98 protein-coding genes and 2 tRNA genes (2 of these 100 only partly in view) are annotated in these 113514 nt (G+C 72.2%); 52 read left to right on the top strand and 48 right to left on the bottom strand.

Annotated features, from left to right (window positions below):
• Both ACIA5G_RS12795 and ACIA5G_RS12790 read left to right on the top strand, forming a co-directional pair.
• Positions 1–355: the end of a GMC oxidoreductase gene (locus ACIA5G_RS12795; RefSeq protein WP_395922875.1), read on the top strand. 1208 nt of this gene lie to the left of the window's left edge; only the last 355 of its 1563 coding nucleotides appear in the window; the start codon falls outside the window, past its left edge; its stop codon occupies positions 353–355.
• Between the two features lie 26 nt (positions 356–381).
• Complete coding sequence (locus ACIA5G_RS12790) at positions 382–1560, top strand: lipase family protein (RefSeq protein ID WP_395922873.1); 1179 nt, start codon at positions 382–384, stop codon at positions 1558–1560.
• Here the strand turns inward: ACIA5G_RS12790 and ACIA5G_RS12785 are convergent.
• Complete coding sequence (locus ACIA5G_RS12785) at positions 1512–2447, bottom strand: hypothetical protein (protein ID WP_395922871.1); 936 nt, start codon at positions 2445–2447, stop codon at positions 1512–1514. The genes ACIA5G_RS12790 and ACIA5G_RS12785 overlap by 49 nt on opposite strands.
• Positions 2448–2460: 13 nt before the next feature.
• Positions 2461–3534, bottom strand: a complete 1074-nt coding sequence (locus ACIA5G_RS12780) for an alcohol dehydrogenase catalytic domain-containing protein (protein WP_395922869.1) — start codon at positions 3532–3534, stop codon at positions 2461–2463.
• A 79-nt stretch (positions 3535–3613) separates the two neighbouring features.
• Here ACIA5G_RS12780 and ACIA5G_RS12775 point away from each other — a divergent pair, with 79 nt between their 5' ends.
• On the top strand, positions 3614–4393 hold the full coding sequence (locus tag ACIA5G_RS12775; protein ID WP_395922868.1) for a helix-turn-helix transcriptional regulator: 780 nt from the start codon (positions 3614–3616) through the stop codon (positions 4391–4393).
• On the opposite strand, the gene ACIA5G_RS12770 is transcribed toward ACIA5G_RS12775, so the two are convergent.
• Positions 4369–4947, bottom strand: coding sequence for a TetR/AcrR family transcriptional regulator (locus ACIA5G_RS12770; RefSeq protein WP_395922865.1), 579 nt, complete (start codon positions 4945–4947; stop codon positions 4369–4371). The genes ACIA5G_RS12775 and ACIA5G_RS12770 overlap by 25 nt on opposite strands.
• Positions 4948–5007: 60 nt before the next feature.
• Between ACIA5G_RS12770 and ACIA5G_RS12765 the strand changes: the two genes are divergently transcribed.
• The 9 genes from ACIA5G_RS12765 (at position 5008) to ACIA5G_RS12725 (ending at position 14215) form a co-directional block, all read left to right on the top strand.
• Positions 5008–6009 (top strand): hypothetical protein, encoded by a 1002-nt coding sequence (locus ACIA5G_RS12765; protein ID WP_395922864.1) that lies wholly within the window; start codon positions 5008–5010, stop codon positions 6007–6009.
• A gap of 165 nt (positions 6010–6174) precedes the next feature.
• Positions 6175–6960, top strand: coding sequence for a hypothetical protein (locus ACIA5G_RS12760; RefSeq protein ID WP_395922862.1), 786 nt, complete (start codon positions 6175–6177; stop codon positions 6958–6960).
• 72 nt (positions 6961–7032) lie between these two features.
• A complete protein-coding gene (locus ACIA5G_RS12755) occupies positions 7033–7392 on the top strand; it encodes a YciI family protein (protein WP_395922860.1) in 360 nt (119 codons plus the stop codon).
• 40 nt (positions 7393–7432) lie between these two features.
• Positions 7433–8719 carry an alpha/beta hydrolase gene (locus tag ACIA5G_RS12750; RefSeq protein ID WP_395922859.1) on the top strand — a complete coding sequence of 429 codons (1287 nt, stop codon included), beginning with the start codon at positions 7433–7435 and terminating at the stop codon, positions 8717–8719.
• Positions 8720–8874: 155 nt separating this feature from the next.
• The gene (locus tag ACIA5G_RS12745) at positions 8875–10011 is read left to right on the top strand and encodes an adenosylhomocysteinase (RefSeq protein WP_395922858.1); all 1137 of its coding nucleotides are present in this window, start codon (positions 8875–8877) and stop codon (positions 10009–10011) included.
• A 74-nt stretch (positions 10012–10085) separates the two neighbouring features.
• Positions 10086–10961 (top strand): LLM class F420-dependent oxidoreductase, encoded by an 876-nt coding sequence (locus ACIA5G_RS12740; protein ID WP_395922857.1) that lies wholly within the window; start codon positions 10086–10088, stop codon positions 10959–10961.
• Positions 10962–11141: 180 nt separating this feature from the next.
• Positions 11142–12557 carry a hypothetical protein gene (locus ACIA5G_RS12735; protein WP_395922855.1) on the top strand — a complete coding sequence of 472 codons (1416 nt, stop codon included), beginning with the start codon at positions 11142–11144 and terminating at the stop codon, positions 12555–12557.
• Positions 12558–12586: 29 nt separating this feature from the next.
• A complete protein-coding gene (locus ACIA5G_RS12730) occupies positions 12587–13468 on the top strand; it encodes an amidohydrolase family protein (protein WP_395922854.1) in 882 nt (293 codons plus the stop codon).
• A gap of 93 nt (positions 13469–13561) precedes the next feature.
• On the top strand, positions 13562–14215 hold the full coding sequence (locus ACIA5G_RS12725) for a GTP pyrophosphokinase family protein (RefSeq protein WP_395922853.1): 654 nt from the start codon (positions 13562–13564) through the stop codon (positions 14213–14215).
• 7 nt (positions 14216–14222) lie between these two features.
• Here ACIA5G_RS12725 and ACIA5G_RS12720 read toward each other — a convergent pair whose 3' ends face one another.
• Together ACIA5G_RS12720 and ACIA5G_RS12715 are read right to left on the bottom strand one after the other, a co-directional pair.
• Positions 14223–14894, bottom strand: coding sequence for a TetR/AcrR family transcriptional regulator C-terminal domain-containing protein (locus ACIA5G_RS12720; RefSeq protein WP_395922852.1), 672 nt, complete (start codon positions 14892–14894; stop codon positions 14223–14225).
• A complete protein-coding gene (locus tag ACIA5G_RS12715) occupies positions 14891–16171 on the bottom strand; it encodes a cytochrome P450 (RefSeq protein WP_395923513.1) in 1281 nt (426 codons plus the stop codon). Before ACIA5G_RS12715 ends, ACIA5G_RS12720 begins: the two co-directional genes overlap by 4 nt.
• A gap of 119 nt (positions 16172–16290) precedes the next feature.
• On the opposite strand from ACIA5G_RS12715, the gene ACIA5G_RS12710 reads away from it, so the two are divergent.
• On the top strand, positions 16291–16854 hold the full coding sequence (locus ACIA5G_RS12710) for an ester cyclase (protein ID WP_395922850.1): 564 nt from the start codon (positions 16291–16293) through the stop codon (positions 16852–16854).
• 4 nt (positions 16855–16858) lie between these two features.
• On the opposite strand, the gene ACIA5G_RS12705 is transcribed toward ACIA5G_RS12710, so the two are convergent.
• The 3 genes from ACIA5G_RS12705 to ACIA5G_RS12695 all read right to left on the bottom strand — a co-directional run bounded on the left by ACIA5G_RS12705 (position 16859) and on the right by ACIA5G_RS12695 (position 19082).
• A complete protein-coding gene (locus ACIA5G_RS12705; RefSeq protein ID WP_395922849.1) occupies positions 16859–17311 on the bottom strand; it encodes a hypothetical protein in 453 nt (150 codons plus the stop codon).
• Between the two features lie 17 nt (positions 17312–17328).
• Complete coding sequence (locus tag ACIA5G_RS12700; RefSeq protein WP_395922848.1) at positions 17329–18333, bottom strand: hypothetical protein; 1005 nt, start codon at positions 18331–18333, stop codon at positions 17329–17331.
• A gap of 89 nt (positions 18334–18422) precedes the next feature.
• A complete protein-coding gene (locus tag ACIA5G_RS12695) occupies positions 18423–19082 on the bottom strand; it encodes a DUF998 domain-containing protein (protein ID WP_395922846.1) in 660 nt (219 codons plus the stop codon).
• A gap of 199 nt (positions 19083–19281) precedes the next feature.
• Between ACIA5G_RS12695 and ACIA5G_RS12690 the strand changes: the two genes are divergently transcribed.
• Positions 19282–21741, top strand: a complete 2460-nt coding sequence (locus tag ACIA5G_RS12690; RefSeq protein WP_395922845.1) for a M14 family zinc carboxypeptidase — start codon at positions 19282–19284, stop codon at positions 21739–21741.
• A 53-nt stretch (positions 21742–21794) separates the two neighbouring features.
• On the opposite strand, the gene ACIA5G_RS12685 is transcribed toward ACIA5G_RS12690, so the two are convergent.
• The 9 genes from ACIA5G_RS12685 to ACIA5G_RS12645 form a co-directional block, all read right to left on the bottom strand.
• Positions 21795–22400, bottom strand: a complete 606-nt coding sequence (locus ACIA5G_RS12685; protein ID WP_395922844.1) for a LysE family translocator — start codon at positions 22398–22400, stop codon at positions 21795–21797.
• A gap of 241 nt (positions 22401–22641) precedes the next feature.
• Positions 22642–23733 (bottom strand): DnaJ domain-containing protein, encoded by a 1092-nt coding sequence (locus tag ACIA5G_RS12680; RefSeq protein ID WP_395922842.1) that lies wholly within the window; start codon positions 23731–23733, stop codon positions 22642–22644.
• Positions 23734–24170: 437 nt separating this feature from the next.
• The gene (locus tag ACIA5G_RS12675; protein ID WP_395922841.1) at positions 24171–25754 is read right to left on the bottom strand and encodes an AMP-binding protein; all 1584 of its coding nucleotides are present in this window, start codon (positions 25752–25754) and stop codon (positions 24171–24173) included.
• A 176-nt stretch (positions 25755–25930) separates the two neighbouring features.
• Complete coding sequence (locus ACIA5G_RS12670; protein ID WP_395922839.1) at positions 25931–26326, bottom strand: peptidase inhibitor family I36 protein; 396 nt, start codon at positions 26324–26326, stop codon at positions 25931–25933.
• Positions 26327–26778: 452 nt separating this feature from the next.
• Positions 26779–30447 carry a helix-turn-helix domain-containing protein gene (locus ACIA5G_RS12665; protein WP_395922838.1) on the bottom strand — a complete coding sequence of 1223 codons (3669 nt, stop codon included), beginning with the start codon at positions 30445–30447 and terminating at the stop codon, positions 26779–26781.
• A gap of 125 nt (positions 30448–30572) precedes the next feature.
• On the bottom strand, positions 30573–31295 hold the full coding sequence (locus ACIA5G_RS12660; protein WP_395922836.1) for a transporter substrate-binding domain-containing protein: 723 nt from the start codon (positions 31293–31295) through the stop codon (positions 30573–30575).
• Between the two features lie 49 nt (positions 31296–31344).
• Positions 31345–33660, bottom strand: a complete 2316-nt coding sequence (locus tag ACIA5G_RS12655) for a P-loop NTPase fold protein (protein WP_395922835.1) — start codon at positions 33658–33660, stop codon at positions 31345–31347.
• A gap of 102 nt (positions 33661–33762) precedes the next feature.
• A complete protein-coding gene (locus ACIA5G_RS12650) occupies positions 33763–34788 on the bottom strand; it encodes an aldose epimerase family protein (protein WP_395922834.1) in 1026 nt (341 codons plus the stop codon).
• A 70-nt stretch (positions 34789–34858) separates the two neighbouring features.
• The gene (locus tag ACIA5G_RS12645) at positions 34859–36088 is read right to left on the bottom strand and encodes a helix-turn-helix domain-containing protein (protein ID WP_395922833.1); all 1230 of its coding nucleotides are present in this window, start codon (positions 36086–36088) and stop codon (positions 34859–34861) included.
• A 256-nt stretch (positions 36089–36344) separates the two neighbouring features.
• Here ACIA5G_RS12645 and ACIA5G_RS12640 point away from each other — a divergent pair, with 256 nt between their 5' ends.
• The 7 genes from ACIA5G_RS12640 (at position 36345) to ACIA5G_RS12610 (ending at position 51592) form a co-directional block, all read left to right on the top strand.
• Positions 36345–38309, top strand: a complete 1965-nt coding sequence (locus tag ACIA5G_RS12640) for an MMPL family transporter (protein ID WP_395922832.1) — start codon at positions 36345–36347, stop codon at positions 38307–38309.
• The gene (locus tag ACIA5G_RS12635; protein ID WP_395922830.1) at positions 38306–39703 is read left to right on the top strand and encodes an MFS transporter; all 1398 of its coding nucleotides are present in this window, start codon (positions 38306–38308) and stop codon (positions 39701–39703) included. Before ACIA5G_RS12640 ends, ACIA5G_RS12635 begins: the two co-directional genes overlap by 4 nt.
• 92 nt (positions 39704–39795) lie before the next feature.
• Positions 39796–41520 (top strand): fatty acyl-AMP ligase, encoded by a 1725-nt coding sequence (locus ACIA5G_RS12630; RefSeq protein ID WP_395922829.1) that lies wholly within the window; start codon positions 39796–39798, stop codon positions 41518–41520.
• A complete protein-coding gene (locus ACIA5G_RS12625) occupies positions 41517–47792 on the top strand; it encodes an SDR family NAD(P)-dependent oxidoreductase (RefSeq protein WP_395922826.1) in 6276 nt (2091 codons plus the stop codon). The genes ACIA5G_RS12630 and ACIA5G_RS12625 overlap by 4 nt, the downstream gene beginning before the upstream one ends.
• Complete coding sequence (locus ACIA5G_RS12620; RefSeq protein ID WP_395922824.1) at positions 47792–49369, top strand: acyl-CoA carboxylase subunit beta; 1578 nt, start codon at positions 47792–47794, stop codon at positions 49367–49369. The genes ACIA5G_RS12625 and ACIA5G_RS12620 overlap by 1 nt, the downstream gene beginning before the upstream one ends.
• A 29-nt stretch (positions 49370–49398) precedes the next feature.
• A complete protein-coding gene (locus ACIA5G_RS12615) occupies positions 49399–50349 on the top strand; it encodes an alpha/beta hydrolase (protein ID WP_395923512.1) in 951 nt (316 codons plus the stop codon).
• 28 nt (positions 50350–50377) lie between these two features.
• Complete coding sequence (locus tag ACIA5G_RS12610; protein WP_395922823.1) at positions 50378–51592, top strand: lipase family protein; 1215 nt, start codon at positions 50378–50380, stop codon at positions 51590–51592.
• A 65-nt stretch (positions 51593–51657) separates the two neighbouring features.
• Here ACIA5G_RS12610 and ACIA5G_RS12605 read toward each other — a convergent pair whose 3' ends face one another.
• Together ACIA5G_RS12605 and ACIA5G_RS12600 are read right to left on the bottom strand one after the other, a co-directional pair.
• Positions 51658–52302, bottom strand: coding sequence for a cutinase family protein (locus tag ACIA5G_RS12605; protein ID WP_395922822.1), 645 nt, complete (start codon positions 52300–52302; stop codon positions 51658–51660).
• A gap of 159 nt (positions 52303–52461) precedes the next feature.
• Positions 52462–53127: a TetR/AcrR family transcriptional regulator gene (locus tag ACIA5G_RS12600; protein ID WP_395922821.1), complete on the bottom strand. Its 666-nt coding sequence runs from the start codon at positions 53125–53127 to the stop codon at positions 52462–52464.
• 81 nt (positions 53128–53208) lie between these two features.
• Here ACIA5G_RS12600 and ACIA5G_RS12595 point away from each other — a divergent pair, with 81 nt between their 5' ends.
• The 8 genes from ACIA5G_RS12595 (at position 53209) to fgd (ending at position 60479) form a co-directional block, all read left to right on the top strand.
• Positions 53209–54372 (top strand): helix-turn-helix domain-containing protein, encoded by a 1164-nt coding sequence (locus ACIA5G_RS12595; RefSeq protein ID WP_395922820.1) that lies wholly within the window; start codon positions 53209–53211, stop codon positions 54370–54372.
• Between the two features lie 78 nt (positions 54373–54450).
• The gene (locus tag ACIA5G_RS12590; protein ID WP_395922818.1) at positions 54451–55224 is read left to right on the top strand and encodes an SDR family oxidoreductase; all 774 of its coding nucleotides are present in this window, start codon (positions 54451–54453) and stop codon (positions 55222–55224) included.
• A complete protein-coding gene (locus ACIA5G_RS12585) occupies positions 55221–56099 on the top strand; it encodes an SDR family oxidoreductase (protein WP_395922817.1) in 879 nt (292 codons plus the stop codon). The genes ACIA5G_RS12590 and ACIA5G_RS12585 overlap by 4 nt, the downstream gene beginning before the upstream one ends.
• On the top strand, positions 56099–56839 hold the full coding sequence (locus tag ACIA5G_RS12580) for an enoyl-CoA hydratase family protein (RefSeq protein ID WP_395922816.1): 741 nt from the start codon (positions 56099–56101) through the stop codon (positions 56837–56839). The genes ACIA5G_RS12585 and ACIA5G_RS12580 overlap by 1 nt, the downstream gene beginning before the upstream one ends.
• Positions 56829–57692: a CoA transferase subunit A gene (locus ACIA5G_RS12575; protein ID WP_395922815.1), complete on the top strand. Its 864-nt coding sequence runs from the start codon at positions 56829–56831 to the stop codon at positions 57690–57692. Before ACIA5G_RS12580 ends, ACIA5G_RS12575 begins: the two co-directional genes overlap by 11 nt.
• Positions 57689–58420 carry a CoA-transferase subunit beta gene (locus tag ACIA5G_RS12570; RefSeq protein ID WP_395922814.1) on the top strand — a complete coding sequence of 244 codons (732 nt, stop codon included), beginning with the start codon at positions 57689–57691 and terminating at the stop codon, positions 58418–58420. The genes ACIA5G_RS12575 and ACIA5G_RS12570 overlap by 4 nt, the downstream gene beginning before the upstream one ends.
• The gene (locus tag ACIA5G_RS12565) at positions 58417–59472 is read left to right on the top strand and encodes an NAD(P)H-dependent flavin oxidoreductase (protein WP_395922813.1); all 1056 of its coding nucleotides are present in this window, start codon (positions 58417–58419) and stop codon (positions 59470–59472) included. The genes ACIA5G_RS12570 and ACIA5G_RS12565 overlap by 4 nt, the downstream gene beginning before the upstream one ends.
• A gap of 2 nt (positions 59473–59474) precedes the next feature.
• Positions 59475–60479, top strand: a complete 1005-nt coding sequence (gene fgd / locus ACIA5G_RS12560) for a glucose-6-phosphate dehydrogenase (coenzyme-F420) (RefSeq protein ID WP_395922812.1) — start codon at positions 59475–59477, stop codon at positions 60477–60479.
• Here fgd and ACIA5G_RS12555 read toward each other — a convergent pair whose 3' ends face one another.
• The 3 genes from ACIA5G_RS12555 to ACIA5G_RS12545 are packed head-to-tail and all read right to left on the bottom strand — an operon-like array spanning position 60480 to position 63552.
• Positions 60480–61631 carry an acetyl-CoA C-acetyltransferase gene (locus ACIA5G_RS12555; protein WP_395922811.1) on the bottom strand — a complete coding sequence of 384 codons (1152 nt, stop codon included), beginning with the start codon at positions 61629–61631 and terminating at the stop codon, positions 60480–60482. It lies immediately after the preceding gene.
• 8 nt (positions 61632–61639) lie between these two features.
• Entirely contained in the window at positions 61640–62410 is a 771-nt protein-coding gene (locus ACIA5G_RS12550) for an SDR family oxidoreductase (RefSeq protein ID WP_395922810.1), read from the bottom strand.
• Complete coding sequence (locus tag ACIA5G_RS12545; protein WP_395922809.1) at positions 62407–63552, bottom strand: acyl-CoA dehydrogenase family protein; 1146 nt, start codon at positions 63550–63552, stop codon at positions 62407–62409. Before ACIA5G_RS12545 ends, ACIA5G_RS12550 begins: the two co-directional genes overlap by 4 nt.
• Before the next feature lie 82 nt (positions 63553–63634).
• Here ACIA5G_RS12545 and ACIA5G_RS12540 point away from each other — a divergent pair, with 82 nt between their 5' ends.
• From ACIA5G_RS12540 to ACIA5G_RS12520, 5 genes are read left to right on the top strand one after another with little or no spacing between them, the layout of a single operon-like run.
• A complete protein-coding gene (locus tag ACIA5G_RS12540) occupies positions 63635–65167 on the top strand; it encodes a FadD3 family acyl-CoA ligase (RefSeq protein WP_395922808.1) in 1533 nt (510 codons plus the stop codon).
• On the top strand, positions 65164–66015 hold the full coding sequence (locus tag ACIA5G_RS12535; protein ID WP_395922807.1) for an enoyl-CoA hydratase: 852 nt from the start codon (positions 65164–65166) through the stop codon (positions 66013–66015). Before ACIA5G_RS12540 ends, ACIA5G_RS12535 begins: the two co-directional genes overlap by 4 nt.
• A complete protein-coding gene (locus ACIA5G_RS12530) occupies positions 66015–67145 on the top strand; it encodes an acyl-CoA dehydrogenase family protein (protein WP_395922806.1) in 1131 nt (376 codons plus the stop codon). Before ACIA5G_RS12535 ends, ACIA5G_RS12530 begins: the two co-directional genes overlap by 1 nt.
• A complete protein-coding gene (locus tag ACIA5G_RS12525) occupies positions 67142–68077 on the top strand; it encodes an acyl-CoA dehydrogenase family protein (protein WP_395922805.1) in 936 nt (311 codons plus the stop codon). Before ACIA5G_RS12530 ends, ACIA5G_RS12525 begins: the two co-directional genes overlap by 4 nt.
• Entirely contained in the window at positions 68074–69114 is a 1041-nt protein-coding gene (locus ACIA5G_RS12520; protein WP_395922804.1) for an acyl-CoA dehydrogenase family protein, read from the top strand. Before ACIA5G_RS12525 ends, ACIA5G_RS12520 begins: the two co-directional genes overlap by 4 nt.
• Here the strand turns inward: ACIA5G_RS12520 and ACIA5G_RS12515 are convergent.
• The 3 genes from ACIA5G_RS12515 to ACIA5G_RS12505 all read right to left on the bottom strand — a co-directional run bounded on the left by ACIA5G_RS12515 (position 69111) and on the right by ACIA5G_RS12505 (position 73409).
• A complete protein-coding gene (locus tag ACIA5G_RS12515) occupies positions 69111–70925 on the bottom strand; it encodes a flavin-containing monooxygenase (RefSeq protein ID WP_395922802.1) in 1815 nt (604 codons plus the stop codon). The genes ACIA5G_RS12520 and ACIA5G_RS12515 overlap by 4 nt on opposite strands.
• A gap of 90 nt (positions 70926–71015) precedes the next feature.
• The gene (locus ACIA5G_RS12510) at positions 71016–72191 is read right to left on the bottom strand and encodes a GAF domain-containing protein (RefSeq protein WP_395922801.1); all 1176 of its coding nucleotides are present in this window, start codon (positions 72189–72191) and stop codon (positions 71016–71018) included.
• 471 nt (positions 72192–72662) lie between these two features.
• Positions 72663–73409 (bottom strand): sigma-70 family RNA polymerase sigma factor, encoded by a 747-nt coding sequence (locus ACIA5G_RS12505; protein WP_395922800.1) that lies wholly within the window; start codon positions 73407–73409, stop codon positions 72663–72665.
• Positions 73410–73492: 83 nt separating this feature from the next.
• On the opposite strand from ACIA5G_RS12505, the gene ACIA5G_RS12500 reads away from it, so the two are divergent.
• Positions 73493–74194: a TetR/AcrR family transcriptional regulator gene (locus ACIA5G_RS12500; protein WP_395922798.1), complete on the top strand. Its 702-nt coding sequence runs from the start codon at positions 73493–73495 to the stop codon at positions 74192–74194.
• Between the two features lie 58 nt (positions 74195–74252).
• A complete protein-coding gene (locus tag ACIA5G_RS12495; RefSeq protein ID WP_395922797.1) occupies positions 74253–75251 on the top strand; it encodes a TerC family protein in 999 nt (332 codons plus the stop codon).
• On the opposite strand, the gene ACIA5G_RS12490 is transcribed toward ACIA5G_RS12495, so the two are convergent.
• The gene (locus tag ACIA5G_RS12490) at positions 75231–75647 is read right to left on the bottom strand and encodes a VOC family protein (protein ID WP_395922796.1); all 417 of its coding nucleotides are present in this window, start codon (positions 75645–75647) and stop codon (positions 75231–75233) included. The two genes, ACIA5G_RS12495 and ACIA5G_RS12490, sit on opposite strands and share 21 nt — an antisense overlap.
• 48 nt (positions 75648–75695) lie before the next feature.
• On the opposite strand from ACIA5G_RS12490, the gene ACIA5G_RS12485 reads away from it, so the two are divergent.
• On the top strand, positions 75696–76352 hold the full coding sequence (locus ACIA5G_RS12485) for a GntR family transcriptional regulator (protein WP_395922795.1): 657 nt from the start codon (positions 75696–75698) through the stop codon (positions 76350–76352).
• Between the two features lie 40 nt (positions 76353–76392).
• Complete coding sequence (locus ACIA5G_RS12480) at positions 76393–76827, top strand: VOC family protein (protein ID WP_395922794.1); 435 nt, start codon at positions 76393–76395, stop codon at positions 76825–76827.
• Position 76828: 1 nt separating this feature from the next.
• Here ACIA5G_RS12480 and ACIA5G_RS12475 read toward each other — a convergent pair whose 3' ends face one another.
• A complete protein-coding gene (locus ACIA5G_RS12475) occupies positions 76829–77437 on the bottom strand; it encodes a TetR/AcrR family transcriptional regulator (RefSeq protein ID WP_395922793.1) in 609 nt (202 codons plus the stop codon).
• Between the two features lie 62 nt (positions 77438–77499).
• On the opposite strand from ACIA5G_RS12475, the gene ACIA5G_RS12470 reads away from it, so the two are divergent.
• Both ACIA5G_RS12470 and ACIA5G_RS12465 read left to right on the top strand, forming a co-directional pair.
• Entirely contained in the window at positions 77500–77958 is a 459-nt protein-coding gene (locus ACIA5G_RS12470; RefSeq protein ID WP_395922791.1) for an ester cyclase, read from the top strand.
• Positions 77955–78431, top strand: coding sequence for a DUF3237 domain-containing protein (locus ACIA5G_RS12465; RefSeq protein ID WP_395922790.1), 477 nt, complete (start codon positions 77955–77957; stop codon positions 78429–78431). The genes ACIA5G_RS12470 and ACIA5G_RS12465 overlap by 4 nt, the downstream gene beginning before the upstream one ends.
• A 4-nt stretch (positions 78432–78435) precedes the next feature.
• On the opposite strand, the gene ACIA5G_RS12460 is transcribed toward ACIA5G_RS12465, so the two are convergent.
• Positions 78436–80391, bottom strand: a complete 1956-nt coding sequence (locus tag ACIA5G_RS12460; protein WP_395922788.1) for a DNA/RNA non-specific endonuclease — start codon at positions 80389–80391, stop codon at positions 78436–78438.
• Positions 80392–80609: 218 nt separating this feature from the next.
• On the opposite strand from ACIA5G_RS12460, the gene ACIA5G_RS12455 reads away from it, so the two are divergent.
• Positions 80610–81605, top strand: a complete 996-nt coding sequence (locus ACIA5G_RS12455) for a zinc-binding dehydrogenase (protein WP_395923511.1) — start codon at positions 80610–80612, stop codon at positions 81603–81605.
• On the opposite strand, the gene ACIA5G_RS12450 is transcribed toward ACIA5G_RS12455, so the two are convergent.
• The gene (locus ACIA5G_RS12450; protein ID WP_395922787.1) at positions 81602–83152 is read right to left on the bottom strand and encodes an adenylate/guanylate cyclase domain-containing protein; all 1551 of its coding nucleotides are present in this window, start codon (positions 83150–83152) and stop codon (positions 81602–81604) included. The genes ACIA5G_RS12455 and ACIA5G_RS12450 overlap by 4 nt on opposite strands.
• Positions 83153–83334: 182 nt before the next feature.
• Here ACIA5G_RS12450 and ACIA5G_RS12445 point away from each other — a divergent pair, with 182 nt between their 5' ends.
• Both ACIA5G_RS12445 and ACIA5G_RS12440 read left to right on the top strand, forming a co-directional pair.
• Complete coding sequence (locus tag ACIA5G_RS12445; RefSeq protein ID WP_395922785.1) at positions 83335–84243, top strand: diiron oxygenase; 909 nt, start codon at positions 83335–83337, stop codon at positions 84241–84243.
• Positions 84244–84247: 4 nt separating this feature from the next.
• Positions 84248–85753 (top strand): FAD-dependent oxidoreductase, encoded by a 1506-nt coding sequence (locus ACIA5G_RS12440; protein ID WP_395922783.1) that lies wholly within the window; start codon positions 84248–84250, stop codon positions 85751–85753.
• A 39-nt stretch (positions 85754–85792) separates the two neighbouring features.
• Here the strand turns inward: ACIA5G_RS12440 and ACIA5G_RS12435 are convergent, their stop codons facing one another.
• The 11 genes from ACIA5G_RS12435 to ACIA5G_RS12385 all read right to left on the bottom strand — a co-directional run bounded on the left by ACIA5G_RS12435 (position 85793) and on the right by ACIA5G_RS12385 (position 96145).
• On the bottom strand, positions 85793–88069 hold the full coding sequence (locus ACIA5G_RS12435; protein WP_395922781.1) for a hypothetical protein: 2277 nt from the start codon (positions 88067–88069) through the stop codon (positions 85793–85795).
• 22 nt (positions 88070–88091) lie between these two features.
• Positions 88092–88163 (bottom strand) — tRNA-OTHER (locus ACIA5G_RS12430).
• A 9-nt stretch (positions 88164–88172) separates the two neighbouring features.
• Positions 88173–88247: transfer RNA gene (locus ACIA5G_RS12425), tRNA-Met, on the bottom strand.
• Positions 88248–88301: 54 nt separating this feature from the next.
• Positions 88302–89447 (bottom strand): M20 family metallopeptidase, encoded by a 1146-nt coding sequence (locus tag ACIA5G_RS12420; protein WP_395922780.1) that lies wholly within the window; start codon positions 89445–89447, stop codon positions 88302–88304.
• On the bottom strand, positions 89444–90430 hold the full coding sequence (locus tag ACIA5G_RS12415; protein ID WP_395922778.1) for a ketopantoate reductase family protein: 987 nt from the start codon (positions 90428–90430) through the stop codon (positions 89444–89446). The genes ACIA5G_RS12420 and ACIA5G_RS12415 overlap by 4 nt, the downstream gene beginning before the upstream one ends.
• Positions 90423–91205, bottom strand: coding sequence for an SDR family NAD(P)-dependent oxidoreductase (locus ACIA5G_RS12410; RefSeq protein ID WP_395922777.1), 783 nt, complete (start codon positions 91203–91205; stop codon positions 90423–90425). Before ACIA5G_RS12410 ends, ACIA5G_RS12415 begins: the two co-directional genes overlap by 8 nt.
• Complete coding sequence (locus ACIA5G_RS12405) at positions 91205–92491, bottom strand: MFS transporter (protein WP_395922776.1); 1287 nt, start codon at positions 92489–92491, stop codon at positions 91205–91207. Before ACIA5G_RS12405 ends, ACIA5G_RS12410 begins: the two co-directional genes overlap by 1 nt.
• Complete coding sequence (locus ACIA5G_RS12400) at positions 92488–93375, bottom strand: polysaccharide deacetylase (protein WP_395922774.1); 888 nt, start codon at positions 93373–93375, stop codon at positions 92488–92490. The genes ACIA5G_RS12405 and ACIA5G_RS12400 overlap by 4 nt, the downstream gene beginning before the upstream one ends.
• Complete coding sequence (locus ACIA5G_RS12395) at positions 93372–94388, bottom strand: Lrp/AsnC family transcriptional regulator (RefSeq protein WP_395922772.1); 1017 nt, start codon at positions 94386–94388, stop codon at positions 93372–93374. The genes ACIA5G_RS12400 and ACIA5G_RS12395 overlap by 4 nt, the downstream gene beginning before the upstream one ends.
• A 144-nt stretch (positions 94389–94532) precedes the next feature.
• Positions 94533–95474, bottom strand: coding sequence for a carbohydrate kinase family protein (locus ACIA5G_RS12390; protein ID WP_395922770.1), 942 nt, complete (start codon positions 95472–95474; stop codon positions 94533–94535).
• On the bottom strand, positions 95471–96145 hold the full coding sequence (locus tag ACIA5G_RS12385; protein ID WP_395922769.1) for a class II aldolase/adducin family protein: 675 nt from the start codon (positions 96143–96145) through the stop codon (positions 95471–95473). Before ACIA5G_RS12385 ends, ACIA5G_RS12390 begins: the two co-directional genes overlap by 4 nt.
• Positions 96146–96199: 54 nt before the next feature.
• Here ACIA5G_RS12385 and ACIA5G_RS12380 point away from each other — a divergent pair, with 54 nt between their 5' ends.
• A complete protein-coding gene (locus ACIA5G_RS12380) occupies positions 96200–96799 on the top strand; it encodes a TetR family transcriptional regulator (protein ID WP_395922767.1) in 600 nt (199 codons plus the stop codon).
• Between the two features lies 1 nt (position 96800).
• On the opposite strand, the gene ACIA5G_RS12375 is transcribed toward ACIA5G_RS12380, so the two are convergent.
• The 3 genes from ACIA5G_RS12375 to ACIA5G_RS12365 are packed head-to-tail and all read right to left on the bottom strand — an operon-like array spanning position 96801 to position 98146.
• Positions 96801–97643, bottom strand: coding sequence for a class I SAM-dependent methyltransferase (locus tag ACIA5G_RS12375; protein ID WP_395922766.1), 843 nt, complete (start codon positions 97641–97643; stop codon positions 96801–96803).
• A 1-nt stretch (position 97644) separates the two neighbouring features.
• Positions 97645–97983 carry a VOC family protein gene (locus ACIA5G_RS12370; protein ID WP_395922765.1) on the bottom strand — a complete coding sequence of 113 codons (339 nt, stop codon included), beginning with the start codon at positions 97981–97983 and terminating at the stop codon, positions 97645–97647.
• A gap of 1 nt (position 97984) precedes the next feature.
• A complete protein-coding gene (locus ACIA5G_RS12365) occupies positions 97985–98146 on the bottom strand; it encodes a CopG family transcriptional regulator (protein WP_395922764.1) in 162 nt (53 codons plus the stop codon).
• 141 nt (positions 98147–98287) lie between these two features.
• On the opposite strand from ACIA5G_RS12365, the gene ACIA5G_RS12360 reads away from it, so the two are divergent.
• Entirely contained in the window at positions 98288–100168 is a 1881-nt protein-coding gene (locus ACIA5G_RS12360; RefSeq protein ID WP_395922763.1) for an RICIN domain-containing protein, read from the top strand.
• A gap of 1 nt (position 100169) precedes the next feature.
• Here ACIA5G_RS12360 and ACIA5G_RS12355 read toward each other — a convergent pair whose 3' ends face one another.
• Entirely contained in the window at positions 100170–101201 is a 1032-nt protein-coding gene (locus tag ACIA5G_RS12355) for a LacI family DNA-binding transcriptional regulator (protein ID WP_395922762.1), read from the bottom strand.
• A 171-nt stretch (positions 101202–101372) separates the two neighbouring features.
• Between ACIA5G_RS12355 and ACIA5G_RS12350 the strand changes: the two genes are divergently transcribed.
• The 5 genes from ACIA5G_RS12350 to ACIA5G_RS12330 are packed head-to-tail and all read left to right on the top strand — an operon-like array spanning position 101373 to position 108021.
• The gene (locus ACIA5G_RS12350; RefSeq protein ID WP_395922760.1) at positions 101373–102671 is read left to right on the top strand and encodes an ABC transporter substrate-binding protein; all 1299 of its coding nucleotides are present in this window, start codon (positions 101373–101375) and stop codon (positions 102669–102671) included.
• 5 nt (positions 102672–102676) lie between these two features.
• On the top strand, positions 102677–103600 hold the full coding sequence (locus ACIA5G_RS12345; RefSeq protein WP_395922759.1) for a carbohydrate ABC transporter permease: 924 nt from the start codon (positions 102677–102679) through the stop codon (positions 103598–103600).
• Positions 103597–104406 carry a carbohydrate ABC transporter permease gene (locus ACIA5G_RS12340; RefSeq protein WP_395922758.1) on the top strand — a complete coding sequence of 270 codons (810 nt, stop codon included), beginning with the start codon at positions 103597–103599 and terminating at the stop codon, positions 104404–104406. The genes ACIA5G_RS12345 and ACIA5G_RS12340 overlap by 4 nt, the downstream gene beginning before the upstream one ends.
• A 14-nt stretch (positions 104407–104420) precedes the next feature.
• Positions 104421–106310: a glycoside hydrolase family 127 protein gene (locus ACIA5G_RS12335; protein WP_395922756.1), complete on the top strand. Its 1890-nt coding sequence runs from the start codon at positions 104421–104423 to the stop codon at positions 106308–106310.
• Between the two features lie 25 nt (positions 106311–106335).
• Positions 106336–108021, top strand: coding sequence for a hypothetical protein (locus ACIA5G_RS12330; protein ID WP_395922754.1), 1686 nt, complete (start codon positions 106336–106338; stop codon positions 108019–108021).
• Between the two features lie 4 nt (positions 108022–108025).
• On the opposite strand, the gene ACIA5G_RS12325 is transcribed toward ACIA5G_RS12330, so the two are convergent.
• From ACIA5G_RS12325 to ACIA5G_RS12315, 3 genes are all read right to left on the bottom strand, one after another.
• A complete protein-coding gene (locus ACIA5G_RS12325; protein ID WP_395922753.1) occupies positions 108026–109102 on the bottom strand; it encodes an alpha/beta hydrolase in 1077 nt (358 codons plus the stop codon).
• A gap of 61 nt (positions 109103–109163) precedes the next feature.
• A complete protein-coding gene (locus ACIA5G_RS12320) occupies positions 109164–110228 on the bottom strand; it encodes a P1 family peptidase (protein WP_395922752.1) in 1065 nt (354 codons plus the stop codon).
• Complete coding sequence (locus ACIA5G_RS12315; protein WP_395922751.1) at positions 110225–110833, bottom strand: TetR/AcrR family transcriptional regulator; 609 nt, start codon at positions 110831–110833, stop codon at positions 110225–110227. The genes ACIA5G_RS12320 and ACIA5G_RS12315 overlap by 4 nt, the downstream gene beginning before the upstream one ends.
• Before the next feature lie 148 nt (positions 110834–110981).
• Here ACIA5G_RS12315 and ACIA5G_RS12310 point away from each other — a divergent pair, with 148 nt between their 5' ends.
• Both ACIA5G_RS12310 and ACIA5G_RS12305 read left to right on the top strand, forming a co-directional pair.
• Complete coding sequence (locus ACIA5G_RS12310) at positions 110982–112376, top strand: APC family permease (RefSeq protein WP_395922749.1); 1395 nt, start codon at positions 110982–110984, stop codon at positions 112374–112376.
• Positions 112377–112470: 94 nt separating this feature from the next.
• A complete protein-coding gene (locus ACIA5G_RS12305) occupies positions 112471–112944 on the top strand; it encodes a hypothetical protein (protein WP_395922747.1) in 474 nt (157 codons plus the stop codon).
• Between the two features lie 18 nt (positions 112945–112962).
• Here the strand turns inward: ACIA5G_RS12305 and mftR are convergent, their stop codons facing one another.
• Positions 112963–113514, bottom strand: the 3' portion of a protein-coding gene (gene mftR / locus ACIA5G_RS12300) for a mycofactocin system transcriptional regulator (protein WP_395922746.1). Its footprint extends 96 nt past the window's final position; the window shows 552 of its 648 coding nt (coding positions 97–648); its start codon lies off the right edge, out of view; its stop codon occupies positions 112963–112965.

Genomic DNA, 113514 nt, shown 5'->3' with positions numbered 1-113514 from the left:
CCGGTTCGTCTACGACGCTTCGAAGGACGACGCGGTCCTGCACTGGCCCTCGAACGCCGACGCGACGCTCAGCGCGCGCATCCACGAACGCATCTCCCGCATCGCCGGCCCGCTCGGTGTGCTGCTCGACACGACCGCCCTCGTGCCGAGCACCTGGCACCCGCTCGGCGGCGCCGTCATGGGCAAGGTCTGCGACCTCGAAGGCCGCGTACTCGGCCACCGTGGTCTTTACGTGCTCGATGGCGCTTTGATGCCGGGGACGACCGCCGCGTGCAACCCGTCGATGACCATCGCCGCGGTCGCCGAGCGCGCCCTGGACCACCTGGTCACCGAAGACGTCGACCGCGTTTTCTGAAGATCCGGACTCAACGAGGAGTTCCCGTGCGCAAAAGTCCTGTTTGGACGGTCTTGCTGGCCGTCGTCGCCACCCTGCTGTCGACGGTGTCCGCGAGCGCCGCGGCCGCGGATCCACCGCGGGGCCCGGCCGGCGACGCCTTCTACACCCCGCCGAGCCCGCTGCCCGCCGGCGCCGACGGCGACGTCGTCTGGTGGCGGCCGCTGCCGGACCAGTCCGGTGCCAAGGGATATCTGGTGCTGTACCGGTCGCGGTCGGCGACGGACACCCCGATCGCGGTGTCGGGCCGCGTCCTCGTCCCGACCACACCGTGGACCGGCTCCGGCCCGCGCCCGATCGTTTCGGTGGCGAGCGGCACCCGCGGCATCGGCGACCGCTGCGCGCCGTCGAAGTTCCAGCCGGACTACGAAAAGCCGCTGTTCATCGACGCGATGCTGCGGCGCGGCTGGGCCGTGGCGATCACCGACTACGAGGGGCTCGGCACACCCGGCCTGCACACCTACGTCGTCGGCCGGTCCGAAGGCCACACCGTGATCGACGCGGTCCGCGCGGCCACCCGGCTGCCGGCGGCGGGCCTGGCGGCGGGCGGCCCGGTCGCGTTCTCCGGGTACTCCCAAGGCGGCGGGGGAGCGGCGTGGGCCGGTGAGCTCGCGCCGTCGTACGCACCCGAGCTGGACGTCGCGGGCATCACGGCCGGCGGCACCCCCGCGGACCTGGACGTGGTGGCCAAGAGCCTCGACGGCGGCATCGGGTTCGGCTTCCTGCTGCTTTCGGCCCTCGGCCTTGACGCGGCGTACCCGGAGCTGGACCTGCCCGCCTACCTGAACGACAAGGGCCGCACGCTGTACACGACCCAGCAGGACGCGTGTGTCGACGCGGTGTTCGGGTACGCCTTCGGGCACATCGCCGACTACACGACGTCGAATCCCCTGGCCACCCCGCAGTGGCGAGCGCGGCTGGCGGAGAACGAGCTCGGCGCCCGCCCGCCGCAGGCGCCGGTCTTCCTGTTCCACGGCACGCTCGACGAGATCATCCCGCTGTCGCAAGCTCAGACCCTGCGCCGCGAGTACTGCGCGGCCGGCGTGGACGTCACCTGGGGCACTTACCTCGGCGAACACGTGACGACGCTGGCGTTCTCGGCGGGCGACGTCGTCAACTACCTGGGCGACCGGTTCGCGGGCAAGCCGGCACGCTCCAACTGCTGAGCGATTTCCGCGGCGGGGTAAGGAGTCCGCCGGTCCCGGGTGTGGAGCGCGTAGTAGAAGTCGTTGACGACCGCGGCCAGTGGGGCGTAACGGCCGCACTGGCCACCGTCGTCGATGTCGTGCCGGACGATCCAGTTCAGCAGGCGGGCCAGCACGTAGGCCTGGTCGTGCGCGGAGTGCTCGGCGAGGAACTCCGCTTCGGCCGACGAAAGCGCGAAGTCCGGCATCGCGGCGAGCCCGAAGTCGCTGAGGTAAAGCCGTTCCCCGTCGGTGAGGATGTTCTCGAAGTGCGCGTCGAAGTGCTGAACACCCTGGCCGGCCAGGAACTCGGTGATGCCGCGGAGGTCACGGTGGGCCAGGGCCACGCCGCCGGGGTTGCCGCCGAGCCACTGCGCGAGGTTCTGCGGCAGGTGTTCGAGGAACAGGACGAGGTCCGTGGTGGCGCCGTCGAGAGCCGCCAGGCGGCGCCGGACACCCGGGTCGCCGTGCCAGAACGCGACGTCCCGCTCGAGGTCGGCGCGGGGCCGCGGCAGCCCGGGCAGGACGCGCCAGTGGTGCAGGAGCGGGAAGTTCTCGCACTGCCCGGTGCGCACCCAGCCGGTCGCCGCGAGGTGCGCGTGCAGTTCACGCCAGGCGCTGATGCCCGTGGAGCCCACCCCGTAGTGGTACCAAGCCGGCAGCCCGTAGAGGTCGGCAGTCGACCCTTCGTGCCGCACCTCGATGTCGGTCAGCGCAACTCGCTTCACGAAGACCGGCTCGCCGGCCACGTCCAGCAGCCAGGTCGACCCGCCGATCCCCGTGCCGAGCGGGCGCGCGGAATCCAGCAGGTCGTCGGGTGCGTCCTCGAGGGCCGCGGCGATCTTCTCGTGTCGGGCGAGTCGGGTCACGCTTCGACGCTACTCAAGGACGGACCACGGTGAGGGCGAACCGCGTCGTGAGGCCGGCCGCGTGGTCGAGGGCGCCGGTGATGTCGTCGAGCCCGAACTCCGTGACGGCGAACCGGTCCAGATCCAGGAGCCCGGCGCGGGCGAGGGCGATCAGGCTCGCGTTGGCCGTCCGCGGGGCCAGCCACTGGCCGCGCAGGGTGATGTTGTTGCGCATGAGCCACGGGTAGGGCAGGGCGAGGTCGTCCCCGCCGAGCATGCCGACCCCGCCCATCAGCACCACCCGGCCGTATTCGCGGACCGTCATCGCCGCCGTGCGCACGGGCGCGGTGCCGGCCGACGGCGGCAGCAGGTCGAGGACGACGTCGATCGGACCGGGTGCCGCGCGGCGCAGGCGGGCGGTGTCGTCGTCGCCGGTCAGCCGGACCGTCCGGACGCGGGCGCCGAACCGGCGTTCGAGGTCGGCCAGCGCCGCCTCGTTCCGGCCCGGGGCCAGCACGCACGCCGCGCCCATGGCGAGCGCGACGGCGACCGCGGCGCTCCCGAAGTTCCCGGTGGCGCCGCTGACCAGCACGGTCTCACCCGGCCGCAGCTCCGCCGCGAGCAGGCCACCGTAGGGCACGAGACACAGGATGAGCGCGGTCCACCGCCCGGCTTCGGCCGGGTCGACCGGCCCGAGCGGGATCGCGTTCTCGGTCGGGACGAGGACCTGCCCGGCGTACGAGCCGTGGCCGAAGTGCCGCTGCAGGAACAGTCCGCCCTCGCCGCGGGCGCTCAGGCCCTGCAGGGTGATGTCCGGGGTCAGCGCGTCGTCGCGGGAACGGATCGCCGGGTCGCACAGCACCCAGTCGCTGGGCGCCAGCCGCGTCGCGTCCGGGCCGGTCGCGCGCACCCGGCCGACCGCGCCGGCGCCGGGTACGACCGGCAGCGTCAGCGCGTAGTTCCGCTCGCCGCGGAACACCTCCGCCGCGTAGGGCAGCACCGGCGCGGCGACGACGTCGACGAGCACTTCGCCCGTGCCGAGCTTCGGCGCGGGCATCTCGCGCACGACCAGGGGTTTGCCGAATTCTTCGAGGACAGCGGCTTTCATGTCTTGATCGTCGGAGAACCCGGGACCGATAGCCAGACCTGGTATCATCCTAGGACTCTCGAATGCCATGGAGGTCGTCATGCCGGACGCGGCCCGAGCCGGGCTGGGGGAGTTCCTGCGGTCCCGGCGCGAGCGGTTGAGCCCGGCGGCGCTCGGCCTGCCGGACCGGCGCCGCCGCCGGACGCCGGGGCTGCGCCGCGAAGAGGTCGCCGAGGTGGCCGGCATCAGCGTCGACTGGTACGTCCGGCTCGAACAGGGCCGGACGGTCAGCCCGTCGGCCGCTACGGTCGAAGCTCTCGCGGGGGCCCTGCGGCTGGACGACGCCGAGCGCGCCCACCTGCGCGCCCTGGCCCGCAATCCCGCCCGGACCGCGTTCACCCGCGAGCAGGTGCCCGGTGCCACCCGGCGGCTCGTCGAAGGCCTGACCGAGCCCGCCTACGTCACCGGTCGCCGCTGGGACGTCCTGGCCTGGAACCCCGCGGCGGCCGAGCTGTTCACCGACTTCGGCGCGCTGCCGGAGGCCGACCGCAACGTCCTGGTCTTCCTGCTGCTCGACGAGCGCGGCCGGCGGCTGTTCGGCGCCGGCTGGGCCGCGCAGGCCGAGCACACCGTGGCGCAGTTCCGCGCCGCGCACGACCTGTGGGCCGGCGACCCGGCGTTCGCCGGGCTGGCGGCGCGGCTGCGGTCGGGCTGCCGCGAGTTCGCGACGTGGTGGGACCGCCACGACGTCGGCCGGAGCGGCCCCGGCCGGAAGACGCTGTACCGCCCGGAGCCGGCGGTGTTCGACTACGCGACCTTCCAGGTCGCCGAGGACCCGGCGCTGCGCTTGACGATCTACGCGCCCACCAGCGGCAGGTAGACCTCGTCGACGATCTCGACGAGCACGTCGTCGTCCACTGTGGTCAGTCCGCGAGTGAGGAACTCGTTGCGCAGCAACACGAGGGCCACGGTCGCGACACGCGGATTGCTTGCGCCGGGTCGTGCTTCGCCGCGCGCGACGGCCCGCTCGACGATCTCGGCCCACATCTTCGCGCCGCCCTCGGCCGCCTGCTCGTGCAGCTGCTCCCGTAGCTCCGGCTCGTCACCGACGCCGGTGAGGAGGCCGCGCAGGATCCGCGCGGCGGGGGAGGACTGCCCGCAGTTGATCGCTCGCAGCAGGGTCAGCGCGTCTTCGCGGAGGCTGCCGGTGTCGGGCGGGGTGAGCCGGTCCGCGGCGACGTGCCGGTAAGCGGCGACACCGAGCGCGGCGCGGTTCGGCCAGCGGCGGTAGATCGCGTTCTTGTTGGTGCCGGCCCGCTGCGCGACCCGTTCCATGGTCAGCCCGGGGTAGCCGGCCTCGGCGAGCTCGTCCGCGGCGGCACGCAGGATCGCCGCTTCCAGTTCGGCGCCGCGGCGGCGGGTCTTCTCGGCCATGTGCCGGAGTGTATCGCTTTAGGGTACGGTACGGACCGTACCCTAATTTTTGGAGGAACTGTGCGAGCCAAGGGCATCGGCTACGACACCGGCTTCGAGCGGGACGGGCAGTTCAACCGCCCGTTCGACCCGGACCTCGTCCGCCGCGAGCTGGCGATCATCCACGACGAGCTGCACTGCACGGCGGTGCGGCTGATCGGCACCGACCTGGACCGGATCGAGTTCGCCGCCCGCGAGGCGGCAGCGCTGGGGCTGGAGGTGTGGTTCTCGCCGTTCCCGTGGGACCGCCGGCCGGAGGAGATCCTCGACCAGCTCGCCGACGGCGCTTCGCGGGCGGAGCGGCTTCGCGCGGAGGGCGCCGAGGTCGTGTTCGTCACCGGGGCCGAGCTGAGCCTGTTCAACCAGGGGTTCCTGCCTGGTGACGGCATCGCGGACCGGGTGGCGAACCTGATGGCGTCACGGGAGCTCCTGGCCGAACTGCCGGACCGGATCAACACCTTCCTCGGGCGCGCGGTCTCGGCGGTCCGCGCGCGGTTCGGCGGCCGGGTCACCTACGCGGCGGTGCCGCTGGAGCGGGTCGACTGGACGCCGTTCGACATCGTGTCGGTGGACGCGCACCGCTCGAAGGAGGTCGCGCACATCTACCGGGAAGGCGTCCGCACCCTGGTGGCGGCGGGCAAGCCGGTGGCGATCACGGAGTTCGGCGTGACGCCCTACCGCGGCGCGGCCGACCTCGGCGCCCGCAGCGGCGAAATCCTCGAGTACGACGGGGTTGTCCCGGTCCGGCTGAAGGGCGACTACGTCCGCGACGAGGAGGAGCAGGCGCGGTACTTGCGCGAGCTGGTGGAGGTGTTCGCGGCGGAAGGTGTCGACGCGGCGTTCGCGTGCACCTTCGTCTGTTACGGGCTGGTGCACCGGGCCGATCCGCGGACGGACCTCGACATGGCCAGCTGGGGTGTGGTCAAGGTGCTGGAGGACGGCGAGGGGGAGGCGTACCCGGGGGTGCGCTGGGAGCCGAAGGCCGCGTTCGGGGCGCTGGCGGAGTGCTACGCAGCCGTCTGACGAATTCTGGCCTGTTATCTCGATTTCCGGTCAGATCTTGACAGTCTCGGTGGTTCCCTCTAACTTCGAAGGGCAAGACATCGGATGTCCAGCCCGGTTTGCCGGGTCCGTCCGCCGACCGATGTGCACCCCTGCCGAACTGTCGTCAGGAAGGACACACCGACGATGCCGGAATTCCCCCGCCGGACGGCTCTTGCCGTCGCGGCTCTCGCCATCCCGATCGCCCTCGGCGCGGCCCACCCCGCCCAGGCGGCCCCGCTGTGGCACCCGAACCCCGCCACCGACGGGCTGCGCGCCTTCGAGGGCATCGAAGCCGACCGCGGAAACCACCACCCCGACCGGAAGTACGTGGTCGTCGAGGGCGACCACTACCGCTTTAACATCTGGCGCGACGACCGCGACACGACCGGCGGCGGCGACCGCCAGCGCACCGAATCCAAAGGCATGGTGCAGAGCGGGTCCACGCTCAAGATGCACAACGGCGAGACGTGGACGCTCTCGTACGAGATGTACATCCCCGGCTCGCTGCACGGCACCAGCAAGTTCACGCACATCTTCCAGACCAAGACGCCGTCGACCAACGGCGGCCCCTGGGTGACCCTGGACCTCACCCGCAGCGGCAGCAAGGAGATGCTGCGGGCGCGGGCCTACGCCAACTCGGGCTCGCCCGACATCGCGGCCGCGGACCTCGCGCCGTTGCGCGACAAGTGGATCACGATCGAATGGACGTTCACGCCCGGCTCGAAGGGCAAGGCGTCGTGCGTCATCCGCAACGGCACCGGCTCGGGAGCGCCGGTGGCCGCCCAGGGCAGCATGACGAACGTCAACAACCCCGACCAGGGCGACTACGTCCGCCCGAAGTGGGGGATCTACCGCTCGGTCGAAAGCGCCTCGTCCGACATCCTCGACACCTACCTGCTGTTCCGGAACTACACGGCCGCCCGCACGTAGTGTCGATCTGCCGCGAGCCCGTTCGTACGAGCGGCGAGCGGCGGGACCGGCCCGCGCGTGAGGAGGAGCGTCATGGCGCACTACCTGCTGTCCGTGCACAGCGTCGAAGGGGAGGTCCGCGAACCGCCGTCCGAAGCGGCGATGCGGGAGTCCCAGCAGCGGCTCGGCGACGTCGAGAAGGACCTGAAAGCGACCGGGACCTGGGTCTTCAGTGCCCGCCTGGACGAGCCCGCCGCCGCGCGGGTGGTCCGGGAGGCGGGGGACCGGGTGCTGACCACGGACGGTCCGTTCGCCGAGGGAAAGGAGCATATCGGCGGCTTCTACCTGATCGAAGCCGCCGACCTCGACGCCGCGCTCGGATGGGCGGCCCGGGTCACCGCGGCCATCCACGCCCCGATCGAAGTGCGCCCGCTCGCGGGATTCGCGGCCTGATTCGTGGCGGGGACCTCGGCTCAGGGGTGACACTGGCGCCATGAAGGTCGTCGACGGACAGCGGGGCACGGCCCGCCCGTCGACGACCTTCCCACCCCCGTTGCGGCGGGGTCCGGTGCTGGTCACGGCCACTTTTGCGGCGCTCGGTGGCGCCCTGATCCCGGCTGCTTCCCTGGCGGCGCTGTGGCGGGTCTGGCAGCTGTACGCGATGTTGTTCGGCCTGTTCGCCGCCGTCGAGCTCCTCTCGGTGGTCGTGGTGCTGGGGTGGCCCACCCGCAAGACGGCGCACAAGGCCGCCCTCGTCGCGGCCGCGGCCCTCGTGTTGTGGGTGGTCAGCCGGCCACTCGGGCTGCTGACGCGCTTCGACCCCTGGCAGCCGGCCGACACCGTGGTCGGCTTCACCGACTACGTCGCGGCCGCGCTGCAGGTCATCGCGGTGCTCGGCTTCCTGGTCGTGGCCCGGCGGCGAGCGCATCCGCGGCCGTCGGCGCTGCGGCGGGTGTCGGCGTGGATCGTGCTGTTCCCGGTGCTCCTGGTGGTGCTCGCGACCGGCGCGGCGGGCACGGTCGCCGCCGGGGCGGGCCTCGGCGAACCCACCGCGTCGACGCTGCTCGACGGGAACACCGTCGAGTACTGCCGAGCGGACGGTGTGCCGCTGGCGATGGACGTCACCCGGCCGCGGGCGGGCGGGCCGCCCACACCGGTGGCGCTCCTCCTGCACGGCGGCGGCCTGGTTCTCGGCAACCGCAAGGCCGACGGGCCGGGCGCACTGCTCGCCGGGGCCCGGACCGGCCCGCTGCGGGACGAGCTGACCGCCCGCGGGTTCACCGTCGCCTCGATCGACTACCGCCTCGCACCCGCCGCACCGTGGCCGGCGGCCCTCACCGACGCCCGGTGCGCCGTCCGGTTCCTCAAGGCGAACGCGGCCGCGCTGAACATCGACCCGGCGCGCGTCACGGCGGTGGGCACCGGCGCCGGCGGCACACTGGCGTCCCTGCTCGGCGTCGCACCGGGGCCGGGTCCGGGCCAGTACGCCGGCCAGGACAGCAAGGTCCGGGCGGTCGCCGCGGTGGCCGCCCCGGCCGAGTTCGAGCTCGCCGGCCAGGACCCGCTCACCCGCGCGTGGGTGCTCGTGGCCCTGGGCCGATCCCCGGCCACGCTCCGCGAGGCGAGCCCCCTGGCCTACCCGGCCGCGGGCGCACCCCCGTTCCTGATCACCGGCGGCGGCCGCAAGTCCGCGGAGTTCGCCGATCACCTGCGCACGGCGGGCGTCCCGGTGACCACGACGTCCGACGTCGCCGGCTTCCTGGCCGGGGCTGCCGGCTGACGGCAGGCGCCCTGAATTCGCCCTGGTAGCTTGACGCCATGAGCGGACGAGGGCTGGTGGCGCCGATCTTCGGCGACCACTCGTACCGCTGCGACTTCTACGGTTGACCGGCCCCGCTTCCGGGTCCTGTTTCTCTTTCAACCGTAAGGAAAGTCATGCCTTCTTTTGTGCACGCCGGAACACAGTGGGCGCTCAAGCACATGCCCCTGACCACCGCCGCCGTCGAGGAGACCGCGCCGTTGCTCGCCGGGCGGCGGCTCGCCATGTGCCTGCACGTCGAGCCCAAGACCGCGGCCCTGGTCACCCTGCTGGCCCGCGCCGGCGTCGAGGTCACGCTGACCGGCTCACCCGGCACCACCCATGACGACGTCGCCGACGCGCTCCGGGCGCTCGGCGTGCGGGTGCACACGCGCCGCGCCGACGACGACGCCGCCCACGCCCGCAACGTCGTGCAGGTCCTCGAGTGCGAGCCGGACCTCACCCTCGACAACGGCGCCGACCTCACGTTGTCGCTGCTCGGGTCCGGCGCTCCCGCCGGCTACCTCGGCGGCACCGAGGAGACGACCACCGGTGGGGTGCGGCTGCGGGAGAAGAGCGTCGGGCACCCGGTCGTCGTGATCAACGACTCGCGGCTGAAACTGCTGGTGGAGAACGAGTTCGGCGTCGGGCAGAGCGTGGTGCAGGGATTCCTCAACGCCACCAACCTGATGGTGCCGGGGATGCGTGCCGCCGTGCTCGGCTACGGGCCGTGCGGCAAGGGCGTCGCGGACACCCTGGCGCGGCTCGGCGCGCGGGTCTCGGTGTGCGACACCGACCCGATGCGGGCGCTCCAGGCCATTTTGGACGGTCACCGGGTCGGCCCGGCGCCGGAGGTGCTGGCCGGCGCGCAGGCCGTGTTCACCGCGACCGGCGCCCCCGGTGTGCTCGGTGAGGCGGAGCTGGCGGCGCTGTCCGACGGCGCGGTTGTCGCCGGTGTCGGGCACTTCGCGTGGGAGATCGACGCGGACGCGCTGCGGGCGGCGACGGTCCGCACGGTCGAGTACGGCGAGCCCGGCCGCCGGACCGGGCACGTGCTGGCCGGCGGCCGCGAGGTCGTGATCCTCGACCGCGGCCGGATGCTGAACCTGACCGCCGCCAACGGCAATTCGATCCAGGCCATGGATCTCGGCCTGACACTGCAGGTCCGCAGCCTGGCGGCGGTGGCCGCGGGCGGGCTGGCCACCGGTGTGCAGCCGGTGCCCGGGCCGGTCGAACAGCGGATCGCGGCCGACCTGGTGGCGCGGCTGCGGTAGCCGGGGCTTGCCCTGGAGCGCGCTCCAGGTCCTACCGTGACGGGCACGCCGACCGCACGTCAGGAGAACGTTTCATGGAACTGGGTTTCCACCTCCCCATCTTCGACATCGACGGCGGGACCACCGCCATCGCCGGTGAGCTCGCGCGGGTGGGCGCCGCGGCGGAGGAGGCCGGGGCGAAGTGGCTGTCCTTCATGGACCACTACTTCCAGATCGAGCCCACCGGCCTCCCCGCCGAGTCGAACATGCTGGAGGGGTACACCACGCTCGGCTACCTCGCCGCGCACACGTCCCGGATCGACCTCGGCCTGCTCGTCACCGGGGTGACCTACCGGCACCCCGGACTGCTCGCGAAGATCGTCACCACGCTCGACGTCCTTTCCGGTGGCCGGGCGGTGCTCGGGGTGGGTGCCGCCTGGTTCGAGCGCGAGCACCTGGGGCTCGGGGTGCCGTACCCGCCGATCTCCGAACGGTTCGAGCGGCTGGAGGAGACGCTGCGCATCTGCGGGCAGATGTGGGACCCGGCGGACAACGGCCCGTTCGAGGGCAAGCACTACCAGCTGGCCGAGACGCTCTGTTCGCCGCAGCCGATCAACCGGCCGAAGGTGATGATCGGCGGCAGCGGCGAACGCAAGACGCTGCGGCTCGTCGCGCAGTACGGCGACGCGTGCAACCTCTTCGGCACCTCGCCCGAGGACGTCGCGCACAAGCTGGACGTGCTGCGGCGCCACTGCGACGACGTCGGCCGTGACTACGCCGACATCCGCAAGACCATCCTGGCCAACAACCCGCGGCCGTCCCCGGAGACGCGCGACGAGTTCGTCCGCTCGATGGAGGGTTTTGCGAAGCTGGGCGTCCAGACGGCGATCGTCACCCCGACCACCGGCTCGCCGGCCGCCTGGATCGACGGCATGGCGCCGACCGTGCCGCAGCTGGCGGACCTCGGCTGACGGGCGCCCGCGTTGACCCCGGGCTTACTTCGGCTCTGGTAGGCAGGACCCCGGACCGGCGCACCCCGGTCCGGGGTTCGTCGTGCGATTTTCCTTGTGGTAAAAGGAAAATCCGGATGAACCACGCTGGTCGCCCGGCCGTGTGCCCTGGTGAGGTGGCGACCAGAGAGGAGGGGCTTCATGCCCCACGTGCGCACTGCCGGACGACACCGCAAACCGGCGACGATCGGACTCGCCGCGCTGCTGGGAGTCGCGGGGGCGACCGCGACGGCGATCGCGCTGAGCAGCCCGGCGAGCAACGCGGCCACGGAAAGCTGCGGCGGGCTGGACACGGCCCTGCAGAACAACCTCGCCTTCATCGCGGGCCAGCAGGCGGCCCCGGACGCCCAGTCCGAGGCGCGCATAGCCAACCGCCAGGCGGTGGTCGACCAGATCAACCAGCGCCGCTCGGCCGCGGGCTGCGAGGGTGACGTCGCGGCGAACGCGGCGCTGGCTGCGTGCGCGGAGATCGCCGGGGTGGCTCAGCAGCAGGAAGCCGTGGCGGAGGACAACGGCATGGCCGGTGCGGCCAAGCAGAAGGGCAAGGCCGCCGGCAAGCAGGGTGCGGCGGACGAGAACGGCATGGCGGCCGGGCAGGACGAGGCCGGTGCCGCGAACGGCAAGGCGAAGCAGAAGAACAAGGCCGCCCAGCAGGACGAGGCCGCCGAGAACGGCGCGACCGCCGAAGAAGGCGCGGCTGGCGAGAACGGCATGGCCGCCGACGAGGGCGCGGCCGACCAGAACGGTATGGCTGCCGGTGCAGGCGCGGCGAACGAGAACGGCATGGCCGCCGAGGAAGGCGCGGCCGACCAGAAGGCGGCGGCCGAGCAGGCCTGCACGGTGGTCCAGCAATGCCTGGCCCAGGTGACCGGGGCGGCCGACGCCAACGGCATGGCGGACCAGAACGGCATGGCCGCCGAGCAGAACGGCATGGCCGGTAAGAACGAGGCCGCTGACCAGGGCGGTATGGCTGCGGAGAACGGTAAGGCTGCCAAGAACGGTGCCGCCGAGCAGAACGGCATGGCCGGTAAGAACGAGGCCGCCGACCAGGGCGGTATGGCTGCGCAGAACGGCAAGGCTGCCAAGAACGGTGCCGCCGACCAGAACGGCATGGCCGCCGAGAGCGAAGCCGCCGACCAGGGCGGTATGGCCGCGCAGAACGGCAAGGCTGCCAAGAACGGTGCCGCCGACCAGAACGGCAAGGCCGCCAAGAACGAGGCTGCCGACCAGCAGGACAACGCGGCCCAGGCCGAAGTCGCCGCTCAGGACTGCGCTGCTCTCCTGGAGTGTGTCTCGCAGGCCGATCCCGCCGCGGCGGCCGGTCAGCAGGACATGGCCACCGAAGAGAGCACCCGCCAGCAGGCCGCCAACGGTGCGGGCGACCAAGCCGCGACCGACGAGGCCGCAACAGCGACCGACGAGGCCGCGACCGACCAGGCAACGGACGGCCAAGCAGCATCTGACCAGGCCGCAGCCGGCGAAAACGCCCAAGCCGCCGCCCTCGCCGTCAAGTGCGTCGCGGCCGCCACGGCAAAAACAGTCCCCATGGGGCGCTGACCCGGCACTCCACCCGGCACACTGACCGGGTGGAGTTCGCCGCCGACCGGAAGCTCATCCGCTGCCCCGGCCCGGACCCGCGGCCTCGCGCCCCGGTCCGGGTCGAGGTGCCGGCCGGCTCCGTCGACACCCATGCGCACGTCGTCGGGCCGGACGGGTTCGTCCCCGGCCGGAGCTTCACCCCGCCGGCCGCCGATCGGCACGATTACCTGCGGATGCTCGATACCACCGGGATGACCTACGGCGTCCTCGTGCAGGTCAGCGTGCACGGCACCGACAACACCCTGCTGGTGGACGCCCTTCGCGCGCACCCCGGGAGGCTGCGCGGGGTCGCCGTCGTCGAACCGGACGTCGGTGATCGCGAACTGGCCGAGCTGCGCGACGCCGGCGTCACCGGGCTCCGTCTCAACACCCTGACCGGCGGCGGGGTCGGGTTCACCGCACTCGACCGGCTCGAGGCGATCTGCGCGGAACTGGGCTGGCACCTGCAGCTCTTCACCGACGCGACCGAACTCACACCCCTCGCCAAGCGCCTGTCGAACCTGCGCGTCCCCTACGTCCTCGACCATCTCGGCGCGCCCGAAACGGCAGCCGGCACCGAGGCACCCGGCTGGCGGCTCGTCCGGGACCTCGTCGCCGACGGCGCCTGGGTCAAGCTCTCCGGCGCAAACCGGCTCGCCGAACCGCCGTACACCGAGGTCGGGCCGTTCGCCCGAGAGCTTGTCGCCGCGGCCCCGGACCGGTGCGTCTACGGCTCCGACTGGCCGCACGTCGGCTGCTGGGGCCCGATGCCGAACGACGGCGACCTCGTCGACCTGCTGGCCGGCTGGGTGCCCGATCCGGCAACCCGGGCTGCGGTCCTCGGCGCCAACGCGCGCCGGCTCTACGGTTTTCCCGACCCGATCCGGTGACCAGCGGGAACCGCGGCCCGTCGCTGATCGTTGATCCGGGGGAGACCAGTAACCTGGTGCCCGGAAAACGACCGACGACAGCACGAGGCTTCAGTGACCACCGACCCGGCGGCCGAGGAAACTTCCCTGCGTGAGGCGGCCGACGAGCTCGCCGTGGCAGGGCAGCTCCCGCGGTTCCTCCTGATGTACAAGTTCGCCATCGAAGAGCTGATGACGAAACTCCGGATCCTGAGCGAGGAGTTCGACTTCGTCCACCAGCACGACCCGATCGAGCACATCACGAGCCGCGTGAAGCGCCCGGAAGCCATCAAGGAGAAGGTGCACCGCCGGGGCCTCGGCGACGACTGGGTCTCCGCGGCCGGCGCCCTCGACGACATCGCCGGGATCCGCGTCGTCTGCCCGTTCGTCGACGACGTCTACGAGGTCGCGCGCATGCTCACCGCGCAGGACGACGTGGAGCTGTTGCGCACCAAGGACTACATCGAGCGGCCGAAGGCGAACGGCTACCGCAGCTTGCACCTGATCGTGCGCATCCCGGTCTTCTTGTCCGACCGGGTGGAGAAGGTCAAGGTGGAAGTCCAGCTGCGCACCATCGCGATGGACTTCTGGGCGGCGGTCGAGCACAAGCTGTCCTACAAGTACCGCGACAGCGTCCCGCCGGACTTCGCGGGTGAGCTCGCCGCGGCGGCGCGGACGGCGGCGGACCTCGACTCGCGGATGGCGGCGCTGCACGAACGCATCCGCTGAGCGCCGGTCAGGCCGCCAGGGCGTCGAGCAGGATCCGCAGCCCGAACTCGAACTCCGCCTCGTGGTCGCACACGGCCAGGTACGGCGCCGCCGCCACGACGGCCGGCAGCCCGGACGCTTCCAGGTCGGCGAGCCGGCGGCCGGCGCCGTCGGGGTCCGCGCCGCTGAACGTCGGCGCCGCTTCGACTTCGCGCATCAGCGTCCCGATCAGGAACGCGAGCACCGCCCGCAGGCTGTGGACCGCGCGCTCCGGCGGGAGGCCCGCCGCGAGCAGGGGCCCGAGCACCGCCTCGACCGGCGCGAGCGCGGTCAGCGACGCGAGCTGGCGGGTGAGCACGAGCGGCGCCGCGCGCGGGTGGCCGAGCATCGCGGCCCGGAAACCGTGCGCCAGCGCGGACATCGTCTCGCGCAGGTCCGTTCCCGGTGCGGGAGCGGGGATCGCGGCGAGCAGGACCTCGGCGATCCCGTCCAGCAAGGCATCCTTGCCGTCGACGTGGTTGTAGAGGCTCATCGGGTCGACGCCGAGCCGGCGCGCGAGCTTGCGCATGCTGACGGCTTCGAGCCCCTCCTCGTCGACGAGGGTGAGGGCCGCCCGCAGGATCCGCTCCCGCGACAAGGTGCCGCCCGAATCCTTGGGCGGCCGGCCACGCCGGGGTTTCGCGGTGGTTTGGCCGGTCACGGGGTGAGCGCCGCGGGCAGGTATTCGTAACCGCGCAGGATTCTCGTCTCGCGCCGCCGGCCGCCGGGGAGCACCCGCAGTCCGGGGAACCGGGCGAAGATCGCGCGCAGTCCGATCTCGCCTTCCATGCGGGCCAGCGACGCGCCCAGGCAGTGGTGCCGGCCGGCGCCGAAGGAGACGTGGTCGCGCGCGCCTTCCCGGGTGACGTCGAAGACGGCCGGCTCGGCGAAGACCCCGGGGTCGCGGTTCGCGCCCGCCAGCACGGTGGTCACCAGGGCTCCGCGCGGGAGGGCAACGCCGGCGATCTCGGTGGCGCGCACCGCCAGCCGGCCGGTCAGCAGCACCGGCGGGTCGTGGCGCAGCACCTCTTCGACGGTGTTGCCCCACAGCTCCGGACGCTCGCGCAGCACCGCGAGCTGCTCCGGGTGGGCGGCCAGCAGGGCGATGCCGCTGCCGAGCAGGTTGACGGTCGTCTCGAAGCCGGCCGCCAGCACCAGTCCCGCGGTGGCCTTCAGCTCCGCGTCGGTGAGCCCGACGCCGTCGTCGCGGGCGGCGACGAGCCGGCTGAACAGGTCGTCACCGGGGTGGCGGCGCAGGTGGTCGAGGTGCTCGCCGAGCCAGCCGTCGAACTCCGCCAGCGCGGTCTCGACGTCGCGGAACGTGCGCCAGCCCAGGCCGAGGTCGAGGCTGGGCGCGGCCGCCGAGCCCAGGGAGAGCACCTTGCCGAGGTCCTTCGCGGGCACCCCGAGGATCTCGCTGATGACGGTGACCGGGAGCAGGCCGCAGTAGGACTCGACGAGGTCGGTCTCGCCGCCGGGCTCGAGCGCGTCGAGCAGGCCGTCGGCGATCTCCTGGACCCGGCCGCGCAGCTGCTCGACGGCGCGCGCGGTGAACACGCGGGTGACGAGCTTGCGGTAGCGGGTGTGCTCGGGCGGGTTGACGGCCAGCAGCGACGGCGGCCGCACCGGGTGCAGGTGCTCGCCGGACGACCATTCGACCAGCCGGCCGAGCGCCGAGCCGTCGGACCCGAGCACGCCGACCCGGAAGTCCTCGCTGGAGAGCACTTCCCGGACCGCGGCGTGCGTGGTGGTCATCCAGCCGAAGCGGGTGCGGGCGAGCGGGCCGGCGGCGCGGATCTCCTCGAACAGCCCGGTCAGGTCGCGCCCGTCCGCGGCGGCGACCACCATCCGGCCCTGGAGATCCCCGCGCCGGGCTTCGCGGCGCAGCACGGCCCGGGGGAGCGCGTGGCCGAGGCTCCATCTGACCACGGATTTCACCGCATCGTCGAGGACCGACCTGCTGTTCCGGGCCACGGGGCTCCCTTTCCGTCGCGGGTGCGTGCTGCCTACAGTGTAGGTTATCGTTGATACCTACACCGTAGATAAAGGAGCGCCCGATGACCGCGTTCGACATCCCGGACCGCGCCGTCCTCGAAGCCCGGCAGAAGCTGGTGCTCGACCACTTCCGCGACGAGGTCGCCCAGGACTGGGACGCGACCCTCTCGACGTTCCCGCACCCGCACTACGAGGTCATCGCGACCATGACCGTCCACGACGGCGACGGCGCCGTCCGCGGTTACTACCACGACACCCGGACCGCGTTCCCCGACCAGCACCACGAGCTGATCGCGCTGCGGCACAGCGCCGACGCCGTGGTCGCCGAGTTCTGGTTGCTCGGCACCCACCTCGGGCCGTTCGGGAAGATCCCGGCCACCGGGTCCCGCTTCCGGGTGCGCATGTCGGCGTACTTCATCTTCGACGCCGACGAGAACCTGGTCTGCGAGCGCATCTACTTCGACACGCTCTCGATGCTCAAGCAGCTCGTCGGCGGCGTGGACAAGAAGAACCCGAAGAACTGGCCGCTGCTGGCCAAGCTGGTCCGCGGCCTGCTGGCGATGTCCGGCGAGCGGCCCGACCCGCGGCTGGTGAACACCGCGGAGCCGGACCTCGGGCAGGGTTGACGGGTCAGTCGCACCAGCCCCAGCCACTGGCGGCCCCCGCGATCACGCTGGTGGTGTTCGGCTCGGGCCGATCGGCGACCCAGCCCGAGTACTTGACGCACAGTGGCGCATACGCGCGCGCAACGGCGTAGTACTTGAAGTTTCCCCGGTCGATCACGTTCTTGCCGGAGTCTTCGGAATCCCGGAACAGGCCGGCCAGGGTGTCGGTGGCCACCCCGATGAAGGACCACTTGATCGTGACGACGCAGTTGTACCCGCCGGACTTGTAGAGCAGGTAAACCCCGCCCCACTTGCGCCCGTCCTCGGTCGTGGCCGGCAGCGACGAGATGATCCGGTAGCCGGCGCCGCAGACTTCGGTCGGGGTGTACGGGTTCGTCGCCGCCCCGGCGGGCGGCGCGGCCGTCAGGATCCCCGCGATGCTCAGCACGGTGACCAGGGTCCGGCGCAGGATCTTCACGAATGTCCTCCTGTTCGTCATGCGCAGGTCCAACGCAGCGGCCCGTACTCACTGCCGGTGTTGCCGAAGACCGTGCCGTCGTCGCCGACCACGAACACGTCCGCGTCGACCCCGTCCGGGGCCGGGAGCGCGCCCAGCAGCCGGGTGTCCTGCCAGACGGCGGCGTGCCCGACGAGGTTGGTCAGGCTGCCCGCGATGAGCCCGTGCGCGTTGATCGCTTCCGCGGTGCCGCCCTGCTCGAGCTGCCGCGGGTCGTTCGGGCCGTGCCAGGCGAGGGCGCGCGAGCTCGGCCACGAGTCGATCGCGGTGCCGACCACCACGCCGTTGCGGATCGCCCGGATGAGCACCGGCCGGTCTTCGCCGGTCAGCGGGATGACCTGCCCGTGGCGCCAGAGCGCGCCGAGCTTGTTGTCCGGGGCGTTGAGGAGCACGGTGCCGTCGTCGTCGAGGTCGATCCCGCCCCCGGCCGGGCTGTCGATGACGATCGGCCCGGCGGCGAGGTCCGACCAGAGGATGCTGACGGCGTGGTCGTCCCGGACGGCACTGGCGCTCGCCAGGACGTCGCCCCGTTCGTTGAGCGCGACGGCCGAATTGATGCGGTAACCGGCCGGGGTGGGCAGCTGCGTCAGCGTGCCGGGGCCGCGGTGCCCGCCGCTGAACAGGTAGACGCCCACCTCGGTGGACGTCGGCAGGCTGCCGGACAGGAGCACCGTCCCGGCCGAGTTCTCGTCGGCCACGTGCGGGTAGACGAACGACGCGAGCGCGTCCGGGATGCGCGGCTGCCCGTCCGTCCAGAGCACCACCCGGCCCATGTTGACGCGCAGGTCGACCACGTCGCCGGCGTAGTTGCCGTGGCTGTCGGTCCCTCTGACGCTGGTGAACTGGGCGCTGTACCCGTCCGGCGGCACCACCTTGTGCGCGGTCCAGGTGCACGCCTCGGCCGCCGAGGCGGTGGCCGGAGCGGTGAACACGGTGCCGAGCGCGAGCGCCGCGGCCGTGAGCACGGCAGCACGTCGAGACATGCGATCTCCCCCTTGGGTCGGTGAACGCACGCTGCACGCCCGACGACCGGGGCGGGTTGGGCCCGCGGTGGGGGTGTTACCCGATCGGCCTAGCCGGGCGCGGCTCGCCGTTCGCCGACCGGGGCGAGCAGCACCCCCAGCGCGATCAGCTCGGTCAGCGCCATCCCGCGCTCCACCAGGCCGAGCGGGATGAGCGTCCACCAGCGGCCGCCGTCCACCGCGGCGACCACCACCGCGCCCAGGATGACGGCGAACCAGCCCAGCGACGCGACCGCCAGCAGCCGGGCCAGCCGGCGGCGGCCGGGGGAGCCCGGGAACGCCGTGCGCGCCGCCACCAGCACCGCCAGCGGGAGCGCGACGAACGCCACCACGCTCGCGATCCGGTGCAGCGTGCCGCCGATGTCCGCGCGGGAAACCGTGGCCCAGTCCGGTTTCGGGAAGGCGACGATCACCAGCAGCCCGACCGTCCACAATGTACCCAGGATGGCGGCGGGCACGGGCAGCCGCCGCTGGCGGCCCAGCACGGCGAGGCCCGCGGCCGAGCCGAGCGCGACCAGGACCACGGCCAGGTCGAACACCCACTTGTGGTCGGACAGGCCGTATTCGCTGATCGTGCGGCGGGTCGCGCTGATCTCGTCGGTCGGCGGGATGACCTGCAGCAGCAGCACCAGCGCGGCGCCGAGCACCAGTGCGGCGATTCCCGTCAGCGAGACCGCGACCGAAACCCGTCGCGCAGGGATCGTGACCATGTTCCGACAGTAGCCGAACGCCGGTTGAACTCCCGGTGAAACGGGCTTTCACCGCGGCCGGCCGCGGTGAAAGCAGTACAACTTACGGCGGTTACCGCAGCCGGATTTCCTCCATTATGGTCACTCGCTACCGGTACGTCCGTGGTGCCGGCCTCGGTCAAGGAGGTCCTTTCCTGTGGGGAATTCACCAAGACGACTCGTGCTGCTGGCTTCGGCCGTGGCACTGGCCGCGACGTTCGTGGCGCTGCCCGCCGGCCCGGCCGGCGCGGCGCAGAACATCCTGCGTGCCGACAAGTCGGTACCCCGCTCGTGCTTCGCAAAGGTGCAGCCCAAGGGCACCGCGGGCACCGACCGCCGGGAAGTGACGTCCACGGTGGACGGTCTCGTCCAGGCCCGCCTGAAGGCGACGAAGGGCGCCGAAGGCGACTGGGACATCGTCGTTTTCGACAAGACCACCGGTGCGGTCGTCGCCGCTTCAACGGCGTTGCGCACCCACGAACTCGCCGAAAGTTTCGTGAAGAAGGGCCAGCAGCTCGTTGTCCAGGGCTGCCGGTACGGCGGCTCGGCCGGCCAGGTCCAGCTCGGCGTCGACTTCCTGGCGCTGACCCCGCAGGGCACGCCGACCACCGCGCAGAAGGCGCAGATGGTCCGCGTCCAGACCCCCACCCGCGCCGACAAGGCCAAGCTCAACGGGCTCGGCCTCGACGTCACCGAGAAGGGTGACGCGACCGGCGTCGAGGTCGTGCTGGCCGACGACGCCGACCGCAAGGTGCTCGCCGGCAGCGGGCTGAAGTCGACGGTGGTCGAGGCCGACCTGTCGGCGAAGTCGGTCGCCGACGCGAAGACCGACCGTGCGTACGCCGCGAAGACCGCCGCGTCCGCGCTGCCGTCGGGCCGCACGAGCTACCGGCACCTCTACGACTACAACTACGAGCTGAAGGAACTGGCCAGGAAGAACCCGGGCCTGGTCACCGCGTTCACGATGCCGGAGTCGACCTGGGAAGGCCGCGACGTCGTCGGCGTCGAGATCGCTTCGGACGTCAAGAACGTCACCGACGGCAAGCCGGTGAACTTCACCATGGGCGTGCACCACGCCCGGGAGTGGCCGGCCGGCGAGCACGTCATGGAATGGGCGTACGAGCTGATCAACGGGTACTCCCGGGACGCCGCGATCCGCAGCCTGGTCGGGAAGACCCGCAACATCGTCGTGCCGATCATCAACCCGGACGGTTTCGAGATCTCCCGCGAGGCCGAGCCCAAGGGCGACTTCACCCGGTTCGACTACGAGATGAAGCGCAAGAACTGCAACGTCAACGACTCGCCGCCGCAGTTCGCGACCGGTGTCTGCAAGGCCAACCCGGGTGGCCGCATCCGCGGCACCGACCCGAACCGCAACTACGCGGGCTTCTGGGGCGGCGCGGGCGCCGAACTCGCCTGGAGCGGTGACACCTTCCGCGGTTCCGCGCCGTTCAGCGAGCCCGAGGTGCGCAACGTTCGCTCGATCGTGTCTTCGCGGCAGGTGACCAACCTGATGACGATGCACACCGTCGCCGCGCTGGTGCTGCGCCCGCCGGGCGTGGCGGACGTCCGCCCGCCGCTGGAGGAGCCGCAGTACAAGGCCCTCGGCGACAAGCTGGCTTCGCGCAACGGCTACACCAGCGAGCCGAGCTGGGCGCTGTACGACACGACCGGCACCACCGAGGACTGGTCGTACTGGGCCACCGGCGGCTGGGGCTTCACCATCGAGGTCGGCGGCAACGGCTTCCACGGGCCCTTCGCCGACAGCGTCGTGGCGGAGTACGCGGGGCTGGCCCCCGCGGCCGGCGCCGGCAAGGGCGGCAACCGGCAGGCGTTCCTGGACATGCTGGGCAACGCGGCCGACCCGCAGCAGCACTCGACGCTGATCGGCTCGGCGCCGAAGGGCTACCAGCTCAAGCTGCACAAGACGTTCCAGACGCCGACGTCGCCGGTGATCCAGCCCGACGGCTCCACCAAGCCGCCGATCTACGTCACCGACGACCTGAACTCGAAGTTCACCACGACCGGCGGCCGGTTCGCCTGGTCGGTCAACCCGTCGACGCGCCCCTACGTCGCCGGCCGCTACGGGCGTGACCCGCAGGGCCCGGCGCAGCAGGGGTACCCGGTGGCCAACCCGGCCGGGGTGCCGCCGATCAACCAGAACTACCCGGCCGACCCGGCGGGTGACTCGTTCACCTTCCACGTCGACGGCCTGCCCCAGGTCGACAACGGGAAGTTCAGCGTCAACATCAACTGGGCGAACACCGCCACCGACTGGGACCTGTTCATCTACGACGCGGCCGGCAACCTGGTCAGCTCGTCGGCGAACGGCGGCACGACGGCCGAGCACGCCGTGCTGTTCGACCCGCCGGCCGGCGACTACCGGGCCGTGGTGGTCAACTACGACCAGGCCGACCCGAACACCGTCGACGACTGGACCGGGGACGTGTCGTTCTCGTCGCCGATCCCGCCGACGTACGGGACGAAGGAGGCCTACCAGCTGACCTGCTCGTCGCCGAACGGCAAGCTCGTCGGTGTCGCGGACGTCTACGCCGACCGCGGCCAGACGGTCGACGTCGGTGAGGTCTGCACCCGCTCCGCGCACGCGCAGAAGCAGCGCCCTTCGGGCGGCGTCCGGTAGCACCCATGTCGTGAAGGGCACCTTCAGGGACTCTGAGTCCCTGAAGGTGCCCTTCACGGCGTTACGGCCAGGGTGACGCCGAGGACGACCAGGATCGTGCCCACGACGCGGTTGAGGGCCGGTTTGGCGTGTGCGTACCAGCGTTGGGTGGCGGGGGAGGAGAACAGCAGCGCCACACTCAGGTGCCACGCGGTCGAGACGGCGACGATCAGCACGACCGCGGCCAGCTTGACGGCGGTCGGCTCGGTCGGCGGGAGTGTCGCGGTGAGCACGCTGCCGAAGAACGCCGCGGCCTTCGGATTCGTCAGGTTGCTCGTGACGCCTTGGCGGAAAGCGCTGCCGTGGCCTGCGGGCGGGGCCGAGTCCGGTGCCCGGGCGCGAAGCCACAACCGGACGCCGAGCCACGCCAGATAGGCGCCGCAGACGATGCGCAAGGCCGTGGCCAGCCACGGTGTGTGCGCCAGGACCGTGCCCAGCCCGAACACCGCGATGGCGGCCAGCAGCCCGCCGGCGGCGACCACGCCGAGGGCGACCGCCAGCGCGGCCCGCCGGGTCCCGGCCGCGGCGGTGTGCGCGATGAGGACGAAGTTGGGTCCGGGGGAGACGGCGGCCGGAAGGTAGGCGAGCAGCACGGTGCCGAGCGTGGCGGCGGGGTTCATGCCGCTCGGTCGCCTGGGGTGGTCGGTGTGGTGCCGGGGGACATGCCGTGCACGCTATGCGTGCCCGGGGTTCCGGCAAAGTCGGCCGCCGGCCGCGATGGGGCGCCTCCGGGATGCGGGTGAACGACTCTTTCCTGTCGTCCGGCGCCGTGAAAGAGTCGTTCACCGCGGTCGAGCCGCGGGTGCTCATACCGTTCGGCCAGCACGCGCGTCCGTCAGGCTTGCGTGGCCGGCGCAAGAATCACGCCGCGCGGCCGCCGCCGACAACCTGGCCGCACATCGTCCGCAGCGCGGCGTGGTCCACTGTGGACGGATCGGCCGCGAGCCACTCGCCGATCTCGTGCAGGAACGTCTCCGGGGTCATCGGCGCGGCAGGGAGGTCGCCGGGGTCGGCCGTGGTCAGCTCGCCGCTTCGGCTCGGGTACACGATCATCGCGCCGCGCAGCGCCACGCCCGGCAGCAGCTCGCGGTAGGCGGCGAGGCTCTCGGCGAGCCGGCTGCCGCCACCGCGGAACGGGCGGCCGTTGCGCAGCAGCCTGCCGTCCTCCGCCGTCTCGTAGTGGCCGGGCAGCCACAGCTTCGACTCGACGAGCACCAGGCGCTTCCCGCACAGCACGGCGTGGTCGACGTCGGCGAACACCGAGCCGGGCCAGGCGAGCCCGTGGAAGATCCGCGCGCCCGGCAGCCGGGTCAGGTAGCTCTCGAGGAGGTCGGCGGTGAGCCGCTCGGCCAGCTCGTCGCGCTCGGTGCCGGGGGCGCCGAACACGGTGCGGCCGCCGAACTCCTCGGCGTAGGCCTCGCGGGCGCGGCTGGCCCGCAGGTAGCCGCGCGCCAGCCGCTGCACCAGCAGCGCGGTGCCGGCGGTGAGCACCAGCCAGGCGACCAGCACGGGCGGCGAGAACTCGACGCCGCTGACCAGCGGCAGCAGCACCAGCACCATCCCGCCGACCGCGGCGACGACGGGGGTGTGCCCGGGCCCGCGGCGGCGGCCGTGCCGCATCCGGGTGTCCTGACCGGCGACGTGCCACCAGTCCAGGTCTTCGGCGTCGAGTTCGGGCAGGTCGGGCACGAAGCCGGGCTCGTCGCCGAAGCGCCGCCGGGGCCGCGGCCGGACCGGGACGGGCACCACCGTGGCGCCGCCCGAGTCGTAGCGGGCGCGGCGGACGGGGTCGCTGAGCACGTCGTAGGCGTCGCGGAGCAGCCGGAACGTGCCGACGGTGCCGCCGGCGTCGGGGTGCATGGTCTTCGCCAGCCGGCGGTAGGCCGTCTTGACGTCGGCCGCCGTGGCGTCCCGGCGGACGCCGAGCACCTCGTAGTAGTCGACCTCGGGCACGCGGGCGTTCACCTCCGGATGGGCTGCGCGAAGACTTTATGGGGTCGGGTCGCGGGGTCGGGCACCGCCTCCGCGGCACGCCCGGGTGATGGTCCCGCGGCGCTGGTCAGGGCGGTGTCAGGAGTTTTACCGTTCGCGGCGGCGGGTTCGTTGCACCCGGCCCGGCGCGCCGCGGGGGACGCGTGACGGTGTTCCGCAGGCCGGCGCCGACGTGTTCGCGGAGGTCCGTGACTGTCCACTGAGGACTGATTGTCGCCCGGAAGTGTTGCCGTGCCGGAAATCACCGGGACTGTCGTGACTATTGGTAACCGGATTTCACTCGAACAGACGGGAACGTATGTTCGAATCCGCGGCTAGGATGGAGACATGTCCCCGGCACCCCACGAACGTGACGGGCCCACCGCCACCCCACCTCGGCAGCGGGCCCGTCACCCCCGTCAGCGCTCGCGCAGCAGGAAGCGCTGCAGCTTCCCGCTCGCGTTGCGCGGCAGCGCGTCTGTGAACCGCACCCGGCGCGGGTACTTGTACGGCGCCGCAACGGCTTTGGCGTGCTCCTGGAGGGCGTGCACGACCTCCGGGCCGGGTTCGACGCCGGCGCTGAGCACGACGAAGGCGGTCACCACGGCGCCGCGGTCCGGGTCGGGTGTGCCGACGACCGCGCACTCGTCGACGGCCGGGTGTGTCAGCAGCACCTCTTCGACCTCGGGAGCCGCGATGTTGTAACCGGAGGAGACGATCATGTCGTCGCTGCGCGCGACGAACCGGAAGTAGCCGTCCGGGTCGCGCACGTAGGTGTCGCCGGTGATGTTCCAGCCGTCGCGCACGTAGTCGGTCTGCCGGGGGTCGCCGAGGTAGCGGCAGCCGGTGGGGCCCTGCACCGCGAGCAGCCCGGGCGTGCCGTCGGGCACCGGCTCGCCGTCGAGGTCGAGCACGGCGGCGCGGAACCCGGGCACGGCCGTGCCGGTCCGGCCGGGGCGGACCGCCTCGTCGGCCGCGGAGATGAACACGTGCAGCATTTCCGTGCTGCCGATCCCGTCGATGAGCGGCCGTCCGGTGACCTCGCGGTACTGCTCGGCCACGGCGGCGGGCAAGGCCTCCCCGGCGGAGACGGCGCGGCGCACCCCGGCCAGCAGCGGCCCGTCGCCGGAGCCGAGGATCGCGCGGTACGCGGTCGGCGCCGTGAACAGCACGGTCACCGACTGCTCGGCGACGATCGCGGCCAGCTCCTTGGGCGTGGCGCGTTCCAGCAGCAGCACGGACGCGCCGGCGCGCAGCGGGAACACCAGCAGGCCGCCCAGGCCGAAGGTGAACGCCAGCGGCGGGGTCCCGCAGAACACGTCGTCCGCGGTGGGCCGCACGACGTGCCGGGAGAAGGTGTCGGCGATGGCGAGCAGGTCGCGGTGGAAGTGCATGGTCGCCTTGGGCGTCCCGGTGGTGCCGGAGGTGAAGGCGAGCAGCGCGACGTCGTCGGCGGCCGTCGGCACGTCCGTGAAGGTCGCCGGGTGGCGGGCGCAGCGCTCGGCCAGTTCGGCGCCGTAGGAGACCACCGGCAGGTCCGGCGGCAGGTCGTCGAGCAGGCGCTCGTCGCACAGGGCGACGGCCGGCCGGGCCCGGTCGGCGATCTTGTCCAGCTCGCCGCGGCGCAGCATCGGCATGGTCGTGACGGCGACGGCCCCGGCCTTGAGGACGCCCAGCCAGCACGCGGCGAGCCACGGTGTGTTGGCGCCGCGCAGCAGCACGCGGTTGCCGGGCACGACCCCGAGCTCGGCGGTGAGCACGTGCGCGATCCGGTTGGCGCGCGCCAGGACCTCGCCGTAGGTCCACGTCTCGCCGGGCGACCGCAGGCAGGGGCGGTCCGCGCCCAGGCGGGTGGCGGTGTCGTCGAGCAGCACGGTCGCGGCGTTGAGGCGGTCCGGGTAGTGCAGCTCGGGAAGGTCGAAGACGAGCCGTGGCCACTGCTCGGCGGGCGGCAGCCGGTCGCGGCAGAACGAGTCGGTGTGAGCGCTGGGAGTAAGCGTCATCGCAGCCCCTCGGGTCTCGACCGCAGGATCGACCTGCACCACGAGGAACGTAGCACTCGTTGCGACCGTCGAGAAGACGCTATGTCGTAGGGATGACGGCGACGACGAAGGAGCGATGCCGTCCGCGGGCGCGCACGGTGCCGGCGGTGCCGGGCACCGTGCGCGGCCGGGCCGGGCTAAGGGGCCGGGCAGGTGGCGACGCTCATCGGCCGCATCGACCGGAACTGGTCGTTGTGGCCCCACGGCGCCAGGTCGTGGAGGTAGATCGGGTTGCTCGCGCTCGCGCCGATGCAGAAGACCGGGCGCACGTAGTTCTGCTCGGCGTAGAACACCCAGTAGGAGACGTTCTGCCAGGCCTTCACGGAGCTGATCTTGCGGTCGAGGCTCGCCGGCAGCACCGGGACGCCGGCCGCGTACGCGCCGTACGTCCCGTTCATGTCGCTGTCGGACCACACGCACAGCCGGCCGCTGGTGCACCCGGCGGCCTGAGCCGTCCCGGCCGCGCCCACCGCCGCCAGCGACACGAAGCTCGCGGTCACCGCGACGTTCGCGAGCACCTTGCGCAACTTCACTGGTTTCCCCTTGTCGTTCGGATGGTCGGCCGTCACCCGCGTGATCACCCGGTGCACCGGGATCCGGTGCACCACGAAGGCCACGCCGCCGGCCGGAGGTCGGTCAGCGCACCCGGGCGCCGCGGCGAAAGGAGCGACCGCCGGCGGGAATCCCGAGGGCGGAGCCGGCGCAGACGAGCAGGGCCACGGCGAGCGCGGACAAGCGGTTCATCACGTCGTCCCCCTCAGCCGCGCTGCCCCTTGGAGCGGCCCGCGCCGCCGGGATAGCTCGTGAATTCGCAGTCGCCGGCCAGAGCCGGGTGGACCGCTGTCCCCCTCGAACGAGTCATGGTGGTCGTCCCCTCGTGTCGGACCAACCGCCCGGCCGGGCAGTTGATCTTCAGGTGTAACGCACCGTCGTTGTCCGGCGCCGGGGAACGAGCGCCGGACGACAACCTCCGGACAATCGGCGATCAGCTTCCGCAGGGCGGCTGGTAGGGGAGTTTCTCCAGGTAGGACGCCCATTGCTCGGGTGTCGGCGAGCGGGTCGCGCGGCAGATCCGGGTGATCGTGCGCTCGAGGTCCAGGTCGAGGACCCGCACGGCGTCGGCGTTGTCGGTGACCGCGAGGAAGGCGCCGTCGGGGCTGAAGGCCAAGCCGTCGCCGCGGCTCGTCAACGCCGTCAGCGGCTCGCCGAGCGGCCGGGGCCGCGCCCGGTCGGCGACGTCCCAGAGGCGGACGGTCTGGTCGGTGCTCCCGCTGGCGAGCGTGCGGCCGTCCGGGCTGAAGGCCACCGACGAGACGGACCGCGTGTGGCCCGTCAGGACCGCCGCCCCGCCTCCGGCCAGGTCCCACAGCCGCACCGTCTGGTCCGCGCCCGCGCTCGCCAGCGCGTGGCTGTCCGGGGCGAACACCACGGAAACGACGTTGTTGGTGTGCCCGCGCAGCTCGCCCGCCGGCCGCGGCCGGGCCCGGTCGGTGACGTCCCACAGCCGGATGACGTGGTCGTCGCCGATCGTGGCGAGCAGCCGCCCGTCCGGGCTGAACGCGGGCGAGGTCCCGATGATGCCGCCGGTGAGCTTCGGCGCCCCGGGCGTGGCCGCGTCCAGCAGCTGCACCGCGCGGTCGCCGTCCCCGACGGCCAGGGTGCGGCCGTCCGGGCTGAGGTCGAGGGCGGCGCCGTACCGCGTGGTCAGCGGAATCGGCGCGCCGGCCCGCCGGGGCCGGCCGGGATCGGTGATCGTCCACAGCTGCACCAGTTTCGCCTGGCTGACCACGGCGAGCAGCCGCCCGTCCCGGCTGATCCGCACCCGGGTGCAGCTGCCGCTGCAGGAGGCGAGCTGGTCCGGCGGTGGCGGGAGCTCGCCCACCGGCGTGAACCCGGCCGTGGACCACAGCCGGACCGACCCGTCGAGGCCGCCCGTGGCCAGCAGCGAGCCGGTGGCGCCGAACGCGACGGTGTTGACCGCCGTCCGGTGCCCCAGCAGGACCCGGGCGGGCAGCGACCACAGCCGGACCAGGCCGTCGGAGCTGCCGGTCGTCAGCGTCCCGCCGTCCGGGCTGAAGGCGACGGTGTAGAGGTCGCCGCCGGCGAGGACCCGGGCGAGCTGCGCGGGCCGCGCCGGGTCGGCCAGGTTCCACAGGCGGGCCGTGCCGTCGGCGCTCCCGGTCGCGAGCACACTGCCGTCGTGGTTGAACAGCACCGACCACACGCCCGAGGTGTGCCCGGTGAGCGGCGTGCCCACCGGGGCGCCGGTCCGGGCGTCCCACAGGCGCACGGTGCCGTCCTGGCTCCCGGACGCGACGAGCTTCCCGTCCGGGCTGACGGCGACGGAGTGCACCAGGAGCGTGTGCCCGCCCAGCGGGCCGCCGATCGGCGCCGGGTGGCCGGGGTCGCCGAGGTTCCACAGCCGGACGGTCTTGTCGTCGCCGCCGGAGGCGAGCAAGCGGCCGTCGGCGCTGAAGGCGACCGAGCGCACCGGCCCGGTGTGCCCGGTGACCACGGCTTTCCGGGCCGGTCGCGCCGGGTCGGCGACGTCCCACAGCCCCACCGAACCGTCGTCGTTCGCGGTGGCGAGGAGCCGCCCGTCGGCGCTGAACGCGGCGAGGTAGATGCTCTTGCCGCCGCCCGCGACCGCCGGGCCGAACGCGACCGGATGGGCCGGGTCGGTGGTGTTCCAGAGCTGGATGGTGCCGGCTTCGCCGGTGACGGCGAGAACGTGGCCGCGCGGGCCGAAGACGGCGGCGCTGAGCCAGCCGTGCTGGCCCCCGGGCAGTACGGCCCGCGGAACCGGCCGGGTGCGGTCGTGCACGTCCCACAGCCGGACGGTGTCGTCGTGCCCGGCCGAAGCCAGCGTCCGGCCGTCGGGGTCGAACGAGGTCAGGTAGACGTTGCCGGTGTGCCCGGCCAGCGGCTGGGCCAGGGGAACGGCCTGGGTGCCGAGCAGCCGGGTGCGCACGCTCTCGTCATCGGGCCGGAGCCGGTGGGCGACCAGCTTCAGCTGGGCCGCCAGGGACGGGTCGCGGCTGTCCAGCCAGTTGGCCTCGGCCACGACCTGCCGGAACACGGCGTCGTCGCGTTGCTGCAGCGCGCTCGACCGCTCCCGGACGGCCACGATCGCGGCCACCGTGGCGGCGAGCGCGAACACGACGGCCACCGCGGTGAGCTGGCGGAGCCGGCGGGTCTTCAGCCTGCGGTGGGCCTTCTCCTCGTCTTCCGCGGCGACCGACGCCTCGAGGAACCGCCGTTCGCGAGCCGTCAACCCCGGGCGGGCGGTGTCGTGCCACGAGCGGACCCGCGCGAGGCGGGTGCCGCGGTACAGCGCGGAGGGGTCGCGGTCGAGCGCCTCCCACGAGTCCGTCGCCTCGGTAAGCGCCCGGTGGGCCCGGATCGCCTCCCGGTCGTCGTCGAGCCAGCCGCGCAGGCGCGGCCAGCTGCGGATGAGCGCCTCGTGGGTGATCTGCACCGACCCGTGGTCCGTGGTGACGAGCCGGGCGGCCACCAGCCGGTCGAACACGGCGTCGTCCACCTCGACCTCGCCGAGCGGCACCCGGCGCTTCGTGTCCTCGGTGCCTTCGCCCAGCGCGGTCATCCGGACGAACAGGTCACGCGCGACCTGCTGCTGCGCGCCGGTCAGCTCGGCGTACGCGGACTCGGCGGTCAGCGCGATCGCCTGCGCCAGCCCGCCGGTCTTGTGGTAGCCGGCCAGGGTGAGCTTCGTGCCGGCGCGCCGGTGCCAGGTTTCCAGCAGGGCGTGGGAAAGCAGCGGCAGGACGCCGGGCCGGCCGTGCGCCTCCGAGACCAGGTGGGCGACCAGGGCGCCCTCGACGGTGCAGTGCGCCCGGGCCGCGGGCTCGACGATCACCCGGCGCAGCTCTTCCGGCGCCATCGGGCCGACGGTGACCTGCGCGCCGGTCAGCGCCGCGGCCAGCCTCGGGTGCGCGGCGCAGTGCGGGTAGAAGTCGGCGCGGACGCCGAGCACGACCCGTTGGTCCGGGGTGTCGAGCAGGGCGCTGATGAAGTCGTCGCGTTCCCGGGCGTCCCGGCAGAGCGTGAAGACCTCCTCGAACTGGTCGACCACCAGCACGGCGCCGGTGGGTGCGTCGCCGAGCTCCGCGAGCGGGTGGCTGCCCGGGGTGACCAGCCGGACTTCCGTGCCGTTCCCGGTGAGCGCCGGGATGACACCCGCGCGCAGCAGCGACGACTTCCCCGATCCGGACGGCCCGAAGACCGCTGTGAAGCGCTTTCCGAGGACTCGCCCGGTGATTTCCCCGACGAGGGTTTCCCGGCCGACAAAACGGCCGGCATCACTTTCCCGGTAGCCGCTCAGGCCGACGTACGGCGCGTCGGCGGACTCGTCGTGCGTGGCCTCGGCGGCGAGGTTCGCGGCGAGCCGGTGCCACCGCTCCTCCCAGGGGCCGGGGTCGCCGCCGCAGGCGCGCACGAACGCCAAGGTGACCTCGAGGCTCGGCAGCCGCCGCCCGCCCGCGGCGTCGGACAGCGTCGAGGACGAGAAGTGGGCGGTCCGGGCCAGCACCCGGTACGGCGGCAGGCCCGCCTTCTCCCGCAGCAGGCGCAGGTCCGCGGCGAACCGCGACAGCTCGGACCCGTCCTCGTCCAGTGGTCGTTCCGCACGCGGCATCTCGTGCCACCCCTCCCCGTGCCGGACGGTTCTCCCGTCGCCGACGCAGCCAAGGTAGCGGCCCGTTCCGCGACGGGCACCAGGAGCCGTCGTGCGCACCGGTCACCGGGACGCCGGCCTCCTGGTCACGCCGAGGGCGGGGCGACGGTGGCGTCCGGCTGGTTCGCCCGGCGCAGCGAGCCGGCGACGAAGCCGTTCGCCTTCAGCTCTTCGACCAGCGCACGCAGGAACTCGACGGTCTCCGGACGGCGGTCCGGCGTGGTCCCGACCGCCTGCTGGATCTGCATGAAGCGCTCGGTGATCACTCGCGTGCCCGGGTGGGCGGCGGCGTAGGCGGTCATCGGCTGCCGGATCCCGGCGGCGACCTCCAAGCCCTGTTCCTCGAACGCGACGACGCCGTCCTCGCCCCGCACGACGGTCGCGTGCTGCAGGGTCCGCGTCAGGAACAGGTCGTAGGCGGACCCCTGCTTGACGCCGATCCGCACGCCCGCCCGGTCGACGTCGGCAGGCGACGTGAACGGCGAGCTGTCCGGAACGACGAACACCCCCTCGATGACGACGTACGGCCCTGTGAAGGCAACCTGGGCCGCCCGCGCCGGTTCGATCGCCAGGAAACCGAGGTCGGCCGCCCCCGACACCAGCGCCTCGAACGACTTCCGGGCCGCGTCGAAGCAGACGAACTCCACCGGGACGTCCAGCCGCACGGCCACCTCCCGCGCGAGGTCGACCGTGACCCCGCCGGGCTCGCCCGGCGAGCCGTGGGCGAGCACGGGATTGCCGAGGTTGATCGCGGCCCGCAGCGTCCCGGTGGGCGCCAGGTCTTCGGCGACGGTGGAGAGGTCTTCCATGATCGGCGAGGGTAACGGCGGGAGCGCGTGTGCGCCGCCGAAGTGTTGCTCACGCCACCGGCGGCTCGTCCGCCGGCCCGGAGATGTCGAGGTTGAGCGTCTTGCGGACGGTGAGGATGGTCTCGACGGCGGACTTGGGGTGGAGAGCCATGCGCTGCCGGGCCAGTGCGATGAGGTGGAGGTCCGGGCCGAGGCCGGTCTCCGCCAGATCGTCGGTGAAGACGTCGAGCACCGTGGCGCACAGCAGCGCGAAACAAGCGGCGTGCCGGCGCAACCGCTCGACGGGGTTGTCCGGATCGACGTCGGCCGCCGGGTCACAGATGCGGCGGGAGAACTCGACCAGCTCGAGCGAATGGTCGACCTCTTTGAGGTGGAGGAGCGCGGCCGAGAGTCGTGTCACCTCGTCGGTCGGCGGGAGCATGTCGGCCATGCCGGCCAGCGCGTGTGCCTTGCTGCGCAGCTCGGTGCCGATCAGGATGCGGGTGACCGTTTCCAGGGTGGGGTGGTAGATCTCGTTGGCGATGTCGACCATTTCGATGGTGTAGCGCCGGAGATCGCGCGGCAGCCCGCCGGAGAGGCAGTGGCACAGGTAGCCGAACTGTTCGGGGAGCTCCGGCAGCCGCAACGTGATCCACAGGCGGCTTTCCTCGAGGGTGAAGTGCTCGACCCGGATCATCTCGGTGAACGCGCTGTCGAAAGCGTCGCGTACCGCGAGCCCGCGTTTCTCGAAGTTCAGCACCGCGTCGTCGGAGACGGACACGAAGAACAAGCACCCCGGCACATCGAAGATGGCCTTGATGTCGTTGATGAACTGGTGGGCCTTCTCCGGCTCTCCGATCTTGTCGAGCTCGTCGATCGCGACGACGAGCAGGCCGGCGAGTTTCTCCTGCTCGAGCTGTCGCGCGGTCGAGGTGGCGAACTCCCGGAACTTGTCGACCACTTCGGGATGAGTGAGCTGTTGCTCCGCGCGCTGGGTGGACCAGGTCCGGCCCGCTTCGCCCTTGAGGGGCAGGTTCAGTTTTCCGGACCAGCCCGTGGTGTAGGTCTGCAGGAAGCGGATCTGGTCGAGGTGTTTCTTGGCCTGTTTCCGGAGCGTGGTGATGCCGGGCGGGGTGCGGTCACGGGCGGCGGTGAACGCGGTTCGGACGAGCGCGGTGACCAGTACGAGGCCGAGGTGCACCGGGACGAGCGCCAGGATCGCCAACGCGGTCAGGCGCACGACGGACTGGCCTTCCGTGAGCAGGGAGAGGCTGCCCGGCAGCGCGCCCGAGGCGCGGCGAAGCAGGTCGGCGATCTCTCGTCCGAAGACAACGATGTTGGGCGAGCCCCAGAGCAGCATCGAGACCGCGGCCGCGAAGGCGAAGTGCACCACGATCCTGGTCAGGTGGTCGAAGGCCGTGCGGAGGAGCCGCCGCCGGCCGCGCGACGACGGGTGGCCGACTTTGTCGAGCACCGCACGGCAGAGCAGAGCGTGCAGGTGCAGGACGAAGTCGCGGGCCTCGTAGTTGGCCGGAGCGGACGCGAGCACCAGAAACGGTGTCGGGCTTCCGCCGCTGCTGTGCAGGCCGGACGTGATGGACTTGATCGCGGTCGTCTTGCCGACACCGCGGTTGCCGGCGAGGGCCACGGCGACCGAGTCGGCGCGGTCGAGCACGCGGGTCAGGCGACGGGTGGCCGCCGTCTGGATGATGTTGGCGCCGAGCTCCTGGTAGAGGCCGGTGACCTCACGGAAGATGAGCTTGGTTCCGAAGGTGAGCTTGCGGTTGCGCCGGATGAACTCCTGGATCGCCGGAACGACGATCTCGGCCTGGACCTCGGCCAGCCTGCTGCCGAGGCCGATGAGGTCGTCGTGCGGGACGATGCGGCCCACCTCGCCGAGACTGGTGACCGGGAAGAGCTCCGGGACCCTCCGCACCACGATCCGGCCGGACATCGCGACAACCCCGCCGAGCCCGCCGACCCCCATCGCGGCGAGAGGCCACGAGAGCGCGGAGTAGCTGTAGACGAAGCAAGAGAGATAAGCCGCGGTGAGGCCGACCGCGGCGCCGAGCCAGAGGATCTTGGCCGGGCCGAGGTAACGGACCCTCGGCCGGCGAGGAGCGATGTGATCCTGCCGGGCGTACTCATCCTGTGCCATGCGTACCCGGGCCAGGGTGGACTCGCTGCTCAGAACCACTGCCTTCGCGTCCTCGGCGCGAAGTCCCTCAGTGCGCAATGTCGCTCGGAGATCCGGGTCGGCGAGTGCATTGTCGAGCATCACTTCGAGAGCGAGGGCCGCCGTCCAGAGCTCGAAGTCGTCGGACGTCGTGACGTTCCAGTCCTGGAGAACACTGGGTCCGAGATCTCTGGGCGGTTCATCGCTCATCGTGACATGGTGCCAACGGGCTCGGCGCCGGTCGCCGGTTCCGGGGCAGGTGCGCCCTGTTGGCCGAACGCCGCCGTTACCGGCCGGTGACCGCGAGGTCGCTCACGCCACCGGCGGCTCGTCCGCCGTGGTCAGGTCGAACGTCGTCTCCTGGTGGTAGACCTCGCCCGGGCGGAGGACCGTGCTCGGGAAGTCCGGCCGGTTCGGGGCGTCCGGGAAGTGCTGGGCCTCCAGTGCGAACCCCGCGCCGCGGTGGGGCAGGTGGTTGCCCGAGTAGAACTGCAGCCCCGGCTCGGTCGTGTGCATCGTGAGCAGCCGCCCCGACTCCGGGTCCCAGGCGCGGGCCGCACGAGGTCCGTCGAGGATCCAGTTGTGGTCGTAACCGTGGCCGATCGCCAGCTGGGGATCGGGTGCGCCGAGGCGGGCGCCGATCCGGGCCGGCGTCCGGAAGTCGAACGGTGTGCCCTCGACCGGGACCGGGTCGCCGAGCGGGATCTGGTTCTCGTCGGTCGGGCAGAACCGGCTCGCGTTGATCGCCAGCCGGTGCGCGTGGACGTCGCCGGCGCCGGCCAGGTTCCAGTACGTGTGGTTGGTCAGGTTGACGACCGTCGGTGCGTCCGTGGTCGCGCGGTAGGTGATGCTCAGCCGGCCGGGCGCGTCGAGGCGGTACGTCACTTCGGTGGTGAGCCGGCCGGGGTAGCCCTGGTCGCCTTCCGGGCTGACCAGGGTGAGCCGCAGGCCGTCGTCGGCCTCGGCGGCCGACCACATCCGGGTGTCGAACCCGGCGGGGCCGCCGTGCAGGCTGTTCTTGCCGTTGTTCAGCGGCACCCGGTGCAGGACGCCGTCGAGGGTGAACGTGCCGCCGGCGATGCGGTTCGCGTACCGGCCGATCACCGCGCCGAGGAACACCCGCGCCGCGCCCGGCCGGTTGTTCCCGACGTAACCGTCCAGGTCGGGGTAGCCGAGGACGACGTTGCCCGGCCGGCCCGCGCGGTCCGGCGTCTCCAGCGACTGGAGCACAGCGCCGTAGTCGAGGACGCGCACGGTGAGCCCGTCGCGGGTCAGGGTGTACCGGTGGACGTCGGTGTCGCCGGCGCGGCCGAAGAGCTCACGGGTGAATGCGGTCATCGGCTCGCCCTCCAGCACGCTGTTAGCGCTAACAGCGTGCTGGAACTCTAGGTTCGGGTGCGCCGCCCGGTCAAGCGCCCGGCTGGGTGCCGAGCAGCTGGTGCGCCCGCAGCGCCATCTGGATCTCCAGCCGCTGCGCGGGATCGGCGAGCCGGTCGCCGAACAGGTCGCTCAGCTGGCTCACGCGGTACCGGACGGTCTGCGGGTGGACGCCCAGCGCCGCCGCGATGTCCGGGGTGTTCCCGTTGTGCTCCAGCCAGCTCAGCAACGTCTCGGCCAGCCGGACCTGCTGCTTCACCGTCAGGCCCGCGAACGGCGCGAGCGTCTTCGCCGACAGCTCGTCCAGCAGGAACCGGTCGGCCAGCAGCCAGTGGGTCGCCAGGTGGTCGGCCGTGTGCGTGACCGGCCGGTCGTCGATCAGGCCGTCGCGTACCAGGCCGAGCGTGCGGCGGGCCCACCGCAGCGACGTCGCCGCGTCGGCCGGCCGGACTCGGGGGCCCACCGCCGCGCGCCAGCCCGGCAGGCGGCCTTCGAGCCCGCGCAGATCGCGATCCGCGTTGGGGGTGAGCAGGCACGGCTCGGTGCCTTCGAGGTCGAGCAGCACGTCCTCGGCGACCTGCGGCGCCGGTGTCAGGTGCTGGTCGGTCCGCGGGTCGAGCGCAACGACCGTGACCCACTCCGGCATGGTCCACGTGGCGGCCTTCGCCATCGTCACGATCGTCGCGGGGGACGACGGCGGGGTGGCCAGCAGCAGTTCGAGCAGCCGGCGCCGGCGGCGTTCGAGCGTGCCTGTCGCCATCGCCTGGGCCAGCGTGTACCCCTCGACCGAGTAGGACGAAATCTCGTCCACGTAGGCGAAGATGGCCTCCGCGCCGACGCAGAGCACCGCGGCCGGGAACCGGTGCGCCTGCCCGAGCTCCGCGACGTAGCGCCACGCCGCGCGGCCGCCCGCGCGGTAGGCGGCCTGCAGCGAGTTCAGGCTGCCGCCGTCGTGGTGAACGCGCTTTCCCACTTCCATGAACAGCTTCGCCCAGTTGTCCTGTGTGGACGCGAGGTCGTCGATGCTGTTGATGCAGCTGACCACGGCCTGCTCGATGGCCAGCACGATCATCTTGCCGAATTCACCTTCGAGGGGCTTCGCGTACTCGGGCACGGCCCGCTGGATCTCTTCCAGGATCCGGTGCGCGAGCGGGTCGGCGTGCGGCCGGAACCGCCGCGCGAACTCCGTCGGCAACGAGCACCACAGCTGCCGCGCGCGGCCGGTGCCCCGCGGGTGGGGGACCGTGATCGTCCGGGTCATGGCCTGCCCCTCTCCGCATCGGCGCGGACGCCATGTACTCACACGGATACGGAGTTGGCAACCGCCGCCCGGGCGCGCGGGCCGAGTTCTGTCACGTGCGACCCAATCGCGGCGGCGGAGTTTGTCACCTGCCCGACAAGCGGCAGAACACTCACCGCCACAAGGGTTTTCGCGCGCCGATTTGTGAACCCGGCCCGTATCTTCGTGCGCCCCTTGGTTGTTAGCGTGATCAACCACTCAGCCGGGAGGAGACGGGATGACAGCGCTCGTTTCCTGGTGTTTCCGCCGCGCCGCCGTGGTCGTCGTGCTGTGGCTGGTGGCACTGGGCGGGCTCGGTTTCGCCGTGGCGCACACCGGCGCGGTCTTCCGCGACACCGTCGACCTGCCCGCCGCGGACAGCACCGCGGCGGCGAACGTGCTGCGTGGCACCGGTGCGGCCGGCGACGAGGAGCGGGTCGTCGTCCCGGTCGAACCCGGCGCCCGCCTCGACGCACTGGCCGCCCGGCTGGCGGCGCTCCCGCACGCGGTGTCCGTCACCCCCGGCCCGGTTTCGGCCGATCGGCGGATCGCGGTGCTCACCGTGCGGTTCGACGCCCCGGCGGCCGACCTCGGCCAACCCACGGCCGACGCGCTGGCGGCCGTCGTCCAGGACGCGGGCGGCGGGGCCGCCGGGGAGCTCGCCACGATGACGGCGGCCGCGCCGGACCTGGGCAACGCCGGGATCGGCCTGCTCGCCGCGGCCCTCGTGCTGCTGGTCGCCTTCGGGTCGCTGAGCTGCGTGCTGCTCCCGGTCCTCACCGCGTCGGTTTCGGTCGGCTGCGCGCTGGCCGTCGTGACGCTGTTGTCGCACGTCATGACCGTGCCGAAGATCAGCACCGAGATCGCCGCGCTGCTCGGCCTGGGGGTCGGTGTCGACTACGCGCTGTTCGTGCTCACCCGCTACCGGCAGGGCCGGCGTGATGGCGCGGAACCGGCCGCCGCGCTGGCCACCGCGGCGGCGACGTCGGGCCGCAGCGTCGTCTTCGCCGGGATCACCGTGTGCGTCTCGCTGGCCGGCATGCTGACCGTCGGGATGCCGTTCCTCACCGGGATCGCGGTGGCCGCCGCGGTTTCGGTGCTGCTGACCGCGTTCGCCGCGCTGACGCTGCTGCCCGCGTTGCTGCGGCCGGTCGCCCGGCGGATGCCCGTCCGGCGGGCCGGGACCGGCGGCCGCTGGGCCCGGCTCGCGCGCTCGGTGACCGCGCGGCCCGGCCCGTACACCCTCGCCGCGCTGCTGGTCGTGGCCGTGCTCGCGCTGCCGATGACCGGGCTGCGGCTCGGCGTGCCCGACGCCGCCTTCGACCCGCCCGGCAGTGTCACGAAGACCGCCGCCAACCTGCTGGACGAGGGGTTCGGCCCGGGCGCCGGCGCCCCGCTGCTGGTGGTGGGCACCGGTGACCCGGCCGTGGCGGCGCTCCGGGAAGCGCTGCTCGCCCGCGCCGACGTCGGCCCGCCCGCCGCATTGCCCGGCGGCGTCTGGCTGCTCACGGTGGTCCCGCGGACCGCGCCCGGCGACCCGGCCACCGACGACCTGCTGACCTGGACCCGGACGATGGCGACCACGGTCGGCGGGCCGGGCACCCACGTCGGCGGGATCGTCGCGACCCGGGCCGACTTCTCCGCGGCGATCACCGCCCGGCTGCCGCTGTTCCTCGCCGCGGTGGTCGGCATTTCCGTGCTGCTGCTCGCGTGGGTGTTCCGCAGTGTGCTGATCCCGTTGACGGCGGCGGTGATGAACCTGCTGACCGCGGCCGCGACGACGGGTGCGGTCGTGGCCGTGTTCGGCGGGCCGATCGAGCCCTACCTGCCGGTGTTCCTGTTCGCCGGGCTGTTCGGGCTGTCGATGGACTACGAGGTCTTCCTGATCGCCCGGATCCAGGAGGCGTGGCGCCGCCACGGTGACACCCGCGCCGCCGTGGTCGACGGTGTTGCGGCGACCGGCCGGACCATCACCGCGGCCGCGCTGATCATGGCGCTGGTGTTCGTGTCGTTCGCCTTCGTGGACGCCCGGGTCGTGCGGGAAGCGGGCGTGGGGCTGACCGTCGCCGTGCTCCTCGACGCCGTGGTCGTCCGGTGTGTGCTCGTGCCCGCGGTGATGGCCCGCTTCGGCGCCGCCAACTGGTGGTTCCCGCGCCGGCGGAAGCTCGCGGACACCCGCGAGCTGGTGGGGAGCACCCGATGACCCGCCGGACCCCGACGCTGGTGATGATCGCGCTCGGCGCGTTCGTCACCACGCTCGACAACACCATCGTCGCGGCGGGTGCGCCGTCGATCGGGCGTGACCTCGCGCTGGACCTCGGTGCACTGCAATGGGTCGCGCTCGGCTACATGCTGCCGTTCGCCGGCCTGCTGCTGGTGGCGGGCACGCTGGTGGACCGCTGGGGCCGCCGCGCGACCTTGCTGGCCGGGCTGCTCGCGTTCGGCGTCGGCGCGGCCGCCGGCGGGCTGGCCGGTTCGGTGGAGCTGCTGGTCGCCGCCCGCGTGCTGCAGGGGCTGGCCGCGGCGTTCCTGGTGCCGGGCCTGCTGAGCCTGCTCCGCACGAATCTCGACACGCGCGGCCGGACCCTCGGCGCGGCGGTGTGGACGGCCTGCCTGGCGGCCGCGCTGGCGCTCGGCCCGGCGCTCGGCGGGGTGCTGAGCGAATACCTCGGCTGGGGCTGGATCTTCTTCGTCAACCTCCCGTTCGTGGCGGTGATGCTCCTGCTGCTGCCGGCGACCGCGCCGCGCGGCCGGGACCCGGCCGGTCCGCGGCCGGCCACCGGCCCGATGATCGTCGTGACGGCGAGCCTCGTCCTGCTCACCGCGGCGCTGGTCCGGTCCGGAACCGGGGCCGCGCTGCCGCTGCTCGCCGCCGGCGCCGCACTCGGCGCCGGGTTCGTGGTCCGGGAGCGGCGGGCGCCCGACCGGCTGGTGCCGCCGGCCCTGACCGGCAACCGGGTGTTCGCCGGCTCGCTCGCCGTGCAAGTGCTGTGGGGACTGGGCATCTCCGGTGTCTTCTTCTTCACGCCGTTGCTGCACCAGGACTTCCTCGGGCTCGGCCCGGTCGGCGCCGGGCTGCCGCTCGCGCTGGTCGCAGTGGCGGTCATGGCCGCGACGCCGCTGGTGCCGTGGGCGGTGACCCGGTTCGGTCCACATCGGACGGTCGCGGGCGGACTGGCCGTGGTCGGCGCCGGGCTGCTGGCCCTCGCCGTGGTGAACCACATTCCGGCGATCTCCCCGCGGGTGCCGGGAATGGTGCTGATCGGGGCCGGTTCGGCGTTCACCACGCCGTTGACTTCGCACGCGCTGGACGTTGTGGCCGAGCGCCATTCCGGCACGGCATCCGGCTTGCTCACCGCGTCTCGCGAACTGTCGAGCGCGCTGGGAGTTGCGCTCATCGGCGCCGTGTTGACGGCGGTGCGCGGGATCCGGCTCGACGCGGGTGCGCCGACCGGAGTGGCGCTGGCCGGTGGGTACACCGCCGGGCTGCTCACCGCGGCGGCCCTGACGCTCGTCGGCGCGCTCTTGGCCGTGCGCGTGTTGCGGGCCCGTTCCACCACAACCTCGTCACCGCGTGACAAACGCGCGGTGCCGTAATCCGTTTCCCGATGAGCAAATGGGATCGCTCGATTGACAACCTCCGGGGAACAGCTATTCACTGCGCCGGTAAACGCTATCTGCGAGGGACCATGGATACCATTTCCGAGCCGCTTCCCGTCACGGGAGAAACGGACCGCGACGGCGAGTCGTTCTCGACGCTGCTGGGCCGCTGGGCACGTGTCCTCGGTGACGAGGTCGCCGTGACCCACCTGGACCACCGCACCACCGCGGACGGCCGGGCGATCACGCTCACCTGGCGCGAGCTCGACGAGCGTGTCGACGCGGTGGCCGCCCGGTTGAGCGAAATCGCCGGTCCGGGGGAGCGTGCGGCCGTGCTGGCCGCGCAGTCCGCCGACTACGTCGTCGCGTTCCTCGGCGCGATCCGGGCCGGGCTCGTCGCCGTGCCGCTGTTCGCACCCGGCCTGCCGGGCCACGCGGGCCGGCTGTCCGCGGCGCTCGCCGACTGCACCCCGCGGGTCGTGCTGACCACGACCGACGACTTCGACGCCGTGCACGCGTTTGTCGAGGGTCCGGACGTCGTCGCCGTCGACACGCTCGCTCCGGTCGCTCCGCGAGACTGGCCGCGGCCGGACCCCGACGCCCCGGCCTACCTGCAGTACACGTCGGGATCAACGCGCTCGCCCGCCGGAGTGGTGCTGACGCACCGCAACGTGCTCGCCAACGCGCGTCAGGCGTGCACCGCCTACGGCGCCGAATCGCGGACCACCTCGACGGTCAGCTGGCTGCCGCTGTTCCACGACATGGGCCTGATCCTCGGCATCGGCGCGCCGATGGCCGGCGGGATGGCGTCGGTCCTGCTGGACCCGATGGCGTTCCTCGAGCGGCCCGCGCGGTGGCTGCGTGCGCTCTCGGCCAGCCCGGGCGCGATCAGCGCGGCCCCCAACTTCGCCTACGCCTACAGCGCTTCCCGCGTCACCGAGGCCGAAAAGAGCTACCTGGAACTGAGCCGGGTCGTCTCGCTCATCAACGGCAGCGAGCCGGTGCTGCCGTCGACGATCGCGAAGTTCCAGGACGCCTTCGCCGGGTGCGGGCTGCGGCCGGAGGTGCACCGGTCGTCCTACGGCCTGGCCGAGGCCACGGTGTTCGTCTCCGTCACCGACGCGGGGAAACCGCCCCGGCAGGTCACGTTCGACCGGGACCGGCTCGCCGCCGGGTTCGCCGAGCCCGCCGCTTCCGGCTCGGCGCTCGTGTCGTGCGGCCACCCGGTCGGCCAGCGCGTCCGGATCGTGGACCCCGGCACCGGCTCGCCGGTCGGTCCCGGTGCGGTCGGCGAGATCCGGGTCAGCGGCCCGAACGTCGGCCGCGGTTACTGGGGACGGCCCGAAGCGTCGGCCGCCACCTTCGACCTGCCGCCGCTCGACCCGGACACCGGGTCGGGCTGGCTGGCGACCGGCGACCTCGGGGTGCTGTTCGACGGCGAGCTGTTCGTCACCGGGCGGCTGAAGGACCTGGTGGTCGTCGACGGCCGCAACCACTACCCGCAGGACGTCGAGCAGACCATCGAGGAGCATCCCGCGGTCCGGCTCCACTCGGCCGGGGTGTTCGCGATCGACGGTGACGGCGGGGAAGCCGCGGTCGCCGTGCTGGAACGCGCGAAGGACAGCGACGCCGATGTCACCGCGGCTGCGGCCGCGCTTCGGGCGGCGGTGTCGGCGGGCCACGGCCTGCGGCTGCACGACGTCGTCTTCCTGGCTCCCGGTGAAGTGCCCCGCACGTCGAGCGGCAAGATCAGCCGGGCCCGGTGCCGGGCGTCCTATCTGGACGGTTCGCTGACCACGCGGCGGCTCGGATGAACGCCGACGGGATCCGCGCCTGGCTCACCACCCGCGTCGGCGAGGTCGACCCTGACCGTCCGTTGAGCGAGACGGGGCTGTCCTCCAGGGACGCCACAACGCTTGCGGCCGACCTCGGCGAGGTTCTCGGCCGTGCGCTGCCGGTGACGCTGGTCTGGCAGTACCCGACGATCAACGCGCTCGCCGCTCATTTGTCCACTGTGGATTCCACGCCGGTTTCGGCTCCGATCGGGGAACGTGCGGCCGACGAGCCGATCGCGATCGTCGGCCTCGGCTGCCGCCTGCCGGGCGGGATCGAGTCGCCGTCCGCTTTCTGGCGGTTCCTCGACGCCGGCGGTGACGGCATCGGCGACGTCCCCGAAGGGCGCTGGGAGACGTTCGCGCCCGCCGAGGACCTCGCCGGCCTGCCGCCGCGCGGGGGTTTCCTCGGTGACGTCGCCGGGTTCGACGCGGCGTTCTTCGGCATCACCCCGCGGGAAGCGGAGGTGATGGACCCGCAGCAGCGGATCGTCCTCGAGGTGGCTTGGGCGGCGCTGGAGCACGCCGGGATCCCGCCGTCGAGCCTGCGCGGCAGCCGGACCGGGGTGTTCGTCGGGCTGTCGGCGACCGAGTACGGCTCGCTGACGATGACCGACGTCCCGGGGGTCGACGTCTGGTCCGGCACGGGCGCGGCGGCGAGCATCACCGCCAACCGGCTCTCGTACCTGCTCGACCTGCGCGGGCCGAGCCTCACCCTCGACACCGCGTGCTCGTCTTCGCTGGTCGCGGTGCACCAGGCGGTGCAGAGCCTGCGCCTCGGCGAGAGCGAGATCGCGCTCGCCGCCGGGGTGAACGTGCTGCTGTCGCCGGGCATCACGGCCGGCTTCCACCGCGCCGGCGTGCTCGCCGCCGACGGCCACTGCAAGCCGTTCGACGCCGGCGCCGACGGCATCGCGCGCGGCGAGGGGTGCGGCGTTGTCGTGCTCAAGCCGCTGCGCGCGGCACGGCGGGCCGGCGACCGGGTGCTGGCGGTGATCCGCGGCAGCGCGGTGAACTCCGACGGCCGGTCCAACGGCCTGACGGCGCCCAACCCGGAAGCCCAGGCCGGCCTGCTGCGCGACGCCTATGCGGCGGCGGGTGTCGATCCGTCCTCCGTGGACTACGTCGAGGCCCACGGAACGGGCACGCCGCTGGGTGACCCCCTGGAAGCGGGTGCGCTCGTGACGGTGCTCGGCGCCGGCCGCGACCCTTCGCGTCCGCTCTTGCTCGGTTCGGTCAAGAGCAACCTCGGCCACCTCGAAGGTGCGGCCGGGATGGCGGGGCTGATCAAGGTGGTGCTGGCGATGCTGAACCGGCGGGTGCCGCCGAGCCTGCACTTCCGTTCGCCGAACCCGCACATCGACTTCACGTGGCTGCGGGTGGTGGCGTCGGCGGCCTCGTGGCCACGCTATTCGGGCACGGCGCGGGCCGGGGTGTCGGCGTTCGGCTTCGGCGGGACGAACGCGCACGTGGTGCTGGAGGAGTGGCCGGCCGCGTCGTTCCCGTTGCGCGGGGCGGATCTGGACGGGCCGGAGGTGTTCGCTCTGTCGGCCCGGTCTGCGGAGGTGGTGCGGGCGCGGGCGGGGGAGCTGGCGGATTGGCTGGAGGGTGAGGAGGCGCCGCTGGGTGCGGTTGCTTCGACGCTGGCTCACCGGCGCGAGCACTTGCCGGTGCGTGGGGCGGTGGTCGCCGAGAGCCGAGGTGACGTGATTGAGGCGCTGCGGGAGCTGGCGGCCGGAAGCGGCATGGTCGGCGACACCCGGGTTGCGGCCGCGGGTCGGCCTTCGGTCGCCGAGCCAGGCGGCGGAAGCTCCGCGATCCCCCATCCCGGCATCGTGTTCGTCTTCTCCGGCTACGGCTCCCAATGGGACGGCATGGGCCGCGCCCTGCTGCGGTCCGAACCCGCCTTCCGCGCCGAAGTCGAGGCGCTCGACCCCGCCTTCCGCGCCGAAACCGGGTCGTCCCTGCGCGACCTTCTCGAGCAAGAACGAACCGACCTGGCCGCAATCCAGCTCGCCCTGTTCGGCATGCAACTCGCACTCGCCGCACTTTGGCGCGCCCACGGCGTAACGCCCGCCGCCGTGCTCGGGCACTCCATGGGCGAGGTCGCCGCAGCCGTCGTCGCCGGGGCGCTCGACGTCACCGATGGCCTGCGCGTCATGGCCACCCGGGCCCGGCTGCTCGCCGAACTCGACCAGCGTGGTGACGGTGCGATGGCCGTCGTGGAGCTGTCGCCCGCTGAGCTGGCGAAGTTCCCCGACGTCACCGTCGCGGTGTACGCCTCGCCCACCCAGTGCACGGTCAGCGGCGCCGCCGACCAGGTCGACGCGCTGGTCGCACACGCCGAAAACCTCGGCAGACTGGCCCGCCGGCTGCCGGTCGGCGGGGCGGGGCACTCCGCCGCCGTCGACGCGGTGCTCGAGCGGTTCCGCGAGGCACTCGGCGGCCTGACCGCAGGGAAATCCGAGATTCCCTGTTACAGCACCGTTCTCGACGATCCTCGCGAGACACCCGCCTTCGACGTCGAGTACTGGGCGGCGAACCTGCGCCGTCCGGTGCGGTTCAGCCAGGCCCTCGAAGCCGCCGCGGACGACGGGCACACCGCGTATGTCGAAGTCTCCCCGCACCCCGTGGCCCTCGCCGCGATCGAACAGACCACCGGCGAACGTGCGCTGCCTTCGGCCGGCCGGAAGATCGACGAGCGGGCCGCGTTTCTCACCAGCCTCGCCCACCTGCACGTGCACGGCCACGACGTGCTCAAGGCCCGTCCGCAGACACCACCGGTCGAGCTGCCCGGGCCGGTCTGGCGCCACGAACGGTTCTGGCCGCGACCGAGCACCCGCCGGGGCGGCCATCCGCTGCTCGGCGTCCACATCGAACAGCCGGGTGGGAAGACCCACCTTTGGCACGCCGACGTCGGCACCGCGGTGCTGCCCTGGCTGGCCGACCACACCGTCCAGGACACCCCCGTCTTCCCGGCCACCGGCTTCCTCGAACTGGCGCTCGCCGCCGGCTCCGGCGGGCACGTCCGCGACCTCGAACTGCGGGAAGTCCTGCCGCTGGCCGAGCACACCGAGGTGACGGCCGGCCTCACCGGCACCGAACTGAGCGTGCACGCCAAGTCCGCCCAGGGCGAGTGGGTCCGGCACGCCACCGCGCGGCTCGGGTCCGGCGGCACGCCGTCGGCCCCGTTCGGGGAGGTCACCGGAGCGCCGGTGGACCTCTACCGGGTGCTGGCCGGCCTGGGCCAGTCCTACGGCCCGGCCTTCCGCGGCCTCCGCCGGGTCGTCGCCGGGGAGGGCCGCGCCTCGGCGTTGATCGCGCTGCCCGAAGCGGACCATCCCGCGTACACCCTGCACCCCGCGCTCGCCGACGCCTGCCTGCACGCGCTGGCCGCAGCCGTCGGCGAAGCGGACGCCCTCTACCTGCCGCTCACCGTGGGTGAAGTGATTGTCGCCGGCGATCCGCGGAAGGGCGTGCGGGTGGACGCCGTCCTCGGGTCGGTCGACCCGTCCGGTGACGGCCTGCTCGGCAGCGTCCAGCTGGTCGACGCGGGCAACGCCGTTCTGGTGGAGTTCCGGGACGTCTACTGCCGCCGGTTCCGGGACGCGGCCCTCGCCCGGCTGCTGTTCGAAGCGACCTGGCAGCCGGCCGAGGTGCCCGCCGCGTCGGACCAGCCACCGAGCTGGATCGTGCTGGGTGAAGAAGACGTCGACCGGGAGACGCTCGCGAAGCTGGTGCGCGAGAAGGAAACGACCGCGGTGGTCGCCCTGTTGGGCGGAGCGACCAAGCCGGATCCGGGACGCGCCGCAAAGCTCGTCGAGACGCTGTCCGGGCTGGTCGCCGAACTGGCGGACCTCCCGGCGCCCCCTCGGTTGTGGCTGGTCACCGCGGGCGCGCAGAGCGTCGAACCCGGCGAGCGCGGTGATCCCGACCTCGCGGCACTGCGCGGATTCGTGCGTGTGCTCGCCTTCGAACACCCCGAACTCCGGGTGAGCCAGATCGACTTCGACGCCGAACCGGACCCCGCCAGGCTGTGGTTCGCCCAGCTGCGCGACGAGGTCAGCGCGGACGGCCCGGACGACGAAGTCGCCTGGCGTGAAGGCATCCGGCACACCCGGCGCCTGACCCGCCCCGAGCTCGGCGACGCGGTGCGCAACCCGGTCCGCGACGGCGCCTACGTCATCACCGGTGGGCTCGGCGGACTCGGCCTGGCCGCGGCGAAATGGCTGGCCGAACGCGGCGCCACGCGACTGGTGCTCAACAGCCGTCGCACCACCGACCCGGGGCTCGACGAGCTGGGCGTCGACGTCCGGGTGGTGCCCGGCGACGTCGCCGAGCCCGGCACGGCCGAGGCGCTCGTCGCGGCGGCCGTCGAAGGGGGCATGCCCCTGCGCGGGGTGCTGCACGCGGCCGGCGTGCTGGCCGACGGCGCGGCGATCACCCTGGACGCGGACGCGCTCGACAACGTCTGGCGGCCGAAGGCGCTCGGTGCCTGGCGGCTGCACGAGGCGACCGCCGGGCATCACCTCGACTGGTGGCTGGTCTACTCCTCGGCCGCCGCGCTCTTCGGATCGCCAGGCCAGGCTGCGTACGCCACCGCGAACGCGTGGACCGACGCACTGGTCACCTGGCGCCGGGCCCAGGGACTCCCGGCCGCGACGATCGGGTGGGGCGCGTGGGGTGAGATCGGTGCCGCGGCCGGGTCGCGCAACCCGGTGCTCGAGCCGCTCGGCACCGAGGAAGCGCTGTCGGCCCTCGACGCCGTCCTGGCGCGCGACCGCGCGGCGACCGGCGTCGCCCGGGTGAACGCCGAAACGGTGCTGGAGCTGTTCCCGCGGCTGGCCGAGCGGCCGTTCTTCACGATCTTCGCGCCGCGGTCCGAACCGTCCACTTGGGACGGACTGGAACCGCTGCGGGCCGGGTCACCGGAGGCCGCCCGGGCCGCGCTGGCCGACCACCTGGCCGGGCTCGTCGCGGGACTGCTGGGTTACGCCGAGGTCGACCGGCACGTGCCGCTGACCCGGCTCGGCCTCGACTCGCTGTCGGCGATGCGCGCCCGCGGCGCGGTCGAACGCGACTTCGGTCTGCCACTGCCGATCCCGCTGCTCCTGCGCGGGGCGAGCCTGGCCGAGCTTGCCGACCACCTCGCCGAGCAGGCCGGTTTCGGGCCCGCGAGCACGGCGGCGCCGGTCGGGGCCGGGCCGCGTGACCCCGCCGAACGCTGGGTCGCCCGCCACTGGCAGGCCGAGCTGGGCGGCCCGGAACCGGGTGTGCACGACAACTTCTTCGAAGTGGGCGGTGATGCCGGACGCGCGCAGCGGCTGCGCGCGGTGTTCGCCGAGCAGCTCGGCGCGGTCCCGGCCGTGGACCGGCTGTTCGCCACCCCGACGGTCGCGGCGCTGGCCGACCTGCTGCGGGCCGAGCTCGAAGGTCACGGCGGCGGCCCGGTGCGGCTGCTGCGTGACGGCGTCACCGAGCCGCTGTTCCTGTTCCACCCGGCCGGCGGGCCGACGAGCGTGTACCGCGAACTCGTCCGGCTGCTCCCGGAAGACCGGCCGGTGTACGGGTTCGAACGGATCGACGACGAGGACACTGTCGAGGGCAAGGCGGCGTGTTACACCGAGCTGATCCGCGAGATCCAGCCCCACGGCCCGTACCGGCTGGGCGGCTGGTCGTTCGGCGGCTGCCTGGCCTACGAGACGGCGCGGGAGCTCACGGCCGCGGGGGAGCCGGTCGAGCTGGTGGTCCTGATCGACACGATCCTGCCGCTGCCCGCGCCCGGCAAACCGGTGGGGGAGCTGCTGCTGGACCGCTTCGACCGGTTCGCCGAGCACGTCTCACGGACCTACGGCGTGCCCTTCGAGGTCCCGCGGGACGAGCTCGTGCGGCTGGACGAGGACGCCCAGATCCGCTGGGTCATGGACCGGCTGGCCGAGCAGGTGCCGGACCTGGGCCAAGGGGTCCTGAAGCACCAGTACGAGTCCTATATGGACGCGCGGGTCGCCGAACGCTACGCCCCGGCCCGCTACGACGGGCGTGTGCTGCTGCTGCGGGCCCAGGACCCGCACCCGCTGACCACCGCGCTCGACCCGCGGTACCTGCGCACGGACGACACCCTCGGCTGGGGCGAACACTGCGGCGACCTCGAGGTGGTCCGGGTGCCCGGTGACCACGTCTCGATGATCGACCCGCCGCACGTGGCGGCGCTGGCGGCGGCGCTCACGAGCAGATGCGAAGCGGTGGTGCGCTGATGGACGACCTCACGCCGACCACGGCGTTCCGGATCGCCGACCTCGCCGCCCGGCAGGACGAAGTCGTGCGGATCGCCGAGAAGCGGGCGGTCGACCGGCAGCACGCCAAGGGCAAGCTGACCGCGCGCGAGCGGATCGGGCTGCTGCTGGACGCCGGCTCGTTCGTCGAGCTCGACCAGTTCGCTCGGCACCGGTGCGCCGAGTTCGGGATGGACGCCAACCGGCCGTGGGGCGACGGTGTCGTCACCGGCCACGGCACCGTCGACGGACGCCAGGTCTGCGTGTTCTCGCAGGACTTCAGCGTTTTCGGCGGCAGCATGGGGGAGGTCTCCGGCGAGAAGGTCCTGAAGGTGATGGACCTGGCCATGAGCATCGGCTGCCCGGTGGTCGGGATCAACGACTCCGGCGGCGCGCGCATCCAGGAAGGCGTCGTCTCGCTGGCGTACTACGCCGAGCTCGGCCGCCGCAACGCGCACGCTTCCGGCGTCATCCCGCAGATTTCGATGATCATGGGCCCGTGTGCCGGCGGCGCGGTCTACGCGCCGGCGATCACCGACTTCACCGTGATGGTCGACGAGACCTCGCACATGTTCGTCACCGGCCCCGACGTCGTGCACGCCGTCACCGGCGAGCGGGTCACCGCGCAGGAGCTCGGCGGCGCGGCGGTCCAGAGCGAGGTCGCCGGCAACGCCCACCACCGGGCCGCCGACGAGCAGGACGCGATCGAGTGGGTGCAGACCCTGCTCGCCTACCTTCCCTCGAACAACCTCGACACCGGCCCCGAGTACGCCGACGACACCAGCCCCGTCCTCACCCCGGCCGACCTCGAGCTCGACCGCTTGGTGCCCGACTCGCCGAACCAGACCTACAACATGGCCGAGCTGATCGCCGCGCTGGTCGACGACGGCGAGTACACCGAGGTGCACAGCGCCTTCGCGCCCAACATGATCTGCGCGTTCGGCCGGGTCGAGGGCCGCACGGTCGGGGTGGTGGCGAACCAGCCGCGGCACCAGGCGGGCGTGATCGACATCAACGCGTCCGAAAAGGCCGCCCGGTTCGTGCGCTTCTGCGACGCCTTCAACATCCCGCTGCTCACCCTCGCCGACGTCCCCGGCTACCTGCCGGGCACCGACCAGGAACGCGGCGGGATCATCCGCCGCGGCGCGAAGCTGATCTACGCCTACTCCGAGGCGACGGTGCCGAAGGTGACCGTGGTCGTGCGCAAGGCCTACGGCGGCGGTTACGCGGTGATGGGCTCCAAGCACCTCGGCGCCGACGTCACCATGGCCTGGCCGACCGCGGAGATCGCGGTGATGGGCGCGGAAGGCGCGGTGCAGGTGCTCTACCGGCGGGAGCTGGCCGAGCTGCCGCCGGAGCGGCGGGACGCCGCCCACCGCCGGCTCACCGAGGAGTACCGCAAGCGCCACGGCGGCCCCTACCTGGCCGCCGAACGCGGCTACGTCGACCAGGTCGTCACGCCGTCGCAGACGCGGCTGCTGGTGGCCCGCGCGCTGCGGACGTTGCGCACCAAACGGCAGACCCTGCCGGCCAAGAAGCACGGAAACATCCCCCTGTGAAGGAGACTTCGATGAGAGCCACCCTGATGATGCTGGCCGTCGTCGTCCTGCTCGCCAGTGGTGTCACCGCCGCCCAGGCGAGCCCCGCCGTGGCCGACGACGGCGCGAAGGTCGTCCAGGAGACCTGGCTCGACTCCCGGACCGTCGACCTGAAGATCGACTCGCCCGCCCTCGGCACCACCGGGATGGTCCGGCTGATCGTGCCGACGGGCTGGGCCGCGCAGCCCACGCGGACGTGGCCGGTGCTGTTCCTGCTGCACGGCTGCTGCGAGCCGGTCGACTACCGCTCGTGGGACCAGTTCACCGACGTGAAGGCGTTCACCGCCACCAAGGACGCGCTGGTCGTGATGCCGACGGACGGCCCGGCCGGGATGTACACGAAGTGGTGGAACTTCGGGCTGTCGAGCAAACCCGACTGGGACACGTTCCACACCGCGGAGGTGCGCCAGATCGTCGAACGGGGGTACCACGGCGGCACCCGCCGGGCGATCGCCGGGCTGTCGATCGGCGGGTACGGCGCGTTCGCGTACGCGTTCCAGCACAAGGGGATGTTCGCCGCGGCGGCGTCCTACAGCGGGGTGCCGAACACGCTCTACCCGGGGATCCCGGTCTGGATCGTCGGCATCCTGGCCCGCGCCGGGATCTTCAACTACCTGAACCTCTGGGGCGACTCCTTCGGGATGCAGCCGATCTGGTCCGCGCACAACCCGTACGACCACGTCCAGGACCTGCGCGGCATGGCGCTCTACATCTCCTGCGGCAACGGGCAGACCGGGCCGCTCGACCCGCCCGGGCAGTCCGACGTGCTGGAGCCGTCGGCGCTGCTGTCGTCGCAGAGTTTCACCGACAAGCTGCGGCAGGCGGGCATCCCGGCGACCGTCGACTACTACGGCCCGGGCACGCACAGCTGGCCGTACTGGCAGCGGGCCCTGCACAACTCGTGGCCGGTGCTCGCCGGCGCGCTCGGCCTCCCGGCCTGAGCGGAACCCCTTCCCGATGGAGGTTGTGGTGAAGTCTGTCCCTTTGCGACGCTTGGTGTCGGCGCTGCTGGGCGTTTCCCTGGCTGCGCTGGGAGTTGTGGCCGCGAGCCCGCCCGCCGGCGCGGCGGCCGCCCCGATCCTGCCCGGACCGTTCGACGACTCCTTCTACACCCCGCCGTCCCCGCTGCCGGCCGGGAAACCGGGCGACGTGCTCCGCTGGCGCCCGTCGGTGCCGCTGATGAACGCGGCCAACGCCGACGCCTGGCAGGTCATGTACCTGTCCACCAACGCGCAGGGCCGTCCGGACGCGGTGACCGGGACGATCCTGGTGCCGAAGGGCAAGGACCCGGCCACCGCGCCGATCGTCGGTTACGCCGTCGGCACGCAGGGCCCGGCGTTCAAGTGCACGGCGTCGAAGGCGATGGAGCGTGGCACGCTCTACGACCAGCCCGCGATCAACGACTCGCTGTCCAGCGGGTACGCGGTCGCGGTGACCGACTACGAGGGTTATTCGCCGACGACGGTGCCGACGTACATCACCGGCCAGTCCATGGGCCCGGCCGTGATCGACTCGGTGCGGGCGGCGCAGAACCTCCCGTCCGCGAAGCTGGCCAAGACCGCGAAGGTGATCTTCCAGGGCTACTCGCAGGGCGGCGGCGGATCGATGTGGGCCGGCGAGAAGCAGCCCACCTACGCACCCGAGCTGAACGTCGTCGGTGTGGTCGCGGGCGGCGTCCCGGCTGACCTGACCGAGGTCGCCAAGGGCCTCGACGGGTACATCGGGTTCGGCTTCCTGGCCTTCGCCGCGCTGGGGCTGGATGCCGCTTACCCGGACCTGAAGCTGGATTCGTTCCTCAACGACACCGGCCGTCAGCAGCTGGGCGACGCGAAGAAGAACGCCTGCGTCGCCGAGCTGCTGCTGAACTATTCGTTCAAGAAGATCAGCGACTACACGACGTCGAACCCGCTGAGCACCCCGCAGTGGCAGGCGCGGCTGGCGCAGAACAAGCTGGGCGCGAACCCGCCACGGGTGCCGGTGTTCCAGTACCACGCGGGCACCGACGAGATCGTCAACACCCCGCAGGCGGAGACGCTGCACCGGGCGTACTGCGCGGCCGGGGTGCGGGAGCAGTGGCAGACCTACCTCTCCGACCACGCGACCGGGATCCTCGCCGGCAACGCCGATGCGCACCAGTGGATCGTCAAGCGGTTCAAGGGAGACGCGGCGCCGTCCAACTGCTGAGCAAAGCCGTGACTGGCCCATCGAGGGGCTCAGCGTCCCTCGATGGGCCAGTCACGGACGTCGGATCAGACCTTGCCGGCGGCGAAGGCGGCCGCGTCGGCGGCGTCGGCGCCGTAGCTCAGGTGGGCCAGGACGTTGCCACCGCCGGCCTGGCACACCGGGTCGCCACCGGCGCAGTAGTCCTTGGTGCGGCTCTGGTACGGGCCGGTGACCTCGCGGCCGATCGAGCGGATCGGGTTGCCGAACAACAGGATCGCCGCGATCCGCGGGGCCAGCTCCGCCGGGATGGTCGCGACGACCGGGCCGCCGACGGGCGAGCCCGCGCTGCTGATGCCGATCGAGTTGTCGACGACGTTGGCGCCCTGGGAGTAGCCGACCAGCACGAACCGCTGCTGCGGGCAGGCCGCGGCCTGCGCCGTCACGTGGTTGACGAGGTCGGTGTTGCCCTTCTGCACCGACGCGGGCTGGCCCAGGTCGGCCGGGTAGTTCACCCGGTAGCTGCTCAGCGACCGCGGCCGCAGCTGGTTCTGCACCGCTTGGTAAACGGGGTCGCCGACGATGAGGCCCAGCGTGCCGGGCTCGAAGGTGCCGCGAGCCACCGGCACGTCGATGTCGGTGCAGGGCGCGGCCGACGCCGCCGGGGCGGCGACGACGGTGAGGCCGAGGACGGCGAGGCCGGCCACGGCGGCGGAAAGCATACGGGTACTCATGGGATCACACCTCTGGGGGCGGGGAACCGGATTTGCCGCAAGCGTTTTCCGGAACCGGGGACGCGCGCGCTTTACTTGCGGGTAAAGGCAGCGTCGCAGCGTTTGCCGACCGAGGGCAAGAGGGTGTTCCGGTTCGCCCCGGAAATTGTCCGATCGGTGCTAATCAGTCCGATGTGGACGCTCAACGTGGTCCAGCAGCGCGGGGTCGAGGCCGCGCAGCGCGGCCATGACGAACCCGGTCGCCAGTTCGCCCGCGGCGATGGGGTCGACGCCGGGGGAGTGGGAGACGTGCATCGCGGCCCGGCCGACCAGGCCGACCATCATCGCCCCCAGGAGGTCCGCGCCGGCGCCGGGGGTCCGGCCGTGCGCGAGCAGGTACTCCCGGACCCGGGTGACCACCTCCGTGGTGATCGTGTCGGCCAGCGCGCGGCGCTCGTTCGACATCTCGTCGACGGCCGAGTCGAACAGCATCCGGAAGCTGTCCGGGTGGGCGCCGGCGTAGCTGAACATGGCCATCACCGCGAGCCGGACCCGTTCTTGCAGCGGGCGTGAGCTCGTCGTTTCGTAGGCGGTGAGCACCCACTTCTGCAGCGCGGCGACCTCCCGGGTCACGGTGGCGCGGAAAAGGGCCGCCTTGTCGCCGAAATGCGCGTACAGCGTCGGTTTGGTGGAGTCGGCGCGCTCGGCGATCAGCCCCATGGTGGCCATCGCGTACCCGCGCTCGGCGAACACGGCCCGGGCGGCGTCGAGCAGTTCGTCGTCGGTCGGGCGGGCGGCCGGGCTGCGGCGAGTGCTGGATCGATCAGGGAAACTCCGCCGGCTCATGGCGGTGTACTGTACGGAACCCGCTGCTTTACTGTCCGGTAAAGCTTGGTCCGGCTCCCTTCGTCCCGGTGGAGGAACCTGGTGAATGCTCGGCAGCGGGTCCCGGTCGCGGGTGAAGACGGGCTTCGGCGGGCGGAACTGGCCGCGCTCATGCGCCCGGCCCTGCCCGCCCTGGTCGACGGGATCGTCACGGAGGTGTGGCGGGCGGTCCCGGTCTACGCCCGGCCGGGCTCCTACGGCCGCGTGACCCGCCACGGCGTCGAGTGCGCCGTCGCGCTCTTCGTGGACCTGGTCCAGGATCCGATGGCGCCACGGGACGAGCTGTACGAGACGTGCCGCCGGCTCGGCGCCGGCGAGGCGCACGAAGGCCGCACCCTCGACGACCTCCAGGCGGCCTACCGCGTCGGCACCCGCGTGGGCTGGCACTGGATCATGCGGCTGGGCCGGCGCCACCAGCTCTCGTCGGCGACCATGGCGCGGCTGGCCGAAATGCTCTTCGGGTACGCCGACGAGCTCGCCCGGATGTCCATCCGCGGGCACCGGGAGGCGCTCGACGGCACCCAGGCCGGCCTGCGACGACGCCTGCTGCGGCTCGTCACCGGACCCGGCACCGTCCCGGACGAGCTGCTCACCGAGCTCGCGGCCGCGGCCGGCTGGCCGGTGCCGCCCGAGGTGGTGGCCGTGGCCGTCGAGGAGCCGAGCGACGTCTCGTGGGGACCCGACGTGCTCGCCGACGTTGATGCGCAGCACCCGTACCTGCTGCTGCCGGCCCCGGTGGACGCCCTTTGCGTCTCCCGGCTCGGCACGCGTGTCGCGGTCGGCCCGCCGACGGAACCGGGCGCCGCGGCGCATTCCCTGCGCTGGGCCCGGGCCGCGCTGCGGCTGGCGGCGGACGGCGCGTTGCCGGACGTGCCCGTCACCTGGTGCGCGGAGCACCTGACCACGCTGTGGCTGCTGCTGGACGAGCACCTCACCGACCAGGTCGCCCGGCGTGAGCTCGCCCCGCTCACGCAGTTCCCGGACCGCACGCGCCGCCGGCTGGGCGAGACCCTGTTGTCCTGGCTGCAGAACGGCGGCAACTCCGAGAAGATCGCGGTGGACCTGTCCGTCCACCCGCAGACGGTCCGGTACCGCGTGCGGCAGCTGAAACAGGCCTTCGGCGCGCGTCTCGAGGACCCGGACGCGCGGTTCGCCATGCAGACCGCGCTGCGGGCGTCGGGGCTGCGCACCGCCCAGTCGCGCTGAAACGAGTTCTCGTTCATCCGACCCGGCCGATGACCACCACGCTTGTCCCGATCGAGAACATGTTCTAGTTTTGAAGGTGTGAAGACCGATCTGGGCCTGGCCGGCGCCGTGGTGCTGGTCACCGGCGGCGTCCGCGGTGTGGGCAAGGGCATCAGCGAGGTGTTCCTCGCCCACGGCGCCCACGTCGTCACCTGCGCGCGGCACGAGCCCGAGGTGCCGGCCCAGGCCGAATTCGTGCCGTGCGACGTCCGCGACGAAACGCAGGTCACCGCCCTGATCGACGGGATCGTCGAGCGCCACGGCCGCCTCGACGTGGTGGTCAACAACGCCGGCGGCGCCCCCTACGCTCCGGCCGCGGAGGCGTCGCCGCGGCTGCACGAGAAGATCGTGCAGCTCAACCTGCTCGCGCCGCTGCTCGTCGCCCAGCGGGCCAACGCCGTCATGCAGCGCCAGGACACCGGCGGCTCGATCGTGATGATCTCCAGTGTCAGCGGGACACGCGCGTCGCCGGGAACCGCGGCCTACGGCGCCGCGAAGGCCGGGCTCGACAACCTCACCGCCAGCCTCGCCGTCGAGTGGGCGCCCAAGGTGCGGGTCAACGCGCTCGACGTCGGCATGGTGCGCACCGAGCAGGCCCACCTGCACTACGGCAGCGAAGCCGCGATCGAGGCGGTCGGCAAGACGGTGCCGCTGGGCCGCCTCGCCGAGCCCGGGGAGGTCGGCGCGTGTGCCGCGTTCCTCGCCTCCGGCCTCGCTTCCTACGTCTCCGGCGCGACCCTGCGCGTGCACGGCGGCGGTGAGGTCCCGGCGTTCCTCGCCGCGGCCGACGTCAACCATCGGGAGGATTCGTGAGCGGGTTGTGCCAGGACCGCGTGGTCGTCGTGACCGGCGCCGGCCGCGGCATCGGACGGGCGCATGCGCTCGCCTTCGCGGCCGAGGGCGCGCCGGTGGTGGTGAACGACGTGGACGAGGACGCGACCGCCGATGTCGTCGCCGAGATCGAGGCGCTGGGCGGGCGGGCGGTGGCGAACACCGCCGACATCGCCGACTGGGCCGGGGCGAGCGAACTCGTCGGGACGGCGCTGGCGCACTTCGGCCGCCTGGACGTGCTGGTCAACAACGCCGGGTTCGTCCGGGACCGGATGCTGGTCAACCTCGCCGAGGACGAGTGGGACGCCGTCGTTCGCGTGCACCTCAAAGGTCACTTCGCGCCCTTGCGGCACGCCGCGGACCACTGGCGGGCGGAGGCGAAGGCCGGGCGGATGCCGAGCGCCCGGGTGATCAACACGAGTTCGGGTGCCGGGTTGCTGGGCAGCGTCGGCCAGGGCAACTATTCGGCGGCGAAGGCCGGGATCGCCGGACTGACCGTCGTGGCGGCGGCCGAGCTGGCGCGCTACGGGGTGACGGTGAACGCGATCGCGCCGGCCGCGCGGACCCGGATGACCGAGGCCGTCTTCGCGTCGATGGCGCGTCCGGACGAAGGGTTCGACACGATGGCGCCGGAGAACGTCTCGCCGCTGGTGGTCTGGCTGGGCAGTGAGGAGTCCTCGCAGGTGACCGGCCGGGTGTTCGAGGTCGAGGGCGGGAAGGTGTCGCTCGCGCAGGCGTGGCGGCACGGCCCGGTCGTGGACAAGGGCGACCGGTGGGAGCCGGCCGAACTCGGCCCGGTGGTGAAGGACCTGCTCGAGCGCGCGCCCGAGCCCGAACCCGTCTACGGAGCGAGCTGATGGGCATCCTGACCAAGCGCGACGGCCACGTCGAGGTGATCACCGTCGACTTCCCGCCGGTGAACGCGCTGCCCGTACAGGGCTGGTTCGACCTCGCCGACGCACTGAAGAAGGCCGGCGGGGACTCCGACGTCCACGTCGTCGTGCTCCGCGCGGAAGGCCGGGGCTTCAACGCCGGCGTCGACATCAAGGAGATCCAGCGCAGCACCGGGTACGACGCGCTGGTCGGCGCGAACCGCGGCTGCCACGCGGCGTTCGGCGCGGTCTACGACTGCGCGGTGCCGGTGGTCGCGGCGGTGCACGGCTTCTGCCTGGGCGGCGGCATCGGCCTGGTCGGCAACGCGGACGTCGTCATCGCCTCCGACGACGCCACGTTCGGCGTCCCCGAGGTGGAGCGCGGCGCCCTCGGCGCGGCGACCCACCTGGCACGGCTGGTGCCCCAGCACCTGATGCGCACCCTCTACTTCACCGCGCGGACGATCACCGCCGCCGAGCTGCACGCGCACGGCTCCGTCTACCAGGTCGTGCCGCGCGCCGAGCTCGACGACGCCGCGCTGGCCATCGCCCGGGACATCGCGAAGAAGGACCCGCGGGTCATCCGGGCGGCGAAGGAGGCCCTGAACGGCATCGACACCCAGCAGGTGCACCGCAGTTACCGGTTCGAGCAGGGCTTCACCTTCGAGCTCAACCTGCTCGGCGCGTCCGACGAAGCCCGCGAGGAGTTCTTGAATGGCCGATAAGCGCACGACCGCCGACGAGGTGGCGGCCGAGCTGGAGGACGGCATGACCGTCGGCATCGGCGGCTGGGGCTCCCGCCGCAAGCCGATGGCGCTGGTGCGCGCGATCCTCCGCACGTCCGTGAAGGACCTGACCGTCGTGTCCTACGGCGGCCCCGACGTCGGCCTGCTGTGCGCGGCGGGCAAGGTCTCACGGGTCGTGTTCGGGTTCGTCACGCTCGACTCGATCCCGTACGACCCGTGGTTCGGCCGCGCCCGCGAGACCGGCGCGATCAGCGTCACCGAGTACGACGAGGGCATGTTCGGCGCCGCGCTTTCCGCGGCGGCGCAACGGCTTCCGTTCCTGCCGATGCGGGCCGGGCTCGGCTCGGAGGTGATGCGCGCCAACCCGGACCTGCGCACCGTGCGCTCACCGTATGGCGACGGCGAGGAGCTGGTCGCGGTGCCGGCGCAGCACCTCGACGTCGCGCTGGTGCACCTCAACCGCGCCGACGAGCGCGGCAACGCCCAGTACCTCGGTCCGGACCCGTACTTCGACGACCTGTTCTGCCTGGCGGCTTCGAAGCGGTTCGTTTCGGTCGAAAAAGTGGTCGAGACGGCGGAGCTGACGGCCGGCGGGCCGGTGCAGTCGCTGCTGCTCAACCGGGGCGCGGTCGACGCCGTCGTCGAGGCGCCGCGCGGTGCGCACTTCACCACGGCGGTGCCGGACTACGGCCGGGACGAGAAGTTCCAGCGGCACTACGCCACGTGTGCCAAGGACCTCGACGCCTGGGGCGGCTTCGCGGACCGGTTCCTCTCCGGCGACGAGACGCGTTATCTGTCCGAAGTGGACAAGTTCGAGGCGGAGGCGGCATGAGTGCGACCCGGGCCGAGATCGCCGTGGTGGCGGTGGCCGAGCTGTTCCGCGGTGACGGCGAGATCGTCGCCAGCCCGATGGGCCTGGTCCCGCAGCTGGGCGCGAAGCTCGCGCGGCTGACGTTCGAACCGGACTTGCTCATGTCCGACGGCGAGGCGTACCTGGTCACCCCGGACGGCGAAGTCGAAGGCTGGCAGCCGTTCCGGAAGATGCTCGACACGATCGTCCCGCACGGACGGCGGCACGTCGTGATGGGCGCCAACCAGGTCGACCGTTACGGCAACCAGAACATCTCCGCGATCGGCGACCACGCCCGGCCGAAGAAGCAGCTGCTGGGGGTGCGCGGCGCGCCGGGCAACACGGTCAACCACCGCACCAGCTACTGGGTGCCGCGGCACAGCACCCGGATCTTCGTCGACACCGTGGACGTCGTTTCGGGCGTGGGCTACGACAACGCGGCGAAGGCGGGGCCGTCCGCCGAGAAGTACCACGACGTGCACCGGGTCGTCACGAACCTCGGTGTGTTCGGTTTCGACACCCCGGACCACTCGATGCGGGCGGTGTCGCTGCACCCCGGCGTCACCCGCGAGGAGGTCATCGCGGCAACTGCGTTCGAGCTCGACTTCTCGGACGTGGCCACCACCCGCGAACCCACGGACGAGGAGCTGCGGCTGATCCGCGAGGTCCTGGACCCGAAGAGCCGGCGCGACAAGGAAGTCCCCGCGTGAAGACGGCGTTGACCCGGCTCGTCGGCGTCGCGCACCCGGTGGTGCAGACCGGGATGGGCTGGGTCGCCGGCCCGCGGCTGGTGTCGGCGACCGCGGAGGCGGGCGCGCTCGGCATCCTGGCGTCGGCGACGATGACCTACCCCGAGCTGGAAGCGGCGATCGCCGAGGTCAAGAAGCGGACCGGGGAGCCGTTCGGGGTGAACCTGCGGGCCGACGCGACCGACGCCGGCGACCGGGTCGACCTGCTGATCCGCGAAAACGTGAAGGTGGCTTCGTTCGCGCTCGCGCCCCGGAAGGAGATGATCACGAAGCTGCGGGACCACGGGATCGTCGTGATCCCGTCGGTCGGCGCCGCCCGGCACGCCGAGAAGGTCGCGGGCTGGGGCGCGGACGCCGTCATCGTCCAAGGCGGCGAAGGCGGCGGGCACACCGGGGGAGTGGCGACCACACTGCTGCTGCCGTCGGTGCTGGACGCCGTCGACATCCCGGTGGTCGCCGCGGGCGGCTTCTTCGACGGGCGCGGCCTCGCGGCGGCGCTGGCCTACGGCGCGGCCGGCGTGGCGATGGGCACCCGCTTCCTGCTGAGCAAGGAGAGCACGGTCCCCGACGACGTCAAGCGCGTCTACCTCGAGCAGGGTCTCACCGGGACGGTCGTCACCCGGCGCGTCGACGGCCTGCCGCACCGGGTCCTGCGCACCGACCTGGTCGAGAAGCTCGAGCAGACCGGTCGCCTCCGGAGTCTCGCCCAGGCCGCGCGAAACGCGCTCCGCTTCCGGAATATCACCGGACTGTCGCCGGTTGCGATGGTGCGAGAAGGCTTCGCGATGAAGCACGGCAACGATCTGACCTGGAGCCAGCTGGTCATGGCGGCCAACACCCCCATGCTGTTGCGCGCCGGGCTGGTCGAAGGCCGGACGGACGCGGGAGTGCTAGCGTCGGGACAGGTGGTGGGCATGATCCACGACCTGCCCACCGTGGGCGAGATCGTCGAGGGCACGGTGGCCGAGGCGGGTGAGATCCTGCGGCGTCTCGGCCGGGAAACGGGAGGATGAGCGTGGCGCTCAAGGTCGGTTACAAGGCGTCGGCGGAGCAGTTCGGGCCGCGGGACCTGGTCGAGTACGCCGTGCGTGCCGAAGAGGTCGGCCTCGACTCGGTCTGGGTGTCCGACCACTTCCTGCCCTGGCGGCACGAAGGCGGCCACGCACCGTGGGCGCTGGCCTGGATGCCGGCGGTCGCCGAGCGCACCAAGCGGGTGCAGATCGGCACGAGCGTGCTGACCCCGACGTTCCGCTACAACCCGGCCGTGATCGCGCAGGCGTTCGCGACGATGTCGCTGCTCTCGGGCGGCCGGGTGATCCTCGGCGTGGGGTCCGGCGAGGCGCTGAACGAGATCGCCGTCTCCGGGCGCGAGTGGCCGGAGTTCAAGGAGCGCTTCGCCCGGCTGCGCGAGTCGATCAAGCTGATCCGCGAGCTGTGGACCAGCGACAACGTGAACTTCGACGGTGAGTACTACAAGCTGGTCGACGCGCGCATCTACGACCGGCCGGAGCAGCCGGTGCCGGTGTACATCGCCGCGGGCGGCCCGGTGGTGGCCAAGTACGCGGGCCGCGCGGGGGACGGGTTCATCTGCACGTCCGGCAAGGGCATGGATCTCTACACGGAGAAGCTGATGCCCGCGGTGGTCGAGGGCGCCGCGGCGGCCGAGAAGACCGTCGAGGACATCGACCGGACCATCGAGATCAAGCTCTCCTACGACCGGGACCCCGAGAAGGCGTTGGAGAACACGCGGTTCTGGGCGCCGCTGTCGCTGTCGGCGGAGCAGAAGCACAGCGTCACCTCGGCCGACGAGATGGAGCGGCTGGCCGACGAGCTGCCGATCGACCAGGTCGCCAAGCGCTGGATCGTGGCGTCCGACCCGGACGAGGCCGTGGCCCAGATCAAGCCGTACCTGGACGCGGGGCTCAACCACCTCGTGTTCCACGGCCCGGGTCACGACCAGGAGCGCTTCTTGAGTCAGTTCTCGGAGGACGTGCTGCCGAAGCTGCGCGCCTTGGGCTGATCAGAGCCGTTCGATGATGGTGACGTTGGCGGTGCCTCCGCCTTCGCACATCGTCTGCAGGCCGTAGCGCCCACCTCGTCGTTCCAGTTCGTGCAGCAGCGTGGCGAGGAGCTTCGTCCCGGTCGCCCCGATGGGGTGACCGAGGGCGATGCCGCCGCCGTTGACGTTCACCCGTGCGGGGTCCGCGCCCGTTTCGTCCAGCCACGCCAGCACCACGCTCGCGAACGCCTCGTTGACCTCGAACAGGTCGATGTCCTCGATCGTGAGCCCGGCTTTCCGGAGCGCGTGGGACGTCGCCGGGATCGGGCCGGTCAGCATCCACACCGGGTCCGCCGCGCGGACCGACAGGTGGTGGATGCGGGCGCGCGGGGTCAGGCCGTGCTCCTCGACGAACGACGCGGACGCCAGCAGGGCCGCACTCGCGCCGTCGGAGATCTGGCTGGCCACCGCCGCCGTCAGCCGTGATTCCGGTGACAGCGGCTTCAGGCCGCGCATCCGCTCCAGCGACGTGTCCCGGCGCGGCCCCTCGTCGTGCCGGAAGTCGTCGACCGGGACGATCTCCGCGTCGAACCGGCCGGAATCGATGGCGTCGAGCGCGCGCTGGTGACTTTGGAAGGCGTACTCCTCCATGGCCGCGCGGCTGATGTCCCAGTGCGCGGCGATCATGTCGGCGCTGCGGAACTGCGAAACCTCGACACTGCCGTAGCGCTCCTGCCAGCCCTTCGACCCGGAGAACGGGTCGTCGAAGCCGTACTCGCGCCCGGCGAGCATCGCCGCGCTGATCGGGATGCGGCTCATGTTCTGCACCCCGCCGGCCAGCACCAGGTCCTGCGTCCCCGACATGACCGCCTGCGCGGCGAAGTGCACGGCCTGCTGGCTCGACCCGCACTGCCGGTCGATCGTCACCCCGGGCACGTGGTCCGGCAGCCCGGCCGCCAGCCACGCGGTGCGCGCGAGGTTGCCCGACTGCGGGCCGAGGGTGTCGGTGCAGCCGAGGATGACGTCGTCCACGAGGTCCGGGTCGACGCCGGCCCGCTCGACGACCGCCTGGATGACGTGCGCGCCCAGGTCGGCGGAGTGCCACCCGGACAGCGCGCCGCCGCGGCGCCCCACGGGCGTGCGGACCGCGTCGAGGAGGAAGGCTTCGGGCACGGGGGCTCCTAGGGGTGCTGGCTGCTGACGGAGACGACTTCGCCGGTGAGGTAACTCGCGTAGTCGCTGGCGAGGAAGACCATGACGTTGGCGACCTCCCACGGCTCGGCGGCGCGGCCGAACGCTTCCCGCTTGGTCAGGTCTTCCAGCAGTTCGTCGCTGGTCACCTTGGCGAGGAAGGGATGCATGGCGAGGCTGGGCGCGACGGCGTTGACGCGGATGCCGTGTTCGGCGGCGTCGAGCGCGGAGCAGCGGGTCAACGCCATCACGCCGGCTTTCGCGGCGGCGTAGTGCGCCTGGCCGGCCTGGGCCCGCCAGCCGATCACCGACGCGTTGTTGACGATCGCCCCGCCGCCGCCCTGGGCGACGAACTGCCGCAACGCCGCACGCGTGCACCGGAACGTCCCGGTGAGCGTGATGTCCAGAACGCGGGACCACTCGTCGTCGGTCATGTCGAGCACGGACTTCGTGCCGCCCAGCCCGGCGTTGTTGACCATGACGTCGAGGCGTCCGAAGTGGTCGACCGCGCCGTCGATGAGTGCCTGGACCTGGTCCTCGGCCGTGACGTCGCAGGGGAGCGCGTGCACCTTGCCGAGCTCGGCCAGTTCGGCCGCTTTTTCGCCGAGGCGCCGCTCGTGCCAGTCGCTGATGACGACGCTCGCGCCTTCTTCGAGACACCGGCGAGCCACCGCCGAGCCGATCCCGGTGCCGGCCGCCGCGGTCACCACCACGACCTTGCCGGACAGCAGCTCGTGGCCGGGTGGGTACTGGGGGATCACGGTCGCGCCTCCCTGGGCAGGCCGAGCACCCGCTCGGCGATGATGTTGCGTTCGATTTCGTCCGAGCCGCCGTAGATGGTGTCGGCGCGGGTGAACAGGTAAAGCAGCTGCGCGTCGTCCAGCTCGGCCCCCGCGGAGACGAGTGACCGCGCCCCGCGAGCACGCACCGCCAGCTCGCCGAGCCCGCGGTGCCACTGCGCCCACAGCAGCTTGCCGACGGCGACCTCCGGTCCGGCCGCGGTTCCCAACGTCCGCAGCGCGTGTGCGCGCAGCACCCGCAGGCCGATCCGGGCGCGGGTGAGGTCGGTGCGCAGCAGCGGGTCGTCGTAGGCGCCGGTCCGCTTCGCCTCGGCGACGATGTCGTCGAGCTCGCGGCGGAAGCCGATCTGCTGGCCGAGTGTCGAGACACCGCGTTCGAAGCCGAGGGTGGCCATCGCGATCCGCCAGCCGTCGCCGGGCTCGCCGACCACCATTCCGGCCGGCGTGCGGGCGTCGTCGAAGAACACTTCGTTGAACTCGGACGTGCCGGTCAGCTGCCGGATCGGCCGCACCGTGACGCCGTCCTGGCGCAACGGCACCAGCAGGTAGGACAGGCCGTGGTGACGCGGTGACCCGGGTTCGGTCCTGGCCACGACGAAGCACCAGTCGGCCACGTGAGCCAGCGACGTCCAGATCTTCTGGCCGTTGACCACCCACTCGCCGTCACGCAGCACGGCCGACGTCGAGACGGCGGCGAGGTCGGAGCCCGCGCCGGGCTCGGAGTAACCCTGGCACCACAGCTCTTCGACGGCGACGATGCGCGGCAGGAACCGTTTCCGCTGCTCAGGGGTGCCGAACGCGATGAGCGTCGGGCCCAGCAGCTGCTCACCGATGTGGTTGACCCGCGCGGGAGCGCCTGAAGCCGCGTACTCCTCGTGGAAGGCGACCTGCTCGTCGAGGGACAGCTCACGGCCGCCGAACTCGCGAGGCCAGCCGACACACGTCCAGCCCGCCGCGGCCAGGTGCCGTTCCCAGGCCAGGCGCAGGTCGAACGCCTCGTGCTCGCGGCCCGGGCCGCCCAGGCCGCGCAGCCGCGCGAACTCGCCGGTCAGGTTGTCCGCGAGCCAGCCCGCGACCTCGCGGCGGAATCGCGTCGGTTCCACACACGCCTCCTTGCTGCCGGGCCGGTCCGGCACCTAGGCTAATGAGAACACGTTCTAGTTTGTCGGTCCAGAGGAGGGTGTGGTGGGACAGACCACGATCCCGGCCGTCGTCCGCGACGCTGCCGCGAAGTTCGGCTCCGCGGAGGCGCTGGTCGACGGTGAACTGCGGCTCGGCTTCCGCACACTTCTGGAACGTGTTCAGGTGGTCGCCCGCGCCTTCGTCGCGCGCGGTGTCGAGCCCGGCGACCGGGTCGCCATCACCCTGCCGAACACCCACCACTGGGTCCTGACGGCGCTCGGCGCGCTCTACGCGGGCGCGACGCTGATCCCGGTCAACACCCGGTTCACCGCCGCCGAGACCGTGGACCTGCTCGTCCGCGGCCGGGCCCGGGCGCTGGTCGTCGCGGCGGACTTCCTCGGCGCCGACCGCCACGCCGCGATCGTCGCGACCGGCGCACAGCTGCCCGACCTCCGCACCGTTGTCCGCGTCCCCCTGGAGCAACCGCACCGGCCGGTGCCGGGGACGCTCGGCTGGGACGAGTTCCTGGCGTTCGCCGAGCAGGTGCCGGAAGCGGAAGCCGAGGCCCGCGCGGACGCGGTGAAACCGGACGACGTCAGCGACATCCTCTTCACCTCGGGCACCAGCGGCCGCTCCAAGGGGGTGCTGTCGGCCCACCGCCAGGCGGTCGACGTCGCCGCGGCCTGGGCGGACTGCGGCCGGGTCACCGACGGCGACCGGTACCTGGTGATCAACCCGTTCTTCCACAGCTTCGGTTACAAGGCCGGGATCCTGGTCGGGCTGCTGACCGGCGCGACGATCGTCCCGCAGGCCGTGTTCGACGTCCGCAAGGCCCTCGAGGTGATCACCCGCGAACGGATCTCCGTGCTGCCCGGCGCGCCGACCGTCTTCCAGTCCCTGCTGCACGAGCCCGACCGCGGGGACCTGTCGTCGTTGCGGCTCGCCGTCACCGGGGCGGCGACGGTCCCGGCGTCCCTGGTCCGCCGGATGCGCTCGGAGCTGGGCTTCGAAATCGTCCTGACCGCTTACGGCCTCACCGAAGCCGTGGTCGTCACGATGTGCCGCCCGGGTGACGACGCGGAGCTCGTCGCCAGGACGTCCGGCCGGGCGACCGCCGGCTTCGAGGTGGCGATCCACGGTGACCCGGGCGAGATCGTGGTCCGCGGGCCCGACGTCATGCTCGGTTACCTCGACGATCCCGAAGCGACCGCAAAAGCCGTCGACGAGGACGGCTGGCTGCACACCGGCGACGTCGGCGAGCTCGACGCCGCCGGGTACCTCACCATCACCGGCCGGCTCAAGGACATGTACATCTGCGGCGGGTTCAACGTCTACCCGGCCGAGGTCGAACACGCGCTGACCGAACTGGACGGCGTGCGCGACGCCGCCGTGATCGGCGTGCCGGACGAGCGGCTCGGCGAGGTCGGCAAGGCGTTCGTCGTCGGCTCCGGGCTGACCGCGGACGACGTCATCGGGTTCTGCCGCGAGCGGCTCGCCAACTACAAGACCCCGCGGTTCGTCGAGTTCCTGGACGAGCTGCCCCGCAACGCTTCCGGCAAGGTGCTGAAGCGGCTGCTCAGTGAGGAGAAGGCATGAGCGTCGAAGCCGACGTCGTCCGCTACGAGCGGCGCGGGCCGGTCGCCGTGGTCACGATGAACCGGCCCGGCTACCGCAACGCCCAGAACTCGGCGATGACCTACGCCCTCGACGACGCCTTCGCCCGCGCGGTGAACGACGCCGAGGTCAAGGTGATCGTGCTGGCGGGTGAGGGTAAGCACTTTTCCGCCGGGCACGACATCGGCACCCCGGGCCGCGACGTCGACGTCACCTTCGACCGCCGCGCGGTGATGTGGTGGGACCACACCGACCGGGCCGGCGGGGACCAGCGGTTCGCCCGCGAGTCCGAGGTCTACCTCGGCATGTGCCGCCGCTGGCGGGAAATCCCGAAGCCGATGATCGCGAGTGTCCAGGGCGCCTGCATCGCGGGCGGGCTGATGCTGGCCTGGATCTGCGATCTCATCGTCGCCTCCGACGACGCCTTCTTCGCCGATCCCGTGGTGCGCATGGGGATTCCGGGCGTCGAGTACTTCGCGCACCCGTGGGTGCTCGGGCCGCGCGCGGCGAAGGAGGTGCTGTTCACCGGCGAGCGCTTCACCGTCCAGCAGGCCAAGGAATGGGGCATGATCAACCGGATCGTGCCGCGCGCCGAGCTCGAGCAGCACACGCTGGAGCTGGCGGAGAAGATCGCCGGGATGCCGCAGTTCGGGCTCGCGCTGGCGAAGAAGGCCGTCAACCAGGCCGAAGACCTGATGGGGCTGCGGTCCGGAATGGACTCCGTGTTCGGGCTGCACCACCTGGCGCACGCCCACAACGCGGAGACGTCGGAAGACTCCCTCGGCGGGCAGTCCGCGCGGTCCATGCGCGACGCGAACAAGGGGACCTGATGGATCTCGACATCGACGAGGCGTCGGCGGCGTTCCGGGACGAGGCGCGGGAATGGCTCGCGGCGCACGTCCCGTCCTTGCCGTCGATGGACACCGCCGAAGGGTTCGCGGCGCACCGCGAGTGGGAGGCCGAGCTCGCCGAAGCGCGCTGGTCCGTCGTGTCGTGGCCGCGCGAGTACCACGGTCGCGACGCCTCGCTGCTGCAGTGGCTGCTGTTCGAAGAGGAGTACTACGCGGCGGGCGCGCCGGGCCGGGTGAGCCAGAACGGGATCTTCATGCTCGGCCCGACCCTGTTCGCCCACGGCACCCCGGAGCAGCGCGACCGGATCCTGCCCGCGATGGCCCGGGGTGAGCAGGTGTGGGCGCAGGCGTGGTCGGAACCCGAGGCGGGCAGCGACATCGCCGCGCTGCGCAGCACGGCGGTGCGCACCGACGGCGGCTGGCTGCTTTCGGGCGCGAAGACGTGGAGCTCGCGGGCGACGTTCGCCGACCGCGCGTTCGGGCTGTTCCGGACCGAACCTGACGCGCAGCGGCACCACGGGTTGACCTACTTCATGGCCGACCTGCGCGCCGACGGGGTCACCGTGCGGCCGATCCCGCAGCTGGACGGCGAGCCCGGGTTCGCCGAGATCTTCTTCGACTCGGTGTTCGTGCCGGACGAAGACGTGATCGGCGAGCCGGGGCAGGGCTGGCGGGTCGCGATGACCACCGCCAACAACGAACGCGGGCTGTCCCTGCGCAGTCCCGGCCGGTTCCTCGCCTCGGCCGCCCGGCTCGTGGACCTCTGGCGCTCGTACGGTTCACCACCGTCCACACAGGACCGGGTGGCCGACGCCTGGATCGGCGCGCGGGCTTACCAGCTCTACACGTTCGGCACCGTCAGCCGGCTCGCCGACGGTGGTGAGCTCGGCCCGGAGTCCAGTGTGAACAAGCTGTTCTGGTCGCACCTCGACGTCACCCTGCACGAGACGGCGCTGGACGTGCTCGGCGCGGCCGCGGAAACGGACCCGGACTGGGTGGACGGCTACCTGTTCTCCCTGGCCGGCCCGATCTACGGCGGCACCGACCAGATCCAGCGCAACACGATCGCCGAACGGCTGCTGAAACTGCCGAGGGAGGCGCGCCGATGAGGTTCCAGCTGTCACCGGAGCAGCGCCAGTTCTCGGCGTCCCTGCACGACTTGCTGGGCGGCGCCGACACCGCCGCGGTCGCCCGGGCCTGGGCGGCCGGGGACCACGACCGGGGCCTGAAGCTGCTGCGGGCGCTGGCCGACCTCGGCGTCCCCGCCCTGCTGGTCGGTGAGGAGCACGGCGGGCTCGGCGGCACCGCGGTCGACCTGGTGGTCGCTTTCGAGGCGCTCGGTTACCACGCCGTGCCCGGGCCGCTCGTCGAGACGGCCGCTGTCGCGCCTGCCGTGCTGACCGGTGACCGGCTGACCGCGCTCGCCGGGGGTGAGCTGCTCGCCACGGTCGTCGCGCCGCCGTCGGTGCCGCTCGCCCTGGACGCCGACGTCGCCGGAGTGGTCCTCGACCTCAACGAGGGTGAGGTCGCCGGCGCCGGGATCACGCCGGTCCGGTCGATCGACCCGGCCCGGCGGCTGTTCCGGGTCACCGGGACCACCCGCCCCACCGCCGCCGACCCGATCGCGTTCGACCTCGGCGTGCTGGCGGTGTCGGCCCAGCTCCTCGGCGCGGGGCAATGGCTCCTCGACGCCTCGGTCGCCTATGCGAAGCAACGCAGCCAGTACGGCCGGGCCATCGGCGAGTACCAGGCGGTCAAACACCTGCTCGCCGACGTCGTGACGCAGCTCGAACTGGCCCGGCCGCTGCTGTACGGCGCGGCCGTCGCCGGTGACACCCGCACTCGCGACGTCTCGGCGGCCAAGGTGATGGCCGGGGACGCGGCGTACCTGGCCGCGCGGACGGCGCTGCAGGTGCACGGCGCCATCGGCTACACGGCCGAGCACGACCTCGGGCTGCGGCTGACCAAGGTGCGGGCGCTGGCCGGCGCCTGGGGGAACGGGTCGTTCCACCGCGCGCGTGTCCTGGCGGGCATCCGATGACGGATCCACTCGAGACGGAAGAAGCCGTCGCCCTGCGGGACGCGGTGCGCTCGTTGCTGACCCGGCGGTCGGGGCCGGAAGCGGTGCGGGCGGCGATGGAGTCGCCGCTCGGGTACGACGACAAACTCTGGTCGACGCTGTGCGAGCAGATCGGCGTCGCCGCGCTCGCAATCCCGGAGTGTTACGGCGGCGCGGGCGCCGGCCTGGCCGAGGTGTGCGTGGTGCTGGCGGAGCTCGGCCGGACGCTGACGCCCGCGCCCATGCTGGGTTCGGCGGTGCTGTGCGGGTCGGCACTGCTCGGCTCGGGCAACGAGGACGCCTGCCAGCGGCTGCTGCCGGGCATCGCCGCGGGCACCACGCTCGCCGCGCTGGCGTGGTCCGATGTGGACGGATCCGAGCTCGCCTGCACCGCTTCGGACACCGGCCTCGACGGCCGCGCGCACTACGTCCTGGACGGCGACATCGCGGACGTCCTGCTCGCGGTGGCCCGCACCCCGGACGGCGTGGGCCTGTTCGAGGTGCCCCTGGACGGTGTCCGCCGTTCGCGGGTCACGACCCTGGACCCGACCCGGCGGCTGGCCATCGTGGAGTTCTCCGGCACGCCGGCGCGTCGCCTCGACACCACCGGCTTCAACGAAGAGCGGCTGCGCGACACCGCGACGATCGCCGTCGCCGCCGAGCAGGTCGGCGCGTCAGCCCGCGCGCTCGAACTTACGGTGGAGTACACCAAACAACGCCGTCAGTTCGGCCGGCCGATCGGCGGGTTCCAGGCGCTGAAGCACCGGATGGCCGACGTGCACGTCCACGTCGAAGCGGCGCGGTCGGCGTTGTACGCGGCCCTGGTGGACGGCGACGCGGAAGCCGTCACGACCGCGAAAGTCGTGTGCAGCGAGGCGTTTTCCCACGCGGCGGCGGAGATGATCCAGCTGCACGGCGGCATCGCGATCACCTGGGAGCACGACGCCCACCTGTACTTCAAGCGCGCCCACGGAAGCGCCCTGCTGTTCGGCGATCCCGCGGGCGCGCTCGACGCTTAAGAGCGGTGGTGCACCTCCTGCAGCCCGTACACCGGCGTCGGGATCCCTTCGGCCCGTGCCTTCAGCTGCAGCGCCAGGTACAGCGAGTAGTGCCGGGACTGGTGGAGGTTGCCGCCGTGGAACCAGAGACCCTCTTGCTGCGTGGGCTTCCACATGTTCCGCTGTTCGCCTTCCCACGGGCCCGGGTCCTTCGTGGTCGCCGAGCCGAGGCCCCAGACCTTCCCGACCTTGTCGGCGACCTCCTGGCTGATCAGGTCCGCCGCCCAGCCGTTCATCGAGCCGTACCCGGTGGCGTAGACGACCAGGTCGGCCTCGAGCTCGGTGCCGTCGTCGAGGACCACGGACGTCTCGGTCAGCGAGGTCACCTGGCCGTGCGCGAGCTTGACGTCGCCGTTGGCCACCAGGTCCGCCGCGCCGACGTCGATGTAGTAACCGGAGCCGCGGCGCAGGTACTTCATGAACAGGCCGGAGTCGTCGTCACCCCAGTCGTGCCGGAAGCCGGCCGCTTCGAGACGGTCGTAGAACTCCTGGTCGCGGTCCTTGATCGCGGCGTACACCGGCTGCTGGAACGTGTGCATGATCCGGTAGGGGAGCGAGGCGAAGGTCAGGTCCGCCTTCTGCGTGGTCATCCCGGCCGCGAGCGCGCGCTCCGAGTAGAGGTCGCCCAGCCCGAGGTCCATCAGCGAATCCGACTTCACGATGTGTGTCGAGCTGCGCTGGACCATCGTGACGTCGGCGCCGGCCTCCCACAGCGCGCCGCAGATGTCGAACGCGGAGTTGTTGGACCCGATGATGACGGCCTTCTTGCCGCGGTAGGCGTCCGGCCCGGGGTGCTGTGAGCTGTGGTGCTGGTCGCCGCGGAAGCGATCTTGTCCCGGCAACGTCGGGATGTTCGGCTTGCCCGACATGCCGGTCGCGAGCACGAGCTGCTTCGGCTTGAGGACGACTTCCTCGCCGTCGCGGTCGAGGACGACCGTCCACTCCTGGGTCTCTTCGTTGTAAGAGGCGCTCTTGCAGGTCGTCGACGACCAGTAGTTCACCTCCATGACCTTCGTGTACATCTCGAGCCAGTCGGCGATCTTGTCCTTCGGCGCGAAGACCGGCCAGGTGCGCGGGAAGTCGAGGTAAGGCAGGTGGTCGTACCAGACCGGGTCGTGCAGGCACAGCGACTTGTACCGGCCGCGCCACTGGTCGCCGGGGCGGGCGTGGCGGTCGACGACGACGTGCGGCACGCCGAGCTGGCGCAGCCGGGCGCCCAGCGCGATCCCGCCCTGCCCGCCGCCGATGACGACGACGTACGGCTGGGTGGTCGTCCCCAGCTCCGCGGCCTCGGCCTGCCGCGCTTCCGCCCAGGTGACCCGGTCGGGGTTGATGCCGTGTTCGGCGCCCTTCGGCCGGGCCGTGCCGAGTGGCTCCTCGTGCCCCTTGAGCTCGTGCAACGTCGTGAGGAAGGTGAACGCGCCTTCGTCGGTGAGGCGCAGGTGCCCGCGTCCGCGGCCGGCGGCGGTCTCGAAGCCGATCCACGACTCGACCACGCCGTCACTCTCGGTGGGCTCGTCGGTGGGGTGGAAGCCGTGTGCGTCGGCGGTGTCCATCGTGGCGAGGAGGAGGTCCTTCACACCCTCGCGGTTTTCGACGGTCTTGAGGTTCCAGGTGAACGCGACGAGGTCCCGCCAGAACGACGTCGTGGCGAAGAGGGCGGCGGCCCGGTCGGCGTCCCGGGCCGCGAGCGCGGCCTCGAAGTCGGCGAGCCAGCCTTCGACGCGTTGGCGGGCACCGACGGCCTGGGCCGGTTCGAGGGTCTGGGTCATGAGCGGACCTCCCCGTCTCGGGCACCGTCTTCGTCGGCGGCGCGTTCAGCGCAGCCAACACCGCGGGCCCGGGCCGGGGTAAGGGTTGCTTCAGGGTTGCATCAGCACGACGTCGACGTCCGGCGCGATCCGGTACGGCCGCGCGAGCAGCAGCCCGCCGACGAGCTTGCGCAGCCGGGACAGCTCGGCCCGCACGGTCACCAGGTGCGTGCGGTCGCCGTAGAGCGTCTCCGACAGCTGCGCCGCCGACATCCCGGCCGGCCCGGCGGTCGCGATCAGCCGCAGCAGGTCCGCCTGGCGCCGGCCGAGCGGGTGCGTCCACCGCGCCGAGCCCTCGACGATCGCGCGCGGCGGATCGAACTCGAGCGTCAGCCGCAGGGTTTCGTGGCGGCTCGGCCGCAACAGCCAGCCGCCCGGCACCGGCTCGGGTTCGCACGCCCCGACCCCGCGGACCGCGACGGGCACACCGTGGCGAGGCGCGGCGACGCGGTCGATCCCGGAGACGCCGCTCCGGGCGGCGACCCACCCGTGGTCGTCGACAACGAGGCCGGGCCCGCCCGCGAGGACGTGCCCCGACAGCTGCCGGAGACCTTCGAGGCGGGCTTCGTGGCGTTGCCAGAGGACGGCTTCGGCGAGCCGAACCGACGTCCCGACCAGGGCGACGGTCATCGGGTGGACGGTCTCGGCCGGCCCGCTGACGTCGACGATCCCGAGCAGTTCGCCGGTCCGCGGGTCGTGCACGGGGTAGGCGGTGCAGGCCCAGGAGTGGTGGGAGCGCACGAAGTGCTCGGCCGCGAACATCTGCACGGGCGCCGCTTCGGCGAGCGCCGTGCCGATCGCGTTGCTGCCGATGGCGGGCTCGGACCAGGTGGCGCCCTCGGTGAAGCCCAGCGAGTCGGCCCGGTGCCGCACCCGGCGCGCACCCTCACGCCAGAGGACAACACCGTCGGCATCGGTGACGACCATCAGGTGGTGCGCGTCTTCGGCGACGGACGTCAGCGCGCCCCGCAGCTCGGGAAGCACCTCGTTCAGCCGGCAGCCGGTCCGCCGCCGTTCGACCTCGGCAACCCCGACGGGGTCGGGCGCGGGCGGCCGGTCCGGGTCGACACCCTGCGCGGCCACCCGACGCCACGAGCGTTCGACGAGCCGGCGCGGAGCGGATTCGGGTGGTCGCCCGGCCAGGACGGCGTCGTGGATGCCCGCGAGCAGCCGGGCGTGCCCGGCCACGTCGGTGCCGGGCCGGACCGCGCAGACGCCTTCGTCCACCGCCACCTCCTGGGCCGTCCTCCACGGTAACCCGGCGGGGCGGGGGCGAGGCAACCTCGGCGCAACGTGCGGGGCAGCCACACCGGACGACTCGCGTACCTGGCTGGACGACTCGCGTGCCGGGATGGACGACTCGCGTACCCGGGCGGACGGCTCGCGTGCTGGGATGGACGACTCGCGTACCTGGCTGGACGACTCGCGTACCTGGACGGACGGCTTGCGTACCGAGATGGACGGCTCGCGTACCCGGGCGGACGACTCGCGTACTCAGGTGGACGACTCGCGTACCTGGACAGTCGGTTCGCGTACCCGGGCGGTCGGCTCACGTGCCTGGACAGTCGGTTCGCGTACCCGGGCGGTCGGCTCACGTGCCTGGACAGTCGGTTCGCGTACCCAGGCGGTCGGTTCGCGTACCTGGACAGTCGGTTCGTGTGCTTGGAGGGGCGTGTCGGGAGGGGCGGGTGGGGAGGGTCAGCCGGTTAGGCGGGCGGGGGAGCCGGGGAGTTCGCGGTTGGCTTCGTCCAGCCCGGTCGCCACCGTCCGGCACGAACCGCAGCCCGCGATGTGGTCGGCGACCGCGCTCGCCCGGCGGGGCGACAGCGCACCCCGCACCCACGCACCCATCCGGCGCCGCGGCTCGCGGCAGACCGGCTCCTCGGCGTCGGGCACCTGGACCTGCAGGTACGCCTGCCGAAGCCCCTCACGTGCCCGCATCGCCAGCGCCGCGACGCTGTTCGGGGTCAGCCCGAGCAGGGGCGCCACCTCCGTCGGGGTGTCACCCTCGGCTTCGGTCCGCCAGAGCACCGTGCGCCACCGGCCGGGCAGCGTGCAGTACGCCGTCCACACCAGCTTCTCGTTCGACCGGTGCAGCGCCAGCTCCTCGGCCCCGCGGGCGGCCGTCTCGGGGACCGTTTCGCACAGCTCGACCCGGCTGCCCTGGCGGCCCCACCGGGACACCAGGTTCCGCATCGTCACGACGAGGTACGGCCGCAGGTCGCCCTCCGGCCCGCCGCCCGCGTGCACCACGGCCAGCACCCGGGCGAACGTCTCGGCCACCAGGTCGTCGCGCTCCGCGGGCTGGTTCGCCCACGCCCGCGCGGTCCGGCGCAGCGCGTCGGCGTGCCGGCGGAACAGGAGGCCGCTCGCGCCGAGGTCGCCGGCGCGGAGGGCGGCGAGCAGCACGGCGTCCGGCGGGACGTCGTCGTCGACGCTGCCCATCGGCACCCTCCGTGATCGAAACGCACCCAAAGTAAGAGGTACGGCAGTGTACGCGATAGCCGCCCGTCGGTACACTCCAGCCGATGACGTCGCCGAACACGCCGCGGCCGCCCGACGGCCGGGCCGCGCGGTGGGCGGGCCAGCGCGACCGCCGTCGCCGCGAGTTCGTGGAAGCCGGTCTGCGCGCCATCACCCGGCACGGGCCCGAGGTCTCCACCGAGCAGATCGCCGACGAAGCCGGCGTCGCCCGCACCCGGCTCTACCGGCACTTCGACGGCGCCGCGGACCTGCAGCACGCGATCGCGTGCCGGGTCGCGGAGCTGATCACCGCCGAGTTCGCACCGCTGTGGCAGCCGAGCGGCACCCCGATGGACCTGATCCGCACCGCGATCGGCGCGCACACCCGCTGGCTGGCCGAGCACGGCCCGCTCTACCGCTACCTGACCAAGCACGGCCTCGACGGCGCCCCCGACGTCTTCGGCGACGGAAAGACCGCCATCGCGCGGCAGCTCACCGTGGTGTTCGAGCACTACCTCGGCCTGTTCGGCATCGACACCCGCGTCTGCGAAGCCGTCGCGTTCGGACTGGTCGGCCTGGTCGAGTCGAGCACCGCACGCTGGCTGGAGAACCCCCGCGGCGTCGACCGGGCCGAGCTGGCCGCCCTGCTGGCCCGCTGGGTGTGGGGCATCGTGGACGACACGCTCCGCCGGGGCGGCCTCGAGCTGGACCCGCACGCCCGGCTCGAGGCGGCGGACCTTTCCGCATGGTCCACAATGGACTCCTAGTGCGCTTTGTCCATTTCGCACGTACGATCGCAGCAAGAGCGCAGGAACGGGGGAGTGGATGGGCATCGGGGCCGGCACGTGGCTGCTCACCATCGGCGTCATCCTGGGGCTGCTCGCGATCGACCTGGTGCTCGCCGCGGTCCGGCCGCACCGCGTCGGGTTCGCCGAGGCGGTCGCATGGTCGGTGGGGTACATCCTCGTCGCGGTGGCGTTCGGCGTCTGGCTGACCTTGGCGCACGGCGGTGAATTCGGCGCCGAGTACTTCGCCGGCTACATCGTCGAGAAGAGCCTGTCGGTCGACAACCTGTTCGTGTTCGTGATCATCATGACGACGTTCGCCGTCCCGGAAGAGCACCAGCACAAGGTGCTCACGTTCGGGATCGTGCTGGCGCTGGTCATGCGGGCGATCTTCATCGCGCTCGGCGCAACGCTGCTGTCGTTGTTCTCGTTCATGTTCCTGCTGTTCGGCCTGCTGCTGATCTACACCGGCGTGCAGCTGTTCCGGCACCGCGACTCGGATCCCGACATCGAGCACAACCTGATCGTCCGCACCGCGCGGCGGGTGCTGCCGGTCTCCGACGGGTACGACGGCGGCCGGCTGACCACCAAGGTGGCGGGCCGCCGGGCGGTCACCCCGCTGGTGGTCGTCCTGGTCGCGATCGGCGGGGTGGACCTGCTGTTCGCGCTGGACTCGATCCCGGCCGTGTTCGGCGTGACCGAAGAGCCCTACATCGTCTTCGCCGCGAACGCGTTCGCGCTGCTCGGCCTGCGGGCGCTGTACTTCCTCGTGAAGGGCCTGCTCGACCGGCTCGTCTACCTGTCCGCCGGGCTCGCGGTGATCCTTGCGTTCATCGGCGTGAAGCTGATCCTGCACTGGGCGCACGTCGACATCGACGAGCGCGTCCCGGAGATCGCGACGCCGGTGAGCCTCGCGGTGATCATCGGCGTCCTCGCCGTCGTGACGGTCGCCAGCCTGATCAAGACCCGGAACGACCCGGACGCGAAGGCGCACCCGGGTTCGTTGCGGGCGTCGGACTCAGACCGCGAAGACCTGTGAGTCGTCCGCGAAAGCCTTGAACTCCAAGGCGTTCCCGGCGGGGTCGAGCAGGAACATGGTCCACTGCTCGCCCGGCTGGCCCGCGAAACGCAGGTAGGGCTCGATGACGAACTCCGTGTCCGCGGCGCGCAGCCGTCCGGCGAGGGCCTGGAACTCGTCGACGGTGAGCAGCAGGCCGAAGTGCGGCACCGGCACGTCGTGGCCGTCGACCGGGTTGTGGACCCGCTCCGGCCGGCCCGGCGCCAGGTGCGTCACGAACTGGTGGCCGTGCAGGTTCCAGTCGACCCACCGCTCGGCGCTGCGGCCCTGCTCGAGGCCGAGGACCTCGCCGTAGAAGTGGCGGGCGGCGGCCAGGTCGTCCACCGGCACGGCCAGGTGGAAGCGGGGGATGGTCATCGCGTGTCCTTTCGGCCGGGGTGCTTGTCTCAATGTTAACATTACGACATGAGCAGAACCGCCCAGGTCGCACCCGCACGACGGCGGGGGCTCGCCGACGAGGTCGCCGACCGCATCCGGGACGCCGTCTTCGACGGGGGTTACCCGCCCGGCAGCCAGCTGCGCGAGGTGGAGCTGGCCGAAGCGCTGGGGGTCAGCCGCGGGCCGGTGCGCGAAGCGCTGCTCAAGCTGGAGCGCGAAGGCCTCGTCCGCAGCGAATGGCACCGCGGCGCCACGGTCACCGCGCTGTCCGATGTGGACGTCGCCGAGCTGGACACGCTGCGGGCGGCGCTCGAACAGCTCGCCGTCGCGCTGGTGGTCGACCGCGCGCCGGAAGACGACCTCGCCACGATCGACAACGCCGTGCGGCGCATGGAGCGGGCGGCCGACGAGCACGAGATGGTCCGCTGCGACCTCGCCTTCCACGACGCGGTTTACGCCGCGGCCGGGCACCGGCGCCTGCGTGAGGCCTGGGAAGGGATCCGGTCGCAGGTGCACCTGTTCCTGCTGACCCGGATCGGCGTCGACACCGACGGTTACCTGGCGGGAATTCCCGCCGAACACGCGCGGCTCGCCGCGGCGCTGCGGGCCCGCGATCGTGAAGCGGCGCTCGAGCTGTTCGCCGAGCACCGCCGGCACGCGTACGACATCCTCGCCGGCCGTTAACCGGATGCGACCGCCCGGCACGCGCCACTAGGGTGGGCCGATGGGGTCGATCAGGCAGGTCCAAATCACCTTCGACTGCGCGGAACCCGAGCGGGTCGCCCGGTTCTGGTGCGAGGTGCTCGGTTACGTCGTGCCGCCGCCACCGGAGGGCTTCGCCACTTGGGACGACTTCGACCGCTCGCTGCCGCCCGAGCGGCAGGGCGCGGCCTTTGCCTGCAGTGATCCTTCGGGAGCGGGGCCGCGGCTGTTCTTCCAGCGGGTGCCCGAAGGCAAGGTGGTCAAGAACCGGGTGCACCTCGACGTGCGGGTCGGCACCGGGCTCGTGGGCGCCGAGCGCCTCGCCGCGCTCGAAGCCGAGCGCGACCGCCTGATCGCGCTCGGCGCAGTGCAGTACCAGGTCCTGCTCGCCGACGGTTTCAACGAGTCGTGCATCGTGATGCAGGACATCGAAGGCAACGAATTCTGCCTCGACTGAGCTAGCGGGTCAGGATTCCCTCGACGGTCCGGCGCACCTTCCCGGCGGCGTCACGATCACCCAGGCGCATCGCCGTGTTGGCGGCGCTGAACACCGCATCGAGCTGGAACGCCGCGAGGTCCGGGTCCAGTGCGGCGATCTCGCCGGCGTCGACGGCGTATCGGAGCCGGCCGGCCAGGTGGTCGAGCCAGGCGTTGTGCTGGGCGAGGAGCACGTCGCGGACCGGGCCCGGCCGGCTGTCGAAGTCCGGCAGGGTGGCGGACCAGAAGCAGCCGCCGGTGAACAACGGCGTCTCGGCGTAGGCGAGCCAGCGCTCGGTGAGCGCACGCAGCCGCGCGGCCCCGTCGGGAGCGTCCTGCGCCGGGAGGAGCACTGCGGTGGTGAACTCCGCGAGCGCCGCGTCGGCCGCGGCCAGCTGCAGGTTCTCCTTGGTCTTGAACAGGGTCTGGATCCCGCTCTTGCTCAGCTCGAGCTCGGTCGCGAGCCGGCCGAGGCTCAGCCCGGTCAGCCCCTCCAGCGACGCGATGTCGACGGCGCGCCGTGCGATCCGCTGCCGGGCGCGGGCGCCACGCACCCGGCGCTGGTCCTCGGTTTCCTCCACCGGGGTCATCCTGGCACACCCTTGCCAAAAGCGTACGACCGATCGTATGTTTTGGTGACGGAGGAGGCGACATGGACGTGAACCGGATGATCGAGCTGGTCGAAGCCCTGGCCGAGGCGAAGAGCCGGCAAGACGTGCCGGCCGCGGTGCGGCTGTTCCACCCCGAGATGGTGCTGGAGGCCCCAGCGTTCGGCGTGGCCGCGCGCGGCCTGGCCGAAAACGAACAGGCGCTCAACGGGTTCTTCGTGTCGTTCCCGGACTACGCGGTGACCCTGGACGGCCACGCGCACTCCGCGGGCACACTCGTGTGCTGGGGCACGGCCCGGATAACTCCGGCCGAAGGCTGGCTCGGCCTCGCCCCGCACCGCCGGCCGGTGCAGCTGCCGGTGGTCCTCCGGTTCACGTTCGCCGGGGACCGCATCGCGAGCGAATGGTTCTTCTTCGACCTCGCGAGCCTGGCCGCACGATCCGGCCTGTCAGCCGACGCGGTCCTCGACCGGCTGGGACGCACCGAAAGCCGGGCCGCATGACGGACCCGCGGATCAAGGACGTCGGTGAAGCCCGCACCGCGCACCTCTTCGACATCGTCGTGGACCTCGCCGAGCCGCTGCCGATCGGGCCCCGCGTCCTCTTCGGCGCGGTCGGAGGCACCTTCGACGGCCCGCGACTGCGTGGTGACGTCCTCCCGGGCGGCGGGGACTGGGCGCAGTTCCGCCCGGACGGGACGATGGTCCTCGACGTCCGGCTGACCCTGCGCACCCACGACGGCGCGCTGGTCCACCTGAGCTACGGCGGCCGCTGGGTGATCCCGCCCGACCTGCGCGAAGGCGTCGCCGACCGGGCACGGCGGCACGAGATCGACCCCGCCCGGTACTACTTCCGCACCACCCCGCTCTTCGAGACCGGCTCGCCGGACCACGCCTGGCTCAACAACGTCGTGGGCGTCGGCTCGGGTTACCTCGTCGAAGGCGGGATCGCCTACCGCGTCTCGGAAGTCCTCTGAGGACTCAGAGCACGAGGTCGTCCAGGCGCTGGATCTCCTTCGCCTCGTTCGTGGATTCCAAGCTGGCCAGCGGATCGGCGTCGGGCAGGTCCCCGAACGACAGCCCGGTCAGGCCGGCGATCCGGCGGACCGGCACCTGGTAGGTGCGGTAGGCGCCGTAGCTGAACTCGGTGGCGGCCTCCAGGCCCTTGATCAGCTCCTCCTGGCTCAGCAGGTAGGCCGTCGCCGAGAGGGTGCCGTCGGCCTTGACCATCGCGACGACCTTCCAGAACTGGCGCGGCAGCCGGACCCCGCGGTAGGGGTCGTCGTCCTCGGCCAGCACCGGCCCGGTCACCACGCTGACCTTGAGGTCGGCGTTGTCCGCGTTCTTCAGCACGTAGTCCTCGAGCCCGGCCCACGTCGTCTTGTTCTGGTTGAAGTCCTTGTGCTGCGGCGAACAGTTGGTGAAGTGGAACGTGTCGTCGTTGCCGAGCTGGGCGATCGCCTCGGTCGTGCCCCAGGCCGGGTCGAGGCGGCGGACCAGGTGCCCGCGGTCGAGCGGGTTGTCGCGGTAGATCGACTCGCCGATCTGCTCGCCGACGGCCACCCGCGGGTCGAGCGACCAGTGGTCCGCCTCGCGGTGCAGCGACCGGCTGGTGTGCCCGTCGATGTTGACCGCGGTGAAGAACGCCAGCCCCCGCTCCTTGTTCATGACGACGCTGAAGTGGTGGTACGGCAGGACGTACCGCGGCTCGGTCGTCGCCTGCCGGTTCGTCGCCGCGAGCGGCACGAGGGCCTCGGACAGGACGGGCAGCGGAACCGTGTGCCCGGGCAGGAAGTCCGGGTCGTAACCCTCGCGGTTCGAGTAGTCCGGGTCGATCCGGCCGGTTTCCGGGCTTGCCGGGCCGGCGGCGGCCGGTTCGGCGCGCAGCCGGATGTCGACCGGCATCGTGAGGGTGAGCACCTGCGGGCCCGCGTCGACGACCGGCCGGGCCGGCTTCGCCCGCTCGGGGCGGGTGGACAGCCGGTCGAGCAGAGCCTGTTGCGCGGGCGGCAACTGCTGCCCGTGCAGGAAGGTCAGCAGCCGGCTGACCCGGATCCCTTCGTTGAGGAAGTTGCCGAACTCGGCGTGGCCGTCCGCGCGGACGCTGGCGTGGTGCAGCGCGACGATCTCCCACTGGTCGTTGAACACCGGCGAGCCCGACGAGCCGGGTTCGGTGTCGGTTTCGTAGTGGAGGAACTGCTCGAGCACGTCGACGATCCGGTTTTCCCGCAGGGCCACCTGCTTCTTGCCGCCCTGCGGGTGCTGGATGATCGTGACGAAGTCGCCGACGATCGCCTTGCCTTCGGTGCCGATCAGCCGGTTGAACCCGAAGGGGCTCAGCTCGTCGGCGGTCGCTTTCACCGCCACGAGCGCGAAGTCGAGGCCTTCGTCGGCGACGAAGAAGCGGTCCGGGTCGAGGCCGAACGCGCGCACCGGCCGCGGCAGGCCGTCCACACCGTCCTGGTAGTCGAACTCGACGAGGCTGAACCCCGCGGTCCCGGCGTCCGGCAGCACGTGGTGGTTGGTGAGCAGCAGTTCCGGCGACACCAGCGAGCCGGTGCCGTACCCGGCGAGCCGGCCACGCTCGTCCCGGATGTTCACCCGGCCGACGGCGGCCGAAGCCGTCACGCCGCCTTCGAGGTAACCCACGCCGAGCAGGTCGTTGGTGAGGATGATCCGTTCGAGGATCGCACCCGCGGCGGTCATCGCGTCCGGGTCGCCGGCGGCGATCGCCGCGGGGCTGACCGGCCGCACGTCGGGGTAGTAGCGGCCGAGCCGGTCGATCCGGGTGGCCACGCGGCTCGGCTCGTCGGCGAGGGCGATCCCGCCCTTTTCCCGCAGCAGCGCGATCTTCGCCTGCCGCTGCCCGGTCCGGCGCGCGGCGCGGCCGGCCACGGCTTCCTGGTGTTCGGACGGGCGTTCGGTTTTCACGTCCACGATGCCTCCCCGGGCGGCTTTTCCGACGATGCGGAAACACCGCGTTAGTCGGTTTTGCCCGGAGCGCGTTACACGATTTCCGGCGTGTCGGAAGGAGTTTCTTTTCAGGACACCCGGCGTTGTCATCACGATTTGCCGGGAAACGGGGAAAATAACCGTCCGGGCGACGCGGTGGTCCGGCCGCGACGGCGGGATGCGAGCATGCGGGTATGTCTTCCATGCGTGCCTTCGTGCTCACCGGGCCGCGGCGGGGCGCGGTGCTCGAGGTGCCGTCGCCCGAACCCGCGCCGGGTGAGGTCGTCGTCGACGTCGAACGGGCCGGGGTCTGCGGCACCGATGTCGAGTTCTTCACCGGCGAGATGGCTTATCTGCACCAAGGGCACGCCGCCTACCCGATGCGCCTGGGCCACGAATGGGCGGGCACGGTCTCCGCGGTCGGGGCCGGGGTGGACCCCGCCTGGCTCGGCAGCCGGGTCATGGGCGACACCATGCTCGGTGACCGGACGTGCCGCCGTTGCCGGCGCGGTCACCAGCACACCTGCGAAGACCGGCAGGAGGTCGGGATCCGGGGCGGCCGGGCCGGGGCGCTGGCCGAGCGGCTCGCCGTCCCCGCGTGGTCGCTGCACACCCTGCCTGACGAAGTCGACGCGGTGCTCGGCGCGCTGGTCGAGCCGGGCGGCAACGCGTTGCGCGCCGCGCGGGCCGCGGGTGCCGGGGAGGGGGACCGGGTGCTGGTCCTCGGGCCGGGCACGATCGGGCTGCTGACCGCGATGTTCCTGCGCGCGGCCGGCGCCGAGGTGCACCTGCTGGGCCAGGACGCGCTCACGTTCGCCCGTAGTCTCGGCTTTGCGCACACCTGGACCCGCGACACCTTGCCGGATCTGCCCTTCGACGCGGTGGTCGACGCCTCGGGCGCGGCCGAGCTGCCCGCGCTCGCGGTCGAGGTGGTGGAGCCGGCCGGCCGGGTCGTCTACATCGGACTGTCCGCGCGCCCGAGCGAGCTCGACACCCGCGCCCTGGTGATGAAGGACGTCACGGCGGTCGGCGTGCTGTCCGCGTCCCCCGCGCTGGCCGACACGATCACCGCCTACGCCACCGGGTCGGTTGATCCCCGGCCGCTCGTCGGGGCGACGCTCGGGCTGGACGGGGTCGCCGCGGTGCTCGGCGGTGAGCGGTTCGCCGCGCCGAAGGTGCACGTCGACCCGCGTCGTTAGCGGGGTGAGGCGAGCGTCGTGGGCCGGCTGCGCCCGCGCAGCGTGACGTCTTCGGTCGCGACCCACCGGGCCGTTTCTTCCGCGGCGGCCGCGGAAACGACCGTCCACGAGGCGAGGAGCCGGCCGGGCTTGTGCTTCGCCAGCTCCGTCAGCCGGGCGGCTTCGTTGACCGGGTCGCCGATCACCGTGTACTCGAACCGGCGCGGGTCGCCGACGTTCCCGGCGACGGCGTCCCCGGTCGCGACACCGATGCCGGCCGGGCCGTCCGGCACCTCGGCGGCCAGCCGGCGGGAGATCGCGCGGGCGGCGGCCAGCGCGCAGGTCGCGTGGTCGGCGAGCGGGGCCGGTGCCCCGAAGACCGCGAGAACGGCGTCGCCGACGAACTTGTTGACCAGCCCGTGGTGCCGGTCGACCTCGTCGACCACCACCGCGAAGAATCGGTTGAGCAGGCCGACAACCTCTTCGGGCGGGCGGCTCGCGGCCAGCGCCGTCGACCCGACCAGGTCGACGAACAGCACCGACACCGTGCGCACGGTGCCCCCGAGCTCCGCCGACGTGCGCATGGCCTCGACCGCGACCTCGTGCCCGACGTGCCGGCCGAACAGGTCGCGCAGCTGTTCCCGCTCCCGCAGCCCGGCCGCCATCCCGTTGAACCCGGCCTGCAGCAGGCCGAGCTCGGTCCCGTCGTAGACCGGGATCTCGACGTCGAAGTCGCCGGCGCGGACGCGGCCCAGCGCGTCCTGGACCGAGGAGATCGGGTTGACCACGGCGCGGGCGGTGAACACGGTGACCAGCAGGCCGAAGCAGAGCACGACCAGGCCGAGGGTGATGACCGAAACGGCGAGCTTCGTCGTGGAGACGTCGCCGCGCACCCAGGCCAGCACGGCGGTGACGACCAGCCCGGCGACCGGCACCCCGGTGCCGAGGCACCAGAACAGCAGCATCCGCAGGTTGACCCCGCCGGTCACCGGCCGCGGCGGGGACGTGTCCGCGAGGGCCAGCGCCGCGTACGGCCGCAGCGCGAACTCACCGAACAGGTAGGCGATCGCGCAGACGACCACGGCGGCGAAGGCGACCACGAGGAACTCCGTCAGCACGACGGCGGGCTGGACGAGCGCGGCCAGCCCGCCGAACAGCAGCGTCGCGACACCCCACAGCACGGCCTGCACGACGGTCAGCCGCAACGGGACGCGCAGGCTCGCGGTGCGTTCGGCGTCGGTCGGGCGGCGGCCGTCGGCGGCCCAGCGCAGGGTCCGGAGGGCGCCGCGGGTGCCCCAGAGCGTGCCGACGACCACCGCGGCGACCACGTAGACCGGTACCGCGATCGCGGTGACCCGCACCAGGTCGCCGGACATGCCCGGCGCCGGCATGAGCAGCGCCGCGAGCCCGACCACGACCAGCGCGCCGATGACGTTGGTCGCGATCAGGGCGGCGGTGAGCAGGCGCTGGACGCGCCGGCGCAACGTGGTGACGTGCTGGCCGAGGGGCCCGAGCAGCCCGGAGCCGAACGGTCCGGGCCGGGTGGGGGAGCTGCTGGGTGGGTGCACGGTTCCTGCCGATCGACGCGATTGAGTGAACGAATGTACACCGAGACTTCCCGACCTGACGCGCGACTCGCCCTTGTTCACGCGGAAGAGCGGGGTGCTCGGCGCGCGGGTGTGCACCCGAACAGGTATGTGTTACGGTTGGTAACAGTGAACTGCGGTAACACCTGACGAGGAGGTCGGCCATGACGAGCATCAGCGAACGCGAACCGGGCGTGTCGGACCGGGAGACCATGGCGCGGCGCCTGCTCGACTCGGCGGAGCAGCTCTCGTACGACCCGGTCAAGGAGGTCGACTGGGAAACGCCGCTGGACACCGATCACCACGGCGCGAGTCCGGAGTGGAGCACGCTCTACGGCACCTCCTACTGGGCGGACCTGACGCCCGGGCAGCAGCGCGCGCTGACCCGCCAGGAGGCGGCGTCGGTGGCCAGCACCGGGATCTGGTTCGAAATGATCCTGCAGCAGATGATCCTGCGCGACTTCTACGCCAAGGACCCCACCGACCCGGCCTTCCAGTGGGCGCTCACCGAGATCGCCGACGAATGCCGGCACTCGATCATGTTCGCCCGCGGCGCGGCGAAACTGGGCGCGCCCGCCTACCGGCCCCGCCGGTTCGTCGTCGAGCTCGGCCGGGTCTTCAAGGCCACTGCGACCGGGGAAGCCGCCTACGCGGCGATCCTCGTCGCCGAAGAGGTCCTCGACGTCATGCAGCGCGACTGGATGCGTGACGAGCGGGTCGCCCCGTTCGTGCGCACCATCAACAACATCCACGTCGTCGAAGAGTCGCGGCACATGAAGTTCGCCCGCGAGGAGACCCGCGAGCGGCTCGAAGGCGCGGGGTGGCTGCGGCGGCAGGTCAACGGCCTGGTCGTCGCGATCGCGTCGTACTTCATCGTCTCCAGCATGGTGAACCACCGGGTCTACGAGAACGCGGGCCTCGACGGCAAGCGCGCGCGGCGCGAGGCGAAGGCCAACCAGCACCACAAGTCCATGCTGCGTTCGAGCTGCGCCGGCCTGATGGAGTTCCTGCACTCCGCCGGCCTGCTGACCAAGCCGGCGCTGTGGTTCTACAAGCGCGCCAACCTCATCTGAGCCCATGGCCTTCGCGATCACCCAGACCTGTTGCGCCGACGCGTCCTGCGTGTCGGTCTGCCCGGTCAACTGCATCCACCCGACGCCGGACGAGCCGGACTTCGGCCGGACCGAACTGCTCTACGTCGACCCGGACACCTGCATCGACTGCGGCGCCTGCGCGGACGCCTGCCCGGTCGACGCGATCTTCCCGGCCGGTGACCTGACCGGGCCGCTGCAGGTCTACGCGGAGATCAACGCGGAGTACTACGCGGGGCGGGACGTCCTGGCCGAGGCCACCGTCGCCCCGAACTTCCACCGCTGGACGCCGCCGGCGTTCACCCGGATCCTCCCGAGCGACTTCGCGGCGCTGGACGTCGCGGTCGTCGGCACCGGCCCGGCGGGCATGTACGCCGTGGAAGACCTGTTGCTGCACACCGATGCCCGGGTCACCCTGGTCGACCGCCTGCCGGTGGCCGGCGGCCTGATCCGCTACGGCGTCGCGCCCGACCACCCCTCGACGAAGAAGATCGGCGAGACGTTCGCCCGGTTCCACGACCACCCGCGGCTGCGGCTGCGGCTCGGGACCGAGGTCGGCCGCGACGTGACCGCGGCCGAGCTGGCCGCGCGGCACGACGCGGTGGTCTACGCCGTCGGCGCCACCGGGGCCCGCCGCCTCGGCATCCCGGGTGAGGACCTGCCCGGCAGCCTCCCGGCCGCGGTTGTGGTCGGCTGGTACAACGGCCACCCGGACGTCGCCCCCGGCGCAGTGGACCTCTCGGCCGAGCGGGTCGTCGTGGTGGGCACCGGCAACGTCGCGCTCGACGTCGCCCGCATCCTCACCGCCGACCCGGACACGTTGGCCGGCACCGAAATCGCACCGGCCGCGCTGACCCGGCTGCGCTCGGGCAAGGTCCGCGAGGTCGTGCTGCTGGCCCGGCGCGGCCCGGAGACCGCGGCGTACACGAGGCCGGAACTGCTGGCGCTGGCCGCACGGCCGGACGTCGACCTGGTGGTGGACAACCACGACCCGCGCATCGGGCAGGCGATCGACGCGGCCGAGCCGGGGGACAAGGCGACGCTGCTGCAAGGCTTGCCACGGGAAACCGTGGACTGGTCTTCGCCGCCGCCGCACGGCCGTCGCCGGATCGTCCTGCGCTTCCACTCCGCACCGGTGGAGTTCACCGGCGACACGGAGGTCCGCGGCGTCCGCGCTTCGGGAGCGGCGGGCGACGTCGAGATCACCGCGAGCCGGGTCGTCCGCGCGGCGGGCTTCCGCGGCGCCCCGGTGCCGGGCCTGCCGTTCGACACCGGCACCGGGACGGTCCCGAACACGGCGGGCCGCGTCGAAGGGCTGGCGGGCACGTACGTGGCGGGCTGGATCAAGCGCGGTCCGTCGGGCGGCATCGGCGCGAACAAGGCGTGCGCCCGCGAGACGGTCGGAGTGCTGCTCGAGGACGCCGTCGCCGGGCGGCTGCCGGTACGGCGCAGGCGGGCCGGGCTGGCGTCGAAGCTGCTCGGCCGCGCCTGACACACGGTTTCCGGGACACCCCGGGGGAAGCGGGCTGCGTCAACGGGCGAGCTCCGGCAGGCACCAGTGCTCGCCGGTCGTCCAGCCGAGGAAACGCCGTCCCGGGCCGTCCTCGACCGTGCCGCCGGCGGTGAACCGGCCGCCGCTCACGACGTGGGCGAGACCGGCCACCGCCGGGCCGAAGCGGTGGTCAAGACCCGCACGCGTCACCGACTCGGCCAGCCGCGCCGCTGCCGCGCGCTGGGCCGGCTCGTCGCAGAAACTCAGGAAGAAGATCGCCTGCCGCCACGCGTAGGCGGCGTTCTTCACCGCCTGCAGGGCCGCGTGGCGGTGGTCGGTCCGCATCGCCAGGCGGCGCACCACCCACGTGAACACCTCGCCGGCCAGCTCCGGCGCCGGCTCCCGGACCCGCGCCCGCAGATCCAGCGTCTCGACCAGGACGGCGAGGTTCTGCGTAGTGAGGATCTGGCTCTGCTCCAGCACCGTGCCGTTGGCGGCCACCGAACCGAACCCACCGCCGGACCGGGCTTCGGCCGCGCGGGCCACGCACACGCCGGCGAAGTTGTCGGCCGTCCGCTTGCCGAACGCCCGGAACCGGCGTGGCTGCGGCGCCGCCGTCCAGCCGGCCGGCAGGTCGTAGTAACGCGCGTACAGCGTGCCCGCTATCGTGCGGCTCGCGACTTCCGCCGCCGTGCGCCACTTCGCCGTGAACGTCCCCATGAAGATGTCGGCGGCAACCTCCTCCACCAGCGGCATCGGCACCCCGGCCTGCTTCGCCAGCGCGCCCAGCTCACGCACCAGCGTGTTCGGCAGGATCGCCTGCGGGAACGCCCCGAGCGCCAGCAGCACCGTCTGCGACAGCGTGTGCCGCGCCGCACGGGCACTGTCCGGACGGCGCACCCGCAGGGGTTCGAGCGCCCGGACCCACGGCAGCTCCTCGATGCGGACCTGGCTCTCGAGGTCCAGCAGCAGGAGGCCGCGGCGACGCCGGAAAGCCGCGTACGTCTGCGCGTACAGCGCCGCGAGCCGGTCGTCCTCGAGGTTCGCGGCCAGCAGCTGCGCGGTGATCTGCGGCAGGACTGTCGCCAGCACGTCGCCCGAGGTGATCACGTCCCGCGCGACCAGTTCCTCGATCGGCGCCTCCAGCGCCCGGGCGACCTTCGCGACCAGGTGCGCCGGTGCGTCCCCGACGACGACCTGATCGAGCTCCGGGAGCCCGCCCTCGGCCGGGTAGCGGTCCAGCCGCTCGGCCAGCGCGGCCGCGAGTGCGGCGTGCGTCGGCCGCGCGGCGACCGCCGCCTGGATCGCGCGCAACGCCGCCCGCGGCTCCGATCCCGGCTCGCCGTGCTTGGTGACGGTGTTCGCCAGGGCACGGCGGATCCAGCCGACGTCCCGGCCGGTCAACCCGGTGCTGTTGTGCTCGCACGCCAGCAGCGCCCGGTGCAGCCGGGCGAAGTTGCCCTTCGGGTGGGTGTGGGCCGTCGACGCGGTGTGCCGCGCGCTCGCCGTCGCGTAGTCGGCCAGCCACTGGGCCCGGCGCTGCGCCCAGTCCGCCGGCCACTCGCGGCACGGCCAGGCACCGGCGACGTCGCCGGCTTCGGTCAGCCGCGGCAGTTCTCCGTCGACCGTGTCGCACCACAGCGCGACCAGCCGGTCGAACAGCGGGTGCCAGACCTGCAGCGTCTCCCGCATCGCCGCGATCGACGGCTTGGTGGTCGCCGCGCGCAGGGACGTCCGGACCGCACCGACCGTGCTCAGCCGCACGAGCGCGCCCGCCGGCCGTGGCGCGGCGCCCGGCAGGGGCGCCAGGCGCAGGCGGTGCATCAGCGGGCGGAGCTCGGCGACCAGGTCGAGCGCGGCTTCGGCGTGGCCGTGGTCCAGCAGCCAGGCGACGACCGGCAGCGCGGCGTCCTCCGGGACCTCGACCCGGTAGGCCTCGGTGGCGAGCGCGGCGCGCAGCGTGGCCAGGCCCGCGTCGGTGAGGTACCAGAGGTTGAGCCGCTCGCGGTCGGTGGTGCCCGGCCCGTCGGCGGGCAAGGCGGCTTCGTCGGCGTGCAGGGGGACCTCGGCGAGGTACCGGCCGGTGGCGAACCCGCCGTGCGCGACCTCGAGCGTCACCCACGCCGGGGTGTCCGCGACCGGCGTCCGCGAGCCGATCCGCAACGTGCCGTCGGCCATCCCGGCCAAGACGTCCTGCCACCGGCCGGCCTTCGCCCGCGCACGGTGGCGCGCGGCGCTGTCCTTTGCGGACGCCGCGCCGCGCAGTGCTCGCTCGAGCTGCCCGTAGGCGTAGCCCGGCGACGCCGTGTGTTCCATGTGGACTCCCCCTGCTGTACAGACTTGGAGGCAGGGTTCGAACCTGCGCCCTCCCGGAGACAGCCGGGTGTTCTGCCTGCTGAACTACTCCAAGGCGCGGGGGTGGACATGGAGGCAGGAGTCGAACCTGCGCCCTCCCGGTTATGAGCCGGGTGATCTGCCGCTGATCTACTCCATGCCGTTCCCCGCGGCGAAAGCGTATTCCGCCGCGGGGGAGCGTCGCCACCGACTTTCAGGCGCCGCCCAGCCGGTGCAGGACCGCGGCCGCCAGCGCGGTGCGTTCCAGCATGCCCTCGACGCTGATGTGCTCGTGGCGTGCGTGGGCGCCGTCCCCGACGGCGCCGAAGCCGTCCAGGACCGGGTGGCCCAGCGCCGCCACGAAGTTGCCGTCGCTCGCGCCGCCCACCGAGCATTCCCGCAGCGTGACTTGCAGTTTTGCGGCTTCTTCGCGGGCCAGCTCGTACAGCCCGGCGATGCTCTCCGAGCGCTCCATCACCGGCCGGTTCCAGCCGCCCTCCACCTTGACCGTCGCCCGCGGGTCGGTTGCCGAAAGCGCGGCCAGGCCCGCGTCGATGCGGGCGGCCTCCGCCGCGCTCGACACGCGGACGTCGATCTCGCCCGACGCCGCGCCCGCGATCACGTTCTGGCGGGTGCCGCCCGAGATCACGCCGACGTTCACCGTCGTGCCCGCGTCCGGAGCGGACAGCGCGTGCAGCGCCAGCACCGCCCGGGCCAGCTCGTCGATCGCGCTCGCGCCCTTCGCCGGGTCCAGGCCGGCGTGCGCCTCGACACCCGTCGTGTGCACCTTGAACAGGCCGACACCCTTGCGTGCGGTCTTCACCGCGCCGTCCGCGCTCGCCTCGAACACCAGCGTCGCGCGAGTGCCCTCGGCGGCCTCCTCGATCACCGGGCGCGACGCCGGGCTGCCGATCTCCTCGTCGCCGTTGAGGACCAGCCGCACGGCCGGGCGGGGCAGCCCCGCGGCGTCGAGCGCTCGCAGCGCCCACACCGCGTGCACCAGCCCCGACTTCATGTCGAAGATCCCCGGCCCGGTCGCGCGGTCACCGTCCACGGTGAACGGCCAGTCCGCGAGTGTCCCGAGTGGCCACACCGTGTCGTAGTGGCACAGCAGCAGCAGCACCGGTTCGCCGGTGCCGGCGAAGTTGTAGACCTTGATGTCGCCGTACTGTCCGCCGTCGACGTCCCGGACGTTTTCGGGCGCACCCAGCCGTTCGCGCAGCCAGCTGTCCACCCAGGACAGTCCACGGTCCAAAGCGGACTTGTCGTCGCTGGGTGTCTCGATGCCGACGTAAGTGGCCAGGTCTTCCAGGAGGTCTTTGCGGTGTGCCCGGACCCACTCGTGCAGTTCGCCGATCACAGTGCTCGCTCCAGTTCGGTCAGGTGGGTTTCGGACATTTCCGCGGCGCCGGTCTCGACGTCGCGAAGGCGCGCCAGCATCGCCCGCAGCAGGGGGACGCCGGCCGCTGCGAGCACCGGCGCGTAGTGGTGGTGGACCTCGACCGGGCGGTGCCGCACGGCGATGTCGCGCCAGATGCCACTGCGGTCCTTGGGCTGGGTCCGCAGCCAGGCGACCAGGCGGTCGGTCGCCGCCTCCCGCCCGGGCGCGCCCGGCAGGTAGGCCGCCGGGTCGAACTGGTCGAACGCCTCCAGGGTCCGGTTGCCGGCCGCGGCGAACACCTCGGCGGTGAGCGCGTGCATCAGCGGGCGGTGCCGGTCGATCAGGTCGGCCATCGGCGCGTCGGCCAGCGCGGTGGTGGTGAGCATCGCGCCGAACCCGAGCTTCGCCCACAGGTAACCCTCGACGTTGGCGGTCGCCTTCGCCGGGCCCCACGCCTGCAGGTCCGCGACCACCTGCTCGACCCGGTCGGTGATCCGGCCGTCCGGCTCGCCGACGACCAGCGCGCCGAGGCCGCCGTCGCGCACGACACCGGGCTCGACGACGTCGGCGAACAGGTTCACGAACGCGCCGACCGTCCGGTCCGGACCGATGTGGGACGCGATCAGGCCTTCGTTGAGCCCGTTCTGCAGTGAGACGACAAAACCGTCGTCCGCCAGGCGCGGGGCCAGCCACGGCAGCACCGTCTCGGTGGCCTGGGCCTTGACGGCCAGCAGGACCCGCCCGAACACCGGTGGCGCCTCGTCCGGCACGAAGGCGGGCAGCTCCACGGTCTCGTCGCCGTCGGGGCGGCGCAGGGTGAGGCCGCGGTCCGCGATCGCGGCCACGTGGCCTGCGTCGGCGTCCACGATGGACACCGGGTGCCCGGCCCGCGCGAGGTGGAAGGCGAGCGTCCCGCCGATCGCGCCACCGCCGACCACCGTGTACGAGCGCCGGTCAGACATGCGCTTCCTTTCCTTGTTGGACAGGTGTTACTGCCCCGGCCCAGTGCAGCGGCAGGCCGGCCGCGCCCGCGGTGGACCCGCCGTCGACGCGCAGGACGGCGCCGGTGATCCAGCCGGCCTCGGGACCGGCGAGCCAGAACACGGCGTCGGCGATCTCCCGCGGCTCGCCGCGGCGGCCGAGCGGGTTCACCGACACCGCCGACGCGTACGCCTCGGTGACGGGGTTCGCTTCACTGTCCACCGTGACGAAACCCGGGCTGACGGCGTTCACGCGGATGCCGTGCGCGCCCAGTTCGACCGCGCAGGCCTTGGTGACCATCTCCAGCGCGGCCTTCGACGTCGCGTAGTGCGCGGCGCCGGGGCGCGCCCGGGTCGCCGCGCCGGAGGAGATGTTGACCACCGCGCCGGGCCGGCCCGCCCGGCCGAACGCGACGGTGGTGAGCAGCGCCGCCCGCACGTTCACGTCCTGCACGCGGTCCCAGATCGCGGCGGTCATCTCCAGCAGGGGAGTGGCGGGGTAGATCCCGGCGGCGTTGACCAGGACGTCGACCTCCCCGGCCCGCTCGACGAGCCCTTCGGCGTAGGCCGCGTCCGCGAGGTCACCCGGCAGCTCCACCACGTCGACACCGTGGTCCGAGCGCAGTTTCGACGCCACTGTGGACAGTTCCGCCGGGCGGACGTCGGAGAGGACGAGCCGGTCGCCGGCGGCGGCGAACCGGTCCGCGACGGCGGCGCCGATGCCGCCGCCGGCTCCGGTCACGAGCACGGTGCGCACTACAGCTCCTTACCCTTCGTCTCCGGCATCGTCGAGTACACCGCGACGCCGATGAGCGCGGCGGCCGCGACGTAGATCCACACGAGGTGACCGAGGTGGTTGGTGGTGAGCCAGGTCGTGACGTACGGCGCGGTGCCGCCGAAGATCGCCACCGCGAGGGCGTACGGCAGGCCGATGCCGGTGGTGCGCACCTCGGCCGGGAACTGCTCGGCCATGATCACCGCGCAGTTCGCCGAGTACCCGACGATGAGGACGAGCCCGATCAGCTCGATGACGAACACGCTCCAGAACCCGTTGGCCAGGAAGTGGAACGCGGGCCAGGCGAACACGACGAACCCGGCGGCGAACGCCGTCATCGTCGCCTTGCGCCCGATCCGGTCGGACAGCAGGCCGCCGAAGGGCAGCAGCGTGATGAACACGACCATGGCGAGCGTGTTCGCCAGCAGCGCCGTCTTGAGCGGGATGCCGGTCGCGAGGTGCGCGTACGCCGGCATGTAGGAGACCCACACGTAGTAGATCAGCGTGCCGGCGATGGTCACCCCGGCCACGCGCAGCGCCGCACCCGGGTGGTCGCGCAGCATCGCGACCAGCGGGTTGCGCCGCGGCTTCGTGGCGAGCTTCGTGAACGCCTCCGTCTCGTGCACCGACACCCGCAGCCACAGCCCGACCAGGCCGAGCAGCCCGGCGATGCCGAACGCGAGCCGCCAGCCCCAGCCGTGCAGGTCCGGTTCGGACAGTGTCGAGTTGAGGATGGTCCCCATGAGCGCGGCGAGCAGCGAGCCCAGGCCGACCGAGACCTGCTGCCACGACCCGGCGAACGCGCGGCGCCCGGGCGCGGCCGATTCGATGAGGAACGCCGACGACGAGCCGAACTCGCCGCCCGCGGAGAAACCCTGTACGAGCCGGGCCAGCAGCAGGATGATCGGGGCGAGCACGCCGATCTGGGTGTAGGTCGGGCACACCGCGATCACGATCGACGCCCCGGCCATCAGCGAAATGGTGAGGGTGAGGCCCTTCTTGCGGCCCTTCCGGTCGGCGTAGGCGCCGAGGACCGCGCCGCCGATCGGGCGCATCACGAACCCGACGGCGAACACGGCCAAAGTGGACAGCAGCGCCGTGGTTTCGTTTCCCCCGGCGAAGAACTGACCGGCGAAGACGGGTGCGAACGTGGCGTAGACGGCCCAGTCGACCCATTCGACGGTGTTGCCGACGGCGCCGGCGACGATCGCTTTGCGCTGCTGCGGTGTCAGGCGATGTGAAACTCCGACGGTGTCCACAGTGGTCATGGCTGCTCCTGCAAGACGTGGTCCACGATCTGCGCGTGCGTGGCGAACCAGACGTCGTCGTGGCTGGTGATGTGGTCGAGGAGTTCGGAAAGGACGGTGATGCGGGACCGGTGCCCGATGATGTGGGGGTGCATGGTGAGCTGGAAGATGCCGCCCTCGGCGTGGGCCGCGTCGAACTCGTCGCGCCAGATCGAGAGCACGCCGCGCGGCGGGGTGTAGGGCCGCAGCGAGGCGAACCGGTCCATCATGAAGTAGGGCGCGTCGTCGCGGATCCATTCCACCGGCAGCTCGACGACGCCGGTGGGCTCGCCGTGCTCCAGCAGCTCGTAACAGTCGTCGTCGGCCATCAATGACGAGTCGTACTTGAGGCCGAGTTCGCGCGTGATGGCGAGGGTGTGCGCGGAGAAGTCCCACGACGGCGTCCGGATGCCGACCGGCCGGGTGCCCGCCAGGCGTTCGAGGACGTCGGCCGCGCGGAAGGCGAGGTCGCGCTCTTCGGTTTCGCTGAGCGCGGTGTTGCGCTCGTGGATCCAGCCGTGCAACGCGACTTCGTGCCCGGCGTCCACATAGGACTTGACCTCGCCGTCGTGCAGCAGCGCCGACACGGCGGGTACGAAGAACGAGGCGGGTGCGCGGTGGCGGTCGAGGAGCTTCAGCAGCCGCGGCACGCCGACGCGGGCGCCGTACTCACCCTGGGCCATCTTGCCCGGCAGCACGTCGCCGTCGCGCAGGGCGGGTGTCTCGTGGTCGGAGTCGAAGGACAGCGCCACGGCGACCTTCGCGCCGCCGGGCCACGACGCCGGCCGCAGCGGGCGCCCGGCGCGGACGTGCTCGACGTGCCCGCGCCACGTCTTCTCGTCCCACTGCCACGGTTGTTCGGTCATGCGTCCTCCAAGCTGGCGGCGGGCGTCGGGGCCCACGCGCGCTTGAGCGTCGAAACCTGCAGGGTCACGTCGGCCTCCCGGAGCCCGGGCAGCGCGCCGACGACGTCGGTGGTGTGGCGGTACAGCTCGCCGTAGTGGCGCAGCACGATCTGGCCGACGAGGTTGAACCGGCCGGTGGTGGCGCTCAGGTACTTCGTGCCGGGGTGGGCGGCGAGCTGCTGCCCGGCGCGGTCGAGCTCGCCGGGGACGACCGAGAGCCAGAGCATGAACTCCAGCGCGTAGCCGAACATCGCGGGCTCGGCGAGCGTCCGGAAGCGCAGACAGCCGCGGCGCACCAGGGAGTCGACGCGGCGAGCCACTGTGGACTCGCTGGTGCCGACTTGCCGGGACACCTCCTTGAACGGCAGCCGGCCGTCCTCGCCCAGCGCCGCGCAGATCGCGAGGTCCACCTCGTCGAGCTGCTCCGGCGGGCGCTCCCAGTGCTGCTCCTCGAACGGCCGCACGTCGCCGCCGCGCAGGTCGTGCGCGGCGTCGGCGGTGAGTTCGCCGGAGTCCCAGTCGTGGTTGGAGGTGAAGGTCCGCATGACGGCGAAGGTCTCGGCGTCACGAATGGCCTCGGCGGCCGGGAAGCCGTTCTCCTGCAGGCCCGCGATGTCCGCGTAGGAGGGCAGGACGAACTCGGCGGCGCAGTCGGCACTGCCGGCCAGCACGGTGGTGTACCGCACGTCGGGCCGCGCGGCGAGCGCTTCGGCGACTTCGGCCGCGGTGCCCGGACGGCACTTCAGCCGCGTGAGTACCGGCACCCCGAGGCCGCACCGGAGCACGTCGACCACGCCGATCACCCGCAGCTGACCGCTCTCGGTGAGCTGCGCGGCCCGGCGGAGCACAGTGGACTCGCTCGCCCCGACGTGCCGCGCGACGGCTCCCCACGACGCCCGCCCGTTGAGCTGCAGGGCGGCGACGATGCGCCGGTCGAGTTCGCTCGTTCTGACTTCGTTCTGCACGAGACGCATCCTGAATGCAGGAAAACGTCAAGTCAAGGGCAACGATGCAAGAAAGCTGCAACTCGACTTCCGGAGATGCGCTCGCCGGCCACGGGCTGCCGCGGGTTGGGCGTTTGGGCGAGTGCGGCAGGGTGGGCCTTCGGCGGCCTGGTGTCAGGGCAGTTCGAGGACCGGGGTGGCCGCGGCGAAGGCGTCCGCCGCGGCGAGGTCGAAGTCGCCGTGGTCGCTGCCGAGTCCCTGCGCCACCAAACCTGCAGCGGCGCAGCCGAGCACCGCGGCCGCTTCAGGGCTGCGGCCGAGGCCGATGCCCCGGAGGAAGCCGGCCGAGAACGCGTCGCCGCAGCCGGTGGTGTCGACCACCGGCACCGCGAACGCGGGCACGGCGATGGTCTTCTCCGCCGTCACGACCAGGGCGCCGCGCGCCTCCCGCGTGACCGCGACGCAGCCGACGCCGTGGGCGAGCAGTGCGCGGGCGCCGTCCTCGAGGGTGGTGGCGCCGGTCAGGCCGAGGACCTGGTCTTCGTTGGGCAGCAGGTGGTCGAGCAGCGGCAGGGCGTCGGCGAGCCAAGCGAGCACCCCGGGAGCACCGGGCGCGAGAAGGTCGGCAGACGTCACCACACCGGCCGCGCGCGCCGGGGCGAGGATCTTCGCCGCCTTTTCGCCACCCATCAGCTCGGGCCCGCCGAGGTGGAGATGCGTGGCGCGGGCGATGTCCGCCGCCGGGGCGTCGGACGGCTCGTACGTGAGGTTCGCGCCCGGCACGTGGAAGGCGGGGCGGCTGCCGTCGGGCCGGATCGGCAGCACGGACGCCGAGGTTTGCACACTCTCTCGGCGCAGCACCAGGGACGTGTCGACGCCGTGGCGGGCGAGCATCGCCAGCAGCAGGTCGCCGATGGGGTCGGCGCCGATCGCGCCCGCCGTGCGGACGGTCGCGCCGAGCTTGGCCAGCGTGATCGCGGTGCCCGCGGCCGTACCTGCCGGGCCGAAGCGGATCTGCTCGACCAGAGTGGCGCCCTGGCCTTCGGGGATGGCTTCGACCGGCCGGACCTGCACGTCGAACACGTGCGCTCCCAGCGTGACGACGGTCTGGGTCACCGGCGCTCCTCGACCCGCCGAGGCTGCCCGTACCCGCTTTGAACAGCCGCCATCACCACGGCCTCCTGCTGCTCCGGCCCCAGCGCCCGCGGCGACCCGAGCGTCGCGGCGCGCACGTACAGCCCGCACGCCCACTCCAGCAGCAACGCGTTGTCCACCGCGGCCTCCAGCGTCGGGCCGTGGGCGATCGCGCCGTGGTTGGCCAGCAGCGCCGCCGACTTGCCCTCCAGTGCGGCCAAGGTCGACGTCGCCAGCTCCGTGGAGCCGAACACGGCGAACGGCGCGACCCGGATCTCCCCGCCCAGCGCGAGCTGCTGGTAGTGCACACACGGCAGCTCGTCGAGCACCAGGGACACCGCGGTGGCCTGCGGCGAATGCGTGTGCACCACCGCGCCCGCGCCGAAACGTTCGTAGATCCCCAGGTGCAGCTCCAGTTCGGAGGTCGGCGCGAGGTCGCCGGCAAGCACGGCGCCGGACAGGTCGACGACCGTCACGTCCGACGGCTCGGCCCGGCCCAGCTCGACGCCCGTCGCGGTCACCGCCACGTGCTCACCCGCGCGGACGCTCACGTTGCCCGCGGTGCCGATCAGCAGGCCTTCCCCGGCCAGGCCGTGACACGCCCGGGCCACCGCCCGCCGTGCTTCGTCGAGGACTGTGCTCGCCTCTGCCATGGCCCGAGGCTAGGATAAATCCGAAACAAAGTCACGTTCAGGTTTGGAGATCCGATGGCCGTGCGGGTGCCGCGCCAGGCACGAGCGCGGGAGAAGCTCGCCCTGGTGCTCGCGGCCGCCGACCGGCTGCTCGCCGCGGACGGCGTCGAAGCGCTGACCACAACCCGGGTCGCCGCCGAGGCCGGCGTCTCCGTCGGGACGCTGTACCAGTACCTCCCGGACCGCGACGCCATCACCGAAGCCCTCGGCGAGCTCTACCTCGCCCGGCTGGAAGACCTCATGACCGCCTTCGCCGAGCGGGCAGCGACCGAGAGCTGGGACGATCCCGTCGGCCTGCTCGTCGACGCCTTCGCCGGGCTCTACCGCGCCGAACCCGGCTTCCGCGCGCTGTGGTTCGGCCGCGGGCGCACCGAAGGAACACGGGAAGCCGACCTCGCGCACAAGCGTGTGATGGCCGCCGGCGTGCACCGCATCCTCGTCGCGCAACGCCTCCTACGGGACGACGACGAAGCCGCGACCGTCTGCCGCACCGCGTTCCTCGCCGCGGACGCCGTGATCCAGGAGGCGTTCCGCGGGGATCCCGCGGACGCGGCCGGGCTGCTCGACCAGCTCAAGGTCATGCTGCGCGCGTACCTCGGCGGTCTGCCGCGGTGAATCACGTGGTGGCGATGAGGAATTCTTCACCCTTCGCGATCCGGAGACCGTCGGCCCGGTCCGCAAAATAGCGCGAGTTCAGCTCGTCACCGGAGACGTGGGTGACGGTGCGGAACCCGGCGGAGCGGGCCAGCGCCAGCATTTCGCCGGGGGAGAAGGAGCTGACGAACGGAGTGCCCGCCGCCTTCGCCTTGCTGGCCGTGGCGCGGTGATCCGCGCGGTCGCCGTCGTCGAGGAGCTCCGCCGGCACCATGAACGTCATCATCAGCGTCGACCCCGGCGCGAACCCCGCGATCCGGCGCAGGGTGGCCGCGTTCGCCTCCTTCGTGAGGTACATGCTGACCCCGGTCGAGGCGACGACGGCGGGCTCGTCCGCGGCGAATCCCGCGGCGGCCAGCAGATCCGGCCACGACGGCCCGGCTTCGAAGTCGACCGGCACCAGGTGCAGCCAGTCGGGCACACCGAGGCCGAGGTCGGCCAGACGCTGCCGCTTCCAGGCCTGCGGGCCGGGCTGGTCGACTTCGAACACCCGGAGCCGCGCCGCGATTTCCGGTCTGCGCTGGGCAAAAGTGTCGAGCCCCGCGCCGAGGATCACGTACTGCCCGACGCCCCCGTCCGCCTGCTCGACGACCAGGTCCTCGACGAACCGGGCCCGGGCCACCATGCCGGCGCGATACCGGCCGGCGGTCGCGGGGTCCATGTCCGGACGCTCGCGCCAGCCGGCTCCCGGGTCGGCCAGACGCAGGCCTAGTTCGTCGTCGAAGACGTGCGGCGGCGCGTCGACGCGGACGTGCAGGGCCCGCCACAGCGCGGTCCGCACCGCCGTGCTGTCCGGCGCCGTCACCTCAGCTCACCCCCGGCGCCTGGAGCGTCCACGTGCGCCCGTCGGGATCGCGCACGGTCATTTCCCTGGTCCCGTAATGGGTTTCCTCGAACGGGCTGACCACCTCGACGATGTCGTCGGCCGCGAAGGTGTCCGGGACCTTGAACACGATCTGCGTGCGGAGTTCCCGGCCCTCGGGGACTTCGGCGATGAAGACGTACGGGCCGTCGCCGTTGCGGAGCTGCCCGGAGTTGTGGTCGGTCGAGAACTCGAGCCGGTACCCGAGCGCCTGGAAGAACTTGGCCGCCTTGCCCCAGTTGTGGGTCTCCAGGTACACGGCCTCGATGCCTTCGGTGCTCATGTCAGCTCTCCTCTTCGGGTACGGGGTTGGCCAGGTAGGCGCGCAGCGCGTCGGCCACCAGCGCCGACAGCGACAGCTCCGCCTCGACGGCGCGGTGCTTGACCTGCCGGATCAAGCCGATCGGCAGGTACACGTTGAACTGCTTGACGTCTTCATCGCCCACGGGTCGACGCTAGCATGCTAGCAAGCTATATCCAAGAGGCAGCCGATCGCCGCTTGACGTGCGTGCGGCGGCCGTCAACAATTCAGGCGTAGGCCCGAATGTTAGCGCTAACATTTCTGACGACGAAGTCGGAGCGATGCCATGAAGCTGCGCCACGGGTTGTCCGCACTCCTGCTGATCGCCGGCCTCGTCCCGGGGCTGGGAGCCGCGACCGCCGCCGCGGAGGTCCCGGCGCCCCCGCCGGTGGTGGGCTGGGCGTCCTGGAATTCCTTCGCCGCCAAGATCGACCACAACGTCATCAAGGCCCAGGCGGCCGCGCTCGTGTCCTCCGGTCTGCAGGCCGCCGGGTACAGCTACGTCAACATCGACGAAGGCTGGTGGCAGGGGACCCGCGACAGCGCGGGCGACATCACCGTCGATCCCGCGGACTGGCCCGGCGGGATGGCGGCCATCGCGGACTACCTGCACGGCAAGGGGTTGAAGGCCGGGATCTACACCGACGCCGGGCGTGACGGCTGCGGTTACTACTTCCCGACCGGGCGGCCCGCGGCACCCGGCACCGGCAGCGAGGGTCACTACCTGCAGGACATGCTGCAGTTCCAGCGCTGGGGCTTCGACTTCGTCAAGGTCGACTGGTGTGGCGGCGACGTCGAGGGTCTCGACCCGCAGAGCACCTACCGGGCGATCAGCGACGCCAACCGGGCGGCGACCGCGCAGACCGGCCGCACGCTCACCCTGTCGATCTGCAACTGGGGAAAGAAGAATCCGTGGAACTGGGGTGCCGGGACGGCACCGATGTGGCGGACCAGCACGGACATCATCTACTACGGCCAGACGGCGACGTTGCCGCAGGCGCTGGCCAACTTCGACCAGGCGCAGCACCCCGTCTCGCAGCACACCGGGTACGTCAACGACCCCGACATGCTCACCGTCGGCATGCCCGGGCTGTCCGCCGCGCAGGGCCGGACCGAGTTCGGGATGTGGGCGATCTCCGGTGCGCCGCTGCTGGCGGGCAACAACCTCGCGACGATGAGCGCCGAGACGGCGGGCATCCTGAAGAACCGGGAGGTCATCGCCGTCGACCAGGACCCGCGCGGCCTGCAGGGGGTGAAGGTCGCCGAGGACGCCGCCGGGCTCCAGGTGTACACGAAAGTCCTGGCGGGCACCGGGAAACGCGCGGTGCTGCTGCTCAACCGGACGTCGTCGGCCGCCACGATGACGGCGCGGTGGGCCGACCTCGGCCTGACCCCGGCCACGGCGAAGGTCCGCAACCTCTGGGCCGCAAGAGATGTCGGCAACTACACCACTCAGTACAGCGTGAGTGTCCCGGCCAACGACTCGGTGCTGCTGACCGTCGGGGGCACCGACGCGCCGTCGGCGCACTACGCGCCCGACGGCAGCCGGTTCACCGGAGTCACCGCGGCCGCCACCGGGCCGGCCGTCGCGACCTTCACCTACACCGGCGGCGGAACCGCGACACTGGCGGTGAACGGCCAGCAGCCGACCGTCCTCGCCTTCCCACCGGGTGGTTCGAGCGTCTCCGCGATCGTGTCCCTGGGCAAGGGAACGAACACCCTGACGTTCTCGGGCACCCCACCGCAGTTCTCGGACGTCTCGATCCTGCCCTTGCCCGGGAGTTACGGCGTCCAGGTGGCCGGCACGCAGTCGGGCCGGTGCCTCGACGTGAACGACAACAGCATCACCAACGGCGTCCAAGCGCAGCTGTGGGACTGCGCCGCGGGGCCGAACCAGACCTGGGTGCCGGTGCGCGGGCAGCTCGTTGTCAACGGCACCAAATGCCTCGACGCCTACAACAGCGGGACGGCGAACGGCACGGCCGTGGTCGTCTGGGACTGCAACGGCCAGCGCAACCAGCAGTGGACGCTGAACACGAACGGCACGGTCACGAACGCGCTTTCGGGACTGTGCCTGGACGCGAGCGGCGCCGGCACCGCCAACGGCACCAAGGTCATCCTGTGGGCCTGCGGCGGGGGCGCCAACCAGCAGTGGACCCGGCGGTGACTCAGGCCGTCGAGTCGCGGATGACCAGCCGGCACGGGTGGGTGTGCCGGCCGGGGGAGGGCTCACCGTTGATCGCCGCCAGCAGCAGGTCGGCGGCGGTCCGCCCGAGCGCCTCGAGTTCCATGTCGACGCTGGTCAGCGGCGGCTGGCAGGCCAGCGCCATCACGTCCCAGTTGTCGAACCCGACGAGGGCGACGTCGCCGGGCACCCGGCGGCCGGCCGCCTGCAGCGCGTCGGCGACCCCGCGGGCGATCTGGTCGCTGCCGCAGAACACCGCGTCGAAGGGGTCGCCGGCGCCCAGCAGCATCCGCACCGCCTGCCGGCCCCACGCCTCGCTCCACTCGCCGAACATCGGGGCGCCGACGAGGTCCAGCCCGGCCTCGGCGAGCCGTCCGGCGGCGGCGGAGGCACGCACGGTCGCCGAGTGGTGGTGCTCGGGACCGGTGATGTGGGCGATGCGGCGGCGTCCGGTGGCCAGGAGGTGGTCGACGGCCTTGCGGGCGCCGCCCGCCTCGTCCGGCACGACGGAGCAGTCGTCCGGGTCGGCGGAGCTGATGAAGGCGTACACCACGGGAATCGGCAGCGCCGCGCCGATCGGCGCGCGGGCCTGGGTCCGGCGGCCGGTGACGATGATGCCGTCGACCCGGCGGGACAGCAGGGTGCGCAGGTAGTACTGCTCCCGGATCGGGTCGTCGCGGGCGTCGCAGAGGAAGACCGACATCTCGCCGGCGCCCAGCGCGTCCTCCGCGCCCATCATCAGCGGGATGCTGAACCGGCCGATCGTGTCGGTGGTGATCATGCCGACGGTGTAGGTGCGGCCGGAGTTCAGCGTCACGGCCGCGCGGTTGGGCTGGAACCCCAGCTGCTCGGCCGCGGACAGCACCCGCTGCCGGGTCTCCGGGCGCAACGACCCGCGGCCGTTGAGCGCCTTCGACGCCGTGCCGACGGAAACGCCGGCCAGCAGGGCGACCTCACTGATCGTCGCCGGCTTGGCCGGGTTTCCGGGAGTTTCCGAAAGTTTCCGCGGAGGCATGGTCGCACAGTACCTTCCGCGTCCGGTGATGACCAAAAGTAGCCGCTCATTACGGGGAAACAGCCCTTGACGAGCCCGCGAAGAGGGGCCTAGCTTGAGTCGGCAACCGGTTTCCTAATTTTCCCCGGTTCGCTCTCGACACCGCCAGGCGGCCTCCCGTTAGGAGAGTCGATGACTTCGCACATCCGATCCCGGGCCCGGGTCGCGGCCGCCGTGCTGGGCGTGCTCGTCCTCGCGGCCTGCCAGAGCGGCCCGTCCGAGTCCGCGGCGGGGGACACCGCCGGGGTGGACGACGGCACCACGATCACCATGTGGACCCGCTCGCCCACGGCCACCTTCAGCCAGACCCTGATCGACGCCTACAACGCGAGCCACCGGAACAAGGTCAAGCTGACCGTCTTCCCGGCCGACTCCTACCAGCAGAAAGTCGGCACCGCCGCGGGGGCGAAGCAGCTGCCGGACCTCCTGGCGGCTGACGTCGTCTACGCGCCCAACTACGCGGCCAAGGGCCTGTTCCTCGACCTCACCGCCCGCGTGAACCAGCTGCCGTTCAAGGGCGCGCTGGCACCGGCGCACCTGAAGACGGCCACCTACGAGGGCAAGCACTTCGCCGTCCCGCACGACATCGACCTGTCCGCGGTGTTCTACAACAAGGTGCTGTTCACCCGCGCCGGCCTCGACCCGGAGCACCCACCGGCCACTTTGGACGAACTGGTCGCCGCCGCCCGCAAGATCACCACGCTCGGCGGGGACGTCAAGGGGTACTTCTTCGGCGGCGCCTGCCCGGGCTGCCAGCTGTTCACCAGCTGGCCGATGATCTGGGCCTCCGGCGGCACGGTGCTCAACGACCAGGGCACCGCCGCCACGCTGGACAGCCCCCAGGCGGCGCAGGTCTACTCCCTGCTGCGCACGATGTACACCGACGGCATCGTGCCCGCCTCGGCGAAGAACGAGTCCGGGCCCACCTGGACGCAGGCGTTCCTCGACGGCAAGATCGGCATCCAGCCGATGGGCGCGACCGCGTTGCAGGGCATGAAAGAGGGGCCGGGCCTGCAGGTCGGCGTCGCCCCGATCCCCGGGCTCACCGGCGGCAGCTCGACGTTCGTCGGCGGGGACGTGCTCGGGATCGGCAGCAACAGCCGGCACGCCGCGGCCGCGTGGGACTTCATCTCCTGGACGCTGTCGGAGCAGGCCCAGGTGGACGTCGTGGCGAAGAGCAAGAACATCACCGTGCGGTCGGACCTCGCCGACAACACCTACGCGAAACAGGATCCGCGGCTCGGCGTGTTCAACCGGCTCGCCGGCCAGGGCCAGACGCCGATCTCGGTCAACTTCGGCAAGACGTTCAACGACACCAACGGTCCCTGGACGCAGACGGTGATCGACGCGGTGTTCGGCGGCGGTGACGTCGGCTCGATCCTGAAGCAGCACAACGCGGCCGTCACCGACTCCCTCGCCAGCGGCGGCTGACCGTGGTGTCCCTGCTGTCCTCGCGGGTGTCGGCGCCGGACTCCCCGGCGCCGACACCCCGCCGCCGCGGCTCGATCAGCCGGGGACGGCGCCGGCTCGGGCTCACCTACGCCGCCCCGATGGCCGTGCTGGTCGCCGTCTTCTTCGTCATCCCGCTCGGGCTGATGCTGTGGATGTCGGTCAGCCACTGGCCGCTGGTCGGCGCGTCGGCGCCCAACGGCGTCGAGAACTACGACGCGCTGAGCGACCCGCTGTTCCTGCGCGCCGTGTGGTTCACGCTGAAGTACACCTTGGTGACCACGGTCGTGCTCAGCCTCGTCGCCTTCGGACTGGCGTTGCTGGTGCAGCACGACCGGCCGGGCACCGGCGTGGCCCGCACCGTCTTCTTCCTGCCCAGCGCGGTCGGGCTCGCGTCGACCAGCCTGCTGTTCTACGGGCTGTTCAACACCGATTCGTCCGCGCTCAACGGCCTCGTGGACTTCCTCGGCTTCGGCCGGGTGGACTGGCTCGGCTCCGGCGGCAATGCGCTCGGCTCGGCCGTCGGGATGATCACCTGGCGGTTCGCCGGGTTCTACATGCTGATCCTGATGACCGGCCTGCAGGGCATCGACCCGGCGCTGTACGAAGCCGCGCGCATCGACGGCGCGAACCGGTGGCAGATCCTGTGGCGGGTGACGCTGCCGCTGCTGCGCCCGACACTCGCGCTGGCGATGGTGCTGTCGCTGACCGGCTCGCTGCTGGCGTTCGACCAGTTCTTCATCCTCACCGGCGGCCGGCACGACACCGCCACAGTGGTCATCGACATCTACCGCGAGGCCTTCCTGTCCCAGGACCTCGGCCGTGCGGCCGCGGTCTCGGTGGCGACGCTCGCCGTGCTGATCGTGCTGAACGTCGCCCAGCTGCGGCTGATCCGCCGGGAGGGGAAGTGAACCGGCTGCGGGCCGCCGGCCTGCACGTGACGACGGCCGCGCTGGCCGTGCTGTTCCTGCTGCCGCTGCTGTGGACGCTCTATTCGTCGGTCGCCGGGCGGGAGGCCGCGGGTGACGGTTTCGGGACCGGCAACTACCGGCGGCTCGCCGACTACGGCAGCGGCCTCGGCACCTACCTCGTCAACACGACCGTGGTCGCGCTGGTGGCGGTGGCCGTCACCGTCGTGACGACCACGCTCGGCGGGTACGCGATGGCCCGGCTCGCCTTTCCCGGCCGCAACGTGCTGTTCCTCGTCACGCTGGCCATCTTGATGGTGCCGTACACGACGATCCTGGTGCCGCTCTACATCCTGCTCGGCTGGCTCGGCCTGCAGAACTCGCTGATCGGGCTGGGCCTGGTGATGGCCGTGCTGCAGCTGCCGTTCGGCCTGTTCATGATGCGCAACTCCTTCGAAGCGCTGCCGGTGGAGCTCGAAGAGGCCGCGCTGATCGACGGCTGCTCGATCGGCGGCGCACTACGCCGGGTCCTGCTGCGCGGAGTGCTCCCGGGCATCGTCACCATCGCCCTGTTTTCCTTCCTGGCGGCGTGGAACGAGTTCGTCGCACCGCTGATCTTCCTCACCGACGGTGAGAAGTTCACCCTGCCGCTCGCGTTGTTCAACCTCCAGTCCGGCAGCCTCGGCTCGGTCGACTTCGGGGCCCTGCAAGCGGGTGTGGTGGTCTCCGCCCTGCCGTGCGTGGCGGTCTTCCTCGTCCTGCAGCGGTACTACGTCCGCGGCTTCACCTCGGGAGCCCTCAAGGGCTGAGACAGGAGCACTCGATGACCGAACGCATCCTCGGGCCCGTCCACCCCACGTCCGCCGCGACTTCGGCGCTGCGGCCGCTGTTCCTCGGCGCCGTCACCTTCACGGCACGGAGTTTTCTGGGCGACTGGCAGCGGCGCAACGCGAGCCGGACGCTGCCGCACTGCGTCGAGCAGCTCGACGCGGCGGGCGCCTTGGACAACCTCCGGCGTGTCACCGGCGAGGTCGACGGCGCCCACCGGAACATGTGGTTCGCCGACTCCGACGTCTACAAGACCCTCGAAGCCGCCGCGTGGCAGCTCGGCCGGACGCCGGACGACGCCGAGCTGCGCGCGTTCCTCGACACCACGGCCGCGCTGGTGGCGAAGGCGCAGGGGGACGACGGCTACTTGAACTCGTACTTCGCCGTCGACAAGCCCGGGCTGCGGTGGCGGGAGCTGCACTGGAGCCACGAGCTGTACTGCGCGGGCCACCTGATCCAGGCCGCTGTGGCCGCCGCGCGGGCCGGGGTGGGCGCGCAGCTCGTCACGGTCGCCCGGCGTTTTGCGGACCTGATCGTGGACCGGTTTTCGGCCGTGGACGACGTCGACGGGCACCCGGAGATCGAGACCGCGCTGGTCGAGCTGTACCGGGTGACCGGGCACCGGCCGTACCTCGACCTGGCGCGGCGCTTCCTGGACCTGCGGGGGCACGGGCTGCTCAACGGCGAGCGGTTCGGCTCGCGGTACCTGCAGGACCACGTCCCCGTGCGTGCGGCGGACGAAGTCGCCGGGCACGTGGTCCGGCAGCTCTACCTGCTCGCCGGCGTGGTGGACGTCGCCGTCGAGACCCGCGACGACAACCTGCTCGACAGCGCCCGCCGGCTCTGGGCCGACGCGTTCGGCGCCAAGACCTACCTCACCGGCGCCCAGGGATCGCGCCACCGCGACGAGGCGTTCGGCGACCCGTACGAGCTGCCGCCCGACCGGGCCTACGGCGAGACCTGCGCCGGGATCGCGAGCTTCCAGTGGAACTGGCGGATGCTCCTGGCCACCGGCGAGGGCAAGTACGCCGACGAGATGGAACGCACGCTGTACAACGTGATCGCCGGCTCGACCGCGCTGGACGGCACGCACTTCTTCTACGCCAACCCGCTGCAGCTGCGGACCGGCCACGACGGCTCACACGAGGACGCGCCGTCGCAGCGCCTGCCCTGGTATTCCTGCGCCTGCTGCCCGCCCAACCTCGCCCGGCTCGTCGCCTCGCTGTCCGGGTACGTGGCCACCACCGACCACGGCGGGCTCCAGGTGCACCTGTACGCCGACGGCGAGCTGCACACCACTGTGGACGGTGCGGACGTCCACCTCGTCACGCGCACCGGGTACCCGTGGGACGGCCGGGTGGAAGTCTCGGTGACGACGGACGCCGCGCTCACCCTGGTCCTGCGGATCCCCGGCTGGGCGTCCGGCGCTCTGGTCGACGGCGCGCCGGCCGACGTCCGCGACGGGTACACCGAGGTGCGCCGGGACTGGTCCGCCGGCGCCACGGTGACGCTCGACCTGCCGATGCCCGCCCGGCTCGTCCGGCCGCACCCGCGGATCGACGCCGTGCGCGGCTGTGTCGCCGCCACGCGGGGCCCGCTCGTCTACTGCCTGGAGCAGGCCGACCTGCCCGCCGGCGTCACGCTGGAAGACGTCCGGATCGACCCGGCCGCACCGCTGACGACCGGGCAGGCGCCGGACATCCCCGTGACGCTCACCGCGCGCGGCAGGCTCGAGCCGCCCGCGTCGGACGAGCTGTACCCCGGCGGCACTCCGGCCGTGGCTCCCGGCGAGCCGGTCGAGCTGACCGCGATCCCGTACTTCCGGTGGGGCAACCGGGAACCCGGCCCGATGCGGGTCTGGATCCCGGCCGTCACCACGGAATGACCCCGTCCCCGCACCGGAGGTACCGATGTCACGACGAACTCTCGCGCTCGCTTCGGCGGTCACCGTCATCGCCGCCCTCACCGCGGCGCCGGCCGAGGCCGCGGGCCACACCCTGGTGGTGGACGCCGCGGCCCCGTTCCGGCCGGTGACGCACGCCGCCGCCGGTGGCCTGTACGCGCTGGCCGAGAACAACCGGCCCGCCGACAGCACCCTGCTGCCCCTCAAGCTGAACACCCTCACCCAGCCGCCCCCGGACGTCGGGCAGAAGCCGAACGGCCAGCCGGCCGGCGGGGACGCCCTGAAGATCGCGCCGCAGGCGGACCGCGTCGGCGCCGCGCAGGTGGTCCGGATGCCGGACATCTACCCGGACTTCCCCTACAAGTGGGTGAGCTGGGACGACTGGCTGGCCAAAGTGGACACCATGGTCTCGAAGCGGCTGGCCGCCACTTCGGTGAGCAACGTGGCCGCGTGGGAGATCTGGAACGAGCCGGACTGGACCTGGGACACGGCCAAGGCGGGCGACTTCAACGCCGGGTGGACGCGCACGGTCCAGCGGATCCGGACCCGCGACACCCGCACCCCGGTCGCGGGGCCCGGCTACGCGGGCTGGGACGCCACCCGGATGCGGGCGTTCCTGACGAACGCGAAGAACACGAACACCGTGCCGGACCTCGTGGTCTGGCACGAGCTGAACCACAGCAGCGGGGCGATCGCGGCCGACGTCGCGGCGTACCGATCGCTGGAGTCGTCGCTCGGCATCAGCCCGCGGCAGATCTTCATCAACGAGTACGCGTGGACCGACGAGGTCGACGTGCCCGGCCGGGTCGCGAACTACGTCTCGAAGCTGGAACGCGCCGGGGTGGCGGCCGCCGACCGGGCGTTCTGGTACGAGTACGGGACCGTGAACGGCCTGGTCGTCAACAACAACCAGCCGACCGGGACGTGGTGGCTGTACAAGTGGTACGGCGACATGGCGGGCTCGATGGTGAGCACAACGCCGCCCGCGCAGACCGGCCTGGACGGGTTCGCCTCCTACGACACCACGCGCAAGCGCGTCGACGTCGTGTTCGGTGACGAGGCGGGGACGAACTCGGTGCGGGTGACCGGGCTCGGCGGCACGGTCCGCGTCACGCTCGAGTCGACGCCGTCGTCGGGCCGGTTCACCGCGGTGACCGCGCCGACCGTGCTGTCGACGTCGACCTACACCGTCGCGAACGGGCAGATCACGGTGCCCGTGCCGAACATGTCGGCGACGAGCGCGTACCACCTGGTCGTCGAACCGACCAGCGGCCTGCCCGCCTACCAGCAGCGGTACGAGGCGGAGAACGCGTCCGTGTTCCGCGCGCAGCGGCTGGCGGGTTCGAGCGCGTCGAACGGTGGTTACGTCGGCCGGATCGACAACAGCGGTGACCCGCGTAGCGACAGTTACCTCGACTTCGTGGTGAACGTGCCGAGCGCCCGCGCGTACACGATGACCATCGGGTACGCGAACGGCACCGGAGCGACGTCGACGCAGGGCCTGGCCTACAACGGCGGCGGCTGGTCGACGGTCAGCTATCCGCCGACCGCCGGCTGGGGCCAGTTCGGCTCGACCGTCTCGACGAGCGTCACTCTGCACGCGGGGTACAACACGATCCGGCTGGCCAAGGGCGCGCCGTTCTTCGCCGGTGGCACGGGTTACGCCGAACTCGACTACGTCCAGCTCACCTGACCTCTCACCGCGGGAGGTATCGGGTGAAGAACGCGCTCAGCGACGCGCGTTGGGTGGCGATGCTGCGCCCGGCGTCGACGGTGCCGATGAACGGCGCGATCGACGCCGGGTCCAGGTCGAGCCGGGGGAGGAGGGCCTGGTAGTCCGTGTAGCTGAAGTGCTCGCCGTCGGCCAGGTGGGCTTGGTGGACCGGGCCGCGCTGGTGGCTCAGGAACTCCTGCCACGAACCGTCGGACGCCGAGCTGTGGTCGCCGGCGCTCAGCAGCAGGAAGGGTCGGTCGAGTCCTTCGTCCGCGACGCGGCCGTAGTCGCGGGCGGACTGGGAGTAGGCCATGCTGCCGTCGAGGTCCGCGCCCGCGTTGATGCGCGGGTCCGACACCATCGTCTCGCCGGTGGTGAACCCGCCCGCGGAGTGGCCGAACATGCCGACCCGGGTCAGGTCGAGGGACAGCCCGGCCGGGAGTTTCCGGGACTTCAGCTCGTCGAGGACGAACCGGGTGTCGGCCACCCGGGTGGCGATGAGCAGCTTGCCGTCGGTGCCCGGGGGCAGTGCCCGCCGTTCGACGCGGCCGCCGGGGAACTCCACCGCCGCCGGCTCGTGGGTGTGGTCGATCGCCACCGTCACGTAACCCTCGCTCGTGAGCTGCTCCAGCTGCGCGGTGCCGACCGAGCGCGGGTACTTGGCGCTGGGGGAGTAGAGCACGACGGGGCGCCGTCCGCCGGCCGCGGGAACGCCGGTGCGGGCGTGGGTGGGAAACGTGTAGTCCAGGCGGTCCGCGGAAATGCCGAGCTGCGCCGCGTCCTCTTCGGACACGACCTTCGCGGCGCCCGGCGTCAGGTACGGCGCTTTCGGGCCGCTGCCCGGCCGCGCCGGGTACCGGACGGTCACCATCAGCTCCCGGGTCGTGCCCGCGACCCACGGATCCGGCCGGGCGTGGTCGACGAGGTGCAGATCGGTGGTTCCGACGGCGTACGGGCCGGTCGGCGCGGGCAGGCCGAGCCGGGCCGGAGTGGCCGCGGCGGCGGAGACCGTGGTGGTCAGGAGGACACCGGTGAGCCCGGCGACGAGTGCTTTTCGCATGGTTTGACCGTATTGACGCCGCCGCCGCGCGACATCGGGATGATCACGGAGTCCACCCCCGTCAGGGGAGCCAGTGCCCGGCGGGCAGGGCGGGCACCCGGTGTCCGCGGTGGCCGGTCAGCTCCCGGTTGGCGACGAGCGCGTTGAGCACCGCCTCCTCCACCACCTGCACGACGGCCTCGAAGAACGGGTCGATCCGGCCCCACGGCACGAAGCGGAGCGTCTCGTACTCGGCCTCCTCCGTGCGCGGGAAGGAGCTGGTGAGGGCGCCGGGGTTGGCCGTGCTGAAGGTGAGGAACAGGTCGCCGGAGAAGTGCGAGCCCGTCGTCCCGGTGCGGGCCAGGCCGAGCGGGACGCGGCGGGCGAGCGCCGCGCACTGCCCCGGCAGCAGCGGCGCGTCCGTGCCCACGACGACGATCACCGACCCCGCGCCGGGCGGCGCCGGTGACCACTCCGCCAGCGGATCGTCCGCCGCCAGCACGGATCCCACGGCTTCGCCGGCGACCGTCAGCTCCCGGCGGCTGCCGAAGTTCGCCTGGACCAGCGCGCCGACCGTGTACTCGTCCGCGCCGTGGGCCACGACCCGCGACGCCGTGCCGGTGCCGCCCTTGAAGCCGTAACAGGTCATCCCGGTGCCGCCGCCGACGGAACCCTCGTCGATCGCACCCCCGCGAGCCGCGTCGATCGCCGCGGCGACGTGTCCACTGTGGATCGTCGGGGCGTTGATGTCGTTGAGGTAGCCGTCCCAAGTCTCGGCGACCACCGGCAGCAGCCACTCGGCCGCGACGTCGGGGCGCTCGCGCACCACCCAGTCGATCACCCCGCGGTGGCACGCGCCGACCGCGTGGGTGTTGGTGATCAGCACCGGCAGCGTCAGCGAGCCGGTCTCGGCGAGCCACGCGCCGCCGGTCATCTCGCCGTTGCCGTTGAGGGAGAACGTCCCCGCGGCACACGGCACGGCGAAGTCCGCGCGGCCACGCGGCAGCACCGCGGTGACGCCGGTGCGCACCGATTCGCCTTCGATCAGCGTCGTGTAGCCGACTTCGACACCGGGGACGTCGGTGAGCGCGTTGTGCGTGCCGGGCCGGCCGGGCAGCGGGATGCCCAGGTCGCGGGCACGGGTCATGACGGTTCCTCCAGGGGGCAGGTGGTGGCGATCCGGGCGAACGACAGCAGCATCGCTTCGGCGGTGGCCCGTTCCAGGGTCGGCACGGCCTGGGTGAGGTGCAGGCCGTAGCCGTCCTCGAGCGCGACGAGGTTCCGCGCGATCGCGACCGCGTCGGCGGTCAGGGTGAACTCGCCGGTCGCCGCGCCGGCTTCGAGGATGCCGGTGTAGATCCCCACCTGCCGCTCGTACAGCGCGATGTGCCGGGCGGCGTACACCGGGTCGCGGCGGGCGATCGTGCCGAGCTCGTAGAGCAGCACGCACAGTTCGTCGTCCGGGCCGGTGGGCAGGCCGCTGCGGATCGTCGCGAGCAGCCGTTCGCGCGGGGTCCCGGTCCTGGCAGCCTGCTCCCGGGTGGTGCAGAAGCGTTCGACGGCTTCGTGCTGCACCTCCTGGAGCAGGTCGGCCAGGGTGGGGAAGTAGTAGAGCACCGAACCCGAAGACAGGCCGGCACCGTCGGCGATGTCCCGCAGCCGCAGGTTGAGCAACCCGCGTTCGACCACGGCGCGCCGCGCCACGGCGATCAGCTCGGCCCGGCGCTCGGGGGCCCTGCTCGGTCGTGCCATGCGAGTCATTCTTCGAAGGACGTTCGGAAAACGCAACCGTCGCGACTCAACCGTGATGTGTCCTTCCCTTGACGTAGCGGGGCGCACCGCCTTTGATCCGTGGTCACCTGGTTTTTCGAAGGAGCTTCAGAGAACTGGAGGCCTGGTCGTGACCACCCCTGCCCTGCGCCGCGGTCTGCGCACCCTCGGCACCCTGCTCATCACGCTCTCGGCGATCAGCCCCGCCTCCTCGGTGTTCATCATCGCGCCGGGGGTGCTCACCGGCGCCGGCACCGGCGCGTTCCTGAGCTTCGCGGCCGCGGCGGTCGTGGGCGTGTTCATGGCGTTCGTCTACGCCGAGCTCGCGTCGGCGTTCCCGCTGGCCGGCGGCGAGTACGCGATCGTCGCGCGCACCCTCGGCCGGCTGCCCGGTTTCGCCGTGCTGGGACTGATGATCATCACCCAGGTCCTCATCGTCGCGGTGATCGCGCTGGGCGTCGGCACCTATCTGGGAGTGCTGCTGCCCGGCCTGCCGGGGCCGGCCGTGGGTGCCGTGACGTGCGTGCTGGCCGCCGTCGTCGGGGTGTTCGACATCAAGCTGAACGCCTGGGTGACCGGGATCTTCCTGGCGATCGAGATCCTCGCGCTGGTCGTGGTGAGCGCGCTCGGCCTGGTGCACCCGGCAAGGCCGTTCACCGACCTGCTCGCCCACCCGGTGGCGGCCGACGGCGGCCCGGCGACGGTCGGCGCCATCGTGATCGCGATGGCGGTCGCGATGTTCGCCTACAACGGTTACGGCTCGGCGGTGTACTTCGGCGAGGAGACCCAGGACGCGCCGCGCGGCATCGCCAAGGCGATCCTGCTCGCGCTCGGCATCACCGTGGTCGCCGAGCTCGTCCCGGTGACGGCGGTGCTGCTCGGCGCACCCGACCTCAACGGACTGTTCGGCGCGGAGAACATGTTGTCCGCCTTCATCTCCGCCCGCGGTGGCAGCACACTCGACACGGTCATCAGCCTCGCCGTCGCGCTCGCGATCATGAACGCCGTGCTGGCGATCGTCCTGATCAGCTCGCGGCTGGTGTTCAGCAGCGGCCGCGACCGCGCCTGGCCCGGTGTGGTCAACCGCGCGCTGGCCGCGGTGCACCCCCGCTTCGGGACGCCGTGGGTGGCGACGATCGGCACCGGGGTGGTGGCGGCGCTGCTGTGTTACGTCGATCCGCAGCTGCTGCTGGTGGTGACGAGCACGTCCATCGTCGCGGTGTACGGAGCGTTGTGCCTCGGCGCGATCATCGGCCGCCGGACGGGCGCGACCGCGCACGCGCAGTACCGCATGCCGTGGTTCCCGGTCGCGCCGGTGCTCGCCCTGGCCGTGCTGGTGTTCGTGGTGTACCAGAACGTCCTCGACCCGGTGGTGGGCCGGCCCAGCCTGATCGTCACGGCCGGGATCGTGGTGCTGGCGACCGGTTACTACCTGCTGGTGCTGCGCCGCCGCGGTGGGTGGCGCCTGGCGGAGCCCACGGAAGCCGTGCCCGAGGACTCAACCGAAGGGCCGGCTCGAACGTGAGCGTGCTGGCGGTCGCCGTGCCGGCGACGGCGTCCGCGACGGAGTCACGACCGACCTCGGGTCGTTCGTCCCGTCCGCGATCAACGCCGGCGGGGTGACGACGTTCCTGCCGGAGCCGGGCAAGCCGGGCTCCGGGGCGACCGGCATCAACGTCCACGGTCTCAGCTCGGCGGGGTTCGCCGGCGACGAGGTGCAGACGGTCTACCGGCTGGACGGCACCGTCGTGCGGTCGTTCCCGGTGATCGGCCCGGGCGGGCACCGCGCGACCGACCTGGCCGGGGGTGTGCTGATCGCCGACCGCGGCGGCGCGGAAGGCGACGAGCTCACCTACATCAACGTGGTAACCGGAGCCGAGCGCCCGCTGCCGGACAGCACCTATGCCCAGCGCGGGGTCCTCGCCGCGAACGGCGTGGTCGCGGCGAAGAACCGCAACGGGTCCCCGGCGCGCTGGAAGCACGGCCGCGAGTTGCAGTTGCCCCAGCTCGGGAGCACCTACCCGCTCCACCCGACCGCGATCAGCACCGACAACACGCGGCAGATCGGCACGCTCTGGACGTGCCGGAACTGACCTCGTGATTGCCGGGTCTCAGCCGCCGGCCAGGGGCTGGGGCTCGGCGGTGTCCGCCGGGTCGGCGAACCCGCCGGCCAGCGCGCGCAACGCCGCGTCCAGGTACACCGTCAGGTCCGCGTCCGCCCGCGCCGACCAGCGCTCGTACGCCGCGCGGCAGGTCGCCAGCACCGCGCGTCCCACCGCCAGCGGGTACAGCGAATCCGCGGGGTGCCCGGTCCGCCCGGCCACGTAGGCGCTGACCGCGCGCTCCCACGCGTCGTAGTGGCGCGCCGCGCTCGCCGCAAGCTCGGGGACCGAGCTGACCAGGTTCATGCGCATCCGCAGCTCGGGCACGTTGTCGGCGCCGTAGTGATTCGCTTCGAGCACCGCCTCGCGGACCGCGTCCATCATCGGCAGGTCGCCGGACGCCGCGGCGAGCAGCTTGGTGATCGTCTCGACCTCGTGGTCGAACTCGTTCCACAGCACGTCGGACTTGGCGTCGTAGTACCGGAAGAACGTCCGGCGGCTGACCCCGGCGGCCGCGGCGATCTCGTCGACCGTCGTCTCGTGGAAACCCCGCTCGGTGAA

The organism is Amycolatopsis sp. NPDC051758 (genome assembly GCF_044453095.1).
GTDB lineage: Bacteria > Actinomycetota > Actinomycetes > Mycobacteriales > Pseudonocardiaceae > Amycolatopsis.
Note: the sequence above shows the minus strand (reverse complement) of the source record. Positions and strands in the feature narration are given on the sequence as shown.

Excerpts from the sequence above, each read along its gene's own strand:
- ACIA5G_RS12470 (WP_395922791.1), top strand. The coding sequence starts at position 77,500 with ATGGACGTGAACCGGATGATCGAGCTGGTCGAAGCCCTGGCCGAGGCG.
- ACIA5G_RS12500 (WP_395922798.1), top strand. The coding sequence starts at position 73,493 with ATGACGTCGCCGAACACGCCGCGGCCGCCCGACGGCCGGGCCGCGCGG.
- ACIA5G_RS12315 (WP_395922751.1), bottom strand. The coding sequence starts at position 110,833 with ATGGCACGACCGAGCAGGGCCCCCGAGCGCCGGGCCGAGCTGATCGCC.
- ACIA5G_RS12395 (WP_395922772.1), bottom strand. The coding sequence starts at position 94,388 with ATGCGTCTCGTGCAGAACGAAGTCAGAACGAGCGAACTCGACCGGCGC.
- ACIA5G_RS12480 (WP_395922794.1), top strand. The coding sequence starts at position 76,393 with ATGGGGTCGATCAGGCAGGTCCAAATCACCTTCGACTGCGCGGAACCC.
- ACIA5G_RS12455 (WP_395923511.1), top strand. The coding sequence starts at position 80,610 with ATGCGTGCCTTCGTGCTCACCGGGCCGCGGCGGGGCGCGGTGCTCGAG.
- ACIA5G_RS12385 (WP_395922769.1), bottom strand. The coding sequence starts at position 96,145 with ATGGCAGAGGCGAGCACAGTCCTCGACGAAGCACGGCGGGCGGTGGCC.
- ACIA5G_RS12700 (WP_395922848.1), bottom strand. The coding sequence starts at position 18,333 with ATGTCTCGACGTGCTGCCGTGCTCACGGCCGCGGCGCTCGCGCTCGGC.
- ACIA5G_RS12535 (WP_395922807.1), top strand. The coding sequence starts at position 65,164 with ATGAGCGTCGAAGCCGACGTCGTCCGCTACGAGCGGCGCGGGCCGGTC.
- ACIA5G_RS12570 (WP_395922814.1), top strand. The coding sequence starts at position 57,689 with ATGAGTGCGACCCGGGCCGAGATCGCCGTGGTGGCGGTGGCCGAGCTG.
- ACIA5G_RS12620 (WP_395922824.1), top strand. The coding sequence starts at position 47,792 with ATGGACGACCTCACGCCGACCACGGCGTTCCGGATCGCCGACCTCGCC.
- ACIA5G_RS12630 (WP_395922829.1), top strand. The coding sequence starts at position 39,796 with ATGGATACCATTTCCGAGCCGCTTCCCGTCACGGGAGAAACGGACCGC.
- ACIA5G_RS12605 (WP_395922822.1), bottom strand. The coding sequence starts at position 52,302 with ATGAGTACCCGTATGCTTTCCGCCGCCGTGGCCGGCCTCGCCGTCCTC.
- ACIA5G_RS12745 (WP_395922858.1), top strand. The coding sequence starts at position 8,875 with ATGCCTTCTTTTGTGCACGCCGGAACACAGTGGGCGCTCAAGCACATG.
- ACIA5G_RS12710 (WP_395922850.1), top strand. The coding sequence starts at position 16,291 with ATGACCGCGTTCGACATCCCGGACCGCGCCGTCCTCGAAGCCCGGCAG.
- ACIA5G_RS12525 (WP_395922805.1), top strand. The coding sequence starts at position 67,142 with ATGAGGTTCCAGCTGTCACCGGAGCAGCGCCAGTTCTCGGCGTCCCTG.
- ACIA5G_RS12355 (WP_395922762.1), bottom strand. The coding sequence starts at position 101,201 with ATGCCTCCGCGGAAACTTTCGGAAACTCCCGGAAACCCGGCCAAGCCG.
- ACIA5G_RS12615 (WP_395923512.1), top strand. The coding sequence starts at position 49,399 with ATGCTGGCCGTCGTCGTCCTGCTCGCCAGTGGTGTCACCGCCGCCCAG.
- ACIA5G_RS12505 (WP_395922800.1), bottom strand. The coding sequence starts at position 73,409 with ATGGGCAGCGTCGACGACGACGTCCCGCCGGACGCCGTGCTGCTCGCC.
- ACIA5G_RS12350 (WP_395922760.1), top strand. The coding sequence starts at position 101,373 with ATGACTTCGCACATCCGATCCCGGGCCCGGGTCGCGGCCGCCGTGCTG.
- ACIA5G_RS12490 (WP_395922796.1), bottom strand. The coding sequence starts at position 75,647 with ATGACCATCCCCCGCTTCCACCTGGCCGTGCCGGTGGACGACCTGGCC.
- ACIA5G_RS12625 (WP_395922826.1), top strand. The coding sequence starts at position 41,517 with ATGAACGCCGACGGGATCCGCGCCTGGCTCACCACCCGCGTCGGCGAG.
- ACIA5G_RS12380 (WP_395922767.1), top strand. The coding sequence starts at position 96,200 with ATGGCCGTGCGGGTGCCGCGCCAGGCACGAGCGCGGGAGAAGCTCGCC.
- ACIA5G_RS12640 (WP_395922832.1), top strand. The coding sequence starts at position 36,345 with ATGACAGCGCTCGTTTCCTGGTGTTTCCGCCGCGCCGCCGTGGTCGTC.
- ACIA5G_RS12645 (WP_395922833.1), bottom strand. The coding sequence starts at position 36,088 with ATGACCCGGACGATCACGGTCCCCCACCCGCGGGGCACCGGCCGCGCG.
- ACIA5G_RS12665 (WP_395922838.1), bottom strand. The coding sequence starts at position 30,447 with ATGCCGCGTGCGGAACGACCACTGGACGAGGACGGGTCCGAGCTGTCG.
- ACIA5G_RS12330 (WP_395922754.1), top strand. The coding sequence starts at position 106,336 with ATGTCACGACGAACTCTCGCGCTCGCTTCGGCGGTCACCGTCATCGCC.
- ACIA5G_RS12405 (WP_395922776.1), bottom strand. The coding sequence starts at position 92,491 with ATGACCACTGTGGACACCGTCGGAGTTTCACATCGCCTGACACCGCAG.
- ACIA5G_RS12600 (WP_395922821.1), bottom strand. The coding sequence starts at position 53,127 with ATGAGCCGGCGGAGTTTCCCTGATCGATCCAGCACTCGCCGCAGCCCG.
- ACIA5G_RS12435 (WP_395922781.1), bottom strand. The coding sequence starts at position 88,069 with ATGGAACACACGGCGTCGCCGGGCTACGCCTACGGGCAGCTCGAGCGA.
- ACIA5G_RS12775 (WP_395922868.1), top strand. The coding sequence starts at position 3,614 with ATGCCGGACGCGGCCCGAGCCGGGCTGGGGGAGTTCCTGCGGTCCCGG.
- ACIA5G_RS12370 (WP_395922765.1), bottom strand. The coding sequence starts at position 97,983 with ATGAGCACCGAAGGCATCGAGGCCGTGTACCTGGAGACCCACAACTGG.
- ACIA5G_RS12740 (WP_395922857.1), top strand. The coding sequence starts at position 10,086 with ATGGAACTGGGTTTCCACCTCCCCATCTTCGACATCGACGGCGGGACC.
- ACIA5G_RS12475 (WP_395922793.1), bottom strand. The coding sequence starts at position 77,437 with ATGACCCCGGTGGAGGAAACCGAGGACCAGCGCCGGGTGCGTGGCGCC.
- ACIA5G_RS12695 (WP_395922846.1), bottom strand. The coding sequence starts at position 19,082 with ATGGTCACGATCCCTGCGCGACGGGTTTCGGTCGCGGTCTCGCTGACG.
- ACIA5G_RS12530 (WP_395922806.1), top strand. The coding sequence starts at position 66,015 with ATGGATCTCGACATCGACGAGGCGTCGGCGGCGTTCCGGGACGAGGCG.
- ACIA5G_RS12580 (WP_395922816.1), top strand. The coding sequence starts at position 56,099 with ATGGGCATCCTGACCAAGCGCGACGGCCACGTCGAGGTGATCACCGTC.
- ACIA5G_RS12760 (WP_395922862.1), top strand. The coding sequence starts at position 6,175 with ATGCCGGAATTCCCCCGCCGGACGGCTCTTGCCGTCGCGGCTCTCGCC.
- ACIA5G_RS12360 (WP_395922763.1), top strand. The coding sequence starts at position 98,288 with ATGAAGCTGCGCCACGGGTTGTCCGCACTCCTGCTGATCGCCGGCCTC.
- ACIA5G_RS12675 (WP_395922841.1), bottom strand. The coding sequence starts at position 25,754 with ATGACGCTTACTCCCAGCGCTCACACCGACTCGTTCTGCCGCGACCGG.
- ACIA5G_RS12335 (WP_395922756.1), top strand. The coding sequence starts at position 104,421 with ATGACCGAACGCATCCTCGGGCCCGTCCACCCCACGTCCGCCGCGACT.
- ACIA5G_RS12440 (WP_395922783.1), top strand. The coding sequence starts at position 84,248 with ATGGCCTTCGCGATCACCCAGACCTGTTGCGCCGACGCGTCCTGCGTG.
- ACIA5G_RS12465 (WP_395922790.1), top strand. The coding sequence starts at position 77,955 with ATGACGGACCCGCGGATCAAGGACGTCGGTGAAGCCCGCACCGCGCAC.
- ACIA5G_RS12735 (WP_395922855.1), top strand. The coding sequence starts at position 11,142 with ATGCCCCACGTGCGCACTGCCGGACGACACCGCAAACCGGCGACGATC.
- ACIA5G_RS12650 (WP_395922834.1), bottom strand. The coding sequence starts at position 34,788 with ATGACCGCATTCACCCGTGAGCTCTTCGGCCGCGCCGGCGACACCGAC.
- ACIA5G_RS12445 (WP_395922785.1), top strand. The coding sequence starts at position 83,335 with ATGACGAGCATCAGCGAACGCGAACCGGGCGTGTCGGACCGGGAGACC.
- ACIA5G_RS12780 (WP_395922869.1), bottom strand. The coding sequence starts at position 3,534 with ATGAAAGCCGCTGTCCTCGAAGAATTCGGCAAACCCCTGGTCGTGCGC.
- ACIA5G_RS12660 (WP_395922836.1), bottom strand. The coding sequence starts at position 31,295 with ATGGAAGACCTCTCCACCGTCGCCGAAGACCTGGCGCCCACCGGGACG.
- ACIA5G_RS12520 (WP_395922804.1), top strand. The coding sequence starts at position 68,074 with ATGACGGATCCACTCGAGACGGAAGAAGCCGTCGCCCTGCGGGACGCG.
- ACIA5G_RS12325 (WP_395922753.1), bottom strand. The coding sequence starts at position 109,102 with ATGCGAAAAGCACTCGTCGCCGGGCTCACCGGTGTCCTCCTGACCACC.
- ACIA5G_RS12320 (WP_395922752.1), bottom strand. The coding sequence starts at position 110,228 with ATGACCCGTGCCCGCGACCTGGGCATCCCGCTGCCCGGCCGGCCCGGC.
- ACIA5G_RS12575 (WP_395922815.1), top strand. The coding sequence starts at position 56,829 with ATGGCCGATAAGCGCACGACCGCCGACGAGGTGGCGGCCGAGCTGGAG.
- ACIA5G_RS12755 (WP_395922860.1), top strand. The coding sequence starts at position 7,033 with ATGGCGCACTACCTGCTGTCCGTGCACAGCGTCGAAGGGGAGGTCCGC.
- ACIA5G_RS12400 (WP_395922774.1), bottom strand. The coding sequence starts at position 93,375 with ATGACCGAACAACCGTGGCAGTGGGACGAGAAGACGTGGCGCGGGCAC.
- ACIA5G_RS12685 (WP_395922844.1), bottom strand. The coding sequence starts at position 22,400 with ATGAACCCCGCCGCCACGCTCGGCACCGTGCTGCTCGCCTACCTTCCG.
- ACIA5G_RS12655 (WP_395922835.1), bottom strand. The coding sequence starts at position 33,660 with ATGAGCGATGAACCGCCCAGAGATCTCGGACCCAGTGTTCTCCAGGAC.
- ACIA5G_RS12515 (WP_395922802.1), bottom strand. The coding sequence starts at position 70,925 with ATGACCCAGACCCTCGAACCGGCCCAGGCCGTCGGTGCCCGCCAACGC.
- ACIA5G_RS12415 (WP_395922778.1), bottom strand. The coding sequence starts at position 90,430 with ATGTCTGACCGGCGCTCGTACACGGTGGTCGGCGGTGGCGCGATCGGC.
- ACIA5G_RS12770 (WP_395922865.1), bottom strand. The coding sequence starts at position 4,947 with ATGGCCGAGAAGACCCGCCGCCGCGGCGCCGAACTGGAAGCGGCGATC.
- ACIA5G_RS12485 (WP_395922795.1), top strand. The coding sequence starts at position 75,696 with ATGAGCAGAACCGCCCAGGTCGCACCCGCACGACGGCGGGGGCTCGCC.
- ACIA5G_RS12635 (WP_395922830.1), top strand. The coding sequence starts at position 38,306 with ATGACCCGCCGGACCCCGACGCTGGTGATGATCGCGCTCGGCGCGTTC.
- ACIA5G_RS12495 (WP_395922797.1), top strand. The coding sequence starts at position 74,253 with ATGGGCATCGGGGCCGGCACGTGGCTGCTCACCATCGGCGTCATCCTG.
- ACIA5G_RS12750 (WP_395922859.1), top strand. The coding sequence starts at position 7,433 with ATGAAGGTCGTCGACGGACAGCGGGGCACGGCCCGCCCGTCGACGACC.